Consider the following 114,521-nt stretch of genomic DNA (forward strand, 5'->3'; position numbering starts at 1 on the left):
GATCCAGAAATGATTTTCCGCAAGGCGCAGCAGGATCGGATCGTTCAGGATGCCGCCTTCGGCATTGGTGATCAGGATGTATTTGCACTGGCCAATCGCCATCTTCGACAGGTCGCGCGGGGTCAGCATCTGCACGAATTTTGCCGCATCCGGGCCGGTGATCTCCACCTGGCGCTCGACCGCAACGTCGCACAGGATCGCGTCATTCACGAGGTTCCAGAAGTTCTGCTCTGGATCGCCGAAATCGCGCGGGATGTACATGTGATTGTACACCGAGAACCCCTTGGCGCCCCAGCGGACGGTCGCGTCAAAATAAGGGGATTTGCGGATCTGTGTACCGAAACCGAAATCGTCTGATTGCATCATGTCATTCACCCTTTGCACCGGTGGCCCCATCAGCGGCAGACCACTTTAACTGGGTGCAGGATTACCCGAACACGCAGACTGAAGGCGGACTGATAAAAAGCCTCAGACAGACCGAACGGACTAATTTTCATCAGGCTTGCAGACTGCTCAGACGATTTTTGACAACTACCGGACACGGCCGCCCGGCCAGAGAGATTCGGGGGTCGGATTTGACTTGGCGCGTCACAATGCAGGTCATCTAGCTGCCAATCCCCAGTTTGGTCGCCAACACTGTTTCCAGCACCGCCTGAAAGGCGGCCAGACTTGATGTGAATACCCAAGGGACGCACTCCAAGCCACCGCCTCATCGCTTGGCGAGTGACCGCAGATTCGGACGGTGAAACGGATTTTCTAGTCCTAAGTTTTAATGGAATTCGTGGTGTAAAGCAGTCCGCACACCTCGGGTTGGGTTTGTTACACAAGCCAGATTGTGAGTGTACTCCCGATTTCATGGAGGGACTTAACCCACGGTCTCTGCGACTGGTGTGCCAAGGTTGGTATATCGGTTGAGCACGGCAATACGGACCTGGTATTTTGCGGCCCGCACAGCCTCGTTTCGCGCGATAGCTCCTGCCGTGGTTGACTTCCAAAGTTTGGCATTTTTTGCGCGACGGGATGATTGCAGCGGCATCCCGTGCGGTAATCACATTGTGGCATCTGTGCGTGTTATAAGCCCCTTCAGCCCGATGCGTCTGTGATCAGAGGTTCGCGCAGACCCATTCAGTGGTTTCACATTTGTGCACAACATCATGTGAAAAAATTCATATCATCTGCAAGAATGTGAAACCATATAAGTGTTTTGCAGTTTGACATGGGCAAACTTGCGAACAATCGTGCGTCTGAGTTCGAAAAGTACTTGTTTGTATGCACGCTGGTGAATGGGACCAAAACAGGTGTTTTACCAGCTCCAACTTTCGAGGATATCATGCCCATTGAACACGCCCCTTTCAGCAAAGCGGAATATGACCGCCGGATCGCCAAGACCCGCAAGGCGATGGCTGCGGCGGGTATCGACGTGCTGTTTGTTACCGATCCCTCAAACCAGGCCTGGCTGACCGGGTATGACGGCTGGTCCTTTTATGTGCATCAAGGTGTGATTCTGGGCATGGAAGGCGAGCCGATCTGGTGGGGACGCCATATGGATGCCTCGGGCGGGTTACGCACATGCTGGATGTCCAAGGACAATATCCGCGGCTACGCGGACCACTACGTTCAATCAACCATTCGCCATCCCATGCAGGACTTGGCTGGCCACATCCGCGCGCTCGGGTTGGACGCGGCCCGGATAGGGGTTGAGATGGAGAACTATTACTATTCTGCAAAAGCTCATGACGTATTGGGTAAGGAATTGCCCGACGCAACGCTGGTGGATGCGACGGCATTGGTAAACTGGCAGCGTCTGATCAAGTCTGATGAAGAGATTGCCTTTATTCGCAAGGCGGCCCGGATATCTGAAAAAATTGTCCAAACGGCCATTGATCGCGCCGCGCCGGGAGTGCGTAAGAATGATCTTGTTGCAGATATTTTCCATGCCGGAATTACCGGGGTCGGGGATGATTGGGGTGATTACCCGGCCATAGTCCCTTTGACACCCTCGGGGCTGGATGCCACAGCCGCTCACCTGACATGGAATGGCGCGCCGATGAAGGAAGGCGAGGCAACGTTTTTCGAGCTTTCGGGATGCTATCGACGCTATCACGCTCCGCTTTGCCGCACTGTATATCTCGGCACTCCGCCACAGGAAATGCGGGACGCCGAACAGGCACAGATCGAAGGGATCTCGGCAGGTTTGGAAGCCGCACGGGCTGGCAACCGGACCAGCGATATCGCGAACGCCTTTCTGGATGTTCTTGCCCGCCACGGTATCGAACGCGAGGGGCGCATGGGGTATCCGATCGGCCTGAGCTATCCGCCGGATTGGGGCGAGCGGACAGCATCGATCCGCACCGAAGACAAGACCATTCTTCAACCGGGGATGGTGTTCCATTTCATGCCGGCGCTGTGGATGGCTAGCTGGGGGCTGGAAACAACAGAAACTATTCTTATCACCGAAAACGGTCCCGCCGAAGCCCTATGCAATGTCGAGCGTAAGCTCTTTGTAAAGGACTAAGCCTTGAGCGTCCTTGAAGATACCAAGATCCTGCTGGGGGAGCTGATCAGCTTTCCTACTGTGTCGTCAGACAGCAATCTTGACATGATCAAACACCTCGCGGATCGGCTATCCGCCTGTGGGGTTGAGGTTGAGATCTGGCATAACGAGACGGGTACCAAAGCCAATCTTTTTGCCACGCTGGGACCAAAGCGCGATGGCGGTATCGTGCTGTCGGGCCATTCCGATGTTGTGCCAGTTACTGATCAGGACTGGTCCTCTGACCCGTTCAAGATGGAGGAGCGCGGCGGCAAGTGGTACGGGCGCGGCACCTGCGATATGAAAGGCTTTATCGCTGCTGCCGTGGCCATGGCCCCAAATTACGCGCAGCTTGATCTGCAGCGCCCGGTGCATTTCGCTTTTACCTATGACGAGGAAGTCGGCTGCTTCGGTGCCCGTGCGCTGGCCGACACGCTGCGCGAGAAGGACATCAATCCCGCCGTGGCGATCATCGGTGAGCCCACCTCAATGCGGATCATCGAAGGGCACAAGGGCTGTTATGAATACACCACTCATTTCATCGGGCTTGAGGGGCATGGCTCTGGCCCCGACCGCGGTGTGAACGCGGTGGAATATGCGGTGCGCTATGTCTCGAAACTGCTGGAATTGAAGATGGATTTGCAACAGCGGGCACCGGCCAATTCGCGGTTCGAGCCGCCCTGGACCACGATAAACACCGGCGCGCTGGTGGGCGGAGTTGCCCATAACGTGATCCCCGGCAAGGCGCGTGTGGAATGGGAAATGAGGCCCGTGCAGAAGAGCGATGCGGATTACGTCAAGGACGAGCTGCACAAGTTCTGCGCCCACAAACTGATCCCGGCCATGCAGGCCGTCCATCCCGATGCAGCTATCGAGACCGAGGTGATCGGTGAGGTCGACGGACTGGAACCTATGGATGACAACAAGGCCCGAGATCTGGTGATGGAACTAACCGGTGCCAACGGAACCGATGTGGTGCCTTTCGGCACCGAGGCGGGCATCTTCCAGGATTTGGGCATGAGTGTTGTTGTCTGCGGCCCTGGCTCAATCGAGCAGGCACATAAACCGGATGAATACGTCTCCGAAGATCAGATGGCCCAGTGCCTCGACATGCTCGGACGGCTGTCCGCGAAACTAATTTAGCCGATGACCTCGTCGCGCGCGACCTCAATGTGCGGGACGGGCGTGCCGGTTCTGTCTGTGCTGATCTGGGCGGGCGGTTAAAGCTTTGCCGAGCTGTATTTGCATTATATCGAACCGTTGACCGTGCTGGCGATACGCTCTGGCCTGGTTAATCCTGAGAGAGCCCGTCACCTGGCGCATCGCCTTCGGCTTTGTTCTCTGTCTCGCAGGGGTCTATATTGTGCGGCAATCCAAGGACTGACATTGTGAACATTCCCAAACCAATCAACTCCGATTTCAAGGCGCGCGACCGGTTCGAGCGCATGCACCATGAAATCCACAACCGGATTTGCCTGCCGGACTAGGCCCCTTGAACGCGCCGGACGGAAACGGAGCAGGCCGCAGAGTTCGACGTATCCCGCACGCCACTCAGGCGCGTACTGGTGCGCCTTCAAGGCGAGGGGTTACTGATATCAGTGCAAGGGGTCGGCACCTTCGTAACCGATTCCGAGATCGATGATTTGGAACAGACCTATCTACTACGTATGAAACTTGCGGAACTGACCGGCATTCTTTCACCACGAGTGCCTGACACTGCTTTCATGGTAGAATTCCGGGCCATGTCTGTCAGATCAAAGGCTTTGAAAGACGCGCCCGAGCCTCGCGCATTTGTACAGCTCAAACTGGACTTCTTCCTTACGCTTCTGAAACTCACCAACACCGAACCATTGCGCGAGATTGACGACACGCAAGCCGCAGCACTGATACATCGGGCTCACATCTCGATCAGCTATACTCGCATGCGACAGGGGCAATTGCTATGAAGTACGGTGATCCTTTTGTGGTGTGGTCGCGTTTAATTCCGACGCTTCAAGGAATGTGGATGCTCGGATTTCAAGCGGTTTGACTGGCCGCATTCCAGACGTCACATGCCGTGAGGCGGTGATATCGGATTGTTACGGCTGAGCGGCGACGCGCGGGCACATAAAAGTAACTCTGAATGGCTGAATGGGTGGAAACAAGCCTCTGCAAACCTCCTGTAGACCGATGGCCCTGCATGGTCCGTTCCCGCTTTCGGAAGGAAAGATGGCTGTTTTCAACCCGGTTACTGGGGCCTTCGTGCGACCGATGATCCAGACCCGAGGCGATTTCCCGCTGACCAACTGCATCTGTGTAGATGCCCGCAGGCTCGAATTGAAGCGAACATAGAGCCACACCATGTGCGCGATGATCTGAGGAGGAAACCGGTGACGCGTGTAGCTGACGGATGATGAATTAATCGATGCCACCGACCACCAGATTTAAACAGAAGCATCCCAACGACGCTTTCCTGGAATTGTACCGGTCTGGTATGACAGACGAAGACGTCGCGGCGGCGACAGGATCGAAGTGGCACGTATGATCTGCAAGGACCTGCTCATACCCGGACTCTGTCCTTTCAAGCAATTCGCTGAGCTGGCCAACTAACCCAGGAAACAAAGCTGAGAACGTTTGGCTTGCTCAAAACTATGCAACAAGACCTTTAAATTCAGCTGCTCAAAGGCGGTTCAAGACACTAAATTGCGATTTCCCTGCCTTCGACAAGCAAAGCCTAGTCGCCGATATAGGTCCAACGATACCCGGGCGGCGTTGGCCCTTTGTTGCGTCCGCCTTCCTGACACTGTTCCCACGCATGGGCCAGAATACCAACCGAACGCGACAGGCAGAACAACCCTCGTGCAAGGGGTGGTGCAAACCCAAGCTCTGCATAGATAACCGCAGTTGCACCGTCGATATTCATCGGGATCGGGCGGGCTTTGCGCTTTGAAAGAGCGGCCTCAACGTCCTGTGCAATGCGCAGATAGTTACCTTCGCAGGCTCCGTTTCCAATAGCCTCGCGTACCAACTCCATCAGGCGCGGCGCGCGCGGATCGGTCGGCGTGTGGAACCTGTGCCCAAAACCGGGGATGATTTTGCCACGCTGCTCAATCCAGTCTTCCAACGCTGCGTCGATGCCATCCGCGTGCGCTTGGATGTGGTGGTACAATTCAACGGCCTGTTCGCCTGCCCCGCCATGCACATCGCCAAGCATGTTCACAGCACTGGCCATGGCGTTGTTAAGAGGCAGCCCACAGGTGACAGCCATACGCGCGGCGGCAATGGAAGGAGCTTGGGGGCCGTGATCAACTGCCGATACCAAAGCCGCCTCGAACAATCGGGCTTGTGCCGATGTGGGACGGTCGCCGCGCACCATCAACCAGATCATTTCTGGAAAAGTCACGTTTCCGATCAGGTCTTGAATCGGGTGGCCACGCAGGTGGATCTTACCTGGCTCCATGTCGATGATGGCAGTACGCCACCAGTCGGAAACGTCGCTCATAGTATACCCTCATCTTCAAGTGTTTTGATCTCGCGCTCGGTCAGTCCAAGCTCGGCCCAGATCGCGTTGTTGTCGGCCCCCAGTTCAGGCGGCGGCGTTTGCGGCATGGGCCGGAACCCATTGGCCACAACCGGGCTGCCTGTCAGGCATAATTCCTCACCCGCCACTTGCAACGCACCAACCAATCCACGACCCGCCAGTTGTTCATCCGCCAAAGCATCCGCCACGCTGAGCACCGGGCCGGCGGGTACGCTGATGGCATTCAACTCTGGCACCCACTCAGCAGCAGGACGGGTGCGCAGGACATCTTCCAACTCGGCCCGCAGGCGGTGCCGGTTACGCTTGCGGTCTTCGCGCGTTGTGTAGTCAGGGTGCGACAGCAGATCGTCGCGCCCCAAATATCGCGCCAATGCCTGCCATTGTTCATCCCGATTGGCGGCGATGTTGATGGGGTTGTCTGCGGTGGCAAAAGTGCCAGAGGGGGCCGAAGTGGTGTTTTCATTGCCATGGGCAGCCGGAATTACGCCCCCGATCAGAAAGTTCGATACTACCCACCCCATCGTGGAGATCACCGCCTCGGTCATTGAGATATCCAGGAAAGTGCCACGCGGCTTGGCGTTAAGGGCCGACGCAATGGCAAAAGCCGCTGTCAGCCCACCCACTGTGTCAGCCAGGGGGTAGCCAACACGGTTCGGCGCAGTGTCATCCGTGCCGGTAATTGACATTACACCGCTGATACCCTGTACGATCTGGTCATAGGCCGGGTCGTCCTTGCGTGGTCCGTTTTGCCCGAAACCGCTGATGGCGGCGTAGATCAGGTTGGGGTTCTCGGTACGTAGCTTTTCATATCCCAATCCCAACCGCTCCATCACGCCAGGCCGAAAGTTTTCGACCAGCACGTCGGCGGTTTTCAGCAATTGTTTGAACAGCACCTTGCCGCGGTCAGACTTCATGTCCAGCGTAATGGATTTCTTACCGGCGTTCTGTGCCAGAAAGCTGATCCCCATCCCGGCCTTGTTGCGCACAGGGTCTGCGCCCAGCACCCGCGCCAGATCGCCGGTGCCGGGTCGCTCAACCTTGATGACCTCGGCCCCCATGAGGGCCAGGTGATAACAGCAATATGGGCCAGCCAGCACATTGGTCAGGTCTAAAATCCGCGTACCACGCAATGGTTGGGTCATCTTTCCCCTCCGTCAAAGAGCTGACAAACAAGTGGCGCGTCTCCGGTTTTGGCATCAATCGCCTTCGGCAACGCCTTCCTTGCGCGCTTTGGCGCGGCGCGCGCGATAGCTGGGAATGACAACCAGCAGCACCGCGATCACCAGCAGACCCAGGGTCATAGGGCGGTTGAAGATGAACCCGATCCCGTCATAGAGCTGCATGGAGCGGGCAAAGTTGTCTTCCAGCATTCCGCCAAGGATGAATCCAATCAACAAGGGTGCCAGAGGGTAATCCGCGAATTTCAGAACCGTGGCACCGATCCCCATGCCCACCAGTATCAGCAGTTCGGTCGCGTTGTTCTGGCCGATATAGCTCCCCATCAAGGTGAAGAACAGAATGAATGGGATCAGGTAGTTGCGCGGGATGGCCAGGACTTTGGCGATGTAGGGGATCAACGGCAAGTTTAGGATCAACAGCACGAGGTTCCCGATATACATTGAGATGATCACGGCCCAGAAGATTTGAGGGTTATCGATCATCAGGCGCGGGCCGGGTGTGACATTCAGAGCGATCAACGCACCCAACAGGATCGCCGTGGTGCCAGAACCGGGGATACCCAGCGTCAGCAGCGGCACGAACGAGCCGGTACAGGCGGCGTTATTGGCAGTTTCCGGCGCGGCCAGCCCTTTGATCGAACCCTTGCCGAACTCTTCCTGCTCTTCCTTGCTGGCGATGTTGCGCTCAACTGCATAGCCCAAAAACGAGGCAATTGTGGCGCCTGCGCCGGGTAATACCCCGATGAAAAAGCCCTGAATTGACTGGCGCCCGATGACAGGGGCAATCTTGCGGCCCTCTTCGCGGCTGATACGCAGGTTTTCGATTTTGCCGCTGGACCCTTGCGCGCTTCGGGCGGGGTTTAGGACCAGAAAAAGTGCCTCGGGAAGCGCGAACATGGCCATCGCCAAGGTGATAAAGCTCAAACCGGACTGCAGGTCCATCAGACCCATAGTGAAGCGCGGCATGTTGAATAGCGCGCCTTCGCCTACCGTGGCCATGATCAGCCCCACAAGGGTCATCAATACTGCCTTGGCCACGTTTCCAGTTCCGGCGAATGCGGCGATGGCCGATAGGCCCACGACCATCAGCGCAAAGTATTCGGCCGAATGGAACAGCAACGCCACGGTCGACAGCATCGGCGCAAAGACCATCAACAGCAGCGCCCCGATCGAGCCGCCTGCAAATGACGCGATCGCGGCGATGGTCAGGGCCTTTCCAGCCTGCCCTTTTCGGGCCATCGGATAGCCATCGAAGCTGGAAGCTACCGTACCTGCAACGCCGGGGGCGTTGAGAAGGATCGACGAGGTCGATCCACCGAAGATGGCCCCATAATAAACTCCGGCCAATAGGATTATTGCGGCAGAGGGATCACCGATTGTAATCGCGACAGGGATCATGATCGCGATGATCGACATCGGACCGAGACCCGGCAGCATGCCGATGAATGTGCCGATCAGACAACCGGCGACCACCATAAGCAGGTTTTGAATAGAAAATGCGGCGCTCAGACCGATGAGGAGTCCTTCAAGCATCGTTCAGCTCCTCACAGGAAAAACGGCCAAGGGTGCAAGTAGATACCCAGCACCTCGTCGACGAGGTACCAGACAACAAAGCTGGCGAAGGCGGCGACGGGCAACAAGACGATGAATTTACGCTCACCCAGGGTGACGGACCCGATCACAAGGAAAAGGAAGGTTGCACTCAGGAATCCTGCTGGGCGCAAAACCAGTGCATAACCCACCATCAGCGCCAGAAGTCCCAAAGCCTGCGATAGGTGATAATCACCCAGACGGCGATAATCAATGTCCGGTTCCTTGCCGTCATCCTCGGACTTTTCCAGCCCCAGAAGGATGAACAGACACGTGATAATGGTCAGGACAGCCAGAACCTTGGGGAAGGTGCTCGGCCAGATTGGATTGCGCTGCATAAACGGTGGCAACAGCGCGTCCATTGTGAAAAATGCAGCGTAGCCATAGGCCATGGCTGCGCACAGAATGACGAATGCGACCCAGCGATCCAGTGCCATCTTTCCCCTCCCTCGGATAAGAAACAACCGGCCCCGTGATGGGCCGGCTGCGTTGCGTGACTATGCTTTAGAGAAAGCCCAGTTTCTTCATCAGGTCGCCGATGACCTGTTCCTGACCTTCCAGAAATGTTTGAAAGTCGTCACCCGAGTTGTGGATATTGACCCAACCGTTGCGGGCACGAACGGTTTCCCATTCGGGAGTGTCATACATTTTGGCGATGACCTCCTGATAGGCGGCCAGCTTTTCTGCGGGCAGGCCCGGTGCGGCAAAGAACCCACGCCAGTTGACGAAAGTTGTGTCGATACCCTGTTCTTTCATGGTCGGGGCGTCGGCATAGGCCTCAACGCGCTCGTCCGAGGTCACACCAATGATCTTGACTTCACCAGCTTCTGCCAGGGCCACGGCTTCGGAAAATCCGGTGGACAGGGCCTTGATCTCGCCCGAAAGCAGCGCGGCCATCGCTTTGCCGCCCGCATCGTAGGGGATGTATTTCAGGGCCAGCGCATCCTTCCCGGCGGCTTCCATCGTCATGGCGGCCACCAGGTGATCCATACCACCCGGAACCGAACCACCACCAATTGCCGTACCCGAAGGGTCGGCGTCAAAGGCCGCAAGCAGGTCGCTCATCGAGTTGATCGGGCTATCCTTGTTTACAACGATTGCGGCGTAGTCGCCGATGGTGCCCGAAACCAGTGTCAGGTCACGGAAGTTGTGTGGAAACACACCAGTCAGAGAGCGGATCACGATAGGGGTCGAGTTGACCATCAGCGTGCCATGCTGGCTGTCCGCGTTCTCGATGAGATAGCCAATGGCCTTACCGCCACCTCCGCCGGACATGTTTTCGTAAGAAGCGGTGCCGACCAGACCAGCGCCGGTCAGGGCTTCGCCTGTTCCACGGGCCGTCCCGTCCCAGCCGCCACCAGCGCCGCCGGGGATCAGAAAGTGGATGCTGTCGACCACCGGCTCGGCTGCCGCTGGCCCGGTGATGGCAAAGGCCGCTGCGGCAGCAAGAATGGCACGACGGCCTAATGAGAATGTCATGTGTTAGTCCTCCCATTTGACATTGGCGGCTCATACCGCTCATGACTCAGAAAGCTGACGGGCGAAGCTGACACAAAGCTGACACGGGTCAAAAAAGTGGCAAATGGAGTAAAAAGGGAGCAATGAGGTTCTTATTGATCGAAGACAACGCACAACTGGCCGGGGCGGTGGTTGACCGGCTCGTGCTGGACGGTCACGTCGTCGATCATGCCGCCGATCTGGAAACAGCCAATGATTTTGTTGCGACAACAGGTTACGACCTGATTTTACTGGATATTATGCTTCCCGATGGGGATGGCCGCAGTTTTCTGTCGCGGCATAGACTGCAGGAATCGCAAACCCCGGTGATCGTGTTAACGGCACGGTCTGAAGTCGCAGACCGGGTCGGTCTTTTGGACCTTGGCGCCGACGATTACATGGTCAAGCCAATTGATTTTTCCGAGTTGGAGGCCCGTTGCAGAGCCGTGCTCCGACGCCGCGGTGGCGCAGCACGGAACCTGTTGCCATTAGGCGACCTGCAATTCGATTCGCTTTCGGGCACACTGAAATTCCCCGATGAGGATGTGCAGTTGCGCACCCGAGAGTTGCGTCTTTTCGAAGTGCTCGCAAACGCGCCCGGGCAGGTGTTTTCGAAAGCGTCCTTGGTTGACCGGCTGTTTTCGTATGACGAAGAGGTCTCGGAAAACGCGATCGAAGTCTATGTTGGTCGGCTCAGACGGCACTTGCAAAAATCGAACGTAAGGATCACCACGATCCGCGGGCTCGGGTACAAGCTGGAAACTGAATGAGCACGCCGGTTGCCCATGGCTCTATTCGCCGCAGGCTCTTGCTGTCTTTGTTGGTCAGCGCAGCGGTATTGGCTGTGGTGGTGTATTTCATGGTGCAATCCGTGGCGCGGCAGGTCGCACAGGAAAGCCAGGACAATGTGCTGGCCGCGTCGGCGCTTTCGATCCTTGACAGCGCCCGCTTTAGCGGCGGGCAGATAAATGTCGACCTTCCCTATTCTGCGCTGTCGATGCTTGACAGCATCTCGGATGAACGCGTTTTCTATGCCATTCAACTGGAAGATGAATTCCTGAGCGGTTACCAGAACTTACCCAGCCCAGAAAGCACGCCTGGCGGCGGGCCAGCCTTTCTGTCGGCTGAGTTCCTCGGCGAAGAAGTCCGGATTGCCTCGGTCCAGCGTCGCGTGTCGACCGACATTGGTCAGAGCTTTCTTCAAGTATCGGTCGCGCAAACGCTGTCAGGACAAAAACAAGCACTGGCCAGGATTTCGAGAACATCCATGGGGATCGGAGCGGGGTTCTTTGCAATCTCGGTCCTGTTGGCCACCATAGTCGCCCGAAGCACGATCCGCCCGCTGGACCGGTTGACAGCTTCGGTTTCGCGTAGGGGGCCCAAGGACTTGCGCCCCGTCGCCGCGCCGGTCCCGACCGAGATGGTTCCATTGGTCACCTCACTGAATTCTTTTATGCGCCGATTGCAACAATCCCTCATGCGGTCCGAGGATTTCATAGCCGAAGCGGCCCATCGCGTCCGTACCCCGCTGGCGGTTGTACGCACCAAAGCCGAAATTGTTCAGCGTAAATCGGATGACCCCGAAACCCGCGCTGCGCTCAAAGAGATGATCCACGCAATCGATGACAGTTCGCGAACGGCTGGTCAGCTTTTGGACCATGCAATGGTGACCTTCCGTCTGGATCACTTGCTGCGCGAGGAAGTCAGCCTGCTGCGCATGGTTCATGACACCGTTGAACGCCTGCGCCCTGTGTCCGACCTGAAGGACATCGACATCGACGCGACAGGCACTGAGGACATCACAATCGACGGAGACCCGATCCTACTGCAAAACGCGCTTCATAACCTTCTCGATAACGCGGTGAAATATGCGCCTTCGGGGGCGCAAATTACCGTCAGCCTCACCCGACGGGCAGGGGCCGCCAGTATTTCCATTACCGATACGGGGCTCGGTTTTCCCGAAGCGGAGCTGGATCACCTCACTGAACGTTTCTCGCGTGGCGCAAACGCGCAGAATATCGTTGGGTCCGGGCTTGGCTTAACTATCGTGAAAGAGGTTGTCGAAGCTCATGGCGGCAAAATGCAGATCGGCAACAACACCGGAGGCGGCGCATGCGTCAGTTTGCTCTTTCCATTGTCCTGATCTTCACAGCCGGATGGGCCAGTGCCTTCGAGACCGAAGATTTCGCGCGCTTCGGCCCAAGCGATAGCCAAACGGTGCTCAAAATCGTCTCTACCGCCGATATCCGGTTTTTCGAGCCTATGATCGCATCTTTCATCGCGGCGCAGCCGGGTACGGCCATCGACTATACCGTCGTCAGCTCGACCGAGTTGCAAAAGGCAATTGTCGAAGAAGGCGCGGCGTTCGACATCGCAATTTCCAGCGCAATGGATCTGCAGACGAAGCTGGCCAATGATGGCTGGGTTCAACGATACGAGATCAGATCAATCGATGCGCTTCCGGATTGGGCCGTCTGGAACGACATGCTGTTTGCCTTCACCCAGGAACCCGCTGCGATCGTGGTTTCCAAATCCGGGCTGGGGAATCTGCCCATTCCACGCGACCGCCATGATCTCATCAACCTGCTGAGGCAACATCCAGACGTTTTCCGCGGCCGGGTCGGCACCTATGACGTGCGGCAGTCCGGCCTGGGCTATTTATTTGCCACCCAGGACACCCGCGCGTCTGAGACGTACTGGCGCCTGACCGAGGTGATGGGCGCGCTCGACGCGCAGTTATATTGCTGTTCTTCTGATATGATCGAAGCGGTGAAGACCGGCGAATTGCTTATCGCCTACAATGTTCTGGCAAGCTATGCGTTCAACCGCGAAGACCGCGATGATTTCGCGATCATTCTGCCCTCTGATTTCACCTCTGTCATGCTGCGAACAGCAATGATCCCGCGCAACAGCCAGTCCGCTGAATTGGCAGGCCTGTTCGTGGATCACTTAATGATACGATCGCACGGCAGTGAGTTTAAGCTTTTGACCCACCCGGCGCTCAACCTGAACCAGATCGAAGTCGCCCTTAACCGCATCCGGATCGGCCCCGGCCTTTTGGTTTACTTAGATCAACTCAAGAAACGAGCATTTCTGTCAGAGTGGGAAAACGCCATTGTGCAAAATTAGCAGCAATGTGTTTCGGCGGCTCTGTTGCAGATGCCGGACTTGCAAAGATCGAAAACACGCTCCGTGCGGGTAAGGTGAAGGACCTTCGCGCGTTTCGGAGAGGACTACGAAGAAAACGGTTTGTATTCTGGTTGGTGCCGTATTGCCAATTTGCGCCAGCTAGAGCTTTCATGGTGGCGCAGGTATGACTTTTTCTCGCTGCAGTACCAGCAACATATCGATGATCGTTGAAGGGGCGACATCAATAGAGCCGCTTAGCAAAACGCCGAGGCCACCATCGCCGATTTCTAGCGGACCGCCCTTCTCATAGATGGGATCGAGAGAGGCAAGTTCGGCCGGCAATTCCGGGCAAAGGGGTGTTTCACTCAAGACGAGATCTATCGCTGCGAGAAGCAAGTTTTTCACTTCCGACAAAGTATTCTCCTGCAACAACCTGTCTTTGGTTGACTCCGGACCGCTCAAGGTCAGATCGGGTAACTTCAAGTAGGCACAGTTGTCGCGCAATTCGACAGACACGACGGTGGATAATTGCGCCGAGAAGCTTCCCAACTCATCGCCGCGTCTAAAATCCTGCCTGCTTATGCGGCCGCAGTCGAATCGCGTTATCCCCAAAAGGCTGTCAAGCGCGATGGTGTCCTCATCGGCAAGGATAGAGAGGTCATTAAGCGTCACTTGCATTCCACAGCCGTCGACAAGCGCATTATCCGCCAACCGCTCAGGGATGATCTTTTGCACTTCCCTCAGATCCAGCAGCGCATTTACCCCGACGCGGGTAGGTGCCGTGGCGCTCAGACCCAAGTTGAGTTTGTAAGGCAGTTCCAGATCACCCGCCTCAAGAATGTCATCGAAAACGAAGTCAACCTGTTCTGCTCCGGACGTGCGTGCAGCAAGACAACAAATCGTCAGACTTATCACAAAAACCCAGAGTTTCATTCTGCAAACTCCAGCAATCCGCGTTCCTGCAACCCGGCAAGCAGCTTTACAAGAGTTTCTGCACTTACATCGACTGAGCCAACTACGGCGCCTCCCATTCCACCGGGCTCAATTTCGCGTGTCCCGCCGCTTTCATAATTAGGATCAAGCACCGAGAAGCTTTCAGGTAATGGAGGGCATATGGGGTTCGCGGCCAATACCTCCCCAGCTTTTTCCAGGACGGCAGTTTTGATACGGTTTGTAATGCCAAAGATGTTAGCGGCACCTCCGATGAGCCCACGAGGATCGAGATCGAGTCCATCAAGTGTGAAATACAGGCATTGGTCTCTTACTTCTGCCTTGCCAACAGCCACCACATCTACGGTTACTCCAAAATATCTTAGCCCCGGTTCTTCATTGCGGTTACATCTTGAAAACTGCGCGCGTGTCGCCCCTTCGACCCGCACATTGTCACCTTGGGCAGCAATGTCTCTGACCTCCAAGTATATCTGACGGTTGCAGCTTTCTTCCAGCGGCCCTGTCAGGATGTCCGGTGCCTTCAATTGCAAATCGCGAAGGTCCACAAGTGCCCTAAGGCGCAGCCGTGTTGGACCGGCTTCCTGAAGCCCGGCATAAACAGGGATCGAAACAGGGGTGTCGCGAAGAGAAATGCTTGAATCCAATTTGACCTGTATGCGGCCAGCATAGGTGCTCGAATTTACTGCGGCGACTTGCGTAGCCGTTGCATCTGCCGCTTCACTGTGTCCTAAAGCCTCTGCTTTGTTTGCTCGATCCTGAGCATTGCTGCCGCATCCGGGCATAACGGCAAAAAGAGTGCCAAGTAAGATCGCGTGAATCTTTAAACCGGATGTCATGCGACGTCTCCATATTCTCAGACTAGAAATGGCAGTATGGCCCTACTTTTCAGAATGCGTCAGACCTGACGGAGGTTACCGCAACGCATAAAGATGGCAATCACGAAAATGAATATGTCGATCATGCATTTCTGTCAGAGCGGGAAAACGCCATAGTGCAGAATTGGCAGCGATACGCTGAGGCTGGACTGACTGCGCCAAGATCAACGAATTTTTCGATGAATCCGCAAGTAAATTTAGGCCTGCAGTGACTATCGGCTTTTTGTCGAAAACCACTTGGTATAGCGCGGAAATCGCGGGTCTTTTGTAAAAAGACGACGCTCAAATTCCTTGGATGCCGGCATGCTAACGGTACTGAAAAATGAGGTGATGTTGTATCCTGCGGTTGCCTGTGATGTTCCCGCGGTCAAGACACACTCAAGCTCCTTGTCCAAAAACATGCCGAACCATTCGGGCCATTGATTTTCTTGACGCGCGCAAAGATTATGTAAAAGTACGAAAAGAGCAAGATAGCCATGATCGGCAGGCAGATTGGTATGACCAAGATAAAGAATATGGAAGAGTTCGCAGCCCTCAGCGGTATATCGCGACCCACGGTGTCTAAATACTTCCAGGATCCCGACAGCGTCCGCCCAACGACAAAAGCCCGCATAGAAGAAGCTCTTGAACGGTTTGATTACCGTCCGAACATCTATGCTGTGAACCAGAACCGGAAGCTGACCAAGAATATCGGCATCGTGGTTCCCTATCTGGCCGATCCGTTCTTTGCCGAAATTGCGCGCTATCTGGAGCAAAGCTGTATTGCTGCTGGGTATCGCCCATCCTTGTTCAGCTCTCATGGCGAACAAAAGCTGGAAAGTGAAATATTGGATGGTTTGCAATCTATGAAGCCCGCAGGGGTTCTTTTGGCCCCATTAGGCCGGATTTCGGACCGCTCAGCGATAGAAAAATTCTGTGCCAATGTTCCGACTGTCTTGTTTGACAGCAACATTGAGGGTCTGGGGGCGGCATTCATCGGATCCGACAATTTCAGCTTTGTGTCGCAGACCGTGGAATACATGACCCGGACGGGCGAGCCCCCATCATTCTTTGAAATGCGTACGCCTGCGAACCCGAACGCCAACAAACGCAGGAAGGCCTATGTTGAAGTGATGGAGCGCCTGGGGTTTGAGCCACACATCATCAAGGTAGACGGCAAAGGTTGGGCGTTTGAAGAGATCGGGCACAAGGGCGCGCTGAAAGTACTGGAGGAGCGTGCTCTGAGAACGGATTCAGTTCTGTGCAGCAATGACCGGCTTGCCATTGGCTTTCTTGCTGCCTGTTTCGAACAAGGGATTCGGGTCGGTCGGAAAGAAGATTGTACGCTGCGCGTCGCCTCGAATGACGATCATCCGTTCGCAAAATTTACATGCCCTTCGTTGACGACGGCTGCGCATGACTATGACAACGTCGCCGGGCGAAGTGTCGAAACCCTATTTGAACTTATTGAAAATGGTGGGAAATTTGGGTCTCGAGCCGAGACGCTGTTCCCAGCAAGGCTCGTTTTAAGGGACTCCGCATAACTCATTTTTTTAACGCGCGTAAAGTTTTTATTGACTGCGCGATAATTTACACCCTAGGCTAACAGCACGACATCCAAGCTCAGGGAGGACAGGGATGTATCTGAAGCACGCACTTCGTGCGGCGACTGCAATGACTTTCGTCGCCACGGCAGCAGCCCACGCGCAATCCATCACCATCGCCACCGTAAACAACGGCGACATGATCCGGATGCAGGGCTATACCGACAAATTCACCGAAGCGACCGGGATTGATGTCGAGTGGGTGACACTTGAGGAAAACGTGCTGCGTCAGCGCGTAACCACCGACATCACGACCAAGGGCGGTCAGTTCGATATCATGACCATCGGCATGTACGAAACCCCGATCTGGGGCGCGAACGGCTGGCTTGTTCCGCTTGATGGCATGTCGGCTGAATATGACGTGGACGACATCCTGCCCGCGATGGCGGGTGGCCTTAGCCACGAGGGCACGCTGTATGCCGCGCCGTTCTACGGCGAAAGCTCGATGATTATGTATCGTACCGACCTGATGGAGGCAGCAGGTCTGGAAATGCCCGAGGCGCCGACCTGGCAATTCGTCCGCGAAGCCGCTGCGGCCATGACAGACCGCGACAATGACATCAACGGCATCTGCCTGCGCGGTAAGGCGGGCTGGGGTGAGGGCGGTGCCTTCATCACCGTAACCGGAAACTCCTTTGGCGCACGCTGGTTTGACGAAGATTGGAAACCCCAGTTCGATCAGCCCGAATGGAAAGAGGCGCTGACCTTCTTCGTAGATATGATGAGTGAATCCGGTCCGGCGGGCTATGCCACCAACGGCTTCAACGAAAACCTGTCGCTGTTTCAACAGGGCAAATGCGGTATGTGGATCGACGCGACCGTTGCGGCGTCATTTGTGACAAACCCCGACGATTCAACCGTGGCTGACAAGGTGGGCTTTGCCTTGGCGCCAAACTCGGAAGGCGTCGACAAGCGCGCCAATTGGCTGTGGGCCTGGGCACTGGCGATCCCAGCCGGTACGCAACAAGAGGATGCCGCGAAGCAGTTCATCGAATGGGCTACTTCGAAAGAGTACATCGAACTGGTGGCCGAAAACGAAGGTTGGGCCAATGTACCTCCGGGGGCGCGGACCTCGCTGTATGAGAACCCGAACTACAAGGAAGTCCCCTTCGCCAAGATGACGCTGGAATCAATCCTGATGGCTGATCCGCAGAACTGCTGCGCCCAGCCGACGCCCTATACCGGCATCCAGTTCGTCGCGATCCCCGAATTCGCAGGCATTGCCACTCAGGTGAGCCAGGAATTCTCGGCGGTCTATGCCGGACAGCAAACGGTGGATGAAGCGCTGGCCAAAGCGCAAGCTTTCACCGCTGAAGAAATGGAAGCCGCAGGCTACTGAGGCATCCTCCCCGGCGGGCGGGCAGCGATCTGCCCCCCGCTCAACCCTTCCACAACTCGCGTTTTTCTCGCAGGCTGAATTATGCCTGAACAGAGAGGGTTTGCGTCATGGCAACTCAACATTCCCGATCCGTTGCTCGCCTGATGATGGCACCCGCAGTGGTCCTACTGCTTGGCTGGATGCTCGTGCCGCTGACGATGACGCTGTACTTTTCGTTCAAGAAATACCTGCCACTGCGCGGAGGTGATCTGGGCTGGGTCGGCTTCGACAACTACGTCCGGTTCGTTTCCTCAAGTTCCTTTTGGCCCGCAGTTCAGGCGACGCTGGTGATCGTTGGCGGGGTTCTGGTAATCACGGTCATTCTGGGCGTGCTGCTGGCAATGCTGCTGGATCAACCACTGTGGGGGCAAGGCGTTGTTCGCATCCTGGTGATTGCCCCATTCTTTGTCATGCCAACGGTATCTGCTCTGGTCTGGAAAAACATGTTTATGGACCCGGTCAACGGCCTGCTGGCCCATCTGTGGCGCCTTTTCGGGGCTGAGCCGATTTCATGGCTTTCTGAGGCGTCGATGACCTCGATCATCATGATCGTCTCGTGGCAGTGGCTGCCTTTCGCAACGCTGATCCTGCTGACCGCGATCCAGTCGTTGGACAGTGAACAGCTGGAAGCGGCTGAAATGGACGGCGCGCCGCCTCTGAAACGCTTCTACCACATCATCCTGCCGCATCTGAGCCGTGCGATCACCATCGTGATCCTGATCCAAACGATCTTTCTGCTGTCGATCTTCGCCGAGATCTTCGTGACCACCGGCGGCGCGTTCGGCACCCGTACGCTCACCTACCTGATCTTCCAGCGCGTGCTGGAAAGCCAGAACGTTGGCCTCGGATCCGCAGGAGGTGTCTACGCAATCATCTTAGCCAATATTGTCGCCATCTTCCTGATGCGCATCGTCGGCAAGAACCTGGACGCGTGAGGAGGTAAGAATATGGCCCGCGCTGTCACAACACGCCGCAAATCGCTGAACACAGCCCTTGCTTGGGCCGTTGGTCTGCTGATCTTTTTTCCGATCCTCTGGACCATTCTGACCAGTTTCAAGACCGAGGCGCAGGCGATTGCCAGTCCGCCCCTGTTCCTGAACTTCGACTGGACGCTTGAGAATTATGCCATCGTGCAGGAACGCTCGGACTACATGCGGTTCCTTTGGAATTCAGTTATCATCGCGGGTGGATCAACCATACTAGGCGTCATTGTCGCCGTTCCGGCCGCGTGGGCGATGGCGTTTGTGCCATCCAAACGTACCAAAGACATCTTGCTGTGGATGCTGTCCACCAAGATGCTACCTGCGGTCGGTGTTCTATACCCGATTTACCTGTTGTTCATTCGGCTGGGCCTGCTGGATACGCGCGGTGGCTTGGTTGTTGTGCTGATGCTTATCAACTTACCGATCATCGTCTGGATGCTCTACACCTATTTCCGCGAGATTCCCGGTGAAATCCTGGAAGCCGCACGGATGGACGGGGCGACGTTGAAAGAGGAAATCCTCTACGTCCTCACCCCCATGGCCATACCCGGGATCGCCTCGACCGTGCTGTTGAACTTCATTCTGGCCTGGAACGAAGCATTCTGGACGCTCAACTTGACAGCCGTGGATGCTGCACCGCTAACGGCCTTCATCGCCAGCTATTCCAGCCCAGAAGGCCTGTTCTTTGCCAAGCTCAGCGCGGCCTCGACCATGGCGATTGCGCCGATCCTGATCCTTGGCTGGTTCAGCCAGAAACAACTTGTCCGCGGCCTGACCTTCGGCGCTGTGAAATAAGGAAGACTTCTCATGGGACGTATTCAGCTCAAGTCCGTGACCAAAAGCTTCGGCGACGTACAGGTCATCCCTCCACTGGACCTGACCATCGAGGACGGTGAGTTCACAGTCTTTGTTGGACCTTCGGGTTGCGGCAAGTCCACGCTTTTACGCCTGATTGCAGGGTTGGAGGATATCACTTCGGGCTCTATCGACATTGATGGGGCAGATGCCACCGACGTACCCCCCGCAAGACGTGGGTTGGCGATGGTGTTCCAGTCCTACGCACTTTACCCGCATATGACGGTACGCAAGAACATCGCGTTCCCTCTGCGCATGGCGAAGCTGGATCAGGCCGAAATCGACAAACGCGTCGAAGGCGCGGCAGCCGTTTTGAACCTGACAGACTATCTTGACCGTCGTCCTGGCCAGTTGTCCGGTGGCCAGCGCCAGCGGGTCGCCATTGGGCGCGCCATCGTGCGCGAACCTGCCGCCTTCCTTTTCGATGAACCGCTGTCGAACCTCGACGCCGCACTGCGCGTTGGCATGCGGCTGGAAATCAGTGAATTGCATGAGCGTCTGGCGACCACAATGATCTACGTGACCCACGATCAGGTCGAAGCCATGACCATGGCCGACAAGATCGTCGTGCTTCAAGCCGGAGTGATCGAGCAAGTCGGCAGCCCGCTGGAGCTTTATCGGACGCCGCGCAACCTGTTTGTCGCCGGGTTCATAGGCTCACCAAAGATGAACTTTATCGAAGGACCAGAAGCAGCAAAACACGGGGCTCACACCATCGGAATCCGGCCTGAACACATCGCAGTTTCGGAAACCGAAGGTGACTGGTCCGGAGTCGTCAGCGTTTCGGAGCACCTTGGATCTGACACGTTCTTCCATATTCACGAAACCGGTCTGGCAGAAACGATTACCGTCCGTGCCGATGGCGAGGTCGACTTCCGCCACGGGGACCGCATTCATCTGACACCGCGGGTCGATGTAATCCATCGATTTGACGCGAAAGGCTTGCGGATCGAATGACACGTCTGGCAGGCAAAACCGCCCTGATCACAGGGGCCGCGCGCGGCATCGGGTTCGCCTTTGCCAAGGCCTATGTGGCAGAGGGCGCACGCGTCGCGATAGCTGATATCGACATCCAGCGCGCGCGGGATGCGGCCGCAGAGATTGGCGAGGCAGCATTCGCCATCAAAATGGACGTGACCAACCAGCAAAGCATCGACGAGGCCGTAGAGAAAACAGCCGCCCGTTTCGGCCCGATCGACATTCTGATCAACAACGCTGCTATCTTCACTGCCGCACCAATCGTTGAGATCGAGCGTGCCGACTACAACCGCGTTTTTGACATCAACGTCGCTGGCGTGCTTTTCACAATGCAAGCGGTCGCCCGCCACATGATCGCGCAGGGAACAAGAGGTCGGATCATTAACATGGCGTCGCAGGCCGGACGGCGGGGCGAGCCTTTGGTTGCGGTCTACTGCGCCAGCAAAGCGGCAATCATATCTCTGACACAATCGGCAGGCCTAAACCTGATCTCTCATGGAATAAACGTAAATGCCATTGCCCCCGGTGTAGTCGACGGCGAACACTGGGACGGCGTTGATGCGTTTTTCGCGAAACATGAAGGCAAACCCCCCGGCCAAAAGAAGCGCGAAGTGGCAGCAGCCGTTCCCTATGGCCGGATGGGGCGCGCAGAAGACCTGACCGGCATGGCGGTATTTCTCGCCTCGGATGAGGCCAAGTACATCGTCGCACAAACCTACAACGTCGATGGCGGAAACTGGATGAGCTGATGGACCCTGTGGCGAATGCAAAACCTCCGGTGCGGCTGCGGCGTGACAACCTGTCAAACCTGCCAGCGACTGTCAAAGTGCCGACGTACCAGGTAACGGATCTGAGTCCGGGCATAGTACACATCGGACTAGGCAATTTTCATCGCGCACACCAGGCTTGGTATATTCACCAGCTATTGCAGCATGGACAGGCCCATGACTGGGCAATCATCGGGGCTGGCGTACGAAGTTATGACGCCGAGATGCGAGAAAGACTGCTTGCGCAGGACTGTCTGACAACGCTCATTGAACTGGATCCGCATGGGATATCAGCCGAGGTGATTGGTCCGATGATTGATTACCTGCCGATTGAGGCGGGCAACGCTGCTCTGATACGGCAGATGGTTGATCCTTCCATACGGATTGTGTCGCTGACGGTAACCGAGGGCGGATATTATCTGGATGCCAACTCCGGGATCTTGGACACTGATCAAGAAGACATTCGCCATGACGCGGAGAACCCGAACCAGCCCCGCACGGCCTTTGGCGCCATAGTTGCAGCGCTAAAGCAACGCCGGGCCGGTGGTATCAAACCATTTACGACGCTGAGCTGCGACAACCTTCAGGGAAACGGCGCAATTCTGCGCAACTGCGTTGTTGGCCTGGCGCGTATGTCCGACCCGGATCTGGCTGACTGGATTGACGAAAACAGTGCGTTCCCCAATTCAATGGTGGATTGCATTGTACCCGCGACGACTGACCATGTCGTCTCGCAATGCCTCGCGCTCGGCCTCGACGATCGTGCTCCAGTTTCACATGAGAACTTTCGCCAATGGGTGATCGAGGACGATTTCTGCGCCGGGCGTCCACCCCTCGAACAGGTCGGGGTAACGCTGACCCACGATGTTCACAGCTATGAAGCTATGAAACTTCGCATATTGAACGGGGGCCACCAGTTGCTCGCAAATTTCGGGGAAATTCTGAATATACCGACGATTTCAGGCTGTATGCACGACCCAGATATCGCGGCGTTTTTCCAGAAAGTTCAAGCTGAAGAAATCCTGCCGCATGTGAGAGCTGTCCCCGGAACGACATCGACGGAATATCTTGGGCTCGTTGCAAAGCGATTTGCCAACACCGCGATTCACGATACAACGCGCCGGGTGGCGTTTGACGGATCTGCACGGCATCCCGGATTTTTACTGCCATCCCTGCGCGATGCACTTGCGTCAGGGTCATCCACAAACGGGCTCGCATTGGCCGCGGCGTTCTGGTGCCGGATGTGTGCGGGTGTCCGTGAGGATGGTTCTGAAATTGCCCCCAACGACCCCCAATGGGAGAGTTTGCAGAAAACCGCGCTGGCGTCCAAAGCTGATCCAGTCCTTTGGGTCGAACAACGCCAATACTATGGTGACTTTGGCCGCAGCACACAGTTTTCCGAAGCCTTTGCCTACTGGCTGAACTTGATCTGGGCAAGTGGCAGCCGGGCGGCTTTAGCTGAATATGTGGTATTGCCAAGTTGTTGACCAGGTTTGATAAAGCTATGTCAGTGCCGTGAGAATATCGACCAATTTGCCGCGCTTCTGAACACGGCACGTGTCGAGATCCTGTTGGCAGCGCGGGGTGTGATGGTCATACGGGAAGCAATCCGGCTGTGGCGGGCGATCAACGCAAATGGAGGTGTTGTCGATATTCTCGTGCAAATGCGTAGGAATGCAAAAGCGGAGAAGCGGTTTTTCAAAGACTGGTTTCGCAGTTTGGGCAACTATGGGTCGTGATCACCAACAAATTGCACAGCTAAATCAAACCAATCAAAGCTCTGGCCCCAGACACTGAACGCCGCGCCCACAAAGGTCTCAACACCGCGATCGAAGTATCGCACAGAAAGACCCGCAAACGGGCGAAGATGTTCGGTTGGTTCAAATCCAACTGGCTAGCTCAGAGGTTTCTGTCCGCGCATGACCGGATCGATCTGATCTTCTGCCCCTGCCGTTATCAACTCACCGCCGCCTCATACCGCCACGCCCGCAACGATGCATTTAACCTCTGGGCCAACTACACTGCCGAAACAGCAGTATGAACCAGTCTGTGCCAATTTTTCAGACACTGCAGAAAACAACTTGGCAATGCCGTTGGTCCATATCTGCCTATGGAAATTGGATACAGCCAATCATGACCATCTGTTGCTTTTGAAAGTGGATCAGACAATCAGCATCAATACCAGATGTGACTGCACAGGCGCTTTTTGCGCCATTGTGCCGGACGATTTTCTTTTGCAATTTCATGCTCTTTCGTCACGCAGGTCTGACGTTGTCTGCCAACCAGTTCTCGTACCAACGCATCAGGCAAGACCTAAGGGTGGCGTAGTCCTTCGTGCTGAGTTTTTGGTCGGTCGCGCGTTGCATTTCTTCGGCCACGTTCTGAAAAACATCGTGCTCGTCGCGACCACATGTTTCTCCGTCTACAACTGCCAATGAACCGCCAGTGTAAACCTTTTGGATGTCCGTAGCCTTTGCACTGCTCACCAGCAGCTCAACCGGATCAACATGCTCGGCCAGCCAAGGTCCTTTCAGGCGGTTCAGGTTTACAATTTGAAAATCGGCGCGTTTGCCAATTGAGAGACTGCCAATGTGTTGATCCATACCCATCAGGCGCGCGCCGCCCATCGTTGCCATGTCAAAGACGTCTTGCGCGCTCAGGTCCGGTTGTGTCGGATCGTCAGACCAGTAGAGGTTCCGGGCCAGGCGCATCTCTGCGAACATGTCATCATCATTTGCCAGGCTCGTGCCATCCATCCCAAGCGCAAAATTTATCCCCAAACTCTTCATTCTTGGTGCGCGCGCGATCCCACACCGCAACCGCAAATTTGAACTGGGGTTGCAAACGATATGAGCCCCCATCTCGGCGACACGGTCCAGATCTTTGTCATCGGCCCAGACCATGTGTGCCAACGACAGATTTTCATTTAACAAGCCGGACTGGGCCAATTCGCTAATGGAAGTCGGAAAATCAGCACCCCCAATGGTCCGATGTTGCAGTAACGACTCTTCCGCGTGGGTTTGAACGCGCACACCTTTTTCCCGTACCGTTCGGCCGATGTCGCGCAAAAGCCGTCGCCCCGTCCAGTGGGGTGCCGTTGGCCCAAACCAAATATCCACGGTATCCGTTCCCTGGTATTCTTCGTGTAATCGGGAAATCAGGTTTACGTAGTTTTCCGGTTCCAAGCGTTTGCGAGAAATGTGTTTGCGCTGCAGCGTTCCTCTTAAGCTATCAGGCAATGACGCAAGGAAAGCTTGATCCTGCCCATCGGGGTGCACCAGCCGATTTTGCCAGCGTTCTCCGGGTGCGACTGCGCAGGCAAGACCCAGACTCGAAAATACTTGGATTTTTTCCCTGATTTTACTTTCGGAAAGCGCCACGGTCTCTGCGGCTGTGCAGCAATCCACAACGGCCGTTACCCCGCTTTTTAGTAGCCGTAGTGAGGCGTATTCTGTGGCCGTTCTGGACGAGATATCCGCAGCTCCGGCAGCGGACAAAATCCAAGGTTCCAAGACATCGTCAAGAATCCCTTGATTGACCAGATTCACCCCAAAACAATGGTGGTGAGCATTCACGAAACCCGGTGCGATCACGGTACTTTCGTCTTTGTGCAGCGTTGCTTCAGGGTAGCGCGACCTTAGTTCCGAAAACGGCGCAAGGTCACAGATTTTTCCTTGGCTGACATAAATCGCGTGGTTCTCATGACTGTGAAACGCATCAACAATGACCCACTTTGCCGCAAATATGGCTCCACTATCAGCCGGCATTTACAACAAATTCCAACGAGCTGGGCGTACCTTCATCCCCATTGACCGGTGTAATGTCCTGCGGACATGCAGACATGACCGCATAGACCGACATCTCTGCTTTGAAAGTTATCGTGTCGCCTGGCTTGGAAACTGGCGGCGCCCATTGAAGTCCGCCTTCGACAAGGACCGGAACATTCATCCAAAGGTTGAAGGGCGCAGGCACAACGGGTGCCACTTGCCCAATTGCAATCATTGCTTGCCTGAGATTGTCGGCACAATTGTCATGATATTCCGTACAACCAAGCTGTTTGTATCGATTGGCGTCGCAGGCTGCGATAAGCGTGTCGTGTACACCAGGTGAGCTGTCTTGCGTCACGGTCAACAAAGGGTTGCGCAGATTGCTGACCAGTTTGTCACCCACTTCGGGAGAGATGGAAAGAAGATCTGTATGAACGTGTGGCATCGACATGTATTCCTGAGTGTCACTCGCATTAAACGCCCAGAAATCACAGACTTGCCAGCCCGTCGGATTGGTGATTGTCAGACTGTGCCCTGCAGCCAAACGAACTGCCACACCACATCGCGCGGGAACAACGTAGTGCTTTGAAAGCACCGGGACGCCGTCATCAGAAATGGCGCTTTTCATACTTTTGTTAAAGCCATCGGGTTGCGACGGGATATATTGCTGCATAAGCGGAAACTCCTGTTTGAGAGTCCAGAAACGCATGCTTTGGCACAATTGAGAAATGACAAAAATTCAACCGATGGATTAGATCGGTTTTGCGGGTTCAGTCCTCGAAAAACCTCTGGCCCACTGCACTGTCGCGAAACTCGTCCGCCTGATCCAGCAACCACTCACGGAATACCCGCACCCGAGCGCGATTGGCGTAAGTTTCAGGGCAAACAAGGTAGTAACTCTTGTTTTCCAGCGACGTGTCAAAAGGTGCGACCAGCATTTCCTTTTCCAGAAAACGCGCGGCGGCCAAAAGGCTGACCAATGCAACCCCGTGGCCGTCACTAGCGGTCAATAAGCAGATATGTTCTTCAGAGTAAGTGACGTAGGGTTCGACGTTGCTGTCCTTCAGCCCGACAACATCCATCCACCGCTCCCAGCTTGGATCCGCCTCGGAGTACCCACTCCACTGATATTCTATCAGCTTTGCCTCCAGCAAATCGGAAGGCGACGTCAGTTCTCTTGCCTTTTCAATGCTGCAAACGGGTGCGACCCGGTCATTCAAAACCCAGACGACATTACTTTCAGGATAGTCACCAAACCCATAGCGAATAGCAACGTCTACGTTACTTGACTTGAAATCCACCAATTGATCGCTGGACAAAACGCGAACCGAGATTTCAGGATATTCCTCGTAAAAACTGCGCAGCCTGGGACTAAGCCAATTGGCGGCAAATGAACCAGTCGTTGAAATGGTCAAGGTCCCACCCAGCACGTCTTCCTCAAGGGCGAGAGAGCCGGCCTCAATACTCTTGAAAGCGGCGATTATGTAAGGAGCGTAGTTGGCGCCTTCCTCCGTCAGCTTCAGCGCACGCGTCAACCGGTGAAAAAGAGATACGCCCAGTTGTTCTTCCAACGACTTAATTTGATGTGACACGGCTGTCGGCGTCACGCACAACTCATCTGCGGCGTCCTTAAAGCTCAGATGTCGGCAAGCGGCCTCAAAGGCCTGAATGCTCTTCAATGACGGTATCCTCGCCATGCTGCGCGGCCTTCCTTCAATTTCATTCAGACTCAATAGCAACATACCCTAATTGCCATTACGCGTATGCGTGAAATTCTTGGAAATGAGGTGAATTGAGCTAATTTGATCCGTGTTTGGTGTTAGAGTTTTGGGACGAGTTCACGCGGCCCATGAATGTTGGCGCTCAGCGGATATACGAAGCCGGAACAGAATTTCAGGAACTTGGCGATAAGCGCCACACTGCCTCTGAGGCCAATGCGAAAGCTGATGCACACTTGTTGCTCGCGGATTAGCAGCAAAATAAACAATTTAGTAAGGCGGATTCTGTATGCCAAAGCGACCCCCACTCTAAGACCAGATTTACAGGGTTCGGCAAGCCCGCCGACAAAATTCAAGAGGACCAGTGTCCGTTTTGGCTGACTGTCGAGTCATTGTTGGCGGCCCATTTTTTTCGGCACATGGCACCGTTACACTGTCACTAAATGAGTGCATCCATGGTGATTAAATCCCACAACCGCACTAGGAAATTGTGTTCCTCCATCACGGAGTTCCAGATTGCGATTTGCCCTTGCCGGGTCTCGTAACTACCGCCTTCGCGACGTTCGCCGGGTAAGTAGACGACGTTGCCAAAGGCATCATGTATTTCCGAAACGGCCGGCTCTCCACCATACCAGAAATTCCATTCATTGGCAGAAAGGTTTTTGCGAACCGCATCCGGAGCGACCATATATGCGCCGTTGCGAGCCATGATTGCACCAGCCGGGCCCGACAACCACCAGTTCAAATAGGCGTATGCAAGCTCTTCCGTGCGCTTATCCATTTTCTGCGAAAGCGCCATACCTCCGCACCATCCCCGATACCCTTCCGAAGGAGAACACATTCGAATTGGTATGCCTTTTGCCTTTTGAGACAGATAGTTCGACCACCACATTGTTGACAGCGTGGCACCACTATCGGGGCTGGGTGTTCTGTCAGTCCAGAAACCAGCAAAATGACCCGCAAGTTGATACTGCTTGACCAACCGGATGAAGCTTTTGATTTCGTTTAACGTCAAATTGCCGGGGTTGTCACAAAGAAACTCACCCCGCGCACGCAAAGCCAGTAGAAGGTCGGGCACACCAATGGCGGCGTCTGCCTGAATAGCGACGCGACCGCGCCATTGTTCAGATAAAAGATCTCCCCAACTGGTAGGTTCGGGTACGGAGCTTTCTCCTACGATTGCAAAACTGTCGGCGTTGTAGACTGTCGGCAGCATCGAAATACGCCCAGAGACAGCGCTTCCTAATTCGCCATTTTCCTGCACATAAAGCCGATCCAGAGGTGTTCCGCTTGGTACATGGCTGTTTGGCTCGGGGTGCAATACAGCCCAGTTGCTTACCTGGTCCCAACAGGTGATCCGGTCCACATCAATCGGGCGCAGTGACCTTGCTGGCCATACCAGGTCAAGATCGTGAAACCACTGATCGTAGATATCAAAACTGTCCGGCGCCAGCACGCCGCGACGTTGTGACTTGATCCCATCCAGAGCGGTAAACTCCAGACGGATCCCCAGATCGGCCTCGGCAGAAGCATGAATCGTATCGATCAGCGTCACGCCAGTACCCAACACGCGAAGCACCGCCGGATTGGTGTTCACAAAGGGCGTTGTCACTGGATCAGACATTCTTCACTCCGCCCGTTACGATACCTTTACGTTCAAGAAAGCTTCAAAAGAAGCGCGCAATCGAACCATATCGAGGTCACGCGCAATGAATACGAGGTGCGACTTTTGATTGGAAGCGATTTCACTGTCAAGATGACGCGGGTGATGCAGCGTGTGTCCAACGCCATCAATCAGAACAACCCCTTCCTGCGTTTTCAACAAGCATTTTACGCGCAGAAGATTGGCACCGTGTCGTTGGATCACAGCAGACAGCCAGACTACAAAAGATGTCCAGTCCAGTGACGTGTCAAAAGTCAGGACAAGGGTCGCCGCCCCGGTACCGTCGCGATGGGCCGACCCGGGAAACTGCAGACTGCTCACGTCGATGCTCGAACTGGACGTAATATCAGCGAACGTCAGATTTCGCTGGGCGTCCAGTTGTCGTGCGACCGGGTTGATCAAACTTAGCCTAAGCTGCAGGTCCGGTAGTAAAGCTTCCGGAGCAAGATCTGTTTTTGATATCAGGATCGTGCTGGCTGCGGCCACTTGCGCGATCCATTCTGGCTGATCAGCATGCAAAGATGCACCGTTCATTACGTCGACCACGGTAACAACATCCTGCAAGACGACCTGGTTATGCAGCACTGGGTCGAAAGTTAGCGTAGAAAGGATCTGTGATGGATCGGCCAGCCCGGTAGTTTCTATTACAATTCGGTCAAATTGAGGGATTTCGCCGCGGTGGGCCCGAGTTAACAAATTCAGAATCGCGTCTTTCAGTTCTCCGCGGATCTGGCAGCAGACGCACCCGGAGTTGAGCAGCACAGTGTCCGGCGCAATTTCCCCGACCAATATGTGATCAATGCCAACCTCACCAAATTCATTCACAAGAACTGCGACCCGGTCGGCAGTTTCACTCTGCAACGCAGCTGAGAGCCAAGTCGTCTTTCCTGCACCCAGAAAACCTGTCAGAAGAGTGATTGGAACAAGAGACCGTTGGCTCATTTCTCAACCTCCACACAAGGGAAGTTCGCTTCGTCCAATGGGTCGAAGCTGTTACCGAATTCTGTCTCCAGCGCGGCCCATACTTCTGTTACGTTGCTGACAATGGCCGTATGGCCGGTCATATTTCGTAGGACGTAACTTTGACCCTGCCAATCTGAAAGTTGAATGCGTCTGTGGGCCAGCATCCGATTTACTGCTGCAATTCGATCAGCACGATCTCGACGCCGTTGCACCGGATCTGCCGAAGCGCCTGTTTCACGCCCTGCGGCACTCCAGTGATTGTCTGTACCAAATATTCCGCATAATCCGCACATATTATGGTCCTCTGTACCGAACAGGCGGGTCGCGGTCCCGCCTGCCCGATTTGATCATGACTAGCGTGGTGCTCGTGCGTTGTAGTCGTCAGCGATCTCGTCGAAGGTGGCCCATTGCACGCCCTCGTGGCTGTTGATGTACTCGATCAGCCGCTCATGCATCAGCAGAACCTGTGGACGGCCCGAAACATCAGGGTGAATGGTCATGGTGAAAACGGCATAGTCGTTTTCACGGTAGACGTAATCGAACTGATCCTTCCACATTTGCTCAATATCGCGCGGATTGACGAAACCGTGGCTGTTCGGCGATTTTTTGATGAACATCATCGGCGGCAGATCATCCAGATACCAGTTAGCGGGGATTTCGATCAGGTCGGTTTCCTCGCCCCGCTCCAGCGGCTTCATCCAGCTATCGGGATGCTGGCTATAGTCGATCTTGGTCCAGCTATCGCCGACCCGCACCCGGTAGGGGTGAAAATCATTGTGCATCAGCGAGTGGTCGTACTTGATCCCGCGTTCCAGCAGCAGTTCGTTGGTGACATTCGAGAACTCCCACCAAGGTGCAACGTAACCGGTCGGGCGTTTGCCGCTCAGGGCTGTTGCCAACTCAATCGACTTGTCCAGGATGGCCGTTTCCTGCTCTCGGGTCATCGCAATTGGGTTTTCATGCGAATAGCCGTGAATGCCGATTTCGTGACCTGCCTTGGCGACCGCGGCCATTTCCTCGGGGAAGGTTTCAATCGAGTGACCCGGAATGAACCAGGTTGTCCTGATGCCATATTTTTCGAACAGTTTCAGCAATCTCGGCGAGCCGACTTCACCCGCGAACATCCCGCGCGAGATGTCATCAGGCGAATCCTCACCGCCATATGAACCGAGCCAGCCGGCAACGGCATCGACATCCACGCCATAAGCGACAAAAATCTTCTTTGTCATTTCATTCTCCCTTACGTGTTTAAGATTGGATGGGTAAGTGCGGGAATGAGCTGTTCGGCTTGGGACAGCAGCCCATCGTCATTTCCGGACGCGGCCGATAGCAGGATCGAACCCTCGACCCGGCCACCCGCGTCGCGCAGCGGCACAGCAAGACCGGGCCAGTCCAAAAGGCTGCCGACCATTGTGGCGGCCAGCAATCTGGCGTTCAGTTCCTGCGCCGCGTCTGGGTCGTTCTGGTAAACAGGTAACGAATGGCGCAGCGAGGGCACTGTAGGAAAGGCGAGCAGCCTGTTCCCGATCTCGGCGCGGGCGGCAGAAATCAACTGTTCCCGCTTGTGCAGGTAACTGGCATATTGCGCGTCGCTGAGAACCGGTGCTTGCTCTAGCCGCGCGCGGATCATCGGATCAATCTTATTGGCCTGTGCGCTGGCAAGCAGATCTGCATATTTCCGCCTAGCCTCGATTGCGACCAGCGGCCCCTCAGAGGCGGTTAAAACACGCAACTCATCAACCGATTTCAGACGCGCAGGACGCACAGTCCATCCAGCCGCTGTGATATGGCCAAGCGCCGCCTCATAGGCTGCAGAAACATCCTGCCCCCAAGCCGGTCCTAAGGAAGCTGAAAGGTCCAGTATTTCGGTCTTCGCTGCGTCGGGTTTTGGGGTCGGTTGGATGCTCAGAACTTGATCGGCCGAACGCAGCACGTCAAAGGACCGCGCCAGCGTGCCAACGGTATCAAGAGTCCGGGACAGCTCGTGAACACCAGCTCTGTCATAGCGGTTCGAACTGGGTTTGAAGCCATAAATGCCGTTCAGCACCGCAGGCAGTCGGATGGACCCCGAAGTGTCCGTTCCCACCCCCAGATCAGCCAGACCAGCCGCAACCAGAACTGCGGATCCTGACGTTGACCCCCCCGGCAGCAGCGGGACCGTCTCCGACAAGGCCGATGGCGGCGTGCCGAAATGCGGATTGATGCCAAGGCCTGAGAAGGCGAATTCCGACAGCCCGGTTCTTGCAAGAGATACTCCTCCGGCCGCCTCAAGTAACGCGACACAACGCGCGTCCTGCATCGCCGGTGGCGCAGATTTGCGCAGCTCCGATCCGCACGTGGTCACCTGCCCCTTCTGATCTATGATGTCCTTCCAAACGACACCCATCCCGTCCAAAGGCCCCAATGACCGGCCGTGAGCGGCCCGTTCCTCAGCCTGCGTTGCCAGCTTCATCGCGCGATCTGCCGTGATGGCTGTGCAGGCGCCTGAGGCCTTCCAGCTTTCCAGTGCCCGCAGCGCAGCGACGGTCTGGTCGGTCGCCGAGGCTGTCTTTGCCTCGGCTGGGTGATGTTCGTGAAACACTGTCATGATGTTCTCCATGGGCGGGTGTGGTCTGCACCCGCCCGGATTGAGCCGGCTTACAAGTCTTCGCGGGCGACCGCATCCGCCGGAATGTCCGCGGTTCTGACCCGCTGCATTCCGCTTTCCGCTGTGTAGACCCAGTTCATGTTCACCGATGTCGCAAGGTATTTCTCATCGTCCGGGTCTTTGATCTCGGCCTGATCATGACGCGGCAGAATCCAGACTTTCATCAGGATGAAATACACTGCCATCGCAGTCGGGAAGCCAACGACATAGGCGTATTGGATGAAGTACAGTGCCAGTCCACCGCCAACGACCCAGGCAATCAGACCCGCCGGGTTCCAGCCACCAAAGTAACGGAACTGGCCGTGTTCACGGTACAGTTCAGGTACGTTCAGGCGGCGACCACGGATCAGGAAATAGTCGCAAACCATGATACCGCCCACTGCAGAAAGCATTGCCCCATACATGCCAAGATAGGTGAACAGATGGTTCAGGATCAGCCAGGGCATAGTGAGCGTGCCAACGATACCCGCAATCAAGATACCCATCGCATAGGTGATACGCGGTGCGCCAGCGTTCACGAAGGTCAGCGCGGCAGGGATCAGGTTTGCGCTGGTGTTGGTGGACCATTGCGCCAGGATTACCATCACCAGCAAAACAATCAGCGTTATCCCGGTCCCCTGCTCCTGAATGACGTTGATCGGATTCCAGTCACCGGTCGCGATAAACGAAACTGCCCCGATCAGCGCGATCCAACTCTGCGCCACCGGCAGCGCGATGAACTGCGCCATAAAAATATTGCGGTTGCGCCGAAAGAAGCTTTTCTCGCCACCTTCAGTCTTCAAAAACCGGGTAATATTCGGGATATCCACTGCAAGCGGCGACCAGAATGCCATGTTGGCCACGAAGAGCGCGATAATGCTCATTTCCCCATCGCCGGCAAAGGTCCAGATGTTGTGTCCACCTGCCGCAGCAACGTTCTCGAGGGTAAAATACATCCAGATCGAAATCGCGATGATCGCGGGCGCCGCAATGCTGGCAAGCAACTGAACGGCCCGGATACCCATAGCGGTATTGATGATCTGAACCAGTCCGAAAACGATATACCAGAATACCCAGCTGTCGAACCCGCCGAAGTAGGACACGATACCGTTCAGCGCGAGCGCTCCGAGGTAGGTCTGAATGCCGAACCAAGCAGCCGCCACGATCCCTCGTGTGACCGAAGGTAAATGTGTGCCAACAGTGCCAAACGGTGCCCGCAGATAGACGGCAAAGCTGATGCCGTGCTCGGTGCCAATATCCGCCGTGAGCGCCATTACCAGACCTAGCGTAAGGTTAGCGAGAAATATCGTGGCGATCACCGTTGTCAGGGGCAGCCCGGCGACCCCGCCCGCTCCCAACTGGAACGTTGCGATGATCACCGCCATACCGATCCAAATCCACACATATCCCAGTCCACCAATCGTCCGCTGATTTAGCCAGACCGGTAGAATGGACTCCTCTAGTAGATGCGATCTTTCATCTGAATACGGGTTCTGCTCCGTTGCTTCGGAAAGTGCCATTCTGTGTCCTCCAGCACATTAATGATTTTTCGTATTCATAAGATCGTTTTTTAAAAAAGAGAAGTCTTTTGTTTTGTGATCTGGCCCCTTAGGATATTGAGCGGCGAGAGGCTTAGCGCTCTGCAAGTTCCAGCCGACGGCCGGGATTTCAGGGCAAAACGCAAAGGTTTAGTAAGAATTTGTCGATAATTCCCAGATACATATCGATCTCTCAGGCAATCAGGGACGCCATCAACGCCGGTCGGCTGGAGACCGGTCAAGTTCTGACCGAAGAACCTTTGGCACGACATTTTGATGCCAGCAGAACCACCATCCGAAAGGCGCTTGCTGAGCTTCACACGACGCAATTAATCACGCGTTTCGACGGCCGCGGCTTTCTTGTCGGAAGTGATTCTTCTGCCCCTCCGCGCCGAGATTCGATCGAGCGGGCTTTGTTTGACTCGAAGACAAGTGGCACGATCCCAAGGGCCGTTTCCAACACTGACCAAATGCTACCAGTCCTGCGCGAAGAACTGATACGCGCCCTACCCTTTGGCCCTCTGCAAATTAACGAAGTGCGGCTAACCGATCGTTTTTCCGTCAGCCGGTCAGTCGTCCGTGACATGCTCTCGCAACTCCGTAGTTCCGGCATTGTCGAGAAGAGTGAGCGCTCAAAATGGGTGCTCCCGGTTTTGACCGCTTTAGATGTGCGCAACCACTATCAATTGCGCATCTTGCTTGAGCCTGTCGCCCTTGCTGAGGCCGCGCCGCGGATCGAAAAATCACATATTGATAGCGCCCTTGCCTTTGCCAAGGAACTTAGCAGCCAGGAAGCTGAACCAAGTGCGGCTGCCCTTTCGGAATTAGAGAATGCGCTGCATGTTCAGGCGCTGTCTGGCTGCACGAACACCCATCTGCTCAAGGTCCTCCAAAAATCGCGTCTGGTCCTGGCAATCAATGAGATGTTTCGCCTCCTTCTTGGCCGGTCTCCTGCAGCAGGCCGGCTTATTCAAGAACACATCTCGGTTCTCGAAGCACTGGCGCGCAACGACACGGCGAATGCAGCTTCACTGCTGGAACTTCATCTTCAGGAAGCACGGGAGCGGACGTGCAGAAGGCTACAAACTCTATCTGTTTTGCCGTCGCCAAAACTGCCTGGCTATCTGACCCAGGGAACGGTTTCGATAAACCAAACAGCATTGCTCAAAGAGAAATAGGTTTATTTTCTGCTTCGGATCGCAAGCCGATTTCCATCAGAAACGATCAACTTCTCATTAAGGCGTTCGGGGAAGACCATTTTCGCCGGGACCGCTGCAATAGATTGCGCAGATAGCAGCATGCCTGACGCTGTTTTGTTTCAGGCGGGTACCCACCGGTTCCAGATGGAAGGCGGCCTTGCCGACCCAATCAGCCAAAGTGGTCCGGTGAATTTCGATGCCTGCACAAATCAGGATTTGGGATTGCCTGTGAAGCGGACAGTGATCCGCATATTTTGACACCCATTGACCGGCAGGCGATTTGGCAAAGCCAAATCTGCCGAGGGGGCACGTGCGCAATTGTGGCCTCGGTCGGCATCCCACCTGGTATCAGGTGCGCCGGAGCGGGTGCTTGGACGATGCCTTCTTCGCAGGAACGGCAGGCATATTGCGGGCGGCGGGTGACGACCACGCGGAGCTGGGCGATTACGACATCAAGCCGCTCGCTGACATCCTCGCCAATCACATGCCGGTCAGCGCCACAACAGCAAACCGTGCTGTCCAGCTCGGTCACCTCTTCGATGCGCGGCAAATCTTTGGGCAATGATACCCGGTTGGACTTGCGTGGCGTCGAGGTTCGCGTACGCGTGACAAGCGGATTGGCTTCGCCATCGGCCTCGACCCGAGCAATCCCGGTTTCGATGTCTTCCAGAGCGCGCTCGAACCGGTCGGGATCAACCTTTTCGGATTTACGGCCATAACCTTGCCACGCAACCGCGGATCAAACCATGTGCAGCGCGGTCCACTTCATACTCTTCAGGGTTTCCCGCCGACAACCTGGAGCTCTGGAGGTCGGGCGTGGTCCTTGGGGGCATCCTCTGCGGCCGCGTACTTTTCTTTTCTGGTGACCTGGAAAGACCCAACAAGCTCAGCGAGCATGCTTACCTCCTGCTGCATTGAAAAAGCTGCAGCCGTTGTCTGCTCGACCATTGCAGCATTTTGCTGGGTAACCTGGTCAAGCTGCACAACACCGGTGTTAATTTCGGAAAGGCCTGTCGATTGCTCCTGAGCGGAACTCGCCGCATCCCCGGTCAGTTCCGATGTCCGTTTGATGTCGGCAACCATTCGATCAAGGGCGCTCCCTGTTTCATCGACAAGAGCCACACCGCTTTCCACATGCGCCGAGCTGACATTGATCAGTGTTTTGATTTCATTTGCCGATTCAGTCGTCTTCTGTGCGAGCGACCGCACCTCCGAGGCCACGACTACGAACCCGCGTCCGGATTCTCCAGCACGAGCGGCTTCGACACCTGCATTGAGTGCGAGCAGATTTGTCTGGAAGGCGATATCATCAATCACGCTGATGATCTGGGAAATTCTGCTGGATGACTCCTCGATCTCCTGCATCTTCTGGATTGCATTTTTGACCACGTCGGTGCCTTGCTCAGCGTGGATGCGCGTCTCAGAGACCGTCCGGTTGGTTGCCGCTGTCGCTTCCGCTGACGATCGCATGCTCACCGTAATTTCCTCCAAAGCGGCTGCGGTCTCTTCTAGAGTGGCTGCCTGAGACTCGGTGCGCTTGGAAAGATCCTCCGCCGATTGCGCAACCTCATTCGCAATGACGTGCAGGCTGTTGGCAGTGTCCTGGACCGAGACCATAGTCTCGCGCAGCGTCTGCATGAGCCCGTTAAAGGATTCCCTGACAGGGTTGAACCGTTCGGGGAAGTCGCTGTCCTTAGGAGAAGGAATAGGTGCGGTCATATCCCGTGCAGCCATCCGGCTAATGCCGTCGATAAGATGCCGGAATGCGGCTTCTTGCTCTTCCCTCTCGGCTGCAAAATGCGCATCCAATATGATGTGGGTATCCAGTGCAAAAGCACGAGTCAAAGCGGTAAAAATTGCCGGCAGGTTTCTGTATCTCCATGCTCCGCTGAGGCCGCCGTATTTTTTTAGCAACAGCTCCTGGATATGGGAGGTCACGTTCGCATAGCCAGACAGATAAAAGAGAAACGGCAGGCCGATCTTGGGGTGGATCCGACCAATGCGATAGGCTGACGCAAAATAGGCCTCGCTGAATTCTCCGGACAGAAGCATCTCCCAGTGCCGCTGCTGCCCTGCTTTGGCGCGTTCCATCAGGGCTTTGTCGGGAAAGAACCGTGCCGTTTCCGGGTCTTCGGTAATAATGGCGTAGAAGTGATCCAGAACCTCCGGCAGAAGGGGGACAATTAACTCCCCGCCCTTGGTCAGGTAGCCTCTCGCCTCGCCATTCAGGCCAAACTTCGAGAGAACTTTTGCGTGTTCGGGTGACATCTTCTTTCCTTCCAAACGTAAAACGCAGTTTCGGCGTTTCGCTCTCGTAAAGCGGAAACGGTAAAAGACTGGTTTCAGATGTGGGATTTATTTACTGGGTACTGCCAAATTGTTCTTGCTTCGTCTTTGCAATAACAGCGACCAAAAATCGTACCGATTTCCGTGTCTCGCCTATAATGCTTTTGCTTCCTGCGTGAGATCATCGCCTAGGCCGTCTGGGTCTATCAGCAATTCAACATGAGCGCTTCTGATATCGAAGGCGTTCTTGCCGAGCGCGAGGTCGTTGCAAGTCGTGAAGCGATCCTGCTTCGGGTCAATCGGTTTCGCCGACACTTTGCGGCAAGCATCAAGAGAGATCGGTTTTCGCCTGGGAATAGATGGCACTCAGCCCTCAATTGTCGGCCGGGCATACCTTCATGTAGGATGGGTTCAATACGTCGAGCCTGGACACACAAGAGCGGCAGGTCGTCTACTTAACTGCCAACCTTACGAATGAATGTAACTATTGTGTGCCTTGGCACACTATTCTGGCTGAGCAGGCCGGTTGAAGTCAAATGACGTTGACGCCCTACGAGATGGCGGAAAGCTGATAGCGGCGCGGGCGAATGACGGTGTTGATCTGATCTTGGGCAGCCAGAAGTCTCTGTGCTTGTAAGGGAGATTTGAACCGTCCCATCAGCTTCTCGCGTTTTCGTGTTGGCATGTGCGAGTCTTCGATCCGATTGTTCAAGCCCCAATGCGCGACCGGCATACGGCGGCTGACAAATGGCACCTGGATGAATTCATCGATGCCCCCTGCGTCCTAACCAAGGCAATAGCAACCGAACGGCAGTTAACGTGACAAGGACCATTCAGTGGCTGTGGCCCTCATCAGCACTCGCCGGCACAACCAAAACACTTGGTGCCGGAGCTTCCAGGTTATGACCGTCTTGCCCAGCCTCAGGGATTTCGATCCAGTATCGCTCGCTGTTCGCGCATTCCTGGATCGCGGGAATGTAGAGAGTTTCGCCTGCAGTTACATGATCGCTGATCCAGGCGCGGAATACAAATTCATCATAGTAAGCGTTCAGAAGCTCTCCGGACCATATGATTTCCTGCACGCCTTCCGAGACGGTGCTACCATAATATTCGTAACTGTTCCGGTATTCGCCGATCACTGTTTCAAGTGTCCATCCGGCTTTGACCATCGGCTGCGCCGCGATTAATCCCTCTGGGATTTGGACACGGACGCGCAAGGTTGCCTCGTCTCCGCAGCCATGGGGAATGCGCAGCGTCAGACGCGCGGTTTCCCCCTGCACAACCTCGGTTTCTGCCAGGGAAACATGCGCATTCGCCTGGGATGCGAATATCAGCAAAGAAGTAATCGCAGTGAATGAAGTGATTTGTTTCATGGGTTCTGTTTTTGCTTTGCGTTCTGATTCAGTTGGATTTCGAAACGAGGCTGGGACGCCGGGTGTGTTTTTCGAGCGGGCCTTTGATCAGGCTGGGTTTTTGAAGATCATAAGATGTTTTCGGTCGAGAGGAATTCGGCTGTCCTGAGTGCGATCTCAAAGTGGTGCCTTGTTTGTGAACAAGCTCGCCCCAAAGTATACCGCCGACTGGCGAGGGTCGTAATTGCAGTCAAGTCTAACAGCAGCAGCCAAACCAGCAGTACATACCACGCGATGCAGCACTGCCTCTGGGGTCTGCTCTGCGCCCAATTCGACATATGCTGCGGGCCACTCAGATGTCTGCTCTTCTTTGGTATGCAACTCCCGCCTGGGCATCCGCTATGCTTCTTTGGCCCGCTACTCGATAATCTCGATCTGACCTTTCATGTGCGGGTGGAAAGCACAAAAATAGGACAATTCCATAGCTTCAAACACTTCGATCGAAGCCGTGTCGTTCCGTTCCAGGGTCTCAGTTTCCCACCCAAACTCATCAGCGGTTGCCGTGTGAGGAGCAATGTCCTTGTTGGTCCATCGTATGGTGTCGCCAATGCGTACTTGGACCACGGCAGGAAGATACTCGAATGATCGAATCTCAACTTCGTGCACCACCGGCGTTTCGGCCATAAGAAGCTGCGGAATCGGAGCGGCTGCTACTGCAGCCGCTCCAACAATCACGCCCCTGCGTGTTGGTAAATCCCGCTTCACTGCAGCGATTTAACCATCATTTCGGCGTGACCTTCATGGGCCTTGAATATTTCAAGGCCCTGCTCGAACAGCGCCTTTACTTCGGCATTGTCGATATTCGGGATCATAGTGTTCTCGACCAGATCGTTCACCGCCTTGTGATAGGCGAGTTCGTTGGCTGCATATGCCGCGTCAAACTCTGCGCCGCGCAGTTTTACGAAGCCATCAATAATCTCGTCTGCATTTGCATTGAGCTGCTGGCTGAATGCATTGTCTTGCGCCGATGCACCAAGCTTGTCGAGAAGGCCCAATGCGGCTTCGTTAACCGCGGTATGGTCGCGGATCATTGTGTTTGCAAACTCATGGATGTCGGGATTGTTCGACAGCGCAAGCGCCAGATGCGCGTAGCGAATATCGATGTTATCGGCCGTGTAGGCGATATGTGCGTATTCAAGATCACTCATGTCAGCAACATCCTTTGCGGACGCCTGAACACCTGCCATGGACAGAGCGATTGCAACCGTGGTCAGAAGCTTTTTCATGCCGGAATTTCCTTTAGATTGTTGATACCGTATGAGTACCCACAGGATCTGATGTATTTGAATGCGCGAACGTTCTAAATGTCATGCAGATAGTTCAGACCTCTGTACAAGTTCGTTGAGACCTCTGTACACGTTCGCTTTGGGCCGTATGGTTTTACCCTGCTTGATCTTCTGAGTGACATCCTGACCAACCTTTCCATGCGCGGAACGATCTATTTTCGCGCATCATTCACAAGGCTGTGGGGCGTCGCAGTTCCAAGCTGTGGAAACGTTGCGAGATTTCACTTCGCGCATCGCGGCAACTGTCTTATTCGCGTCGATGGTGTCGATGAACCCATTGGTCTAGCGCAAGGGGATTTGGTTATCATCCCCACGGAACAGCTCACGTTCTATACTGCGGCCAAGATCCCAAAAACACGATTCTGCCGCTCGATACGGTTCCGGGTGATGATGCAATCACCTTTCACGATATAGGCATTGTTCGAAGTACCTTCGGCCACAAGGCCGTCAGCGACGAGCCAGGCATCGTCGCAGCCTTCTCCCTTTGCTTCCATCTTTGCAAGCGAGGGATAGAGAAGCTGCACCGTCTTGATATCTCGCCTCGCCCATCGCAGGTCTGGCAAAGTTTTGACCTTAAACGCCAGCTGCTCGATGGGGATGTCGGCAATCCCAGGTTTTGACTGCGTGAACATTACAACCGACTGATTTGTCCCCTCCGGTGGAAAGGCAAAGTCGCGCTCAGCAATACCGCGCGTGACTTGAACATAAACCAGACCATCGGTGATGGCGTTTTTCTTGATCAGGTTCAGCTGGATCCGGCGCACCTCATCCAACGGCGTCGGCAAACAGGTAACCGCGGTCAAAAACCGATATCCTTGCTTCCCGCTGTTCTAAAAAGCTGCCGTTTACATACACTGTTGTCATTTTGTCTTGCCTTACATTTTGAAACTAGGGACCGGACGTTTCTTACCGCTGTTACCCGATTGCGGCTGAGGCAAGCTCTCCCCAAATGGCATTTACGGTGGTCAAATCCTGCACACCCAACCCCGAGAGGCATGCGACAGTTGTTGCCTTCCTGTTCCCGCTTTCCCGCGAAATCACGGATCCGATTTCGGTAAATGCGTCTTCGGTCAACACATTTGCCGAGAGCGCGCGGGCTGTTGCCCCGTACATTAGAGCCGTGGCCTTTGAGTCGACAAAAACCTCTGAGTCTTTCAGGATTTCCGGATCAATCTCGCATTTGGTGGTGTCGTCCGATCCGACAGAGGTGATGTGATGGCCCGGTCTGAGCCAATCGGCCTGTATCAAGGGCTCTTTTGCTCCGGTCGCGGTTACAATCACATCGGCTTTGGCAACTGCAGTCGGCAAGTCATCAACCACTTGCAAGGACACCCCGGTGAGACGCGACTCCAAAGATAAACATAGCTCACTGGCTTTGGCGCGATCCCGCCCCCAGATCTTAAAGGTCTTGATTGCGCGCACCGCAAGCAAGGCTTCAGCCTGCAACCGCGCTTGCGTCCCGGTTCCGACGATCAAGGCGGACCGGGCCGATTGCGGAGCCAACAGTCTTGCCACCACCGCACCTGCCGCCGCGGTCCGGTAATCCGAAATCAGATGGTCGTCTTGCAGGATGGCCAGCGGCTTGCAGGTTTTGCTGTCAAAAACCGCAATCATACCACTGGATGCCGGTTCGCCCCGATCTGCGAGGATCTGGGACCAGCCCGCCATCTTGACCGTAAAAATCGGACACCCGGGCAGAGACGCCGACTTGACATGGATGTCGGCCAGATCATTGGGATGCAGAACATAAACGGGCGATTGCGCCCTGCCGTCCGAGATCGCCTGGAATGCTAACTCTGCGGCCGGGATCAATTGCTCGATGTTTAAAAACGGGCGGATGGTTTCTGAGCCGATGACTGGGATCATGGCGCAATCACTTCACCGCGGCCGACATAAGCGACTTCGCCTGCGACCGTCACTCTTTTGATGTCGTCAGGCGTGCCGAAGGGCGTCACGATTATCTCGCTCGGCCGCCCCATAAAGTGGCCCTGCTTCAAAGGAAAACTGCGGCCTGATTCCGCCAGTCCATGTTTTAGAGCATAGGCTCCAACCACGCCAGCGGCGCTGCCGGTTGCGACATCCTCCATGACCCCGTCATTGTTCCAATGCCGCCCTTCAAATGTGTGGACATCGAGCAGATATGCAAACTCCGCCCCGAAACGTTTCAGCGACTGCTCCAAATCGGGAACTGTGATCTGCGCGTCCTTCAACCCTCCCAAAACCGGAACGACGAGGTATTTCAAACCTGTTGAGATGACGTCCAGCGGAAAGTCAGCAAGTTGATCCAGATTAAAAGCTCTGGCAATGCCCTGCCGTTCTTGCGCGTCGACCGTACCGATTATCTCGGGCCTGCCTTGATCAAGTGCGCCGAAATAGTGCCCATCCCGGTACTGCGTCGAAACAATGACCTCTCTTCCGCCCTGCAAGCTGATCGTCCACTCCCGCGAGCCTTCGGTGCCCGCTTCTCTATGCAATGTGCAAGCAGCACCGATAATGGGGTGACCTGCAAATGGTAGCTCCTCAAAGAGATCAAACACTCGTGCAGAGATTTGACCATTGTTCTCACTCAGGAAGATCGACTCAAAGTGTCGCATCTCCTGGGTAATGGTCAGCATTTGTTCGCCGGTCAGCCCTTCGGAATCTGTAAATACTGCCAGACTATTGCCGCTATAGGGCTTGGCCGCGAAAACATCGCAGTGAATGAAGTTGATGGTCAACTTAGGAGGTGGCATAAGGAACCTGCATAGCAAATGATCTATATAGATAGGTATCTATTCAGTGGATGTATATGTGTCAACAGCCCAAGCACTGCGCGCCTTGGCCCATGAGAACCGATTGCGAATTGTGCACTGGCTCTCAGAGCCCGAACATCACTTTCCACCGCAGGTCGATGGTGATTTGGTCAAAGACGGGGTATGCGTGGGCTTCATCACGGAAAAGATTGGCTTGAAGCAACCGACCGTGACCAACCACATGCAAATTCTGCAAGAGGCTGGCTTGGTCGAGAGCAAGAAGATTAAAAACTGGGTATTCTACAAGCTGCGACCAGATCAGATCGAAAATGTGCTTCGAAAAGTCGGCCAGATGCTTTGAAAACGGTCACCCAAACGACCTGAGGCAAAGGAGCATCTTCACGACAAAACTTATTAGCCAGTTGGAGGCAACCGGTTCTGGACTGAGTTGCAGCCGCGTATACTTTCGTCCTCTAAACATCTTGGAACCAATTGGCGTTATAGCCAAGATCTTCGAGCAACTATGAGACCGTTGGCAAGCTGCTGAGCATCCTACCGTGGCCGTCGTAGATAGCGTGCAGCTTTTTCTACCACCCTTGGCTCGACCGATCTCGCATCCAAGCCCCCATTTTCTAAACCCATAGTGGTCGCCATTCGATAAGCTATGAGATAAATTGGATCGTCCATCACGGTCTTTTCTTCAACATGGTAAGCGGCCAAACCGACCATCACGCGCGAAAAGATGCCTTCCAGCTCCGGCGCTCCCTCCAGTTGTAAATGTTTTGTTCGGGGCGCATTCATCGAGCGCGTATCGCCGACGCAAACGGTTGTGATTAATGAAGATAATGCTACCGAACGCCAACCAATCATCGACGCTCGGTTAACCGTAGGACTTTGGCATGAGGGGTTTCTAACGCCCTGTTTGCGAGTCGCTCAAGCAAATAGATCATTCGTGCCACCGCTTCTTATTCGAACCATGAAACACCCCGCTAAACAATTAAAAATGCATCCTGATTTTGATCAGAGCGTTTCACTGCTGATTTGAGAACCAATGATGATATTCACTAGTCAAAATTCTCGATAGTTTTCATGGATCATCGAACGAAGGTCGATTCGTTTGCGACGCTAACGAATTTTGGGAACTTTTCCTCATTTACGCTGTGGATAATCGAGAAAAGGCCCGGTATCTTCACGCTCTCGTGATCAATAGGCAGAAAACCATTCCCGTGTTCGACCTACCCGCGCAGCGTGCGCACCTTTCCGAAAAATATGATCTTGCACCGTCGCCCGAGCTGGCGGCGAGCATGAGTGAAATTTATAGCCGCATGTCCCGCGTAGTGTCGCCGATGGATTGGGCAATCTACGCGCCTTACATCAAGGCGATCAACGATCTGAAGGCCGAGCGCAACGCGGTCATTCTGGGCCACAACTACATGACGCCCGAAATTTACCACGGCATTTCAGATTTTGGCGGCGACAGTCTGCAACTGGCGATCAAGGCCACCGAGGTCGAGGCGGATGTGATCGTCCAATGCGGCGTGCATTTCATGGCAGAGACGTCAAAGATCCTCAGCCCTGAAAAGACCGTGCTGATGCCGGATATGGACGCGGGCTGCTCACTAGCGGAATCAATCACGGCGGAAGGAGTCGAGGAAATGCGCCGCCGTTATCCCGGTGCGCCGGTTGTGTCCTATGTGAACACCACGGCCGAGGTCAAAGCGGCTTCAGATATCTGCTGCACCTCATCGAACGCAGCGCAGATCGTTGCTGCAATGGACAGCGACACGGTTATCATGACGCCAGATCAGTACCTGGCGCAGAATGTGGCTCGTGATGTGCCGCAAAAGAATGTGGTCTGGTGGGAAGGCTCGTGCATCGTACACGAACAATACCGTCCTCAGGACCTGCGCGATTTTCGCAAATGGAACCCCGGCACGCGTCTGATCGCGCATCCCGAATGCCCGCCAGACGTGGTGGCCGAGGCCGATTTTTCTGGATCCACCAGTGGGATCATCAAATATGTCACCGATGAAAAACCTGAAAAGGCACTGCTGATCACCGAATGCTCGATGGCGTCGAATATCGCGGATGCCTTGCCCGAGGTCGATTTTGTCGGCCCTTGCAACATGTGCCCGTACATGAAGAAGATCACACTCGAAAAGGTGCTGTTCGCGCTGGATACCATGACAGGTCAGATTGAGGTTAATGCCGAGGTCGCCGCCAAGGCGCGCCTGTCGGTGCAGCGCATGATCGACCTTTCGCGCCAACTGGGTATTTGATCAGCAACATGAAGATCGTTGAAACGCCGCGTGTGGTCATCATCGGGGCCGGGCTGGCGGCGGTTTATACCGCGCTGAAACTGGCCCCTCGTCCGGTCGTGATGATCTCGCCCGAGCCGCTGGGGTCCGGCGCAAGCTCAGCCTGGGCGCAGGGCGGTATCGCTGCGGCGATGGCCAGGACGGACAGCCCCGAAGCCCATGCCGAGGACACCATGCGCGCGGGCGCCGGGTCGGTCCTGCGCGAAGTGGCCGAGTTCGTCACCCAAGCCGCACCGGAGCATATCCTCGACCTGTCCGACCTTGGCACTGGCTTCGACCGCACCGCCGATGGCGGCTTTGTGCAATCGCGCGAGGCGGCGCACTCCGCTGCGCGGGTGGTGCGGGTCAAGGGCGATCAGGCCGGTGCCGAGATCATGCGCGCGCTGATCGTGGCTTTGCGCAGAACCGCATCCATTCAGGTCATCGAAGGGGCTCTGGCGGTTAGGTTGGAAAGCGACGGTGCGCAGGTCGGCGGCGTTTACTTGGCCGATGCCCATGCACCGAACGCACCACAGGTTCTGCTGCGCGGGTCGGCGCATGTACTGGCAACCGGGGGCTCTGCGGGCCTGTATGCCAATACCACCAATCCCTCGCGCATCCGGGGTCAGGGAATTGGCATGGCCGCCCGGGCCGGCGCGCGGATTGCGGATGCCGAGTTTGTCCAATTCCACCCCACCGCAATCGACGTCGGCGAGGACCCCACTCCGCTGGCGACCGAGGCGTTGCGTGGCGAGGGGGCTATTTTGATTGACGGAAATGGGCGTCGGTTCATGCTCGACATCCACCCCGATGCCGAACTTGCACCGCGCGACACGGTTGCCCGCGCTGTATTTATGCAGACGCATGCGGGTCGTCGTACGGCACTGGACACGCGCACAGCAATCGGCGCGCGAATTTCGGATCATTTCCCCGCAGTGACCAAGGCCTGCCTGCGCAATGGCGTTGACCCTGTGCGCAATCCGATCCCCGTCACTGCCTCGGCGCAATACCATATGGGCGGTATCGAAACAGATTTGGCGGGCCGAAGTTCGCTGAAAGGGCTTTGGGCCTGTGGCGAGGCCGCTTCAACCGGGTTGCACGGCGCGAACCGGCTGGCGTCAAACGGACTGCTTGAGGCGCTGGTGTTTGCCCGCGCATGTGCGCGAGACATTGCGGCGTCTGTGTCCGTCGGTCACGTGCCAGAAGTTGACCTTGCTCTGACTGCGGAAGCCCAACCGGCAAGGAATACGGATTTGGCCACCCTGCGTCGTATCTTGACCCAGCACGTGGGCGTGATGCGTAATCGGTTAGGCCTGAACCGTGCCCTGACTCGGATCGCGGCTCTTGAGGCCCGGCATCGGGCCTCTGACGTGTTTTTGAATATGACGGCCACGGCCACCCTGATTGCCGCTGCCGCGCTGCTGCGTGAAGAAAGCCGTGGTGCGCATTACCGATCAGATTTCCCTGACCCTATCCCCGGCCCCGGCCAACGCTCTGCCCTGACGCTGAGCGAGGCTGTCGCCCTGCGGGACCGTATTACAAAGGACGCAGCATGACCCTTCCAGCCTTACCCGACATGATCCTCGAACCTTTGGTCCGGTCGGCCCTGATGGAGGATTTAGGTGCCTATGGTGATATCACCACCCAAACGGTGATCGCGCCGGACGTCACTTATGCCGCGCGTCTGAACGCCCGTGAAGATGCGGTGGTATCGGGATTGCAGGTCGCCGCCATGGCATTCCGTATGTTCGATCCTTCGCTTGAGATTTCCACACATATCTCGGACGGCCAGCGCTGTACCAAGGGCGACACGCTGATAGAGATAACAGGCAAGGCGACCTCGATCCTGTCGGCTGAGCGCGTGGCGCTGAACTTTGCCGGACGCCTGAGCGGCGTGGCCACCGCAACGGCGGCACTGGTGGCTGAAACCAGGGATACAAAGGCGCGCATTACCTGCACGCGAAAAACCACCCCCGGCCTTCGTATCGTTGAGAAACAGGCGGTTCTGCACGGCGGAGGATTCAATCACCGGTTTTCCCTGTCCGACGCAATCCTCATCAAGGACAACCATATCGCGGCGGCTGGCGGCGTACGCGCTGTTCTTGAGGCCACGAAAGCTCGCGCTTCGCACATGATGAAGATCGAGATCGAGGTAGATACGCTGGAGCAACTGGCCGAAGTGCTTGATGTCGGCGGTGCCGATGCTGTGCTGTTGGACAATATGCAGCCTGACATCTTGGCCAAGGCGGTTACACTGGTTGATGGTCGGCTGATCACCGAAGCCTCGGGCAATGTCACGCGGGACACAGTTGCTGCTATTGCGGCCACCGGCGTGGATTTCATTTCATCCGGTGCGTTGACCCACTCCTATCGTACGGTCGATCTGGGTTTGGATTTCTGACGCTATTGCAAGGGCATGATAACCCGACACGCTGCCTGAATACCCGCCCGCACTTGAACCCATTCGTTCTGCATCTCAACGTTCGACCAATCTGGAAAAAAAATCACTGTGATCAACATAAGTGTAGTCAGCGCCGACTAGAAACGACACATCGCGCTTCCGGTCGGCCGCCTCTCGCGAACGCGAGCCTCTGGCAGGGTCGCCAATGCCCAAACCCGCAACCTTTGACCGTGATGGATTTTTCTCCCTGCGTATCATGGGATTGTCTGGCGGGCCTTCTCGCCTGACGGTTTTTGGATCTGTATCTACAGTCCTGCAGGCCTGACGATGCGAGATGTCGTGGTCCAGCATTTCTCTGAGCCAAAAGAACTTAGCGGAAAACTGCAGTTTTTTTGAACGAAAGCACATCTACTCCATCCCTCTTATCTGAAGGTTGGTAGAAATACCGAAGCAGCCACAGCGAAACAGAGAATGAGTAGCGTGGCCAACGCTGACAGCGCAGCAGGGGCAGGACCCACGCGCCTCACTTCCAAAAATGGAGTCAGAACACAGACAGCGAAAACCGATGCCGTGAGCATCAGTTGAGAAATAAGTGTTGTGGCGTCCACCAGCGGTACCGGGATCGCACCCATCGAATTCAGGAGAACACCCATGAGGAAGACCAGGATGAAGAGTGGCAGACGTGGCTTGGAACCTGTCCCCCCGGACCGACGGTTCAAATGGGCCAAAACAAAAACCAGCGGAAACAGAAGCATCACCCGGAATAGTTTGACGACGACTGCCGTTTCGCCAGCCGTATCGGACATTGCATAGCCGGCCCCCACGACCTGCGCCACGTCATGTATGGACGCGCCCAGCACGAACCCTGCCCGTTCATCGCTAAAGCCAAGGGCCAAAAGCCCGGCGGGATAGGCGACCATGGCGATGGTGGAAAGCAGTGTGACCACCATGATGGTAAAAGACAGGTGTCGGTTGAGCCGCCCGGACGGTGGCAACAGCGCCGAGATCGCCAGCGCGGCCGAGGCACCGCAGACCGCCGTTGCACCTCCGATCAGCAAACCAAAATCTCGCCGCTGCCCGAAAAGCGGCGCGGCCAAGATCGTCAGGCCGATGGTCGCTGCGGTAGCCCCGACAAGAAAGAACAAACTGCCCCCTCCAAGCTGCAATACGGTGCCAAGGCTGATCTGCAGCCCGAGTAGAGCAACGCCACATCTGGTCAGCGATCGTACCGTGAGTATCAATCCCGGCGCCAGCAGAGGGTTACGACGGAGAGGGCCTGAGCACGCGCCAAGCAGCAAGGCGATCAGCATCGCCGGAAGCTGGCTATGCCCCGCACCCCATATCGCCAGACCGCCGGCCAGAAGGCAAACGCCCATGCCAGGAAGCCACGAAAGAACCTTCCGCGATCGCGCACGAAGGGTCCGCTGATTCGTATCAAGGGTATCAAGCTCCGAAGTCTCAGATTTCTGATGCATTTTTCGCCTTTCGATGCCGATTACCGGCTTGCCGTTTGACAGGCGACCTATATCGTGGTTATCTAAGTTCACAAATAGGAAATTAAGTTTCTATATAGGAAACCATTGGGAGACTAAAAATGGAACTGAAGGCTTTTGCCCTTGCGGCGACAATCACCGGGCTTGGCTTTGGACTCAGTCCTGCCCATGCGGACGAACTTCGCATCGGTCTAAGCACTCCGTTGTCCGGCGGTGTCGCCGCGTTGGGCCAACATGAGATGTGGGGGGCCGAACTGGCCATCGAAGAACTGAACGCCGCTGGCGGCGTTGATGGCAATACATTTACGCTCGACGCTCAGGACAACCAGTGTAACCCCTCGCAGGGTGTGACCAGTGTTGAAAACCTGCTGCGGAACGATCCCGTCGCTATTATCGGCGCTTTGTGTAGCTCAGTCACGCTTGCGATCATGCCGATGGTCGAACGTGAAGAGGTTCCGCTGGTCGTCGCCGTCTCGACCTCCAAAGTCATCACTGAGAAATCCGGCATCGGCGGAAATGACTGGACCTTCCGCATCAACCCCTCCGACGTGGGGCTCGCCGTTGCAATGGCCAACTACATTGCCTCCACCGGTGACATCGAAACTGTCGCCTTCGTCGGTGAGGATACGGATTACGGCCGCGGCGGGCACGAGGCAATTGCCGCAGCTCTTGAGGCCAAAGGAGTCCAAGTTGTCTCGGCTGATTTCTTTCAACAGAACACTCCGGATTTCACAACACTGCTGACCCGGCTGGCAAATACCGCACCTGATGCCATTGCTCTCTATGCCGTGGGTGCGGATGAACTCAACTTTCTGCGCCAGTTTCGCGGCATGGGCCTGCCCTCGCACCTAACCGGCCGCATCGCTTTCGATGAGATCCGCGATACGGTGATAACCTCAGGCGCCATCGACGGGGCGACAAGCGTCTTCCCCTACGCCGCCGATCTGGATACGCCCGAAAACCAAGCGTTTGTTGCAGCCTTCAAAGCAAAGTATGGCGAGTTGCCCAACTATCAGAGCTTCGAGGCATACGAGGCGGTCAAGATCATCGCCGATGCGATCAAGCGGGCCGGCGCAACCGACCGCGCGGCGATCCGCGACGCGCTGGAGAAGACAGAATATACCTCGTTGACTGGCCGCATGATCGCCTTCGACGAGCACAACCAAGCTCATAACGCGGCTATCATCATGCGCGTAGATGGCACCGAGGTCGTCATCGAGGCGCAGTCAGACACCTGATCCACGCGTTCGTCGGAGGAGAGGTCTCGGCCTCTCCTCCTCAAAGCAGACTTTAGCGAGGCAAACATCTTGACCGGGCTTTTCATTAGTCAACTGGTGCTGAATGGCGTCGTGATCGGACTGACCTATGCGCTTATCGCCGTCGGCCTGTCACTTATCTTCGGCGTGATGGAAATCGTGAACTTTGCGCATGGACAGGTTTACATGCTGGGCGCCACCGCGATGCTGACCTGCGTAACCGTGCTGGGCCTTGGGTATTTTCCCGCCGTGCTGCTTGCAACGCTGGTTGTGGCGGTGACCGGGCTGTTGCTTTATGCGACGGTTCTGCGCCATCTCCAGCAGGGTGAATTCGAGCGGGGCATTATTCTGACCATAGGCATCGGAATGGTGCTGCAGAACGGCATCACCTATCTTTACGGTGCCCAGCCCCGTGTCATCGATACCGAGTTCAGTTTCATCTATCTGGAAATGGGGGGTTTGCGGATCGACCTGATGCGGCTGCTTACTATCGGGTTGAGCGCGCTGGCCATGGGCGGTCTTTACCTGCTTCTGCAGCACAGCCGGATCGGGAAAGCCATGCGCGCCTTTGCCCAGAACCGCGAAGCTGCCTTCATGGTCGGAATCCGGCCTGCGGTCATTGCCGGCACGGCTGTCAGCCTCGGGATCGGACTGGCCGGGCTTGCCGGTGCCTCGCTCGCGCCGGTGTTCACTGTGCATCCGGCGATGGGTATTCCAATTCTCTTCAAGGCCTTCGCGATCGTTATCATCGGCGGGCTCGGCCATATTCCGGGGGCCGTGCTGGCAGCCGTACTGATTGGCGTAACAGAAAGTCTCGTGGGTGGTTTTGGCCCGGTCGCGCTGCAGGATGCCGTTGCCTTTTTCGCAATGATCGCGATCCTCATGGCCCGCCCGGAAGGTCTCTTTGGAAAAGGAGTTCGGGTATGATGACGCGAACCCTAAAAGGCAGCCGCTCCGGCGGATCTCTCTCTCCTGACTCTCGCTGGTTAATTTGCATAGCCATCCTTGCACTTGCCCCGACACTGACTGGTTCAAGCTACGTGCTCAATGTCGGTTCGCTGGCCCTGGCCTTCGCTGTCCTCGCAACCTCGCTGAACCTGATCTTTGGCTTTACCGGACTGCTGTCCTTTGCCCAGGTCGGTTTCTGGGGCGTCGGCGCTTATGTTGCGGCGATCGCAACGTCAGACTACGGCATTTCGCCATGGCTGGCCTTCCTTGCAGGCGGCGCGTTTACCGGCATACTCGCGATCCTGGTCGGCATCCCAGCGCTGCGCGTGTCGCGTGCCTCCTTCGTTATCGTATCGCTCAGCTTTACCCTGCTGGCGACACTGCTGTCTCGAAGCTGGATTGATGTAACGCGCGGACCGCTCGGCATTCCCGGCTTGCCTGCGCCTTCCATTGCATTCGGTGACCGCGTGCTGATCGACGGGCACGATCCGCTGACATTCTATTGCATCATGCTCGGGTTCGCGGTGCTGGCACTGGGCTTCATGTTCGCGCTGATCCGCTCACCCATCGGTCGCATCCTGTTGGCGACCAACCAGAATGAGGCGCTGGCCCGCTCGCAGGGGATCAACGTGAAGCACTACCAGCTTCTGGCCTTTTCGGTGGCCGCTGCCTTCAGCGGGATGACGGGCGGTCTGTACATCTTTCACCTCGGCATCGTCGACCCGTCGATCTTCGACGCTTATTACAGCGAAATGCTGCTGATCATCGTGATCCTTGGCGGAGCTGGGAACTTTTGGACCGTGATCGTTGCTGCCTTTGTCCTGACAGCAGTGCCTGAATTGCTGCGGTTTGACCCGGAGCTTCGGTTGGTGATGTTCGGGGCGATACTTGTCGGTGCGGCGCTGGTTCTGCCGGGCGGTTTCGGTGGGTATCTACGCGACACCAATCTGAAACGCTGGAGAAAGGAGGTCCGCCCATGACCCTCGAAACCCCGGCTCCCATGCTGCGCGTCTCCAACTTGACCAAGACCTTCGCAGGTGTCACCGCAGTTGACGATGTCAGTTTCGACGTCCTGCCCGGCAGCATCGTCGGCCTGATCGGACCCAACGGTTCCGGAAAATCCACCACCATCGACTGCCTGACCGGATTCGCCCGGCCCGACAGTGGGCGTGCCCAATTTGATGGTCGCGACGTGACCAGTTGGCACCCCGAGCAGCTGGCTGCGGCAGGGATGGTGCGCACTTTCCAGAACGTGCGCATCTACGAGGGGATGACGGTTACCGACAACCTTGTTGTTGCCGCCCGCAGCCTGCGGCGCTTCACATGGGCAGAACAGGTTCTGAAGCTGCCTCGCGTTACACAGCACGAAGCAGAGCTGCGCGACGAGGCCCTGTCTCATCTGCGTCTGGTCGGCATCGAGAAATATGCCGATGCACCCGCCGGCATCCTGTCCTACGGCCAACGCAAATTGGTGGCCTTCGCCATGTGTCTTATGGGTCGGCCGCGCCTGATCATCCTGGATGAGCCGCTGGCCGGCGTGAACCCGACGGTGATCCGCCGGATCTCCGAACTGATCGACACGCTCAACGGGAAAGGCCAGACCTTCCTGCTGATCGAACACAATGTCGATTTCATCATGCGCCATTGCGGCAAGGTGATTGTGCTTGAACAGGGCCGGCTCCTGACCGAGGGCGCACCAGAGGTCATCCGCAGCGATCCACGCGTGCTTGAGGCTTACCTTGGTAACTACGCCGAATATGCCGGAGAGGAGACCCTTCATGTCTGACCCAATCCTGTCCCTTCGCAGCCTTGCGGTCGGCTACCTCGACGACCCGATCGTACGCGATTTCTCGCTGGATGTGCAGAAACAAACGATATGGAGCCTTCTGGGCGGCAACGGTGCAGGCAAGTCTACCTTGCTCAAGTCGCTCTTTGGCCTGTCGAAATGGTTCAGCGGAGAGATCATCTTTCAAGGTCAGCCGATACACGGCAAGAGCCCCGGCGAATGCATGCGTGCGGGCATAGGCATCGTGCCTCAAGGCCGCTGCAACTTCCCACAGATGACGGTGCGTGAAAACCTTGAAATGGGCGCCTATACGCTCGCCAAGGGTGACAAGGCGGCGGCCCAGGATCGGGTGATCGAGTTGTTCCCGATGCTTGGCCGGAAACTCAGGACAGTGGCTGGCAATCTTAGTGGTGGCGAACAGCAGGTGCTGGAAACCGCAATGGTGCTGGAAACCGACCCGGTGCTGCTTCTGCTCGACGAGCCATCGCTGGGCCTTTCGCCAAAGATGCAGCAGGACGTGTTCGACAACGTGGCACAGCTGCGCGATGCAGGCGTGACCGTGATCATGGCCGAACAGAATGTCGTGGGCTCGCTCCTTGTGTCAGACAGCGCGGTGGTGCTGGACCTTGGCACCAAGCTGATCGAAGGCCCGGCCCGCGACGTGATGAGCGACCCAAAAATCCGGGCGGCCTTTCTCGGTGGTGAGCCGGTCGACGCCTAAGCCCCTCTTTTCCAGAACGAAAGTACGAAATTATGAACCTGCCTTTGACACCCGAAACTCAACGCCGCGCCAACGCATCCGAGCAGGTCGAACGCGCAGCCTCGGGCGAATTCACCCATTCGACCCTGCAGGTCGGAACAATGGCCAGCGGCCAGCCTATCACCCTGCCCCTGTTGGTGGCGAAAGGCCGCGCTGAGGGGCCAGTCCTGTGGCTGAACGGCGCGGTCCACGGCGACGAGATTAATGGCATCCTGGCGATTTCCGACTTTATGGCCGGGCTGGACTGCAACAATCTGGCGGGAACAGTGGTGGCAACGCCGATATCGAACCCAACGGCGCTTGACGCGCGACGCAAGCGCGTGCCGCAGGACGATCAGGATCTTGATCAGAGCTTTCCAGGCAGCGACGCAGGTATGTTAGCCCAGCTGCTGGCCCACGCGGTGTTCGACGGAATCCGCCAAAGCGCCGACGTGGTGGTTAACTTCCACACGATGAACCCGCTGTTCTCCAGCATGCCATATGCGGTTTACAAGGATGCAGGCGACGGCGCCCCAGGCGAAAGTGACATCCTAGGCGCCGTATCGCAATTCTCACCATTCGTGGCCTGCCGCATGTCCGTGACATCCGCATCGGAATTGCCCGGCAACAATGCCGGTGCACTTGATTATCAGTGCCTGAAGCTTGGCAAACTTGCCTTCATGATCGAGCTTGGCGCCGGAAGCCAGCAGCAGCCCGATTGTATCCGGTCTGGAGTCGATGGGCTCCAACGTCTCGCAGGGCATCTGGGGATGATATCCGCCAATGCGACGAAACCAGGACCCATCCGGCGCGTCACGCGCCGCACTCATGTCTTCGGCCATCAAGGCGGTTTTTTCCGCCAGCACGCGGCTGCGGGAACAACCTTGCCCGCCGGCCAGCCGCTGGGCCTTATTCAGGACGTCGCGGGCAATATTTTGGAGACCATCACTTTCTCACAGGACGTGCAGGTTATCGGTATTCGCAACGACCCGGTGGTGCATTCCGGCGATCGGGTCGGCTTCGTTGGGCTGGAATGGGATGATTGGCATGGTCAGTAAAGAAATCAGAGCTGCGGTCGCGCAATACTCCCCGGTTTTGGGTGATACGCAGGCCAATCTCGACACAAGCCTCAAATGGATCGACCGGGCTGCGGCGGAGAAGGCAAGCCTTCTGGTTTTACCCGAGTGCTGCCTCAGCGGCTATGTCTTCACAGACACAGAGGCCGCCGCACCGTACGCGACCCCGTTAGACGGACCGGCCGTCGCCGCATGGCGCGCGCGCGCGGTACGGCACGGCCTGACCCTCGTCGCCGGAATTATCGAACTGGCCGACGACGGACTTTACGACAGCGCAATCGTGATTACGCCGGATGGGAATGCCACGACTTACCGTAAGCTGCACCTCTGGAGCATAGAGCGCGACCTCTATAGACCCGGCAACCGCGCTGTCATCGCTGACACTCCGGCCGGTCGGATCGGCATAATGATCTGCTACGACCTTTGGTTTCCGGAACTGAGCCGGGCACTGACGCTGGATGGCGCGCAGGTGATCGCCTGTCCTGCGAACTGGGCCGGAAACCCTCGGATGAAATCGCCGCTGGACGCGCACGGACAGGCGATGGGGTTTCATGTCGCCCGTTCAACTGCCTGCGTGAACGAGGTTCCGGTGATCGTCGCCGACCGTGTCGGCCATGAAGGAGACCTTACCTTCCTTGGCAACAGCTGCATTATCTCCGGCACCGGGGATGTCGCCGCCGGTCCGGCCCCAGCCGACACGACTGACCTTCTGATCGCCGACATCGCCATCGGCCGCACCCTTGGCGCAGCGCAAAGCCATATGGAATCCCGGCGCACGGATATCTACGCGGTCCAGACACGGGAGGATGCGTCTTGAAGTCACTAGAAACCGCACTGAACGTCCTGAGGGTCTTTATCGACGCCGACAGCGACCTGTCTGTGAACGAGGTCGTCGAACTCGTCGATTTGAAGAAAAGCCACGTATCGAAGATACTCAGCACGTTGCGCAATGCCGGAATGGTGGAACAGAATCCCGTCACCCGGCGCTATTCTGTCGGGGTCGAGGCCTTTGAGCTCGGCACCCGGTACATCGTCCGTTCGCAACAGGCGCGCGACGCCCTTCCAGTGATGCGACAGCTTGTGAACGCGTCTGGCCACTCTGCGACCCTCAGCATTCTGCGTGGCACCCACGTGCTGCATATCATGGCCGTCGAAGGGCCACATTACATTGACGGCCGCTGGCGGGTCGGAAACCGCCTGCCGGTGCATGGCACCTCAGCCGGGAAGGTCCTGCTGGCATGGCAACCTGAAGCGCAGCGCAAGGAATTGCTGAGCAATCTGGATCTCCGCCCGCTCACCGAAAAAACGATCACGCGCCGCGACCATCTCGAAGCCGTCCTGACTGATATCCGTGAATCCGGCTGCTCTGTCACCCGCGGCGAAAGCGCGCCCGGGCTCGCGGCGCTGGCCGTGCCGGTTTTCGACGCGACAAACGAGGTCCCGCTGGCCCTCGGAGTCGTCCTGCCGGATCCGCTTTTCGAAACCGAGGACCTCGACCAACTGCGCGAAAAACTTTTCGATGCCTCGCGCACATTGTCGCTGAAACTCGGCGCTCGGGATTTCCCATTTGGCGCCGGTGGGGCGTCCTCGAAATGACACCAAGACGCCGAAGCAAAGGAGCGCAAAGATCATGAGCAGACACGAACATACCGTTCCGGCACGGCGCGGCAAGGCGATCGATGTCGCCGCCGGTCAGGAATTTCGGGTGATCAACACCCATGGCACCCAGGTGCTCGACACGTGGGCCTTTGCCGCCGGTGACAGTTCCACCTTTCTGTCGATGGCGCACACACGCTCATCTATCAGCCGTATTCATATCCGACCCAACGACACGCTGGTCGACAACCACTACCAGCCGATGCTGACGGTACTTGAAGACACCTCGCCGGGTGTACATGACATGCTTATGTGCTGCTGCTCCATGCCGATCTACAAGCGCATGGGCTGCACCGAGTATCATGACAATTGCGAGGATAACCTGCACGCAGCTCTGGCCGAGGTGGGACTTGCCTCGCGCCATACTCCGGCTCCTCTCAACCTGTTCATGAATTACCCGCTCGGCGCAGATGGCGGATTCTCTCGCAAGCCCCCGGTTACCCGCCCCGGCGACTACGTTGCCTTCCGGGCCGAACGCGACATTGTCCTGGTGCTCTCTGCGTGCCCGCAGGACCTCATTCCGATCAATGGCGAAACCCGGATGCCGACAGAAGCGCATGTCGCGCTGTTCTGAGCCCGGCCAAAGTCAATTCCAAAGGAGCACAACCGATGACCGATCAAACCCTGCAGCGCACCCAACTTGTAGACGCTCTGCGTCAAGATGCGCGCGCGCGCATCGCCGCGCAGGGCATCACCCGCGACTCTATCGCCGCAATTGCCGATGACCTGCGGGACATTGCAAGTCAGGCCCAACTCTGGTCAGAGGATCAGTTTCCACCCCCGGACGACGACAGCAAACAGGCGCGCTACCTGATCGCCGAGGATGAAGGCAAAACATTTGCTCTTTACCTCAACGTCATGCGGCCAGGGAAGCGTATCCCGCCGCACAACCACACCACTTGGGCTTGCGTTGCCGCAGTCGAAGGAACCGAGCTCAACACGCTCTGGACTCGCACGGATGATAGAACGGAACCCGGCCGCGCAACTGTGCAAAAAGACCGCGAGGTTTCTATTGAGCCGGGTACCGCAATCGGCCTGCTGCCCGACGACATACATTCCGTCTTCATTCCCGGTGACAGCGTCATCCGGCACCTGCACTTCTACGGTCGAGCGCTGGAAACCCTTTCAGAACGTGTGATGTTTGACCCGGAAGCAGGCACATGCTGGACCATGGATGTCGGCGTACAGACACGAAAGGCAGACAAATGACCGGATCCGTTTCTGCAGCCGCCCTGAAACGCAGACTCGACGCGCAAGCACGGATCGGGCTTCTCGATGTGCGCGAGCACGGTCAGTACGGCGAAGGTCATCTGCTCTTTGCGTCGAACTGCCCCTACAGCCGTCTCGAACTGCAAGTTTCGCGCCTTCTTCCGGACAAGCAGGCTGAGATTTACCTCTACGATGATGGTGACGACGTCGCCGAACGCGCCGCCCTTCGCCTTACAGAGATTGGCTACAAGGACGTCTCGATCCTGTCCGGCGGACTGCCGGCTTGGCGGTCAGCCGGATACGGCGTCTTCAAGGGCGTCAATGTCCCGAGCAAAGTGTTGGGTGAGCTGGTTGAACTAGCCGAACATACGCCACAGATCACGGCCGACAAACTTCTGGACATGCAGCGAGAGCCACGCCCCCCAAGCCTGATCGACGGGCGCCCTGCCAGTGATTACCGAAAGATGACAATTCCAGGTGCCCGAAACATTCCCAACGGCGAACTGCTCTATCGCTTTGCCGCGCTTGACCTGCCCGAGGACCGACCCATTGTCGTCCATTGTGCCGGCCGCACCCGCGGCCTGATCGGCGCACAGAGCCTGATCAACGCCGGTATCGCAAATCCAGTCTACGCGCTGGAAAACGGTACGCAGGGGTGGGTCTTGTCCGGCAAAAAGCTGTCGCGCAACAATACTCCAAAGGCGTTGCCAAAACTCACGGCCAAGCAAGTGAAGCGGGGCGCGGCCCTTGCAGACCGCTTGATCTCAAAACATCACCTGCCTGTCATCGACGCGGCCGACCTGCCGGCCTGGCGCCGGGAGAACGCGTACCTGCTTGATGTCCGCTCGGACGAAGAATTTGCGGAAGGCCATGTTCCCGGATCGATACACGCGCCCGTTGTCCAGCTTGTGCAAGCCACGGATGAATGGGTCGCCATGCGCCGTGCCCGGATCGCATTGATCGACGACAACGGCGTCCGCGCGGCCTCGGCAGCGTTCTGGCTCCGTCAGATGGGGCACGACGCCGTTATCGTCCGCAATGGCCTCAACTACGCCGAGAAGGTCACCACGCCCGACCAAGCCGGAGACCTTCCAACCATCTCTTCGGATGAGATCGCGCGAGTGTCCGGCCCCGTCACCATCCTTGATCTGCGGTCCAGCATGGCCTTCCGCAAGGGACATATACGAGGGGCGATCTGGGCCATTCGCCCACGGGCAGAGGCGGTGGCGAAAGATCTGACTGAGCAGGTCGTCCTCGTTGCTGACGATCCCGGAGTCGCTGCGCTCTTTGCATCTGAACTGAACACACTCACCACAGTAAAATGCCGCTACCTCGCCAGCGGCATGCAAGAATGGATCGCCGCTGGCGAACCGGTCGATGGCAGCCCTGGCTCTCCCCCCGACGAGGCTGCCATCGATTTCCTATTCTTCGTCCACGACCGGCACAAAGGAAACCTTGATGCCTCCCGCCGGTATCTCGAGTGGGAAACCGGCCTCGTGGATCAGCTCGATCCCATGGAACGAGCCGTATTTCAACTCATCCGGGCTGAGGAACATGCAGATGGATGATGCCACCCGAATGGTACACGCGGCCAAGGCAAAGGGAAACTCGCCACATGCCGTAAACCCCCCCGTCGTGAGGGCGTCGACGGTGCTCTTTCCCGATATCACCACGATGCGCGATTATCGTCAACGCCGCACGACCGGCGAACGCCTTTTCAGTTACGGCGCACGCGGCACACCGTCGTCAATGGCGCTTGAGGATGCGCTGTGCGAGCTGGAACAAGGCGATCGGGCGTTTCTCTATCCTTCTGGCCTGGCGGCCTTGGGGGCGGTTTTTCTGGCATATACGCGGCCCGGTGACCATGTGGCGATCATCGACACGGCCTATCCCCCGGTGCGGAGGCTTGCGGAAAATTATTTCAAGCCCCGCGGTGTCGAGGTCAGCTTTTTCCCGCCAGAGACAGAGGCATTGCGTGACGTTATGCGGCCCAATACGCGGCTGGTGTTGGCGGAATGTCCCGGCTCGAACAGCTTCGATATGATCGACGTGCCTGCAATGGCCGCAATTGCCCGCAAGCATGGCGCGCTTTTGGCTGTCGACAATACTTGGTCGGCCGGTGTTTTCTTTAAGCCGCTGCAACACGGTGCCGATATCTCAATCCAAGCCGCGACCAAATACATCTGCGGCCATTCCGACGTAATGATGGGCGCAGTCGTCACTCGCGAAGCGGCGTATCGTCCGATCTTTGATCTTAACAGCGACTTTGGCATCTGCGTCAGCCCGGATGACTGCTATACAGCGCTGCGGGGGCTTCGCTCATTAAAGAGCCGGCTGGAGACTCATGAACGTAGCGCATTGAAGATTGCCCGGTGGCTGGAACAACGCAGCGACGTAGCGACTGTGCTGCATCCAGCACTTGAGAGCTTTGCAGGGCACGAGCTTTGGCAACGAGATTTTACAGGATCTTCGGGCTTATTCGCCTTCCGTCTCGCCGCGCCGCTGAATAAGCGATCCGATGAGTTCGTCGATGCGCTTTCGTTGTTTGGTATCGGTGCCTCGTGGGGTGGATACGAAAGCCTTGCGCTGCCTCTTAGTCTTGGCAGCACGACATTGAGCACCGCAGATGAAGTGGTAATACGCCTGCATATTGGACTAGAGAGCGTTGACGACCTGATCCAAGATATTGCAAGTGCCTTTGGGACTATCGGTAGAGATGGGGTCACGGGAGCCACTTAGAGGGCAGTGTCACATTGTCGAACATAGTCGTTATCAAACCTATCTCGGCTTGCTGGATCGACCGAGGCGCCTCTAAATCGAAGATAACCCCACTTATCTGCATCTGCATTACCAACTTGTTCCAGCACTCGTCGCGCAGGCTAGCGGAACTCTCCTTGGGAAACGAGCCATTGCCGGTGCCCGACTCGCTTTGCGACATGTCCTGCTCCTAGCCGCATTGGTTGGCTAGACAGCGTGCGCGATGCTCTAAGGAGAAAACCGATGGCACTTGTAGTTGACAGAAGATGATTTCATCGATGTCACCTACATTCCAGTTTAAGGAGGAGCAATCGAACGGCGTTTAACGTGCCAACACCGTTTTTTTGCTGCGTCTGCGGTCACACTCCAGCCGGCGCGCCACCATTCTCGGGGAAAAAACACGCCGCCGCATGGTCTTCATCCGGTAGAACAGGTCGCTCGGCCCGGCATTTGTCCTGGACCTTCCAGCACCGCGGCGCAAAGGGGCAACCGTCGGGAATGGCCAGGGGCGACGGCAACTCGCCCTGCAGCTGGATGCGTTCCTTTCTTGCGTCCGGGTCGGCCTGCGGCGTCGCCGAAAGCAGGGCCTTGGCATAGGGGTGGAACGGCGCGCTGAACACCGCATCCCGGCTGCCCTTTTCGACCGCGCGGCCCAGATACATCACGATGACCTCGTCCGCGACATGCCGCACCACGCTGAGGTCGTGCGAAATGAACAGATAGGCCAGTCGCAGCCGGTCCTGCAAATCGACCAGCAGGTTCAGGATCGAGCTTTGGATGGACAGGTCCAGCGCCGAAACCGGCTCGTCCAACACCAGCACCTTGGGGTCCAGCATCAGGGCCCGTGCGATGGCGATGCGCTGGCGCTGCCCGCCCGAGAACATATGCGGATAGCGGTCGAAATGTTCGGGCCGCAGACCGACGAGGCCCAGCATTTCGCGCGCCTTGGCGGTGCGCTCGGCGCTGCTCAGGTCCGGGCGGTTGATTTTGAGCGGCTCTTCCAGGATGGCACCTATGCGATGGCGCGGGTTCAGCGATCCGTACGGGTCCTGAAACACGATCTGCACCGATTGGCGTAGCGATGCCCATTCCGACGGGCGGATCGGCTTGCCGTCCAGCGTCAGGGTGCCCGCGGTCGGCTCCTCGATCATGGTCACCATTCGCGCTAGGGTGGACTTGCCGCAGCCGCTTTCGCCGACCACGGCCAGGGTCTTGCCCGGATAGAGCGCGAAGTCCACCCCACCCACGGCCTTGAGCGTCCGGGTCTTGCCGAACAGCCCGCCGCTGACCTGATAGTGCCGCTCGAGCGCGGTCGCCTGCATTACCGGGTTCGTCATGATGCAACCCTCTCGTCGGTGTTCAGTGGGTAGAAGCAGCTGGCGCGGCCCAGATCAGGCCCCAGAGGGGGCGGCATCTGGGTCTTGCATTTCGCGTCGGCAAACTTGCACCGCGGCGAGAACAGACAGCCCTCGGGGCGGTCGAACTGGCCGGGTACGACGCCGGGAATGGTGGGCAGGTGTTTGTCCGTCGCCCGTTCCGGCAATGCATCCAGCAGCGCCGCCGTATAGGGATGGTGAGGCGTGCGGAACAGCGGCCCGACGGGCTGCTCTTCGATTTTCTGACCGGCATATTGCACGCTGACGCGTTCAGCCGTTTCGGCGACAACGCCCATATCATGCGTGATCAGAACCAGCCCCATGCCGGTTTCCTTTCGCAGGGATGTCAACAGATCCAGGATCTGCGCCTGAATCGTCACGTCAAGGGCCGTCGTCGGTTCGTCCGCGATCAGCAGCTTGGGTTTGCAAGCAATCGCCATGGCGATCATCACCCTTTGGTTCATGCCGCCCGACAGTTGATGCGGAAACGCGCCCAGGCGTTTTTCCGGGTCGGGTATACCCACCTGCTCGAACAGCTCGATGGCACGGGCCTGCCGTTCGCGCCGCCCCATGCCCAGATGGAGGCGCAGGGCTTCTCGGATTTGCCAGCCGACGGTGAAACACGGGTTCAGCGACGACATCGGTTCCTGGAAGATCATGGCGAGGTCCTTGCCGATCATCTTGCGGCGCGCAGTGGTACCCATTGCCAGCAGGTCTTGCCCGTCAAAGGTGATTTCGTCGGCGGTGACCGTCGCGGTCCAGGGCAACAACCCCATCACCGCCAGCATCGACACCGATTTTCCCGATCCGCTTTCGCCTACGATGGCCAGAATCTCGCCTTCGTTGACGTCCTGGTCCACGCCGTCCACTGCACGGAACCGACCGGACGCGGTGGCGAACTCGACACTCAGGTTTCTGATACGCAACAGGGACATCGCTCTAGCTCCGCTTCAGTTTTGGATCGAGCGCATCACGCAGGCCATCACCCATCAGGTTGATCGCCAGCACGGTGATCAGAATGGCGAGACCGGGGAAGGTGACCACCCACCAGGCGCGCAGGATGAACTCGCGGGATTCGGCCAGCATCGTGCCCCATTCCGGTGTGGGCGGCTGTGCCCCCATGCCCAGGAAACCCAGCGCCGCAACATCGAGGATCGCGTTCGAGAATGACAGCGCCGCCTGCACGATGATTGGCGCGACGCAGTTGGGCAAGACGGTGATGAACATCAGCCGCGGCCGGCCCGCACCGGCGACGCGGGCGGAAATCACATAATCCTTCGAGCGCTCGGCCAGCACCGCCGCGCGGGTTAGGCGCACGAAATGCGGCTGATAGGCGATGGCGATGGCGATCATCGCATTGATCAACGACGGACCGAGGATAGCCACCAAAACCAGGGCCAGCAACAACGCCGGGAAGGACAGGATGATGTCCATGATCCGCATGATGATGGTGTCGACCCATTTAGGTGCAAAACCCGAGATCAGCCCGATGATGATCCCGCCAACCGAGGCCAAAAGAACCACCATGATCCCAACCAGAAACGTCAGCTGCGAGCCATAGAGCAGCCGGGACATCAGATCGCGGCCCAGCGGATCGGTCCCCAGGATGTAGGACCAGCTTCCGCCCTCTTGCCAGACCGGCGGCAGCAGCGTGGCCGCGCGATTCTGCGCGGTGGGGTCGTGCGGGGCGATGATCCCAGCGAACAGGGCGATCAGCACCAGCGCCGAAAAAACATACAGACCGATGACCGCACCCCGGTTTTCACGGAAGTAGTACCAGAATTCGCGTAGCGCACTGGGGCGAGTCGGAGCAGTTGCGATTTGCGTTGTATCAGCCATGTCAGCGCTTCCGGATCTTAGGGTTGATGAGGCCATAAAGCATGTCGACGATCAGGTTCACCACCATGACCAGCACCGCCACCAGCAGCAGCCCACCCTGCACCACGGGATAGTCGCGGCGGAAAATGCTGTCGACCATCCATTTGCCGATGCCGGGCCAGCTGAAAATCGTCTCGGTCAGAATCGCACCGGCCAGCAGGGTGCCGACCGAAAGCCCGATTACAGTGATCACCGGGATCAGAGCGTTGCGCAGGGCGTGTATGCCGTTGATCCGCGCAGGCGTCAGCCCCTTGGCGCGCGCGGTACGGATATAATCCTCGCCCAGCACCTCCAGCATCGCAGACCGGGTCTGGCGCGCAATCACAGCCAGCGGGATGGTGCCCAGCACAATGGTCGGAAGGATCAGATGCCGCACTGCGGAAAGAAAGGCCCCCTTTTGCCCCGAGGCCAGGCTATCGATCAGCATGAACCCGGTCGGATCGGGGAAATAGTATTGCAACCCGATACGTCCGGAAACCGGCGTCCATTGCAGGTTGCCTGAAAACACGATGATCAGCAGCAGCGCCCACCAGAAGATCGGCATCGAATACCCCACCAGCGCCGTCGACATTAGCGCCCGGTCAAAGAACTTGCCCCGGTTCACGGCCGCGATCACACCAGCAGGTAATCCCAGCACAACCGCAAAGATCATGGCGCATATCGACAGTTCCAGCGTGGCTGGGAACAATGAGAAAAACTCATCCCAGACCGGGCGTTTAGTGACGAAGGAGACCCCCAGATCGCCTTGCAACACTCCGGTCAGGTAGTCCCAATACTGCACAAAGATCGGACGGTCATACCCGAACTGCGCCGCAAGCTCGGCATAGCGTTCCTCGGAGATGCCCCGCTCACCCGCCATGACCATAATGGGATCGCCTGGCAAGGCGCGGATGAAACTGAAAGACACAAGCGTCACCCCGATGAAGGTGGGGATGAAAGTCAGCAGTCGGGCCAGAACGTAGTTCAGCATGAAATCACCTGTAGGTCTTTCGGAAAGCGGGTCAGAACCTGACAGCCGTCTTGGGTAATCAGAACGTCGTCTTCGATCCGCACACCGAAGTTTCCTAACTGATACAGGCCCGGTTCATTGGTATAAACCGTTCCGGCGGGCAGCGCTGCCATGTTGCCGCGCATGATATATGGCGCTTCGTGCACGGCGCGACCCAACCCGTGACCGGTTTTCGTGCGAATGCGGTCGGCAAAGGGGGATGCCTCCAGCACACTGGTGGCGGCGTCGTCGATCTCGTGCGCCGTCACACCCGCACGGGTGACCGCAAGCCCGGCCAGATTGGCCTGCAAAACAGTGTCATATACGGCCTGCGCCTCGTCTGATGCGTGGTCAAGGAAAACGGTCCGGGTGATGTCGGCGGCAAAACCATCCTTGCGCGCGCCGAAATCAATCAGCAGCGCATCCCCGGCCTGCACCGCATAATCTTCGCGCGCATGGGCATGAGGCTGCGCCGAGTTGTCGCCGGCGGCAACGATGGGATGAAAGGCCAGCCCATCGGCGCCCTCCTCGAAAAGAAGCCGGATCAAAGTTTGCTCAATCTGTTTCTCGCTCTGCCCTAAGGCGACGGTTTCAAGCATGCGCGTCAGCGCCCTTTCCGAGATGTCGATGGCACGCCCCAGCGCCGCGATGTCCCCGGGCGTCTTGATCATGCGCAGGTCGGAAATCTCTTGTTCGGCGTCAATGATGCGCAAGCCCGGTTGGGCAGCCATCAGGGCATGATGCACGAATACCCGCATGACCTGCCCTTCGACCGCCAGCGACGAGATGCTAAGGTGATCCATCAAGGCCGCAAAGGCGTCATGATATCCCGTCTGATCCCGCCAGTCGAAGACTGCGCCGTCGAACCCGGTCAGCGCCCAGCTTCCCAATTCGAGGTTCGGGACAAGGGCGGCGGCCGGACCGTTGGCAGGAATGACCAGCAGGAATGGCCGCTCGTGGCTCATGAAGCTTTGGCCGAGCGCGCGGGTGAAATTCGGACCGGGCACAAGCGCCACAGCATCCACGCCCAGCTTGCAGGCGACACCGGCATATTCGGAAAGCCGATCAGATAAAGTCGTTGACATAGACGGTGCGCCCCCGGTCATCGTCAGATGATAGTTGGGGCGGCACAAACTGCACCGCCCCAGTTGATCATGTGCTGATCGCTTATTGCGACAGGCCTACCTGGTTAAAGATGTGACCACCCAACGGGTGCACGACGTAGCCTTCAACTTCGGGGCGCATGGTCATGTACACGACCGAATGCGCGATCGTGGCCCACGGTGCCTGCTCTTTGAAGATTACCTGCGCCTGCTTGTAAAGCTCTTCGCGTTCTTCCTGAGAAGACAGAACCTTGGCTTTCTGAACCAGCGCGTCGAATTCCTCGTTGCACCATTGAGCGCGGTTGGATTTTTCAACACCGTCGCAGCCCAGCAGAACGGCCAGGAAGTTGTCCGGGTCACCGTTGTCACCGGTCCAGCCCAGCAGAACCGCACCGTCACGGTCCTTGGCTTTCGAACGCTCAAGGTATTCACCCCATTCGTACGACACGATTTCCACGTCCACACCGATCTTGGCAAAATCTTCCTGCATCAGCTCGGCCATACGGCGGGCGTTGGGGTTATATGGGCGCTGCACCGGCATCGCCCAGATCTTCATCGACAAATCCGAAATGCCTTCAGCCTCAAGCGCGGCCTTGGCGGCTTCGGGGTCATAATTGTCATCCTCGATTGCGTCGTTATACGACCACATGGTCGGCGGAATTGGGTTCTTGGCGATCTGGCCTGAACCCTGGAACACGACGTCGATGATGGCCTGCTTGTCGATGGCCATGTTCAGCGCCTTGCGCACTTTGGGGTTGTCGAACGGCGCAACTTGAGTGCTGTAGGCAAGGTAACCGACGTTCAGACCCTCCTGCTCCATCACCACGATGTCTTCAGCGTCTTTCATCGCCTGCACGTCAGCTGGGTTCGGGTAGGCCATCACGTGGCATTCGCCTGCCTGAACTTTCTGATAGCGCACTGACGCATCCGGCGTGATCGCAAAAATCAGGCTCTGAACCTTGGCATTGTCGCCCCAATAGTCGTCATTGCGCACATAGCGGATGACAGCATCTTTCTGATACGCTTGGAACACGAACGGACCGGTGCCGATTGGCGCCTGGTTCAGCATCTCGGGCGTTCCAGCCTCGAGCATTGCGTCGGCATATTCCTTTGACACGATCGACGCGAAATCCATCGCCATGTTTGCGATGAACGGTGCCTCGGGACGGGTCAGGTGGAAAGCAACCGTGTAGTCATCGATCTTTTCGATGCGGTCGATCAGGTCCGGCATCGACATACCGCCGAAATACTCCCAGGTGCCGCCGGAAACCGTATGATACGGGTTTTCTTCGTTGCCCTGACGATCAAAGCTGAAGATCACGTCATCGGCGTTGAAGTCGCGCGTCGGGGTGAACAGATCATTGGAATGAAACTTCACACCTTCGCGTAGCTTGAAGGTCACTGTCTTGCCGTCATCGGACACCTCCCAGCTTTCCGCCAGAGCGGGGATCGTTTCCGTGGTGCCGACCTTGAACTCGGCCAGGCGGTTGTAAATCGGGTGGCTGGAAGCATCGAACGTGGTGCCGGCCGTGTACAAGGCAGGGTCAAAACCTTCGGGGGATCCTTCGGAACAATAGACCAGATTCTGCGCCTGAGCCGACACGCCCATCACGCTCAGCAACAGGCCAGTGGCCAAAACTCTATTCCATGACATTTTTTCTCTCCTGGTTGGTAAGTTGTTTGCTTCTCGCGGCTTTTTTGCCCGAAATCGCCACGTTATCAGCGCTTGAGCGGCAGTATTTCCCGTGTCGCATTGGGTTGGGCAGCCTCCGATTGCCCGATTTCTCCGGATTTCTCGTATTGCATCCGCCCGACCCAAAGAATGCGGGCCAGCTTGCCGGTCTTGTTGGACCAGCAATGTGGTGTGGTTCCCAGATAATGAAGGCTGTCACCCGGACCCAACATGTATTCTCTTTCGCCGACAATCTGCGAAATCGTGCCCTCGAGGATATAGATGATCTCTTCCCCGACATGGGTGACCAACTCGGACTCGTAGCCGGGCGGGACGTTCATCACGTATGACGTCAGCTCGTGCCCGGCGCGTTCCGTCCCGATCTGCTCGTATTCGATGGACGAACCTGCCACGGCGAATCTCGGCCGGCTGTCACCGCGTGTCAGACTGTCGCCCGCGTGCGGGGTTCTAATGAAGTAATCGGTATCAACCTCAAGCGCCTGGGCAATCTGGGTTAACGTGCCCAAAGTGGGTGTTGCGTTGCCGCGCTCAACCTGGCTCAGGTAGCCAACGGAAACACCCGACGCATCTGATACTTCCTGCAGTGTCATCGACAGCCTTTGACGACGCACTCGCATGCGCCGCCCCAGCTCATCCGTCGAGCTGTTCACGGTCGTTATGTCAGCTTTGTTCTGCACGTATCCGTCGCGGAGTTGTGGGCTTTGTGTCGGCTGACAGCGTGGTAAAAAAAATTTTTTTGTCAACACAATTTTTTGCTGCCCAGAAACATGTTTTCAGGTATTGTCACATTAATTTTCGTCAGGTTGCTTATGCCCGTAGTTGGACGTAGGTGACATCGATGAATTCATCACCCGTCAGCTACAAGCTCCGTCGGTTTTCTCCTTAGATCATCGCACGCGGTATGGCTTTACGTTCGCTCCAATCTGAGCGTTCGGGAAGTTGAGGAGTTGTTGCTAGTGCGCGGGATCGATGTCTCTTACGAGTCGATCGGCCGCTGGACTGCCAAGGTCGGTCCGCAAATCGCCCGGAACTTGCGGCAGAGGTGGCTCGAAGACGTCTGGTATCTTGACGAAGGTGTCATAAAGGTGGGGTCTGTTACGGCTGAGTGCGGTGTGATACCCTGAGGTCATGTATCGCCGATTATTCCACCTGAATTCGCGCTATTGCCAAGTTATTTGAGGCTGCATGGGTTCTGTCACAAAATCTGCTCCCAACTGTCATTCCGACTGCGTTTTAGATAACGCGCGCTCGGATAAGATAGGAGCAGACCATGACGATTTCATTCAAAGGTGCACATTTTCCAAACGACGTGATCCTGCACGCAGTCTTCTTCTACCTTCGATACGGCGTATCGTACCGTGAACTTGAAGAAATCATGGCCGAACGTGGTGTTGACCTAGACCATGCGACGCTGAACCGCTGGGTAGATAAATATGCCGTTCTTATGGCTGAAACAGCGCGGTATAGAAAGCGTCCCGCAGACCGTTCGTGGTGCATGAATGAAAGCTATGTGAAAGTGAAAGGCGAATGGGTTTATCTTTACCGAGCGATCGACAAACACGGAATGACCCTGGATTTCATGTTGTCCGAGTGCCGGAACAAGACCGCTGCGACCAGGTTCTTCGCCCGCGCGCTTGAGGTGAACGGATTGCCACGCAAGATTGTTATCGACAAGAGTGGTGCCAACACTGCTGGCATCAAGGCGATCAACAAGATGTTGAAAGGCTTTGGTTGTCCGATCCCGATCAAAATGGTCAGGCGGAAAAACCTCAATAACATCATTGAAAAGGATCATCGTTTCATCAAACGAAAGATCAGACCCATGCTGGGCTTCAAATCCTTCGCTTCAGCCGCATCTGTCTTGGCAGGCATAGAACTGGTCAACATGATCCGCAAAGGTCAATTCACACCCGGCCTCCGTCCGTTTCAGCAGTTCGCGGAGTTGGCGGGATAACCGGCTCACCAACTCCACTGATGTTGTCGCCGCAAAATTTGCGACAGAACCCACAAAAACACCTCTTTTTCGCCCTGGACACAATCTACAGCAATGTAGTCTTTGATACCTGAATGATTTTTAATTGTCTGGTTTCCGGCACCAAAATCAATCACCGCACTGTCTGAAGAAATGTACTTTGTAGTCATCACGTTTCGACAATCCCAAGGGGGGTACAGAGGACGCAACCGTTTGCTATCGTTTTGTGTCTGTTTCCAAAGGTTTCGTCGTTCCCGGGAACGCCTTAATATAACCGTCTACATTCGCCACGGCGCGCCCAAATTGCGCATAGTCAGATTGCACCTGCTCAACAACTTCATCAATATTTTTGACATCCGTCACAGGATGGTTGGCGCGCGCACCCTGCTCAATGCTCAAGAAATAGTCTTGGAACTTGAAGCCAGCGCCAAAAACCTTGTCTGACAGCACCATCCATTTGCTGGGTATACCGTAGGCATCCGCCAAAATGACCCCATGCAGAGAGCTGGAAACGATGAGGTCACAAGAACAGACATCCTCGATGAATGAGTAAATGCGCTTATGCTCCGGCACATCTTTTTGGGTGATATCAATCACACGCACATCCTCCATCGACTGGAGATGAGACAAGGCAGGAAGCCCTTGATCAATGTAGTGTGGAATTACTCCAATACGGTACTTTTTTAATGGTGGCGCGGGCTCATAATACGATGGGAGAACAAACGCAGGATCACAAAAAATCTCGGGACAGGGAATGTTTGCACTCATAAGTCGTTTGCGCGTCAAAGGCCCACGCACAGCAGCAACATGCAGTGGCTTCACGTCTTCTTGTAGGAAGGGCATATTGCCAGCTATTTCTCCAACACCCCATAAAATACTGCCTGAAGTTGCCCACTTGAGCGTACTGCCACAAATCATCAGATGCGGTTCGGGGGTAAGGTTTTTGTAATCAACTACCTTCGGATTTTTCCGCTGACGAACTGGAACACCAAAGGGCTAATAGCGTCCCCCCAATTCCATACTTCATTCTGAGGCCCTCCCCCTGACCAGCACCTAACTGTTTCAGTTTTCATCTATTCTCTTTCCCGTACCGTTATTTCAGTTACTTTCTTCACGGTTCTAGACCCTGATATCGCTTTTTTCCAGATTCGCTCTGCTGGCTGTGTTGTCACGTTAACTGTCGTTCGGTTGCTCACGATACGATTTGGGCGTAGGTGACATCGATGAAGCCATCATCAATCTGCTACAAGCGTCACCGATTTCCTCGTCAGATCATCGCGCACGCGGTGTGGCTGTACGTTCGCTTCAATCTGAGCCTGCGGGAAGTTGAAGAGATGCTGCTACAGCGCGGAATCAATGCTTCTTACGAAACTGTCCGGCGTTGGGTCATCAAGTTCGGACCGGCTGTAGCTCGAAATCTGCGGCAGAGACTGAACCGTCCAGGTGATGTCTGGCATCTGGATGAAGTTGCCCTGAGAATCGCGGGGCGCAAGTATTGGCTTTGGCGTGCGGTTGATCAGCATGGCGTCGTGCTGGACGAAACCCTCCAACCCAGGGGGGACAAACGGGCGGCAAAACGGCTGTTGCGCCGCTTGATCAAGCGTCTTGGTTTCATTCCCAAGCGGATCATCACGGACAAACTCCGCTCGTATGGTGCCGCAAAGCGAGAGGTCGCGCCGGGTTTGGATCATTGGTCGCACAAAGGCCTCAACAATCGAGCTGAGAACAGTCATCTCCCTTTCCGAAAGCGGGAAAGGACGATGCAAGGCCATCGCTCTCCAGGAGGCTTGCAAAGGTTCGTGGCGACCCACTCAGCAATCCGCAATTGCTTCAGCGTCCCCGCTCGCCGCCGCTCCGCCTTAACAATTCGATATCACCGCCTCGAAGCAATTGACGCCTGGAATGCCGCCACTCAAGTAGCCTGAATTTCATAAAACAGTATTCCTTGGCGGTTTGGGAGTTAACGTGACAACACCGGTGTATGAGCGCGTCGTCTGAAGTGATGGGGTAAGGGGCCAATCCGCCCCAATTCTGATCCATGCAACACACTCGGCACAGTCCAGAAATTAAAGGCACAAACAAGCACTGATTTTGCTCAACTTTTTAAAACCAGCGTCCAGTAATTAAGGGCACCGTGACATTGGTGCAGACATGGGCTCGATCAGAACCCACATCGGGCGGATCCAAACTGCACTTTCGATGCCCGATGTTTCCACGCTGCAACACGGAGTTGACCCATTCAATGCTCGTTTTTCAGTCCTTTTGCACATCATATCCGGTTGCGGGAAATTCCACGCTCATTCTTGATAAGTAACGCTTATCATATGTGATTGATTTCGCCGGAAAATGGGCGCAGACTGCGGTCCATGTCAGCCCCTGCCCCCTATCTGCCCAGCCCCTCCCTTGCCCTGTCTCAGGCGGATCAGGACGCATTGACCGATCTCTATATCCGCGGCACCCCCGCCAACACGTTGCGGGCCTATGAGCGCGACCTGCTCTATATTACCGCCTGGAAAACCGCGCGCTTCGGGTCGGCGCTGGACTGGCCCGAGGCTGAGGCTGTTGCGCTCACCTTCATTCTCGATCACGCCCGAGATATGAATGACGCAGCAGATGGCGACGTCGCGCGTCAGGCTGCCGAGGCTCTGATCGCGCAAGGGCTGCGCAAGACCCTCGCCTGTCCTGCTCCGTCGACGCTGGACCGGCGCATCGCCTCCTGGCTCGCCTTTCATCGGATGAAGAACCTCGCCTCGCCCTTCGAGGCGCCGCAGGTGAAACAGGCCCGGTCCAAGGCCCGCCGCGCCGCGGCCCGGCCCCCTGCCCCGAAGTCGCGGCACCCGATCACCCGGGATGTGCTGGAACAGCTGTTGGCCACATGCCGCGGCACTCGCCGGGACTGCCGCGACCGGGCGTTGCTGATGCTGGGCTGGGCCTCGGGCGGTAGACGGCGGTCCGAGATCACCGGATTGCGGCGCGAGGATGTGTCGTTGAAGGAATTCGACAAGGAAGGTCTGGTCTGGCTCTCGCTGCTGGAGACCAAAACCACTACCAAGGGCGAAACCCCGCGCTTGGTTCTCAAGGGCCGTGCGGCTCAGGCGCTGGTGCGTTGGATCGAGGTCGGGCAGATCACGGAAGGACCATTGTTTCGGCCGGTCTCAAAAGCGGATCGAGTGTTGAAACGTAGCCTCAGCCCGGATGCGGTTTCCCAGATCGTTAAACATCGGCTGGCGCTGGCCGGTTTACCCGAGGACTTCGCCACGCCGCACGGGCTGCGCTCCGGCTTTCTAACCCAGGCCGCGCTGGACGGTGCCCCGATCCAAGCCGCCATGCGCCTGTCCCTGCACCGTTCCATGGCCCAGGCGCAGAAATACTATGACGACGTCGATATCGCAGAAAACCCGGCAGCGGATTTACTTGGATAAAAAACACCGGGCTATGAGCCCGGCGCCTATCCCTTGTAATTGGGAGAAAACCTTACCCGTGGGTAAGATCATCCTCTTCCTGAAGATCCTCAAGCATTGTGGCAATCGCCTGCTCTAGCTTGGCCCGATCAACCCGAGTAAAGTCAAGGTCATAACGAACTTCGATCCGCCCACTTGAGGCCGCGCATTTCGCGACCCCTGCCCGCCCCGACACTTGGAACGTCGTTTTTGCCCGTCGTGTTTTTCCACCACTTGTCGCTGTCGGCTTTTTGGATGTTACAGCATCGGGTTCTACAAATCTGCGAAGGAGCGCCACTTCGCGCGCCGCATCGCGGTCAGGCTCACTCATCACTGCAGTACTGATGTGACGCACCAAACCGGGATCGGCATCAATCTTGCGCTTAAGTTCCACCCCTAAATTCCGGGGAATGTCATTAGGATGCATTAGAACCTTGTCCAGCATCATCAAAAGACTCGCGAATGCCCGGATATAGCTGCGTTTGGTGTAGCTGGCAGACTTGAACAAAATCGCAACCGCCTTGTCGACACTATCGCAATCATGAGACGGATCCTCTGCATAGGCACGCGCCAAAGCGCCCATTTCGGCAAAGGAAATGTCCTTGCGGATCAGGTTCTCATCCACCATCCTACGATAACTGTTGCTCACATCGGTTGCCGCTGAAATACCTGCGGGGATTTTGGCATAACGCTCTTCGCCCGTTTCCTCATACAACGCCCGATAGGCGGACAAGCGACGCATACCCTGGATCAAATCGAAACGGCCATCCGACCGACGCTCTAATCGGATTGGGTTCGACAGGCCAATATCGCGGATCGAATCCTTAAGCTCGTCCAGCTCAGGGTCAGGACCCGGCTTACGGTCACGCGTCAGTTTCTCGGTGACGACATCCGACAGGGCGACATGTTCAGTCACAAGACCTTCGGAGCGCAGGCGAACCAACTCATGAGCCAACCGGTCGTTTTCGGCGCGAATGGTATCTTCGGTGGATTGTTGATTGCGTAGGGCGTCCGCGTTCTCAGAGATTGCAGCGGCCATCGGTCCGCGTCGCTTTTCTAATACCTTATCGGGAACTTTCCCAACCGGTATGTCATCCATCACCGGCATATCGATGTCGAACATTCTGCGTTTACGGCTCATGCGTCATCCTCCAGCTTGTCCCAGGCCGAAAGCATCACGCCCCGGAATTCTTCATATACGTTGTCAAATGTCGACCGCGCGCGACGCCAGGTCTCGCGCGTCATCTCACGGTAATCCATCTCATAGACTGAACTTAGAAAGCGGCCGGATTGTTCAACGGCTCGCGTCATCTCAACCGGATGCTCGGCAACATGATCACCGAACACCTTCTTGAACGCATCGAACATGGCAAGGTGCAAGGCATTGCCGGGCTCGTATCGCGTCAACAAGAAGCGCAACTCGCAAAACGTCTTGGGAAGGCTGATCTTACCCGTGGGTAAGGTTTTATCGAAACCATACGCGAGGTCCTCAAGCGCCTCGGCCAACTGTCCAATGAATGAGGTCGTCGAGTCATATTCCCAGTATCCGGGGCCAGACGGAACATAGAGCATGTCAGCCGCAAAGACCGCGTTCATCGATTGATAGCCGATCGCTGGCGGACAATCGAAAAGAATCAGGTCGTAGGCGTCGTCGGGTATCTGATCCAGATACCGCGACACTGCGGCAAAGAATGACCACTCTGGATTCAGGTGACGGTACTGCGCCGACGCGAACTCGACAAATGCAGCGTTGGCGCAAGAGGGGATGACATCAATGGTCGACCACGAGCTTTGCTTGATAAAATCCGCGATACGCAGATCCCCCAACCCCATATCTGTGATTGAGGGTGGCAGTTCGCGGCGGGGCAGGGCGGTACCGGATTCAGCAGCAGCAGGGCGGTTGTTCATCCTCTCGGTCTCACGGATCAGATCGCGGGCCATGATTCCCCAAACGGTAAAATCCTCTGCCACATCGGTCAGACCCATCGAATGGCTCAGCGTTGCTTGCGGATCGAAATCAACCACCAGCACGCGGTAACCGTCCAACGCGGCGGCGTGCGCCAAATGCAAAGCGACAGTCGACTTTCCCGCGCCACCTTTAAAATTGGCCACCGCAGCGCGGATCGCACGTTTTCCCACGGGGCGTGGTGGCATCAGGGATTTGCGGTTCACCCTGAGACGGCGGCGCAGCTCGTTTACCTCTTCCAGACTGAACCAGCGTTGGCGGCCTTCTGGCTCAACCTCACCACTGGGTAAGGTTGGGTCTGCCGCCAGCTTTCCGCGAAAGGTCGATTGGTTGACGCGAAAGATCAACTCGGACACCTCCCAGCTGGAAAACCGGCGAAGGGTTTTTTCCATCTCGGGGCTGAATGTTTGTTGACGGATCCAGCCTTGAAGTTTGAGGGACTGATTGCGCAATGCGTTCAGGTCTTCGTGCGTGTACATGCCTCGGGTCTCATCGTTTGGGACGCTATTTTCTATGTTTTTTCTATTTACGCTTGATTTGCACTTTACGCAAAAGAAAATATGATCGAAGTTGAAACTTACCCATGGGTAAGAAAATAGGGGTTTACGGGGCTCGTACCGATTCGCAGGACGGCTGACAGCGATCCGAGGCCCGGCACAGTTAACGACCCCCGATTTGGGGGGTCACTAAGCACCGAAATACCCCATTTAGGGGGACACAACAGAGAAATAGGGGGACATCCAGAACGTCCCCCATCACCATTACTTCACCTATTTTCTTATTTTGGATTGAGCCGGGATTACGGCACCATCGCATCAAACTCAGACTCCGCTTGACAGAATCGAGAGTTTGGACGCTAATCAGCACATCGAAATGAAAAGCGTTGGCAAACAGCGTGACACTGGTGGTATACTCCACCTAGGCAGACAGAGCAGTGAGAGCAGCAATGCAACTTGCAAAACCGGTTGGGCGAAATGCGTCCGCTGTAAAGTATGATATATTATCGGCTCTGACCGTTCACGCCCTGTCTGGCGACAAGCACCTTCAGCGCAGTGTACTGCGAATAATCGTCCTGATCACCACCCGCTACAATTGGCGAAACAACGAACTTTCAATCGGGCGGCAAGAGATCGCGCGGCTTTGGTCGGTGAATGAACGCACCGTTAAGCGTGAAATGGCGAAGTTTCGAACGCTGGGATGGATTGCTGTAAAACGCCCGGCGGCACGGGGCAGGGTCGCAGTCTATGAATTGGATCTGAAGCAAATGCTGCTGGACACCTCTGAAAACTGGGCCACGATCGGTCCTGATTTCCGTGATCGGATGATGGACGAGCCCGAGCCGGATACCAATATTGTTCCGTTCCAGGCCAAACCCGCGCCGCCCGATGCAGAGGGAGGGGATGTTTGGGCGCAAGTGCAATCGATCCTGCATGGACGCGACCCTGAACTTTGGGCCAGTTGGTTCCAGCATCTGACCGAGCTGGACAGGGTAGGGGGGGTCGCGATTCTGATGGCTCCATCCCGCTTTATGGCCGATTACATCGCACAGAAGTGGTCCGGTCGATTGTTGGCAGCGTACAGCCGCGTGGACCCTTCGGTGTGCAGCCTTCGTTTTGAGACAGCAGACTAGCGGCTTGTGAACGATCCAACTTATTTGTCCATGTATCAGTAATGGTCAAAAACATCATTTCACGACCATTACGCAAGTAAGAATATTTTGAGGGTGGACAGTTAAAGCGATCAGGGCTGGTCAATCATCGCATGGCTTAATTCCGGCCAGCGCCTATGCTTTGCAGTGATCGTGCTGGCGTTGCTTCACGTCGTCATGAGATGGTCTATTGAAACCTTAGACAAATTAGTATACCGCTGCATACAAAGCACGACCGGGCTTCGCCAAGCTGCCGTAAACCTGGTTCAAACCGCCACCAATAGCAAAAGCCGGAACAGCCATGAGTCTTTACACAGATTACCTAAGCGAGATCGAAAACCGCAAAGAGCAGGGGCTTCACCCCAAACCCATCGACGACGGTGCCCTTGTGAAAGAGATTGTCGATCAGATCAAGGAACCCGGTAACGAACACCGGGCTGAGTCGCTGAACTTCTTCATCTACAATACGCTGCCGGGTACAACCAGCGCCGCGGGTGAGAAAGCAAAGTTCCTGAAAGAGATCATCCTGGGCGACGTCGTCGTCGACGAAATCTCAGTTCCTTTCGCATTCGAATTGCTGTCACACATGAAGGGCGGTCCGTCGGTAAAGGTTCTTCTGGATCTGGCGTTGGGTGAAAACGCCGAGATCGCCCAACAGGCAGGCGAGGTGCTGAAGTCTCAGGTCTTCCTGTATGATGCTGACACTGATCGGTTGAAACAGGCCTTTGAGGCCGGCAATTCGGTCGCCAAAGATATTCTGGAAAGCTATTCTAAGGCTGAGTTTTTCAACAAACTGCCCGAGATCGAAGAAGAGATCAAAGTTGTGACCTATGTCGCTGCGGAAGGCGATATCTCGACCGATCTGCTGTCACCGGGCAATCAGGCGCATTCGCGGTCTGACCGGGAACTGCATGGTAAGTGCTTTATCTCACAAAAGGCGCAGGATGAAATCGAGGCGCTGAAGCTGCAGCATCCCGACAAGCGCGTTATGCTGATCGCCGAAAAAGGCACCATGGGCGTTGGGTCATCGCGGATGTCGGGCGTTAACAACGTGGCGCTGTGGACCGGCAAGCAGGCAAGCCCATACGTGCCGTTCGTCAATATTGCACCTATCGTCGCGGGCACCAATGGCATCTCGCCAATCTTCCTGACCACCGTTGGTGTGACAGGCGGTATAGGGATCGACCTGAAGAACTGGGTCAAAAAAGTGGATTCCGAGGGCAACCCGATCCTGAACAACGATGACAGCCCGATCCTCGAGCAGAAATACTCGGTGGATACCGGCACTGTGATGACCATCAACACCAAAGAGAAAAAGCTTTATGACGCTGATGGCAAAAAGGAACTGGTCGACCTAAGCGCATCTTTCACGCCGCAAAAGTTGGAGTTCATGAAGGCTGGCGGGTCATACGCCATCGTCTTTGGAAAAAAGCTTCAGACATTTGCCGCGCAGACACTGGGTGTTGAACTGAAATCGGCTTTTGCGCCATCAAAAGTCGTCAGCCACGAAGGTCAGGGTCTGACCGCGGTTGAAAAGATTTTCAACCGCAACGCGGTTGGCGTTCCGGAAGGCACCACCCTGCATGCCGGGTCGGATGTACGCGTCAAAGTGAATATCGTGGGATCGCAGGACACCACCGGCCTCATGACCTCGCAAGAACTTGAGGCGATGGCCGCCACCGTCATCTCGCCCACCGTGGATGGCGCGTATCAGTCGGGCTGTCACACCGCCTCGGTCTGGGACAAGAAAGCGCAGGCCAACATTCCGCGCCTGATGTCTTTTATGAACAGATTTGGTCTGATCACCGCGCGTGACCCCAAGGGCGAGTATCATTCCATGACCGACGTTATCCACAAGGTGCTGAACGACATCACCGTGGATGACCGGGCGATTATCATTGGTGGCGACTCGCACACGCGGATGTCCAAGGGTGTGGCGTTTGGTGCGGATTCGGGCACCGTTGCGCTGGCGCTGGCGACTGGTGAGGCCACGATGCCGATCCCGGAATCGGTCAAGGTGACATTCAAGGGCAAGATGGCCGACCACATGGATTTCCGCGATGTGGTGCATGCGACCCAAGCGCAGATGCTGAAGCAATTCGGAGACAACGTTTTCCAGGGCCGCATCATCGAAGTTCATATCGGCACCTTGCTGGCGGATCAGGCGTTCACCTTCACCGACTGGACGGCCGAGATGAAGGCCAAGGCGTCGATCTGCATCACCCAAGACGAAACGCTGGTTGAATCGCTTGAGATCGCAAAAAGCCGTATCCAGATCATGATCGACAAGGGCATGGATAATGAGGCTGGCACTCTGCAAGGTCTGGTCGACCGAGCCGACAAGCGAATTGCCGAGATCACGTCGGGTGAGGTGCCTGCACTGACCCCGGATGCAGATGCGAAGTATTTCGCCGAAGTTGTTGTTGATCTGGACGAGATCAACGAGCCGATGATCGCTGACCCGGATGTGAATAACGAGGACGTCTCAAAACGGTACACCCACGACACGATCCGCCCGGTGTCCTATTATGGCGGTGAGAAAAAGGTCGATCTTGGCTTCGTTGGCTCCTGCATGGTGCACAAGGGTGATCTGATCATCGTGTCACAGATGCTGAAAAACCTTGAGAAGAAAAACGGCAAGGTCGAATTCAAGGCGCCTTTGGTTGTCGCAGCCCCCACTTACAACATCATTGATGAGTTGAAGGAAGAGGGCGAGTGGAACACTCTGCAGGAGTATTCGGGCTTTGAGTTTGACGACCTTTTCCCGAAAACCGCGGCGCGCACCGAGTACGAGAATATCCTGTACCTGGAACGTCCGGGGTGTAACCTGTGCATGGGCAACCAGGAAAAGGCGGCCAAGGGCGATACGGTGCTTGCGACCTCGACCCGTCTGTTCCAAGGCCGCGTGGTCGAAGACTCAGCCGAGAAGAAGGGTGAATCTCTGCTCGCCTCAACGCCGGTTGTTGTTCTGTCCGCAATTCTGGGCCGAACACCGAAGATCGACGAGTATAAAGAGGCCGTCGAAGGCATTGACCTGACCCGCTTTGCACCGGCCGCGATACCGGAAAACACGAAATCGGCGCATTTTTAAAGCCGGTCTTCGGCTGGCTCTCAAAAGGGGCCAGCCTAATTCGTTTCTGCGCAGATAATTTGTTACTTCTCGCGTGTCCGTGTCGCAACGTGACCGCGTGGCGTTTTGTTCTACAGCCCTCTGTTCATATCTGACATATTTACAACCTTACAAAGGTTAAGCGACCCGATCAGTAAACTCTGGATTGAATCTCGTAACCTCTCACCCCTATAAGGTAGGGCGTCTTGCTACGGTCAGAGTAGAAAATGAAACTTCTAGTTGTCGACGATGATCCAACTTTTACCGAGCTAATGGTGGCAGAATTGTCGCTGCTTGGCCTGGATAGTGTCGATGTGGTTCATTCCGGGCAAGATGCGTTGGACTGCATTTCCGCGTCACAGACGCCCTATGATTGCTATTTGGTAGATGTGGAAATGCCAGGCATGAACGGAGTTGAGCTGTGTGAGAGGATTACGACAAACCCTCTGACCAAACGCGCGCCCGTGATCATGGTCAGCTCAAGCGCGTCGCTCGAGCATATTGATGGCGCTTTCGCCAAAGGTGCCACGGATTATCTGAACAAACCCCTGCAACGGCGTGAGCTGCAAGGCCGCATGCGGATGGTTCAGGCGTTGGCAACGCAGACATCCAAACCGACCTTCACCAGCGATAGCAAAACAGACGCATTGGATGCGGTCAGCCTGTCCGAGATCCCAAATTGCATCGATTACCTTGCGATGCAAAACTATGTCCTCAAGCTTGGGTCGTTGCGGATCAACAGCTTTATCGCGTTTGGCATTCATATCGTGAACCTGTCGGACGTTTTCGGCAATAAGGACCAAAGCGGTCAAATGGATGCGCTGATGGACGTTGCGGAAATGATCAGCGAAAGCTTCGGCGGCGCGGAATACCTGATGTCATACGCGGGGCAGGGCGATTACGTCGTGTTGTTGCCGCGGGCGCGCGGGTTCGACAAAGACGCGTTCGAGGATCAGTTGGAGCTCAAGTTCAGTGAATTGGCCGATTGGTACAAGAGCGCGGGTGAAGTTGGACCGGTGGTCCAGATCGGGACGCCGATTTATCGCAACCTTCTCTCATTCAAAGCGCCGGATGATTTACTGGATGTGGCGATAACCGGGGCAAGAAGCGCGCAGCACGATAGTAGTGCAAGCGCGTCATCCAAAGGCGGGTTCTTGTGAGACGACCATTGTATAGCACATGACACAGTCGCCAGAAAACATACAGATCTACGAGCGCAAACTCCAGATGTTGCGCCAAAAGTTCATTGAGGGGCTGCACACCCGCATTCTGACTCTTGAGCAGTATGCAATCGAATTCAGGGCGGGTGAAAACAATCATGAGGTATTGGATGCAATCCGGCATGAGTGTCACAAACTGGCAGGCGTCGCAGCGTCCTTCGGGTTTCCCGACATCGGTTCGCGCGCAAGTGAAATCGATACGGCCATAACTTCGGGTACGATGACGCGGGACGGAGTTTCCGAGTCACTGGAAGACCTTATGAACGAAATGGAAGACTTGCTGGACAACGCGCAGACCAATAGCTGAAACGATCTTTCTTGGATTGCGCGCCACGCACTGAAAATAGTCAGAATTACAGGATGTTCGGCAGATGATCATAGCATCAGGACACAAAAGCTCGGCCCGGCGCCAGTTGCGAATTCTGACAGCCATTTATTCAGGAATCATTCTGATCGCGATCGCGTCCTGGTTCATTCTGGATCGCGCCTATGTTTCTGCGTCCCGCAAAGCGCAACAGGACTCCATGCAGCAGCTTGTGGAAATGGTCGGGGTGCGCGCGGACGAAAGGTTGCGTGGCTACGGGCTGATCGTTGAAGGACTGGTGAACATATTAGCGTTTGACGGCCAACTTAGCCCGGATGACTTCAATGTTCTGGCGGATATCGTGATTCAGGACAACCCAAGCATCATCAGTGTTGTCCGTGCGCAAGACTATGTGGTTACCGATGCATACCCTACCGCGCACAACAGCGTCCTAGTTGGCGTGGATTTCCGGGATCTCCCCGAGGTGAAAGAGAGCCACGATAGGACAATCGCGTCAGGGGAATTTGTTGTCTCTGGCCCTATTGATCTGATTTTAGGAGGGCGTGGTTTGATCTTTCGTCGCGCACCTATGATCGGTGAAAATGTAGTCTATTCCATCGTCGTCGATTTCGAGTCCTTTCTGAGCGAAATAGGAATTCGACTTGACGACACCAATCTGCAGTCACTCAGTGCCGTTCGAAAAACGAATGCCGAGGGGGGCAGCTTGGATCACGTTTTTGGCGACCCTTCGGTATGGGGTTTTGATCCGGTTGTGACAGATATCTCTTTGGGTGAGATTTCTCTTCAGTACGGAATGGCACCTGCAAATGGATGGAAGGCGCCATTACAGGGTCGGCAAATCATTGGAACCTTGATCCTTTTCCTGGCTTCAATCGGAATGTTTGGTGTCAGTTACGCACGTCGCCTGATCCGGGACCGATCCCAGGCGCGGCGCCAATTGATGACAGCAATAGAATCCATAAGAGATGGGTTTGTCATCTATGATGCCAACGATCGCCTTTTGATGTGCAATGACCAGTATTTGAATTATTACGCTGAGATGGCTGATCTGATGAAACCTGGCGCCAAGTTCGAGGACATAATCCGTGCTGCCGTTGATCGCGGATTGCACCCCGAGGTGGTTGGAAACGAAGAGGAATGGGTCGCCCAGCGTATGGAGCGTCACAAGAATCCGGGTGAGCCGTTTGAACAGCTCCTGAGCGACGGTCGTTGGCTCAAAGTGGCCGAAGCCAAGACCCGCAGTGGTGAGACTGTTGGCTTCAGGGTCGATGTGACTCAGCTAAAAAATGCGCAGAGAGCTGCGGAAACGGCAAACAAGGCAAAATCGGATTTTCTGAATAACATCAGCCATGAATTCCGAACGCCTCTGTCGGTTATCGTGGGCTATTTGTCATTCCTGAAAAGCAACAACTATCTACCAAGCTACAAGGCTCTGGCCTTGGAACTTGCCGACGATCCCAAGGCGCTGGCCGCATTGGAAAAATTCTCAGAGGAAGTTGCAACATTTTCGGGGAAGGCCGAAAGATCAGGAAAGCATCTTCAGGACCTGATCAACTCGGTCCTGGATTGGGCCGTTGTCAGTGAGGACAGTGTGGAACTGAATCGGTCTCGCTTGAACTTGGAGCAACTTCTGGGATCGCTGGTTGAGGACTTGCAGCAGAAGGCGCAGGAGAAAGGAATCGAACTGCGGGTATCCTTGTGCGAGGTTTGGTTAGACGGGGATGATCTACGCCTGCGGCAGGTATTTTTGAACCTGCTGTCGAACGCGCTGAAATTCACCGAGGTTGGTTGCGTGTCTGTGTCCATGACCAAAGTGGCGGACCGGGCCTATGTGACCGTTCAGGATTCTGGGCCCGGGATTCCCGAAGACCAGAAAAACAATATTTTTGAACGTTTTACGCAGATCGACAAGTCATCACGCCGCAACCACGCAGGAACGGGTTTGGGGTTGGCGATCAGTAACAGTTTTGTGAAGCTTCATGGTGGTCACATAGACGTTCATAGTAACCCCAACAAAGGCAGTATCTTTACTGTGGGTTTGCCGTGCATAGACGTGCAGGACACTGATATTTCTGAGGGTGCCGCGTCAATCAGCGCAGAGTAAGCCGGGAAAAGCCAAATTGGAAAACGCGAAAGACGATCAATGGGCGAACTAAGAACCATCCTGCACGTTGATGATGATGACGATATTCTCCATTTGGCCAGAATGGGGTTCGAGATAACAGGCGGCTTCTGTGTTCATCAATGCCGGTCCGGGGCCGACACGCTTGCCAGTATCGGGTCTGTAAACCCGGATCTTTTGTTGCTGGATATGATGATGCCGGATTTGGACGGCATCATGCTGCTGTCAAAAATCAGAATGATGCCGGCATTTGTGAACCTGCCGGCGGTTTTCATGACCGGTAGTGTTGCATCAGGCGGGCAGGGCGCCAAAGACCTGCCCGGAGTAATCGGTTTTATCATCAAACCGTTTGATCCCCTGACCATCGCGGGCCAGCTCGAAACAATCTGGGCCGAGCGGGGTGCGACCGGGACCTGACTTGAAAACCCGTGATGTGGTCTGCCTGAGGGTTATCCTTTGGTGCAACTGCCGGGAACTGGGTCGGATGTCGGCAGCTCGACGATAAATGTTGTGCCGGGGCCGGTGTTTTTGGTGTAGGAAATCGATCCGCCCAAAGCCTCCATGATACGCTTCGAGATATTCATCCCCAGGCCGGTGCCCCCGATCTTGCGTGTGTCCGATGCATCGATCTGAGAAAAATGGTCAAAAACAATTTCATGATCCTCTTCTGCCAAACCGATCCCGTGGTCGCGAAACAGAATGCGGGCCTTGCCATCCCCTTCCTGAAGCGAAACCAAAACTGTGCTTTCCGGTGGTGAAAACTTTGCGGCATTTGCAAGAATGTTGGTAAAAACCTGTTTCAACCGGATTTCGTCGACATTCACCCAAACCGGTGTCTGGCGTGGGTCCGACTCAATGGCAACACCCAAGGAGTCTGCAAAAGGCTGATTTTCGGCAACAGAGTCCGCGATAACGTCCACTAGGTTGGATTTCTCGCGTGAGATTTTCATTTTCCCACTCTCGACGCTCTGAAGATCGAGGATTTCGTTGATCAACATCAACAACCGCTCGCAGTTTCGCTGGGCCACGTCGAGGACAAAACCAACCTTGTCCGGCAAGGCACCCAGTTTCCCCGAAGCCGCCAAATCAACCGATCCCTTGATCGAAGTTAGCGGCGTGCGTAACTCGTGGCTCATCGTCGAGACGAATTCGGTCTTGGCCTTATAGGCCATTTTCGATTTCTCGTGCTCTTTGCTCAGGCGGGTCATCTGGGCGAGTTGGGTGCGGTAGAACCCCAGGTAGCTTCGGGAGCTGTCAAGAACAAAGGTCAGGACAAAGAGGCTGGTAAAGAACTGCGCCCAAAGTTCGGATTTGATCGGCGCGTCGGTCAGAACGATGTCACGCAGCGGGATGAACAGGAAAGCGGCTGTAAAAATCACCAGTCGTATGATGAGAACCGATAGCAAATGATGGCTGTGCATGGCTGCAAACAGCGCGCCGGAAAACAGAAAGAACAGTGACATGAAATGCGTTGTCGGGCCTTGAATGACCGCAATCCCGATCGAGTACGTCACGATGATGGCAGTATTGATCAGCGCGCCTGCATAGAGAAATGGCAACCGTTTGCGCGCCGAGGCAACATCGCCCGGATCAAGTTTCAGAACCCGTTTGAAGGACCAGAAATCAAAGATCTCGGAACAGATGACAAACAGCGCAAGTATACCCGCGAACCGGGCATCATAGTAAAATGCGGCAAGGCCAAGCGTCGCTACATAGATGATCTGCCTTTGCCACACGAGTTTGACGCCGACGTGGCAGTAGTCTCGCATTCGTTGCACAAGCAGGAGGGATTGGTTTTCTTCTACAGGCTCTTTCACGGCCGGATGCAAATTCGTCAAACGCCACGTCCTTTTGTTTGCCCGATAGCAATTCGATAACCCCTGCTGCTTGGTTGACAAACCCGCAAAGGTTGAAATGTTAAGGCTCAGTATATCCGGAAAAGTGGTGGGTGGTAGGGTAAAAACCTTGCACAAATACTACATTTAGAACAAGCGGCACGGTCAATCCGTTTGTGCCAGGTGCAAAAGGCTGTTCGGGGCCACCTAAACTGCGATAAGAAAACGGCTCACCTATTCAATATCGCGTTTAACTGATCCGGAAGGGCGATTGGATCAAAGGGTTTTGTGATGCAATCGACCTTGTACCATCCGATAAGCGTTTCCTGGAACGCCTGATCTGTTTTTGCTGTCATAAAAACCGCGGGTGTTTCCTTGTACGGGTCAAGTTTCCGCAACTCCCGCAACAGCTCAACCCCGTCCATTTCCGGCATCATTACATCAAGCAGAAAAAGATCCGGTTCCAGCCCCGTCAGGTTATCCAGCAAAGCCCGGGCCGAGTTGAACTGCGCAATGTCGAATCCCCCGACGACCTCAAGCGACATGCGCGCAATCGAGATGATGTCTGCGTCGTCATCGACATGCACAACTTGCGCTTTGCGTTCCATTATAAAAACCTCGGTTGTTTGGTCGGGTTTGCGGCACCAAAATAGTAACCGTCAAACTGCACGATGTCAGTGAGGCTTTGGCCAATATACCGCAAATCCGCTGATTGGGTCACAGCTTAGGTTGACACTGCATCAGCGACGATTTTGCGGAGGAGAAGAAAGCTTTTAAAATGTGGCATTCACAGCAGGCATGGGAGTGTGGCAAAGCGGCAAGGTCTTTTACCAACTTGCAAATGTCCCGCCAAGGGCGCTGTCGCAGCTAAGGGTTCGCCCCCGGCTTTATGCGCAAGTCATCGATGAGCGAATGGAATGTCTCAGGATGTTCGGTGGCGCGGGCCAGTATGATGCCACCTTGTATTGTCGCGACAATCCTGCGGGCCTGGAACAGGGCGTCTGAAACTGTAGGCTGCAGCCTTTCAAGGCACGCGGCAAGGGATGAAATCCATCTGTTAAAATATGACCGGACCGCATCAGTAAACTGATCCCGCGTCGCGTCCAGCGCAAAGGCGCCGACAAGGCAAATCCGGTTGCCACCTTCGAAATAGGCCGTAACCGCATCCAGCATCTTGTTTATAGCGGCTGGCGGCGGCAGAGAGTCCAGAATGGTGAACACATTTGTTTCAAACCACTGCGCGACATGCGTAAGGACCGCGGTCGCCATTTCTTTCTTTCCACCGGGAAAAAAGTGGTAAAGGCTGCTGCGGCCCAGTCCCGTGCGGGCAGAGATGATGCCGATGCTTGCCCCTTCGTATCCGTGATGACGGAAAACTTCGGCAAGAACAGGAATGACGTCATCTCTTTCCGCGACGGTACGTGTCATTTTCCGGACCCTTGTGGATATGCCTGTCCACTCAGCCGATGAAAGAAACTCGCCAGAATTACAAGAACTATTGACCCAGAGAGAACGGGAAATACCAGAAAAAGGAACCCTGGGTCGGCGGCGAAAACGACCAGCGGGTTGGCGCCTGCCGGGGGATGTGTCACGCGCAAGGCAACCATAACGGCAATGGCAAGACCTACGGCAAAGGCCAGGGCCCACCATTCGTCAGGCAACCAAAGGCGCATGAGCAGGCCAACCAGGCTGGCCGCGAAATGGCCGCCAACGACATTGATGGGTTGGGAAAACGGGCTTGCCGGAGCGGCAAACAAAAGGACGCAGGTTGCGCCGAAGGGTGCCATAATCAGCGCCAGATGGGCGCTGTCGGTCAAAAGCCGCAGGCAGGCAATAGCCAGAAGCCCACCCATGCCTGCAAGAACAACGAGCCTGACACTTGGCGTTGGGAGGCTTCTTTCAAAGTAACGGTGCATAGCATATCCTGTAACGATCATTCCAAGTTGTAATGATCGGTACAGAGCTGGCCGGATCGGGTCAATCGCGTTCGATTGTGTTGACGTTTTTTTGAAAAGGTCGAGATCAGGGTCGCCAATGATCAAACCGTTCTAAACGGTGTCACGTCGGCGCACCCTAGGTTTCCTCAGTGTTGCTGGCTAGAAGATAGTCAAGGCTTGCTGGCATCAGGCGCCGGTCTAGGTTTGTAGTCACGAATGGTCGGGTAAAAACTTGGCCAGCGATTTGAGCGCTCATGACCGGGAGATTTAATGATGCGGCTGTTTTTGAAACGGTCATTTGTAGTAGCCCTTTGGCTACTTACCCCCATCGCAGTCACCGCTGAGGACATCATGATTGAGAATTTCAAGGCGCAGCCAGAGACGCGCTGGCGCTTTTTTACCGATGATGTGATGGGCGGGGTTTCTACCGGGACGGTCGCTTTTCTGACCGAGGGCGACACGACTTATGCGCGCATGACTGGCAGTGTGAGTACCGAAAACAACGGTGGGTTCATCCAAATCCGGATGGATTTGCCTGATGGGGCGCCAGAAGATGCAACCGGTGTGCGCATTGTTGTGCGCGGCAACAGCCAACGGTATTTTGTGCATCTTCGCACCAGCGGAACCGTGCTTCCATGGCAATACTACCAAGCAGGTTTTGATGCAAAAGAAGGCTGGAGCGAATTACGCCTTCCTTTTGAAGCATTTGAACGATCTGGACAGCTTCTTCGCGCTGTACCCCGTGCGAGCAGTCTGAAATCAATCGCCGTTGTCGCGTTTGGCCGGGACCACAACGCAAAAATTGATGTCAGCGAAGTTGGGTTCTACTGAAAAGGCGAAGCCCCGCACGAGAGGGGTCGCGCGGGGCAAACGACCCAGGGTCTAGCTGTCGTTGGTCTTGCGCAGCGTCGGACGTTTGTCTTGGTTCTGAGCAGGCTTTTTGCTCGCTTTCGGGCGTTCGTTTTTTTGCCCGTTTTCTCCATCGTCAAGGATGGCTCGCTTCATGTCCGTAAGGTCCGTGCTGTGGAAATACTTGAGCCCTGTCATTTGATACATCTGTGGAAACATGGGTTACCTCTGCGGGTGTGGGGGCTGGTTCGGGTTCATGGCGCTCAGCGTGCGCAGAAGCCCGTCGTAATGTGACATCTGGTCCTTCAGCTTGAGCCTACGGCGTTTGAGCTGTTGCAAAGATATGTTGCAAGGCAAAGGCCGCTTAAGCTCATCCGCGATCAGCTTTTTCACTTCGCGGTTCTTTATGTTGAGTTCAGCCAGACGTGTTTTTAAGGAGAAGGTTTTGACACGGGCAGTTAGGGGCATCTTAGTCTCCTTTCGCTGTTGGTGTTCGAGGGTGCATGGGTCAGCTTTCCACGCGGTCTTTTGATCAGGGGCGCGTTTGCCGCTGCCTTGATAAAATATGGGTCCAATTGAACCTTGAAAAAGATGATCATATATGTGGGATTGATCGGAAAAACCTATTTAAAGGAGATGTCATGGCAAGCGGGGTGACGTTGAAGCAATTGTCTTACTTCGTGGCACTGACCGAGGCTCAGCACTACCGGCGCGCGGCCGAACGCCTTGGCATCAGCCAACCTTCGCTAAGCCAGCAGATTGCCGGTTTGGAAACGACACTTGGCGTCGAATTGGTTGAACGTGGCCAGCGCGGGGCGATCCTGACTCCCGGCGGGCGCGAAATTCTTGCGCAGGCGCGGCGCGTTTTGGAAGAGACTGAGGCGCTCACCGCGTTGGCCAGGGATGCCAGTGCCGGTGTAAGCGGGACCATAAGGTTGGGGACATCGCCGACGCTCGGGCCTTACTTTTTGCCTCATGTCATGCGGCGTCTGCGAACGTCTTATCCGTCGCTCAAACTTATTGTGCGTGACGCTGCCCCGCTTGTTTTGCAGGAAGAGCTTCTTTTGGGTCAACACGATCTGATCCTGACACAGCTTCCGGTTCGATCCGCTGACGTAGCGGTTGAACGCCTGTTTCGCGAGCCTCTGAAACTGGCCGTGGCGCAGGATCACGCGTTGTCCACCAAGTCGCAGGCGCGCGATGCCGATCTGGCGGGGCAGGATATTCTTGCGCTGACATCAAGCTATGCATTGCATAACCAGATTGTCGCCTTGTGCGAGGAGGTGGGTGCCAACCCGCGGCAGGACTATGAAGGCACCAGTCTGGACGCGTTACGGCAAATGACGGCCCTGAACATGGGCGTTTGTTTCTTGCCTGCGCTATACGTGCGGTCCGAGGTTTCGCCTGACACGGGCGATGTCGCAATTCTATCGTTTCGAAAGGACCGTTTCACACGCTCTGTCGGGCTGGTCTGGCGCAAACGTTCTGCGCATAAGCGGACCATTGATAGCATCGCGTCAGTTATCCGCTCAGTCGCGCGTGACAAGTTTGCCGGTTTGGTAACGCCGGAGTGACCCCTTGGGTGTCCTTCTGCAGGGTTAAGAACGCCGCCGCCGTTATTCAGCGGCAAGCGAGACAACGGCGTTTCCCGTTGCGCCGGGGTTTTGGCTGGACAGACGCTGTTTTTTGAACCGTCCGCGGTAGACCAAGGCAAAGACCGGTGGCGTGAAGTAGAATGTCACGACCGTCGACAACAAAACTCCGCCAGCAATGGCCACGGCAAAAGGTGGCCAGAAGGCACCGCCGTCCAATATCAGGGGAAGGAATCCGCCAAATGTCGTCACAGTGGTTGAGATGATGTGGCGGCTTGATCCGGTGACTACCCGTGCCATGGCATTCCTGTCGCCGCGGCTTGCCTGGGCGTCTTGCTGCAATCCGGTCAGGATGATGATGGCTGCGTTGATCGAAACACCAATTGACCCGATGACGCCGATTATGGCTTGGATACCAAACGGGAATTGCATGATGGCCAGGGACAGCATGGACAGCCCGGCTGACAATACGCAGACCACCAAGGTGACAACCGTAAGCCGGAAAGAGTTAAAGGTCAGCACGATGGTTGCAATCGAAAGCGTTACGATCAGGCCGACCGAAGCCATCAGATTGCCAACGGTACTCGACCGCGCATCGCTGTCGCCGCCCAATGTCATCGTGTAGCCATTGGGGAGAGTGAAGCCGGACGCGTCAAGCGCCTGCAATACGTCCCGAAGGGCTTCTTCGGGCAAAACTCCCGGAACGATAAACGCCTGAATCGTGTTTTCACGAATTCCATCCGTACGGGTTATCACGCTTTCGGCTGGCTCAATTACGGGTTGCGCCAATTCCGAAAGCGGCACTGCGGGAAACGCACCTGTGGCCGAGACAGCAGCCGCGTTTGGTAGCAGGATTGGCATGCTCACAATCGTGCTGAGATCCGAGCGGACCTCATCCCCAAGACGCACACGGACAGGCAGTTGTTCTGTCCCCTCGATCAGCGACCCTCCTGTCACACCGACTAGCGCAGTATCCAGTTGGGCGGCGATGTCGGCGACGTCCAAGCCAAGAAGCCGGGCTTTGACCTCGTCAATCTCGAACCGGATCTGAGGATTGCCGCCGTTAACGCTGGCCCTCGCCTGAGTCACCAGATCAAGGTTGGCCATAATTGACCGTACTTCATCGCCAAGGTTCCGAAGAACGGTGATGTCTTGTCCCTGTATCTTGACCTCAACAGGCGCGGCAACCGGCGGACCTTGCACCAGATTGCGCACAATGATCTGCGCATCGGGGAAATCTGTGTCCAAACGGGTTTGCAAGTCGGCGACAAGACGGGCCGCGTCGTCAGCGGTATGGGTCGTGATCATCGCTTGCGCAAAACCCGGCTCGCGCGAGCGGTCGCCAACGATGTTGTAGTAAAAGGCTGGCCCGGATTCTCCGATCGTCCAATAGACGCTACTTACGCCCTCATCAGCCAACAGCATCTGGTCGATCTGCATTGCCGTTGCCTGGGTTTTTGTGATTGACGTACCACCCGGCATGTCGACTTCGATGTAGAACTGGTTGCGGTCCACGCCCGGAAAGAACTGCGCCGTAAGTGTTGGGAATGCGGCAAAACCCAGCACCGGCAGGACCAATGCCAATGCGATGGACCGGACCGGATTTGCAACCGACAATCGGATGGACGCTTCGAAAACGCGGGCGAGGGGAGGGATGCTGATGCCGCGGCTCAGTACACCTGCGTCGGTTTTATCTGACAAAAGCCAACCTGCAACCGCCGGTGTCACGGTCAGGGCAACAACCAACGACCACACCAGCATAAGAACCACGGCGATTGCGATGGCACCAACAAAATCACCGGCAGGCCCCGGAAGAAGGATCATCGGCATAAAGGCAAGCGCCGTTGTAACGGTGGACGCCAACAAGGGCGCAGCCAGCCGACGCACGGCATCCTGCACGGCGGTTACGCGCGCCATTCCGTCCTGTAGACGACGCCGGATTTCGTCTGTCATCACGATGGCCGCGTCAACGAGCAAGCCCAATGCGACGATCAGACCGGTGACAGACATCTGGTGAATGGGTAGGCCGATCATGTTCATAGTCGCTAGCGTCGCCAAGGACACGACGGGCAGAACAAGGGCCACGATAGCAGCAGCCCTGAAGCCAAGCGTTATAAACAGAACGCCGACCACAAGCGCCACACCAATTGCCATGTTCTTACCAACCTCGGTCAGGCGATCCGACGTGTATTGGCTTTGATCAAAAAGCAATATCTCCTGAATTCCCAACGGAACCATGGCAGCGCCATCCTCAAGCTCCTGACGCAAAAATCCGGTCCAACGGTCGATCTGAACACCGTCTTGTGCCAGCACTCCGACCAGTACGGCGGGCATTCCATTGGCAAAGGCGAGTGCAGATTGCGGGTTTCGCGCGCCACGATCAACGCTGGCGATGTCGCCAAGCTGCACCACGGCCCCTTCAGCACTTTCGCGCAGAACGATGCTGCGCAAACGGTCGAGTGTTTCGATCTCGCCGCTGATATTGATGGTCAGATCCACGTCGGATTGCAGTCGGCCCGACTGAACCTTGCCATCAGCTTCGGCAATCCGCTGTGAAATCTCGGCCGCGCTCAAACCCAATGCCGCGGCCTTGTCCATGTCAACGCTGACCAGAACCTCTTCTTCGGGCTGTCCAAAGTAATCCACCGCGCGTGTGGCTGGGATTGTGCGCAACCTGTCACCCAAGGATTCGGCGTGACGCCGAAGCAGAGTGACCGGATAGTCCTTGCTCTCCGCCGACACAGCGATAACCGCCGAATAGGCCGAGATACCTTCGGCATCGAAATCCGGTGTCAAAACACCGTCTGGGAAATTTTGGCTGGCATCATCAACGGCATCACGGGCTTCGGACCACACTTGTTCGATGGTGGCTTCGTCCAGAGTTTCAAGCAGCTCTACGGACACGACCGATACACCGGATCGCGACACCGAACGGATTTCATCGACCTCGGCTATCTTTCGAAGCTCTTCTTCGATTTCTGCGGTAACAAGCGCTTCGACCCGCTCAGCGTCGGCGCCCGGAAATTGCGTTGTGACCGTGGCAAAAAGATTGGTGATGGTCGGATCTTCCTGACGTCCAAGCGACAGGAAAGACGACAACCCGGCGGAAACCAATACAAGGATGATCAAAGCGACCAGTCTGGGGTGACGAAAAGTAAGCGTTTCCATGGCCAATCTCCGTCACTCGGTGGTATCGAAGGTGACGCGCTGACCAGCGGTAACGCGCTGTGGCCCCTTGTCGATCAGGACAGTGCCATCGGGAAATACACCCCGGACAAAGACGCGTTCATCCTCGGCATGCAAAACCTCAACGCTCGCCACGCGAACGGTTTTTTGCGCATCTGCCACCAACAGCGTCCACTGTCCGCGGGCGCCTTCCTTCAGGGCGGTGGTCGGCACCCAGGTCCCGACACTTTCGACTGGATCGTGCACGTGGACACGCGCCGTTTGTCCGAACGCAACGTCGAGCCCGTTCTTGAGATCAAACAACGCCGTGCGGGTGCGGGTAAGAGGGTCGATATCTGGTCGCAACGTAGCAAGCTTGGCTTGGTAACGCGCATCGGCAATTTCGATTTCAACGTTCGACAAAAGCGACGGATTCACATCAAGCGGTATGCCTATCCGGACTTGGGGCGAAAGAACTTCTACCATGCCCAGTACCATCTCACCTGATTGCAGCGTTTCGCCCCCATCCACATGCCGTGAGGTTATCCGGCCCGCAAAAGGAGCTTCGATGCTGGATTTTTGAATTCTTACGGTCACGTCGCGCAGGGCTGCGTCCAGCTCTCCGATCCTGGAAAGCAACTCATCTTGTTGTGCGACGGCCTCGTCAAGACGGGCCTGACTGGTAAAGCCCTGACCAATAAGCTTGGTATTCCGTTCGACTGTCTTTTCGGCAAAAGCAAGCTGGGCGGCGATGGCATCGCGCGAGGCAGTCAAGCGATCCTGTTCAACCTCAAGCAATGCGATATCAAGGGTTGCCAGCAACTGACCCTTTACAACCTCTTCCCCTTCATCCACCAGAATCTTGTCCAACCGGCCATTCAGTTCGAATGAGATATCGGCGGACCGCTGTGGTTCGACCTGGCCGATGAAAACCCGGTCAACGGTGAAAGATGTTTCCTGCTTGATCGGAGTCACCGATACAGGCGTGACTGCGGCGGCATCTGGTGCCGGTACGGCATTTGCCCGGCGCGTCAACTCGGACGCTCCGAGATATACCGCCCCCGCCGCAAGGGCGATGACACTGACGGTCAGTCCAATCCGAACCGTGCCGCGCAAAAGGCGTGACAGCAGCGTCGGTCTTTTTGGCTCGGTCGGGCTTGTGTCTGGATTCGGCATATCGGAACCTCGTCAAGTTAGTGCCTCTAACATATGTTAGAACGCCTTACTTTGACAAGAGGTACGTGATCTGCGACATCTTGGATCATGACAAGCACAAAAAATCTTTTGACCAAAGACAGAAAAACGCGGCCTGAAACCGCGAGCAAAAAGGCCTATCACCACGGTGATCTTCGCGCGGCTTTAATAGACGCAACCCGGCAGTTGGTTGAAGAAAAAGGGCCGGACAGTTTTTCGGTTTCAGACGCTTGCCGCTTGGCAGGTGTTTCTACGGCAGCACCCTATAAACACTTTAAAGATAAGACAGAAATGCTTGTGGCGGTCGTGCTTGAGGGGATGGCGCGGCATCGTGAAAACATGCTTGCCGCGCTTGAGGGCATCCCCGAGGGATCACCAGAACGCATTACGGCGATCGGGATGGAATATGTTGCCTTCGCGCTGAATGAGCCCGGTATTTTCCGGTTGAAATTTGGCGGGTTCACGGATCGTATTTCTGACCCCCGCCTTGATGAAGGAGGTCAGCAGAGTTTTGAGATTCTACTGACCGAGGTCGCCAAGTGCCTGGGTGAGTCGGAAATCACCGCAGAGGTGCGTCGGCGTGGTTTCTTACTGTGGAGTTTTGTTCACGGTCTTTCATTCATCTTGCGCGACCATGGTCTTGCTGAAAAAGGTGAGGAGTTCGACTTGCAAACTCTTCTCGACGATGTTGCGGAACGAATGTTGAATTGATTGCGGCTGCCTACGCAGCTTTTCGAAGTCGCTTTATGACGGCCTGAGCTTCTTGATTGTCTGACAGATCCCTTAAAAAGTGCGACAGGTCTTGTTCCGCCACCAGCTTTGCGGCTTGGTCAGGCGAAAACCAGTCACGGGTACGTTCATCCTTTTCTTTCCAGCGTCGCTTTAGCTTTTCAACGACCATGGGGAAAACAGTTACACGACAGCGGACGTCACTTTTGTCTTCGTACTGTTTGTCATAGAAAAAATGACTGATTGGTCGTTTCGAGACAACGCCAACCGCACCTGCTTCTTCCAATGCTTCGATTTCAGCGGTTCGCCAGGGCTTTTTACTGTCCACCACCCATCCTTTCGGAACAACCCACCGTCCCGTATCACGTGACGTGACCATCAGAACGCGAAGATTTCCGCTCTTGTCCCAGCGCATCGGAAGTGCCGCAATCTGCTCTGTCCATTCATTCTGGCGCATATTGTCCTTCGTTTCTGCCAATCGCTTTATAACCAACCCGACATGAACGAGCCCGGTGCATACGCCGGTAGGTTGACTTTCCCAATGTGTTCCACCTGATCATGCTCGCTTAGCTGAACAGTGTTTTCGGTCTGTCGAATTCTCACATTCAATGAGGGCTATGCAACAAAAAATATTGCAAAATGACCGAAAGCCCACAAAAGTGAACAAGAAATTTGGTCGAGCCATGGGATGCCCGAAACAAAACCGCGCATTTTGAAACCTGAAAAGCCTCAGGACCGGGTCAAAAAATCCGACCGGCGCCAGCAAATTTTGCTGGAGTTGAAGCTGCGCCCGCATGTTCGCATCAACGAATTGGCGCAACGCTTCAATGTCTCGACCGAGACGGTGCGGAGGGATTTCGAAGCCCTGTCCAGTGATGGCCTGATCGCGCGTGCCCATGGGGGCGCATCGGCCCCGACGCAAGGGCATTACCCAAGTCTTGATGAACGGACCGGCGCGCAGGTTGAAGAGCGTGAAAGAATTGGCAACTGTGCGGCTGGCCTGGTTCAGGATGGCGAGACGGTCATGATCGATTCCGGCTCGACCACCATCGAAATGGCGCGTGCGCTGGCCTATCTTGGGACTGAATGTACGGTGATTACGAACTCCATTCCCGTTGCAATGACCCTTGGCCAGGGCGCTGTTCAGGTTCTGTTGTGCCCGGGAGAATACCTGGCATCCGAATCCGCAACAATCGGAACCGAGACGCTGGAGTTCCTGTCCCGTTTCCACGTCGACCGGTGCATGATCGGATCCTCGGGGTTTTCAACAGAGGGCCCTTCGGAAACTGTTCGGGGCTTTGCCGCGGTCAAAAGGATGATGCTGACCCGCGCCACGAAACGCCACCTTCTGATTGCGTCCGGGAAATTCGGCCGCAAGGGACTGACCTTGGTTCAGGGCTTTCCCGGGTTGGATTCGATCATCACCGACGCAAAGCCGAAGGGCGAGTTGCTCAGGACGATCAACAGTGCCGAGGTCGATATTCTCGTAGCTGGCAAACACTGAATTGGAAGATTAACAGCGGCCTGCAAAAAAACCGCGCAAACCTGGGAGGAAAACATGAAAATTGACATCAAACTACTTATCGGCGCCTCGGCAATTTCGCTGTTATCGTTGGCTGGGACGGCTTCAGCACAAGACTGCCCGCGCGGTGACTTGGATGAGCGGTTTTGCGACGCTGACGGCGACCTGATCGCAGATATTCCAACCGATCCTTCGCAACTGATTGACCCTGAAACGTTGATCTTTGCATACACTCCGGTCGAAGATCCGGCCGTTTACAAGACTGCGTGGTCTGACTTTCTGGAGCATCTCGAAGCCGAAACCGGCAAGGAAGTTGTCTTTTTCCCTGTTCAGAACAATGCCGCCCAGATCGAAGCGATGCGTTCGGGCCGTCTGCACATAGCGGGTTTCAACACGGGCTCCAATCCTCTGGCGGTAAACTGCGCCGGGTTCCGTCCGTTTACGATCATGGCGTCCAAAGACGGTAACTTCGGTTATGAAATGGAGATTATCACCTATCCTGGGTCAGGGATCGAAAAGGTCGAGGATATCAAGGGCAAACAGCTGGCGTTCACGTCGCCCACCTCAAATTCCGGGTTCAAAGCACCTTCGGCTATTTTAAAGAGCGACTTCGATCTTCTGCCCGAGCGTGATTTCGAACCAGTTTATTCGGGTAAGCACGATAACTCGATCCTCGGGGTGGCAAACAAGGACTACCTCGCGGCGTCTATTGCGAACTCGGTCAAGTCGCGGATGATCTTGCGCGATGTGATCAAAGAGGATGACGTCGTCACCATCTATAAATCGCAGACTTTCCCGACCACTGGTTTTGGCACCGTTTACAACCTGACGCCCGAGTTGCAGGAGAAAATCCGCAACGCGTTCTTCAGCTTTGAATGGGAAGGCACAACGCTTGAAGCCGAGTTCTCGAAGTCGAACGAAGGGCAGTTCCTTGAAATGACGTATCAGGAGTTCTGGGACGTGATCCGCAAGATTGACGCGGCAAATGGCGTCTCGTACGCCTGCGAGTAAAGTCTATCAAAGGCGGGCCCGAAAGGCCCGCTTTCCACCCTAAGCAGGGGCAATACATGCTGCGTCTTCAAAAGCTGACGAAAACATACAAAACCGGGGATCAGGCGCTTAAGGCAATTGATCTTGAGGTGCCAAAAGGGCAGGTGCTTGCGTTGATCGGGCCGTCTGGTGCGGGCAAATCGACCATGATCCGCTGTATCAACCGCTTGGTTGAACCAACAAGCGGGGGCGTCCTTTTGGACGATGTGGACCTGACCCGGCTGGGTTCAGGTGCATTGCGGAAAGCGCGCCGCGAGATGGGCATGATCTTTCAGGAATATGCGTTGGTCGAACGTTTGACCGTGATGGAAAATGTTCTGTCGGGGCGGCTGGGATATGTCGGTTTCTGGCGCAGTTTTCTGCGGCGGTATCCGCAGTCCGACGTTGATGAGGCTTTCCGCCTGCTGGATCGGGTGGGGCTGCTGCACATGGCCGACAAACGCGCAGATGAGCTTTCAGGAGGCCAGCGTCAACGGGTCGGTATCTGCCGTGCCCTGATTCAAAACCCGAAACTCTTGTTGGTTGACGAGCCGACAGCCTCGTTGGACCCGAAAACCAGCCGTCAGATCATGCGGCTGATCACCGAGCTATGTCATGAGCGCGGTTTGGCAGCGATTATCAATATTCACGATGTGGCCCTTGCGCAGATGTTTGTGCCCCGTGTCGTGGGTCTTCGGTTTGGAGAAATTGTTTACGATGGTCGCCCGACAGGCCTTACCCCGGACAAGCTAACCGAGATTTACGGCGAAGAAGATTGGGAAGCGACCATTGAAAAAGTGGACGATGACGAAGAAGTCGAGGCCGCAGAATGAGCCACAGAGAACTTGATGACATGCTGGGAAAAGGCTGGCGTAAACCAGCCTTTGTCAAAAATGCGTGGCTCCGCTGGGCTTTGAGTGTGGGCTTTGTCGCCTATCTGATTGCTGCGTTTCTAACCATCGATGTGGACTGGGGTCGGGTTTACGAAGGGTTGGACAGGGGCTGGGCGTTTGTTCTGGCTTTCACAAGCCCGGATTTCATTTCGCGCTGGGGCGATATCTGGAGCGGCCTGCTTGAGAGTATCGTGATGACCGTTGCTGCTTCGGTTGTGGGTATCTTGATTTCGATCCCAATCGGATTGGGCGCGGCACGCAACATTGCCCCGCTGCCGGTCTACATCGTGTGCCGCGGCATCGTTGCCATCAGCCGGGCCTTGCAAGAGATCATCGTCGCCATTTTGCTGGTGGCCATCTTCGGGTTTGGCCCGCTGGCAGGGTTCCTGACACTTTCCTTTGCCACTATCGGGTTTCTGTCAAAGCTTCTCGCCGAAGATATCGAGGCGATGGACAAGGTTCAGGCCGAGGCGATCAAAGCTTCTGGCGCGCGTTGGATGCAGTGGATCAACTACGGGGTTCAGCCGCAAGTCATGCCACGCCTCGTGGGGCTTTCCATGTACCGCATAGATATCAACTTTCGCGAAAGCGCGATCCTCGGGCTGGTTGGGGCTGGCGGGATTGGCGCAACACTGAATACCGCGTTTGACAGGTATGAATACGACACGGCTGCCGCAATCCTCATCCTGATCATCGGGATCGTTATGGCGCTTGAATACCTTTCAGGCATTATCCGAGCGAGGGTCCAGTAATGCCCGTACTTGAACGCGACGATACGCAAATCTGGCGCAGGCGGACTACGGGCCAAAGTCTGGTTCGCTGGTTCGGGTGGCTGTTGGGCGTGGCGGTCTTTGTCTATTGCTGGCAGCTGATTTCAGAGTCTACGACCTGGTTCTTTGTTTGGGACGCACCCCGCATTGCCAATGACATCTGGACGCGCGCGACACCGCCCAAATGGGATTATATCACCCAGTTGGGCCGTCCGATCTGGGATACGCTCAACATTGCCACGCTTGGAACGATCATTGCCTTGATCCTGGCGGTGCCCGTGGCGTTTCTGGCCGCGCGGAACACCACGCCATCAGCGTTGTTTATCCGACCCATAGCCCTGTTGGTCATCGTTTCGACACGCTCGATCAACTCGTTGATCTGGGCACTTTTGCTGATCGCAATCATCGGGCCCGGCGTCTTTGCGGGTGTCATTGCAATCGCCATTCGGTCAATCGGATTCTGCGCCAAGCTGCTTTATGAAGCTATCGAGGAAATCGATCACAGCCAGGTCGAGGCCATCACGGCGACAGGTGCGTCGCGGTGGCAGGTCATGGCTTATGGGATCGTACCGCAAATCCTGCCCGCCTTTGCTGGCATTGCGGTGTTCCGCTGGGATATCAATATCCGCGAGTCCACGGTTCTGGGGCTGGTTGGAGCTGGTGGCATCGGTTTGCAATTGTCGGCCTCGCTTAATGTTCTGGCGTGGCCGCAGGTCAGCTTGATCCTGATTGTAATTCTCGTCGCGGTCATGATCAGTGAGTGGGTTTCGGCAAAAGTCCGAGGAGCGATCATTTGACCGGGGTCACAACTCAGGACGCTTTTGACGCTTACGAAGCTGTGCGCCACCGGCTGCCCGAGGTCGCGCCGGCTGAGGTGACCTATCGACACGCCGATACGCTGGAGGATATCGCGGATGAGTTCGACGTGTTCCTTCTTGATGCGTTCGGAGTTCTCAATATCGGGGAAACCGCGATCCCTGGAACGCCCGAGCGCGTCAAGTCGCTGCAAGCTGCTGGCAAGCGCGTGTTAGTTGTGTCAAACGCTGCGGGATTTCCGCACGCGACCCTTATGGAAAAATACGCAAGGCTTGGTTATGATTTTGCACCGCATGATGTGATTACCAGCCGGGCCACGCTGCTGAGCGAACTTAATGGTCAAAGCGGGCTGCATTGGGGTTTGATGGCGACACCAAGCGCGGGTCTTCGGGATCTGGAAGGTTTGAATCTGACTTATCTACAGGATGATCAGCACGCCTATGACGCCGTAGATGGGTTCTTGCTGGTCGGGTCGGCAGCCTGGACCGAAGCGCGACAGGCAATGTTGGAAACCGCCTTGCTTGCGCGACCGCGCCCGGTCTGGGTCGGCAATCCGGATATTGTTGCGCCGCGCGAAGATGGCTTTTCAAAAGAACCCGGTCTTTTTGCGCACCGCCTGGCTGACCGGACTGGAGTTGTCCCTCAATTCTTCGGAAAACCTTTCGGCAATATCTTTGACCTGGCATTTCAACGCCTCGGTACTGTTGACAAATCTCGCGTCCTGATGGTCGGCGACAGCTTGCATACGGACATTCTGGGTGCCCGTGCTGCTGGTGTGGCGTCGGCGCTTATTTCTGATTTTGGCTTTTTCGCAGGGCATGAGGTAGGGCCCGCTATCGAGCGGGCAGGCATTGTGCCTGACTTTGTTGTCACCCGCCCCTGAGCGCCTCGGTCGTTCCGATTTGCGCAGTGGCCGTAGGGGCAAATGCGATATATGCGGTCTCAGTTGTCGCTTTTGATAGCTTCCGTTTCGATGTTGATAGTGACTTCGTCACCGACGAGCCCGTTGTCAACGCCGTAGGTCATTCCAAAGTCACTCCGCATAATCGACGTATTTAGCGAAAGCCCAAGCACCTCACGGCCGTGTCCGAACGGATATTCCGCAACTTTGTTGAGCGTTGCGTTCAGGTTCACTGGTCTGGACTGGCCAAGAATGGTCAGATCACCGGTGACAGTACCAGAGTTTGTATTGGTAGGATTACCGCCATTTGCAGTGAATGTTATCTCGGGGTAGGTCGACACGTTCAAAAAGTCGCGGTTGCGAACATGGCTGTCCCGCGCGTCTTGGAAGGTCGTGACAGATTCTGCTCGGATGGCGACCTGAACATCGCTGAGTTGCTGAGTTTCCGTGTCGTACAGAAAACTGCCGGTGACCTCGGTGAAAACGCCCAGGGTTTTAGCATAGCCGATATGATCAATCGTGAAATACACCGTCGTGTGATCGGGGTCGAGGTCGTATCGAGCCATATCGGCCAGAGACGCCGTTGCGAATATGCCGAAGACGGCAGTGGTGCAAAGGATTTGCTGAACTGGTCTTCTGCTAAGCGCAAACTTTGGTTTTTGCGTAATTCTCATCGCTTGCGGCCCTCCGGACAATATATTCAATAACTATGATATAGATTGGCGAAGGATAAAGGCCGAAAAAAACATGAGCATCAAAAAAATGTGCTGCACGACATGGAACAGTCCTCGCGCAATGGGATCGGATGGGCTGCTTGATACGCCTGAAACAAGCCTTGCTCCTATAAACCTTGTCCGCGTCGCTACGCTTTGCGGGCGGACCAACGCGCACAAGACTTTGGGAGGGTACCCGTAATTGATTGTTGTACTAGGTTTGTTATCAAAGCAATTTGGTGAAGTGCATGTTTGACAGTGATATTTTTAATAACGCAAGGACCGCTGAGGTAGATCCACCGATAGTTGGCCTGAGTATTTCAAGTGGTTTTCTCGCGCTCGGCATTGTCGGCGCCGCGCTACTGACTAATGGGTCCGCGCTGGTGCCTTTGTTGATTTTCGGGGTCGCTGTGGTCCTGGTGATGCGCGGTTTGCGGTACTCTTATCCCCACAACATATTCGGGTTGTGCAACGTCGTGACCCTTATGCGCGCGGCAATGGTTGCGTTTCTTGCAGGTGCGGTGATTGACGCAACCGTATCAAGTTGGCTTGTATTTTGGGTGGGAGCCGCTGCGTTTTCGCTGGACGGGATCGATGGCTGGTTGGCAAGGCGGGCAGGTCTGACATCTCAGTTCGGCGCCAGATTTGATATGGAAACTGACGCGCTGTTGGCTGCTGTTTTGGCGATGTGGCTTTTGGCAACGGGCACGACCGGCCCTGAAATCCTCGTCTTGGGCTTCATGAGATACCTTTTCTGTGCCGCATCCTTTTTCGTGACACCATTGCGCGCTGACCTGCCCGTGTCGTTTCGGCGGAAAGCCATCTGCGTGATACAGATCGGCGCGCTGATTGCGTTGCTGTTCCCATTGACACCAGAGTTTTTGGCAGCGCCGGTATCAATTTTTGCCGCAATTCTGCTATGCTGGTCATTTGCAGTGGATATCAATTGGCTTTTAAGGCGCGCAACATGAAGCAAGCCCTTATCCCGGCCCTTGGAGCGGCAGTTGTTTTTGTTGTGTTCGCACTGCCCAATCATCCTGATGCGATGGGGTGGGGCGCATTCACCCGTTGGCCGTTGGAGTTGCCGGTTCTGCTGCTGTTCATGGTGCTTTTGGGTCGGCGCGCGGGTGTGACGCATCTGGTGGCGTCGGTGCTTGTGATCCTCACTGTCTTGAAACTGGCCGACTACGTGATGTTCATGGCCTATAATCGGCCATTCAACCCAATCGTGGACGGATCGCTGATCAATGCCGGGTTTGAATTTGCGCGGGACAGTCTCGGGGTCACCTGGGTTGGTGTCGCGTTGGTTTTCGCCGCTTTTCTACTGGTTCTATGGTTTCTGGTGTTGCTCCGGAGTTTGGTCTCTTGGGCGGAATTGAGCCCGAGCGGAAAGACCACGCAAGCCGCAGGTGTGGCCGCGCTGGGATGTTTCGTGTGGGCGGTGGCTGACGCCGGGCACCATATGAACTTCTGGAAATTCCAAGCCAGCCCCCCGGGAACCACCTGGACAACACGTTTGGCGATTGACCGCGTGGACCAGATGCAGAGGACGTCGGCGGACTTGGTACAGTTTCGCCAAGCGGCTTTGTCAGATATCTATGCCAATCGCAGCGGGCTGTTGAACCAATTGGACGAGCGAAACGTGATCCTGATCTGGATCGAAAGTTACGGTCGCGCGAGTTTCGACAACCCGCTTTATGCGCCGACGCATTTGGCCACTTTGCGCACCGCACAGAACGACTTGTCCGACCTGGGGTTCGCCATGAAAAGCGGCTGGCTAACCTCGCCAACTGCGGGTGGACAAAGCTGGCTGGCGCACGGGGCGCTCGGCGCTGGTTTGTGGACTACGGATAATGGCCGATATCAGGCGATGATCGACAGCGGCAAGAAATGGCTGTTTCACATCGCCCAAGATGCCGGTTATCGCACGACGGCAATCATGCCTGCGATCACGCGCGATTGGCCCGAAAGCGACGCGATGGGGTTTGACCTTATCCTCAACCAAGATGCGCTGGGGTACGAAGGTGAACCCTTCCGATGGGTAACAATGCCTGATCAGTTCACCTTGGCCACCTACCGTGATCTGTTGCCGCCGGACCCACGACCTGACTTTATCCAGATCGCTTTGATATCATCACACGCCCCATGGACGCCAATCCCCGATTTGATCCGGTGGGAGGATGTCGGAAGCGGTACCGTTTTCAACGAAATGGCGGCCCGCGGACCAGAGCCGGAGGTGCTGTGGAAAGACAAGGACGCCGTTCGGGACGCCTACCGCAGATCGGTGGACTATGTCCTGAACGCTGTCTTTTCCCACGTCGCACAATTGGCTGATGACGCCCCATTGATTGTCGTGGCCGGCGACCATCAGGCAGCCGGGTTCGTATCGGGCAGCGGCAACATGGATGTCGCGGTTCACATGATCGGTCCACACCACGTCCTCGACCGGATTGAACACTGGGGTTGGACGGACGGTCTTGTCCCCGGTGCCGACGTGCCGGTCCGACGCATGGACAGTTTCCGGGATGATTTCATTTCCGCGTTTTCCGGGGTGACCTCGACCGCCATGGTGGCAAAATGACGCGCTATTGGATCAGGTTGGCTGTTTCGATCGGCGTCATTTTTGCGCTGTTGTGGTGGACCGATGCGGCCAAGGTTTCAGAGCATTTGATGTCATTGCATCTGGGATGGATTGGCATCTCACTCCTTGCGGTGACAGGTGCAACCTTATCGATGGCTCTGCGATGGCAGCTGACTGCGCGGGCCTTGCAGATCCAGTTTGATTACTCGTTCGCCTTGCGCGAGTACTATATTGCACAATTGACGAACTCGGTGCTGCCGGGAGGGGTCACCGGGGATGTTGCCCGCGCCTTCAGGACGCGCCATCAGGCAGACCTGCGCCTTGCAGCGCAATCTGTTCTTGCCGAGCGTTTGTTGGGGCAGGTCGCAATAATCTGCGTTCTTTTCATCGGGTTCTCTGCTGCGCTGATGTTTCCTTTGGGGATCAAGGTGACCGTGCTGAGCTGGACGGTCGTCCTGACGCTTGGATGTGGCCTGATCGCCGTTGTCGCTTTGTCGCGCTTTAACACAGCGGTTGGCAGATTTGTCTCGTTCCTCCTCAAGCAACAATCGCAAACCGAGTTTCTTTTGTTGGGCGTTGTAAGCTCTTTCTGTCTCATCTTCGGGTTCTACACGTCTGCCCGCGCAGTTGGGGCCGAAATACCCATAGAGAGCTTGGTAACTGTCATTCCGTTGATATTGTGTGCCATGATCATACCGCTATCCATCGGTGGCTGGGGTTGGAGAGAGGGGGCGGCTGCCGCTCTTTTCCCGATCATCGGTCTAACCTCCAGTGAAGGCCTTGCATCCAGCATCACCTACGGTGCCGTTGTTTTGGTTGCTACGCTGCCTGCTGTTTTTGTTGTGCTTTGGCCAAGAATTACCGGATCTCATTTATCAAAAGGGAAGGCAAGTTCACCATGATCAAACCTGTACATCTGACACGTCGATTTTTCCTGCAAACCAGTGCGGCAGGATTTGCTGCCTCTGCGACCGCTTTGCCCGCGCTCGCGGCCAATCTGCAGCCGGTGACCTTTCAGTTGTCGTGGTTGCATTCTGTTCAGTTCGGCGGCAGCTACATCGCGATGAAGAACGGGTATTGGTCCGATCTGGGTTTGGATGTCTCACTTGCACAAGGCGGACCAAACGCGCCGGTCGAACCGCCAGTGGTTTCGGGAACAGCTTTGGTTGGAATTTCAGCCGCCGACTACACAGCCGCCGCGGTAGAGCAGGGTGCCCCTTTCAAAATAATAGCGGTTGCGATGCAAAAGAACCCGTTTGCAATCGCGTCATTGAGCGGCAATCCGGTGAATGAACCTGCTGATCTGATCGGGAAAAAGATCGGCATGGCGGTGGCCAACACACCGGTTCTGCAAGCGCTGTGCACTTTGAACGGCATAGACATAAATCAAATTGAAATCGTTCCTACGCAATATGACCCTGCGCCCCTGGTCAGCGGGCAAGTGGATTGTCTTTTGTGCTGGGAAACCGATTTACCGGTCGCCATGACCGTACAGGGCGTTGAAAACACCACGATGCTCATGGCGGATTACGGCTATGCCGTGCATTCGCAAACCTACATCGCCACCGAAGAGTCATTGACCGAAAGACGCGACACGCTGGTCTCGTTGCTGAAAGGCGAGGTGATGGGGTGGAACGACTATTACAAAGATACGGATGCAGCAGCTGCACTTGCCGTGGAAATGTTTCCCGATGCCGGTCTTGATCCTGAGGCACAGAAACTTCAAGCCGCCCGGCAGGTGCCGCTCATGTTCTCGGACCTGACGGCCGAACATGGGTTCGGTTGGTTCACGCAAGACACCGTTGCTGAAAACATCGAAACCCTGGGCTTGTTGGGGCGGAAGGTTACGGCAGACCTGTGGGATCGCTCGGTGCTGGAAGAGGTTTATGGCTGATCCGAGGATTGGATTGTGACCAGGGCCGATATCCACTGTGACAACATCCAGAAAAGCTTTGGCGCTGTCGAAACAGTGTCGCAGCTTTCGATTGTATTCAAATCCGGGCAGACAACAGCATTGGTTGGTCCGTCCGGGTGTGGAAAATCAACGATCCTACGCATGATCGCAGGTCTGGAAATGCCCGACACGGGAAGTATCCGAATAGGGCAAGAGACACCCCGGCAGGTCGCCCGCCGCGGGGGGCTGTCGATGGCGTTTCAGGATCCCTCTCTGCTGCCGTGGCGTAGTGTGCGCTCCAATATCGCGCTTGGTGCCGAATTGGCGCGTAAGCCCTTGGACCGAGTTGATGAACTGATCGACCTTGTCGGCCTTGTTGGATTTTCTGATCATCGACCTGCCGAATTGTCTGGCGGTATGCGCCAGCGCGCTGCAATTGCACGCAGCCTGATTTCAGCGCCCGATGTCTTGTTGCTGGATGAGCCTTTCGGCGCTGTCGATGCAATCACCCGTCGGCGGCTGAACCGTGATCTTCCCCCGTTGTGGCGCGAACGCAAGACGACCACGCTGCTTGTGACACACTCGGTGGAAGAGGCTGTGCTGCTGTCCGACCGCGTCATCGTGCTGTCCCCGCGGCCTGCGTGCGTTTTAGCGGACATTCCCGTTGACCTGCATCACAATCGCGCCTTGCCAGAAACAAATGCACCGGCTTTTCGGGACCTTGCGATGCGCGTTTTGACCGCGTTGGAAGAGGCCGCCTGAATGGCCTTTGGTCGTTTCATCGTAACTGCGGTTGTGTTCGCCTTGGCTTGGGAGTTTTTGGCGCGCGCTCAACCGGGCAGTATGTTTATCAGCGGGCCAGTCGCCATCGCCGAATACCTCACCAATAACTCAGGCTTGATTGTGAGGGCAGCCACCGAAACAACCACCAACGCGGTGCTAGGTTTTCTTTGGGGAAACCTGGCGGCCATGATGCTGGCGGTTATCGTTACCTTGCTGCCCCGGTCCGAATGGACCATTTCAACGCTTGCCCTGCTCGTGTTCTGCATACCCCTGATCGCAAGTGGCCCTATTCTGCGCGTATTGTTCGGACCGGGCTCGGGACCGCAGATCACGCTGGCTGCTTTGGCGGTGTACTACACGACGTTTCTGGCATTTTTGGTCGGCCTAAAGGCTGTTTCGCAGAATTGGACGGACTTGATGGCCGTCTATGGCCGGGGTCGTGTCGCGACGTTGTTCACGGTGCGCCTCAGGGCCAGTGTGCCTTATCTGTTTGTCGGATTACAGATCGCTGCCCCAGCCGCGTTTCTGGGTGCCATGATCGGAGAGTTCACCGGCGCAGAGCGTGGTCTGGGTGTTCTTACCCTTCGCGCCATGCGGGGGCTGCAAACCGATGCAACATGGGCCTTGGCTTGCGTTTCGGCGGCGATTGCAATGCTTGGATATGGATGCCTCGGAGCGCTGAGGCGAAAATTCACGCCGCATGCTCCGGTGATATTATTCTCGCCAAAACGTTTGGATCTTGGGCGGTCCATTACGATCCGGCTGATTGGTTTCGTGTCCATCGTAGGTCTGGTTTTCGTTTTGTGGCAAGGCACAATGGACGCTTTTGGTCTGAACCCCTTTTTTGCAAAACGGCCCGGCGACATCTTTAGATTTCTGTCTGAACCAGCACATTTGACTACTTTGCTCACGGCGCTTGGGGCGACTTTGGCCTATGCTGTTCCGGGGTATTTGGCCGGTCTTGCCCTTGGGGCGGGGCTTGCAATCTTGCTCATGCTTTGGCCGCCAGTCGCGCGAGCGACCATGCCTACCGCGATTGCTCTGCGCGCTGTTCCAATCATAACCACCGCTCCGCTTTTGGTTCTTGCCTTTGGGCGCGGTTTTACCGGAACGGTGGCGATCGTGGCCGTCATGATTTTCTTCCCAACTCTTGTCGCATGCCTTCAAGGGCTGCGTCAGACCCCGGCGCAAATCGTGGACCTTTTCGACAGCTACGGCGCAAGCCGATTTCAATTGCTGCGCTCTGCACAGATACCAGCCATGTTGCCAGCTTTGTTTGCGTCCGCCCGCATGGCCGTGCCGGCGGCTTTGTTGGCTGTAACAACGGCTGAATGGTTGGCGACCGGTCGGGGTATTGGTGTCCTGATGGCGCTGACCTCCAGCACGTCAGACTACAATATGCTGTGGTCCTGCGTCGTCGTGCTTTGCCTTGTGGCGGTTGTGTCTTATGCGTTTGTCGCGTGGTGCGAGAAAAAGGTCCTGGGGATATATGCAAATGAGCAATTGGCATGACTGAGGCGGTCTTCGCAATTCCCGGCGACAAGGACCGGCGCACCGGGGGATTTATCTACGAGGCCACGGTGCTGCGCGTGTTGAACGAAATCGGCTGCGAAACCCAGCATCTGGAACTGCCCGACAGCTTTCCTGAACCAACGCGGCAAGATATGGCTGCCACGATCAAAGCCCTTTGCGCGGTACCCGAGACACGCCCGATTATTCTGGATGGCTTGGTGTTCGGATCAATTGACCCTGACGGGCTCGCACAGGTCAAGGCACCGATTATCGCGATGATCCACCACCCCTTGGGGCTGGAAACCGGGTTAACGGCTGAGCGGTCTGCGTTTCTGATGCGCAACGAGGCGGCGGCGCTTCGGCATGCGTCTCGTGTTGTGGTTCCAAGCCCCGAGACTGCCCGGGTCCTTATTCAGAGTTTCGATGCCAAACCGGATCTGATTACGATCGCCGCACCGGGTTTTGATCGACCGAAGGTGAACAGGCAGCCAATTCAGCCACCGTTGGTTTTATCCGTTGGTCTTCTGGCGCGTCGAAAAGGGCATGACATATTGCTGGAGGCTTTGGCGGGAATAAGGGATGTTCCGTGGCAGGCTGTGATTGTCGGGAAAGAACATGACAAGCCCACCGCCAATGACCTGTATGAACAGGCACGTGTGTTGGATCTGGAGGCGCGGGTAAGATTTGCGGGAGAATTGGACGAAGACAGACTGAACCGGTTGTTCAACGCGGCAAGTGTCTTTGCGCTTGCCACCCGCTATGAAGGATATGGCATGGTTTTAAGTGAGGCCATGCTGTTTGGGTTGCCAATCCTGTCCTGCAATGTGGGCGCCGTTCCGGAAACGGTTGGAAACGCTGGTATTTTGGTGCCACCCGATGATGCGGATGCCTTTGGCGCCAAATTGCGTTTCCTATTGGAAGATGCAGGCGCGCGAAAAAGGCAGGCCGAATTGTCGTTGAAAAAATCCAGTTCCTTGCCAACATGGCACGATACTGCGGCCATTTTTGCGTGGCTGATCAGATCATTGCAACCTCCGGGTCATCTTTAGAAGGTTTGTGGAGGGCGGAATTCGGCTCGAAGCAAGCTCAGCGGGCGCGTTTGACGGTGTGTGTTTTCCTGCCCAATCCCCGCCATATGGGATGCGTAGCCAGTTCATTGCTAGAAAACGCCGGCTTCTGTTTTAGTTCATGGGCAGCAACAAGGTTAATCTTAGATAGCAGCGGGTACTGTATGACATCGCTTGAAATCGAGAACGTACAATCCTATCCGCGGCCCCCGGTTCTTGAGGCTGTGCCGCACACCGTGCGCATTGAGTTTGGCGGCGATACGATTGCTGAAACGGATCGGGCGTTTCGGGTGCTCGAAACTCATCATGCTCCGACATATTACCTGCCGCCTGACGACATAAAGGCATGTCTTGTTCCGGTTTCTGGACGAACATTTTGCGAATGGAAGGGTGTTGCGCGGTATTGGGACGTAGAATCTGACAAATCAACAGCGCCAAAATCTGCGTGGAGCTATTCGGAACCCACTGCTGCATTCGCAAAAATCGCAGGCTACTACGCCTTTTACGCAGGCTTGATGGACGCCTGTTTTGTTGGTGCCCATCGTGTTCGCCCTCAAGCCGGCGATTTTTACGCGGGCTGGGTTACAGATAACCTGCGGGGGCGTATCAAGGGTGCGCCCGGAACGGAGTTCTGGTGATGTTTTGTGAATTCTCGGGCATCGCCCACACTGGAATAATACCACCCTCTGTGGGCACAAACTGAATGACTGGGCGCAAACCCCTTTCCCGCCCGGTGGCGGTACCAACAGGCCGATTGGTTCGAATTGCAGGGCTGGGTGGTATGTCCGTGGGTATAGCTGGAAACGTGGCCGCGCAGGCTTTGGGCCAGGTACGACGCGGGTCGCGGCCGGATATGCGCAGTTTGTTGATGACTCCGGATAACATCCGGCGGGTTGCAGATCAGCTTGCCCGCATGCGCGGGGCCGCGCTGAAAGTTGGGCAGCTCATGTCAATGGACGCCGGCGATGTGTTACCGCCCGAGTTGGCAGATATCATGGCACGACTGCGCGACCAGGCGCATTTCATGCCACCCAAGCAATTGCAGCAGGTGCTGAATCGAAACTGGAAACCTGATTGGTTGCAATCCTTTCAGACTTTCAATGTAAGGCCAATCGCTGCGGCAAGCATTGGCCAGGTGCATCGGGCCACTTTGAAAGATGGGCGGGATGTCGCGATCAAAGTGCAATATCCCGGCATCGCGCGAAGTATTGATAGCGATGTCGCCAATGTTGCGGCGTTGGTAAGAATGTCCGGCCTCGTTCCAAGAAACTTTGACCTGAACCCCTATGTTGAAGAAGCCCGGAGCCAGCTGCACGAAGAAACGGATTATGAAAAAGAGGGCGCCCACCTAAGGCAGTTTACGGATTTGCTGGACGGCGCGGATCAATTTGAAATCCCAAGTTTTTATGCCGATTGGAGCACGCCCGAAATACTCACGATGTCATTCCTCGAAGGTCTGCCCATCGAAACGCTGAGCGATGTGCCAAGCGATGCACGCAACCATGTTGCACAAGCGCTTATAGAGTTGACGCTGAAAGAGGTCTTCGAGTTCGGCGTGACGCAAAGCGATCCGAATTTTGCCAATTACCGCTACAATCCCGTGACTGGCAAGACCATACTCTTGGATTTTGGCGCGACAAGAACCCTGGATTCGTCAAGCATTGATGGCTATCGCCGCCTGTTGCGCGCAGGCCTGAAGGAAGACTGCGAGGGTTTGCGTGACGCGGCGGTTCAGATGAAGATAATTGAGGGCGACAGCGCATTTGACACTCAAATACTCGGGATGATCCGATCCGTTTTTGGCGCGATCGTCTCTAGAGAAGAATTTAATTTTGCGGATCGATCTTTGGCTGAACAGTTGCACAGGGAAGGTGTCGCTCTGGCCGAGGCTGGGTATGTTCCACCGCAGATTCCGATGGATATACTCTACCTGCAAAGAAAATTTGGCGGAATGTTCCTGCTTGCAACCCGATTGAAGGCGAAACTGCCGTTGCGATCCTTGCTGACCCAATGCGCGAACTAAGACAGCCGCTGCCCGTACTTGGGGTTGGAGTTGTGGCAGCAGCACCAACCTTCGCAGGTGCGCGTTCAATTATTCCTTAAACTATTCATGGGATGTGGCGGGAAGAACAGACTAACAGGATCGAGATTAGAAAATGGGCGTTAGGTTTGGGACGATTTCGGCAAAGCTTCTTGCGGCCACTACCATCGCGATTACCGTACTGATGCTGTGCTTCACGGCATATGCAGCATTTGAGAAATCCAAAGAAGTAGAAAAGGAGGTGTTGGATCGCGCCACTGGATATGCCAACGAGCTTGCTCTGAAGCTCTCGACAGAGTTGATCGAGGCAAGTTCAGCCGCCGCTACGCTGGGGGGTGCGATTTCGGGGTTGGTAGATGACGGAAACGCCACCACGGATGAGGTCATTAACCTGATGGAAGGCGTGCCCGAGCGATACGATATGGTGTTTTCATCCTATATGAGCGGAATTCCCAACGGCACTACAGAGCAGTTTATTCTGGGTCTTGAAGGCCGAAATGATGACGGAGTGTTTACGCCCTATTGGACCAAATCCAAATCGGGTGAGCTGACTTTTGAAACATTTACTGTGAGCCCAAATGAAACCGGCGAATGGTACCGTCTTCCGATTGACACCGGTGAAAGCGCGATCACCGAACCCTATCTGTCAGAGGCGGGGCGCTTGCTGACATCCGTTTCTGTTCCGGTTTTTGCCCAAGACCAGATCATCGGCGTTGCTGGTGTCGACATTCTTTTGGGTGAATTGACGCAGCTGGTAAACGACTTTTCGGTGTACGAAGGCGGCAATGTGATGCTTATTGGGCAGGGTGGTAAATTCCTGGCTCATCCCGATGCCAACATGTTGACAAAACCCTTTGAGGGTGAGGGACAGGCGGCGTATCGCGCCGCGATGGAGACGGGTGAAACGCAAGTGTATTCGGGACTTGAAAGTGGCGCGGTACGTCTGTTCCTGCCGTTTACGGCATATGGGATGAACAAGACTTGGGTTGTCGTTTTGGAAATCCCGCGTGACGTATTCGTCAACCCGGTGCGCTGGATCGTGGCTGAGCAATTGATCACTGGTTTCTTTCTGCTGGTGCTGACCCTTTCAACCATTTTCTTTTCGGTGCAGGCGTTGGTAAGCCGCCCGCTGGGAAAACTTCGGGGTATGGTTGAAAATCTGTCTGCAGGCAATGTAGACGAACCCATTGATCTGCAGTCACGCCGCGACGAGATCGCCGATATCTCTGTATCCGTCGAAACGTTGCGACAGGGCTTGAAACAGAAAAAAGCCTTGGAAATCGCTAGACAAAACGAACAGAGCGAACAAGCAGATGTTGTGCAATCGCTGGCTCAGGGTTTGCAACAGTTGGCGGCAGGTCAGTTGGAAGCGGAAATTCACGAGGAAATGCCGGGGCGTTACGAAAAGCTGCGTCAGGATTTCAACGCGACCGTTACCATACTTAAACACACAATTGGTGAGGTTGTTGACGCCGCTGGGTCAATCCGCGATGGCTCTGTTGAGATCAGCCAAGCCTCTGACGAGCTATCGCAGCGCACCGAAAGTCAGGCGGCGACGTTAGAGCAGACGGCAGCCGCGCTTGATGAACTAACCGCCTCGGTCAAATCTGCTGCCGAAGGTGCCCGCAACGTAGAAAGCTCTATGGTTGTTGCAAAGAGCGAAGCCGAAGAAAGTGGCGAGGTTGTGCAAAACGCAATCGAGGCCATGCACGAGATCGAGCAGAGCTCAAGTTCGATTTCCCAGATTATCTCGGTGATTGACGACATCGCGTTCCAAACAAATCTGCTGGCACTTAACGCCGGTGTCGAAGCGGCGCGTGCGGGTGAAGCTGGCCGCGGGTTTTCGGTGGTTGCCTCTGAGGTAAGAGCATTGGCACAACGATCGTCAGAGGCGGCGAGAGAGATTAAGTCTTTGATTGGAGAAAGTGCGCAAAACGTCCAGCGAGGTGTTGTTTTGGTTGGCAAAACCGGAGAGGCGCTCAACAGCATCATGGAGCGTGTTACTCATATCTCGAAATTGGTCTCTGACATTGCCGAAGGCGCAGCCGAGCAGTCCGTTGGATTGGGTGAGATCAATTTGGGCGTCAACCAACTTGATCAGGTCACGCAAAAAAACGCGGCCATGGTCGAAGAAGCCACTGCCGCCGGGCATATGCTCAAAGGTGATGCAGAGCGGCTTACGGAGATGGTCAAACACTTCACCATTCATGGCCACCGTGGCACGGATACGCATGCCGAGCTGTCCGGTTCTGCAACGCATGGCAGAGACTGGTCAGATGAGTTGCCAAAGCATCAACCCATGGCGATGGCGGTAGGGGATTCGTCCTCAACACGGATTTGGCAAGAGTTCTGACCCTGAACGCCAGTAAGGGTTAAAGAGTACACGAGCCGGCCATTTGGAATGCCGAGCAGAACAAGAAGGCGAGTAAAACTGGTGACTGGTCGCAGCAGGGCAGACCCCTTGCGGACTTGACCCATCCAAAGACCCGCGCGGCCCAGGGCGCAAAAAAGCGCCCTGGGCCGTATCCTCGTTTCAATAAAGCCCAAGGTAAGCGTTACTGGATCAATCCGGTAAATTTTCAGACCTAAGAAAAGACCGTGGGACACGTTCCGTTTGGAGTCTGCCTTGAAAAGTAACTGCTCTACGAACCTTCAATAGACACCAAGCGGTTTGGATCGAGTGACTGTACTTTCTTTTCGCGCTACGTAAACGGTCTGCCTTTTCACTTGATATCCTTAGCGTGCGACCTTTTTAGATCGCGGTTTTTTAGGGGTGAAGTATGGGCAGCATTTATGTAACGTTTTTGGGCTTTAGTTTCGAAGGACAGGGTTTCGGTGCCAGTGTCCGAGGACGGTTGTGGTGAAAGAGTCCGTGATTGAAGGAGCAGCCCCTTGGACGAGAAACAGGATCGCCACACAAAGGCGCGAGGCTACCGCTAGGCGTATGCGTGAAAGCGCATGACCGGAACCAAGCCGAGCCATGGTGAGAAGGTCGCAAAGGACATTGCCTTGCGACTTGCAAACAGGATTCCGCAGACGAAAAGACCAGGATCGTTCTGGATGGCCTGAAGGGTGAGGACAGCAATGCCAAACTCTGCTGCCGTGAAGGTATTGCACAAAGCCTCTACTACAGTTGGTTCAAAGAGTTCCTGGAGTCGGGCAAGAAGCGGCTGGCAGATGCTTGGGAGAGTGGCGTGTTTAATGCAACGCAGAAAGATCACAAAGCAGTGTCG

Annotated in this window: 104 protein-coding genes and 10 pseudogenes; 63 read left to right on the forward strand and 51 right to left on the reverse strand. The window is 55.8% G+C overall.

Annotated elements, in window-relative coordinates:
- Both LCM21_RS06190 and LCM21_RS06195 read right to left on the reverse strand, forming a co-directional pair.
- A pseudogene (locus LCM21_RS06190) lies at window positions 1-366 on the reverse strand (glycine cleavage system protein T); the annotation flags it as partial.
- 499 nt (window positions 367-865) lie between these two features.
- Window positions 866-1,088, reverse strand: a pseudogene (locus LCM21_RS06195) (IS5/IS1182 family transposase); the annotation flags it as partial.
- Between the two features lie 242 nt (window positions 1,089-1,330).
- On the opposite strand from LCM21_RS06195, the gene LCM21_RS06200 reads away from it, so the two are divergent.
- The 3 genes and pseudogenes from LCM21_RS06200 to LCM21_RS06210 form a co-directional block, all read left to right on the forward strand.
- Window positions 1,331-2,515 (forward strand): M24 family metallopeptidase, encoded by a 1,185-nt coding sequence (locus LCM21_RS06200; protein ID WP_224889814.1) that lies wholly within the window; start codon window positions 1,331-1,333, stop codon window positions 2,513-2,515.
- Window positions 2,516-2,518: 3 nt separating this feature from the next.
- A complete protein-coding gene (gene argE, locus LCM21_RS06205; protein ID WP_224889815.1) occupies window positions 2,519-3,676 on the forward strand; it encodes an acetylornithine deacetylase in 1,158 nt (385 codons plus the stop codon).
- 377 nt (window positions 3,677-4,053) lie between these two features.
- Window positions 4,054-4,479 (forward strand): annotated as a pseudogene (locus tag LCM21_RS06210) (GntR family transcriptional regulator); the annotation flags it as partial.
- Window positions 4,480-4,549: 70 nt separating this feature from the next.
- On the opposite strand, the pseudogene LCM21_RS20835 reads toward LCM21_RS06210, so the two are convergent.
- The 6 genes and pseudogenes from LCM21_RS20835 to LCM21_RS06235 form a co-directional block, all read right to left on the reverse strand.
- Window positions 4,550-4,849 (reverse strand): annotated as a pseudogene (locus LCM21_RS20835) (IS6 family transposase); the annotation flags it as partial.
- 397 nt (window positions 4,850-5,246) lie between these two features.
- On the reverse strand, window positions 5,247-6,014 hold the full coding sequence (locus tag LCM21_RS06215) for a citryl-CoA lyase (RefSeq protein WP_224889816.1): 768 nt from the start codon (window positions 6,012-6,014) through the stop codon (window positions 5,247-5,249).
- The gene (locus LCM21_RS06220) at window positions 6,011-7,195 is read right to left on the reverse strand and encodes a CaiB/BaiF CoA transferase family protein (protein ID WP_224889817.1); all 1,185 of its coding nucleotides are present in this window, start codon (window positions 7,193-7,195) and stop codon (window positions 6,011-6,013) included. Before LCM21_RS06220 ends, LCM21_RS06215 begins: the two co-directional genes overlap by 4 nt.
- Window positions 7,196-7,249: 54 nt before the next feature.
- Window positions 7,250-8,764 (reverse strand): tripartite tricarboxylate transporter permease, encoded by a 1,515-nt coding sequence (locus LCM21_RS06225; RefSeq protein ID WP_224889818.1) that lies wholly within the window; start codon window positions 8,762-8,764, stop codon window positions 7,250-7,252.
- An 11-nt stretch (window positions 8,765-8,775) separates the two neighbouring features.
- The gene (locus tag LCM21_RS06230; protein WP_224889819.1) at window positions 8,776-9,258 is read right to left on the reverse strand and encodes a tripartite tricarboxylate transporter TctB family protein; all 483 of its coding nucleotides are present in this window, start codon (window positions 9,256-9,258) and stop codon (window positions 8,776-8,778) included.
- Between the two features lie 67 nt (window positions 9,259-9,325).
- Window positions 9,326-10,300, reverse strand: coding sequence for a tripartite tricarboxylate transporter substrate binding protein (locus LCM21_RS06235; RefSeq protein WP_224889820.1), 975 nt, complete (start codon window positions 10,298-10,300; stop codon window positions 9,326-9,328).
- Between the two features lie 122 nt (window positions 10,301-10,422).
- Between LCM21_RS06235 and LCM21_RS06240 the strand changes: the two genes are divergently transcribed.
- The 3 genes from LCM21_RS06240 to LCM21_RS06250 are packed head-to-tail and all read left to right on the forward strand — an operon-like array spanning window position 10,423 to window position 13,447.
- On the forward strand, window positions 10,423-11,088 hold the full coding sequence (locus LCM21_RS06240) for a response regulator transcription factor (RefSeq protein ID WP_224889821.1): 666 nt from the start codon (window positions 10,423-10,425) through the stop codon (window positions 11,086-11,088).
- The gene (locus LCM21_RS06245; RefSeq protein ID WP_224889822.1) at window positions 11,085-12,461 is read left to right on the forward strand and encodes a sensor histidine kinase; all 1,377 of its coding nucleotides are present in this window, start codon (window positions 11,085-11,087) and stop codon (window positions 12,459-12,461) included. The genes LCM21_RS06240 and LCM21_RS06245 overlap by 4 nt, the downstream gene beginning before the upstream one ends.
- Window positions 12,431-13,447, forward strand: coding sequence for an ABC transporter substrate-binding protein (locus tag LCM21_RS06250; protein ID WP_224889823.1), 1,017 nt, complete (start codon window positions 12,431-12,433; stop codon window positions 13,445-13,447). Before LCM21_RS06245 ends, LCM21_RS06250 begins: the two co-directional genes overlap by 31 nt.
- 168 nt (window positions 13,448-13,615) lie before the next feature.
- Here the strand turns inward: LCM21_RS06250 and LCM21_RS06255 are convergent, their stop codons facing one another.
- Window positions 13,616-14,380, reverse strand: a complete 765-nt coding sequence (locus tag LCM21_RS06255; protein WP_224889824.1) for a hypothetical protein — start codon at window positions 14,378-14,380, stop codon at window positions 13,616-13,618.
- Window positions 14,377-15,234, reverse strand: a complete 858-nt coding sequence (locus LCM21_RS06260) for a hypothetical protein (protein WP_224889825.1) — start codon at window positions 15,232-15,234, stop codon at window positions 14,377-14,379. Before LCM21_RS06260 ends, LCM21_RS06255 begins: the two co-directional genes overlap by 4 nt.
- Window positions 15,235-15,770: 536 nt before the next feature.
- Between LCM21_RS06260 and LCM21_RS06265 the strand changes: the two genes are divergently transcribed.
- The 8 genes and pseudogenes from LCM21_RS06265 to LCM21_RS06300 all read left to right on the forward strand — a co-directional run.
- Window positions 15,771-16,796: a LacI family DNA-binding transcriptional regulator gene (locus LCM21_RS06265; RefSeq protein ID WP_224889826.1), complete on the forward strand. Its 1,026-nt coding sequence runs from the start codon at window positions 15,771-15,773 to the stop codon at window positions 16,794-16,796.
- A 94-nt stretch (window positions 16,797-16,890) separates the two neighbouring features.
- A complete protein-coding gene (locus LCM21_RS06270) occupies window positions 16,891-18,195 on the forward strand; it encodes an ABC transporter substrate-binding protein (RefSeq protein WP_224889827.1) in 1,305 nt (434 codons plus the stop codon).
- A gap of 107 nt (window positions 18,196-18,302) precedes the next feature.
- Window positions 18,303-19,169, forward strand: coding sequence for a carbohydrate ABC transporter permease (locus LCM21_RS06275; RefSeq protein ID WP_224889828.1), 867 nt, complete (start codon window positions 18,303-18,305; stop codon window positions 19,167-19,169).
- A 12-nt stretch (window positions 19,170-19,181) separates the two neighbouring features.
- Window positions 19,182-20,012, forward strand: a complete 831-nt coding sequence (locus tag LCM21_RS06280; RefSeq protein ID WP_224889829.1) for a carbohydrate ABC transporter permease — start codon at window positions 19,182-19,184, stop codon at window positions 20,010-20,012.
- A 12-nt stretch (window positions 20,013-20,024) separates the two neighbouring features.
- Window positions 20,025-21,029 (forward strand): ABC transporter ATP-binding protein, encoded by a 1,005-nt coding sequence (locus tag LCM21_RS06285; RefSeq protein ID WP_224889830.1) that lies wholly within the window; start codon window positions 20,025-20,027, stop codon window positions 21,027-21,029.
- The gene (locus LCM21_RS06290) at window positions 21,026-21,799 is read left to right on the forward strand and encodes an L-iditol 2-dehydrogenase (RefSeq protein WP_224889831.1); all 774 of its coding nucleotides are present in this window, start codon (window positions 21,026-21,028) and stop codon (window positions 21,797-21,799) included. Before LCM21_RS06285 ends, LCM21_RS06290 begins: the two co-directional genes overlap by 4 nt.
- The gene (locus LCM21_RS06295; protein ID WP_224889832.1) at window positions 21,799-23,304 is read left to right on the forward strand and encodes a mannitol dehydrogenase family protein; all 1,506 of its coding nucleotides are present in this window, start codon (window positions 21,799-21,801) and stop codon (window positions 23,302-23,304) included. The genes LCM21_RS06290 and LCM21_RS06295 overlap by 1 nt, the downstream gene beginning before the upstream one ends.
- Before the next feature lie 57 nt (window positions 23,305-23,361).
- Window positions 23,362-23,858: pseudogene (locus LCM21_RS06300) on the forward strand (DDE-type integrase/transposase/recombinase); the annotation flags it as partial.
- A 214-nt stretch (window positions 23,859-24,072) separates the two neighbouring features.
- Here LCM21_RS06300 and LCM21_RS06305 read toward each other — a convergent pair.
- The 8 genes from LCM21_RS06305 to LCM21_RS06340 form a co-directional block, all read right to left on the reverse strand.
- A complete protein-coding gene (locus tag LCM21_RS06305) occupies window positions 24,073-25,584 on the reverse strand; it encodes an amidohydrolase family protein (RefSeq protein ID WP_224889833.1) in 1,512 nt (503 codons plus the stop codon).
- Window positions 25,574-26,257, reverse strand: coding sequence for a DUF1989 domain-containing protein (locus LCM21_RS06310; protein WP_224889834.1), 684 nt, complete (start codon window positions 26,255-26,257; stop codon window positions 25,574-25,576). Before LCM21_RS06310 ends, LCM21_RS06305 begins: the two co-directional genes overlap by 11 nt.
- Before the next feature lie 97 nt (window positions 26,258-26,354).
- Entirely contained in the window at window positions 26,355-27,326 is a 972-nt protein-coding gene (gene gcvA / locus LCM21_RS06315; RefSeq protein ID WP_319003902.1) for a transcriptional regulator GcvA, read from the reverse strand.
- 415 nt (window positions 27,327-27,741) lie between these two features.
- Window positions 27,742-28,926 carry an ABC transporter substrate-binding protein gene (locus LCM21_RS06320; RefSeq protein WP_224889836.1) on the reverse strand — a complete coding sequence of 395 codons (1,185 nt, stop codon included), beginning with the start codon at window positions 28,924-28,926 and terminating at the stop codon, window positions 27,742-27,744.
- A gap of 15 nt (window positions 28,927-28,941) precedes the next feature.
- Entirely contained in the window at window positions 28,942-29,907 is a 966-nt protein-coding gene (locus LCM21_RS06325; RefSeq protein ID WP_224889837.1) for a CobW family GTP-binding protein, read from the reverse strand.
- A 374-nt stretch (window positions 29,908-30,281) separates the two neighbouring features.
- Window positions 30,282-31,157 (reverse strand): polysaccharide deacetylase family protein, encoded by an 876-nt coding sequence (locus LCM21_RS06330; protein ID WP_224889838.1) that lies wholly within the window; start codon window positions 31,155-31,157, stop codon window positions 30,282-30,284.
- Window positions 31,158-31,168: 11 nt separating this feature from the next.
- The gene (locus LCM21_RS06335; protein WP_224889839.1) at window positions 31,169-32,515 is read right to left on the reverse strand and encodes an amidase family protein; all 1,347 of its coding nucleotides are present in this window, start codon (window positions 32,513-32,515) and stop codon (window positions 31,169-31,171) included.
- A 50-nt stretch (window positions 32,516-32,565) separates the two neighbouring features.
- Window positions 32,566-34,074, reverse strand: a complete 1,509-nt coding sequence (locus LCM21_RS06340; protein ID WP_224889840.1) for an NCS1 family transporter — start codon at window positions 34,072-34,074, stop codon at window positions 32,566-32,568.
- A 179-nt stretch (window positions 34,075-34,253) separates the two neighbouring features.
- On the opposite strand from LCM21_RS06340, the gene LCM21_RS06345 reads away from it, so the two are divergent.
- Window positions 34,254-35,270 (forward strand): GntR family transcriptional regulator, encoded by a 1,017-nt coding sequence (locus LCM21_RS06345; RefSeq protein ID WP_224889841.1) that lies wholly within the window; start codon window positions 34,254-34,256, stop codon window positions 35,268-35,270.
- 153 nt (window positions 35,271-35,423) lie between these two features.
- Here the strand turns inward: LCM21_RS06345 and LCM21_RS06350 are convergent.
- Together LCM21_RS06350 and LCM21_RS06355 are read right to left on the reverse strand one after the other, a co-directional pair.
- Window positions 35,424-36,009: pseudogene (locus tag LCM21_RS06350) on the reverse strand (transposase); the annotation flags it as partial.
- 56 nt (window positions 36,010-36,065) lie between these two features.
- A complete protein-coding gene (locus LCM21_RS06355) occupies window positions 36,066-37,559 on the reverse strand; it encodes a methyl-accepting chemotaxis protein (protein WP_224889842.1) in 1,494 nt (497 codons plus the stop codon).
- 443 nt (window positions 37,560-38,002) lie between these two features.
- Between LCM21_RS06355 and LCM21_RS20840 the strand changes: the two genes are divergently transcribed.
- Complete coding sequence (locus LCM21_RS20840) at window positions 38,003-38,107, forward strand: carboxymuconolactone decarboxylase family protein (RefSeq protein ID WP_224890518.1); 105 nt, start codon at window positions 38,003-38,005, stop codon at window positions 38,105-38,107.
- A 20-nt stretch (window positions 38,108-38,127) separates the two neighbouring features.
- On the opposite strand, the pseudogene LCM21_RS06365 reads toward LCM21_RS20840, so the two are convergent.
- From LCM21_RS06365 to LCM21_RS06380, 4 genes and pseudogenes are all read right to left on the reverse strand, one after another.
- Window positions 38,128-38,301: pseudogene (locus tag LCM21_RS06365) on the reverse strand (IS6 family transposase); the annotation flags it as partial.
- A 109-nt stretch (window positions 38,302-38,410) separates the two neighbouring features.
- Window positions 38,411-38,950: a YcnI family copper-binding membrane protein gene (locus tag LCM21_RS06370; protein WP_224889843.1), complete on the reverse strand. Its 540-nt coding sequence runs from the start codon at window positions 38,948-38,950 to the stop codon at window positions 38,411-38,413.
- 396 nt (window positions 38,951-39,346) lie between these two features.
- On the reverse strand, window positions 39,347-39,613 hold the full coding sequence (locus tag LCM21_RS06375; protein ID WP_224889844.1) for a cupredoxin domain-containing protein: 267 nt from the start codon (window positions 39,611-39,613) through the stop codon (window positions 39,347-39,349).
- Window positions 39,614-39,690: 77 nt separating this feature from the next.
- Window positions 39,691-40,215, reverse strand: coding sequence for a DUF4142 domain-containing protein (locus LCM21_RS06380; RefSeq protein WP_224889845.1), 525 nt, complete (start codon window positions 40,213-40,215; stop codon window positions 39,691-39,693).
- 198 nt (window positions 40,216-40,413) lie between these two features.
- Here LCM21_RS06380 and LCM21_RS06385 point away from each other — a divergent pair, with 198 nt between their 5' ends.
- Entirely contained in the window at window positions 40,414-40,689 is a 276-nt protein-coding gene (locus LCM21_RS06385) for a cupin domain-containing protein (protein WP_263618934.1), read from the forward strand.
- On the opposite strand, the pseudogene LCM21_RS06390 reads toward LCM21_RS06385, so the two are convergent.
- The 3 genes and pseudogenes from LCM21_RS06390 to LCM21_RS06400 all read right to left on the reverse strand — a co-directional run.
- Window positions 40,656-41,139: pseudogene (locus LCM21_RS06390) on the reverse strand (aminotransferase class IV); the annotation flags it as partial. The gene LCM21_RS06385 and the pseudogene LCM21_RS06390 sit on opposite strands and share 34 nt — an antisense overlap.
- 51 nt (window positions 41,140-41,190) lie before the next feature.
- Window positions 41,191-42,141, reverse strand: a complete 951-nt coding sequence (locus LCM21_RS06395; RefSeq protein WP_224889846.1) for an ornithine cyclodeaminase family protein — start codon at window positions 42,139-42,141, stop codon at window positions 41,191-41,193.
- Entirely contained in the window at window positions 42,138-42,992 is an 855-nt protein-coding gene (locus LCM21_RS06400; RefSeq protein WP_224889847.1) for a PhzF family phenazine biosynthesis protein, read from the reverse strand. The genes LCM21_RS06395 and LCM21_RS06400 overlap by 4 nt, the downstream gene beginning before the upstream one ends.
- Before the next feature lie 73 nt (window positions 42,993-43,065).
- On the opposite strand from LCM21_RS06400, the gene LCM21_RS06405 reads away from it, so the two are divergent.
- Window positions 43,066-43,368: an ArsR/SmtB family transcription factor gene (locus tag LCM21_RS06405; RefSeq protein WP_224889848.1), complete on the forward strand. Its 303-nt coding sequence runs from the start codon at window positions 43,066-43,068 to the stop codon at window positions 43,366-43,368.
- 191 nt (window positions 43,369-43,559) lie between these two features.
- Here LCM21_RS06405 and LCM21_RS06410 read toward each other — a convergent pair whose 3' ends face one another.
- Window positions 43,560-43,877, reverse strand: a complete 318-nt coding sequence (locus LCM21_RS06410) for a hypothetical protein (protein ID WP_224889849.1) — start codon at window positions 43,875-43,877, stop codon at window positions 43,560-43,562.
- A 356-nt stretch (window positions 43,878-44,233) separates the two neighbouring features.
- On the opposite strand from LCM21_RS06410, the gene nadA reads away from it, so the two are divergent.
- The 3 genes from nadA to nadC are packed head-to-tail and all read left to right on the forward strand — an operon-like array spanning window position 44,234 to window position 47,705.
- Complete coding sequence (gene nadA, locus LCM21_RS06415) at window positions 44,234-45,286, forward strand: quinolinate synthase NadA (protein WP_224889850.1); 1,053 nt, start codon at window positions 44,234-44,236, stop codon at window positions 45,284-45,286.
- Between the two features lie 8 nt (window positions 45,287-45,294).
- A complete protein-coding gene (locus tag LCM21_RS06420) occupies window positions 45,295-46,860 on the forward strand; it encodes an L-aspartate oxidase (RefSeq protein WP_224889851.1) in 1,566 nt (521 codons plus the stop codon).
- A complete protein-coding gene (gene nadC, locus LCM21_RS06425) occupies window positions 46,857-47,705 on the forward strand; it encodes a carboxylating nicotinate-nucleotide diphosphorylase (protein ID WP_224889852.1) in 849 nt (282 codons plus the stop codon). The genes LCM21_RS06420 and nadC overlap by 4 nt, the downstream gene beginning before the upstream one ends.
- A 243-nt stretch (window positions 47,706-47,948) precedes the next feature.
- Here the strand turns inward: nadC and LCM21_RS06430 are convergent.
- Both LCM21_RS06430 and LCM21_RS06435 read right to left on the reverse strand, forming a co-directional pair.
- Window positions 47,949-48,065: pseudogene (locus tag LCM21_RS06430) on the reverse strand (IS3 family transposase); the annotation flags it as partial.
- Window positions 48,066-48,127: 62 nt separating this feature from the next.
- The gene (locus tag LCM21_RS06435; protein ID WP_263618935.1) at window positions 48,128-49,081 is read right to left on the reverse strand and encodes a YeiH family protein; all 954 of its coding nucleotides are present in this window, start codon (window positions 49,079-49,081) and stop codon (window positions 48,128-48,130) included.
- Window positions 49,082-49,299: 218 nt separating this feature from the next.
- On the opposite strand from LCM21_RS06435, the gene LCM21_RS06440 reads away from it, so the two are divergent.
- From LCM21_RS06440 to metC, 12 genes are all read left to right on the forward strand, one after another.
- Complete coding sequence (locus LCM21_RS06440) at window positions 49,300-50,436, forward strand: ABC transporter substrate-binding protein (protein WP_224889854.1); 1,137 nt, start codon at window positions 49,300-49,302, stop codon at window positions 50,434-50,436.
- A 69-nt stretch (window positions 50,437-50,505) separates the two neighbouring features.
- Window positions 50,506-51,381, forward strand: a complete 876-nt coding sequence (locus LCM21_RS06445) for a branched-chain amino acid ABC transporter permease (RefSeq protein ID WP_224889855.1) — start codon at window positions 50,506-50,508, stop codon at window positions 51,379-51,381.
- Window positions 51,378-52,382, forward strand: coding sequence for a branched-chain amino acid ABC transporter permease (locus tag LCM21_RS06450; RefSeq protein ID WP_224889856.1), 1,005 nt, complete (start codon window positions 51,378-51,380; stop codon window positions 52,380-52,382). The genes LCM21_RS06445 and LCM21_RS06450 overlap by 4 nt, the downstream gene beginning before the upstream one ends.
- Window positions 52,379-53,188 (forward strand): ABC transporter ATP-binding protein, encoded by an 810-nt coding sequence (locus LCM21_RS06455; RefSeq protein ID WP_224889857.1) that lies wholly within the window; start codon window positions 52,379-52,381, stop codon window positions 53,186-53,188. The genes LCM21_RS06450 and LCM21_RS06455 overlap by 4 nt, the downstream gene beginning before the upstream one ends.
- Window positions 53,181-53,909: an ABC transporter ATP-binding protein gene (locus LCM21_RS06460; RefSeq protein WP_224889858.1), complete on the forward strand. Its 729-nt coding sequence runs from the start codon at window positions 53,181-53,183 to the stop codon at window positions 53,907-53,909. Before LCM21_RS06455 ends, LCM21_RS06460 begins: the two co-directional genes overlap by 8 nt.
- Window positions 53,910-53,941: 32 nt before the next feature.
- Entirely contained in the window at window positions 53,942-54,985 is a 1,044-nt protein-coding gene (locus tag LCM21_RS06465; RefSeq protein WP_224889859.1) for a M14 family metallopeptidase, read from the forward strand.
- Window positions 54,975-55,820 carry a nitrilase-related carbon-nitrogen hydrolase gene (locus LCM21_RS06470; protein WP_224889860.1) on the forward strand — a complete coding sequence of 282 codons (846 nt, stop codon included), beginning with the start codon at window positions 54,975-54,977 and terminating at the stop codon, window positions 55,818-55,820. Before LCM21_RS06465 ends, LCM21_RS06470 begins: the two co-directional genes overlap by 11 nt.
- Window positions 55,817-56,599 (forward strand): IclR family transcriptional regulator, encoded by a 783-nt coding sequence (locus tag LCM21_RS06475; protein WP_224889861.1) that lies wholly within the window; start codon window positions 55,817-55,819, stop codon window positions 56,597-56,599. The genes LCM21_RS06470 and LCM21_RS06475 overlap by 4 nt, the downstream gene beginning before the upstream one ends.
- Window positions 56,600-56,633: 34 nt before the next feature.
- Complete coding sequence (locus tag LCM21_RS06480) at window positions 56,634-57,233, forward strand: DUF1989 domain-containing protein (RefSeq protein WP_224889862.1); 600 nt, start codon at window positions 56,634-56,636, stop codon at window positions 57,231-57,233.
- A 35-nt stretch (window positions 57,234-57,268) separates the two neighbouring features.
- Entirely contained in the window at window positions 57,269-57,868 is a 600-nt protein-coding gene (locus LCM21_RS06485; protein WP_224889863.1) for a cysteine dioxygenase family protein, read from the forward strand.
- Window positions 57,865-59,436, forward strand: a complete 1,572-nt coding sequence (locus LCM21_RS06490; RefSeq protein WP_224889864.1) for a rhodanese-like domain-containing protein — start codon at window positions 57,865-57,867, stop codon at window positions 59,434-59,436. Before LCM21_RS06485 ends, LCM21_RS06490 begins: the two co-directional genes overlap by 4 nt.
- A complete protein-coding gene (gene metC / locus LCM21_RS06495; RefSeq protein WP_224889865.1) occupies window positions 59,429-60,607 on the forward strand; it encodes a cystathionine beta-lyase in 1,179 nt (392 codons plus the stop codon). The genes LCM21_RS06490 and metC overlap by 8 nt, the downstream gene beginning before the upstream one ends.
- A 377-nt stretch (window positions 60,608-60,984) precedes the next feature.
- Here metC and LCM21_RS06500 read toward each other — a convergent pair whose 3' ends face one another.
- From LCM21_RS06500 to LCM21_RS06530, 7 genes are all read right to left on the reverse strand, one after another.
- Complete coding sequence (locus LCM21_RS06500) at window positions 60,985-61,962, reverse strand: ABC transporter ATP-binding protein (RefSeq protein WP_224889866.1); 978 nt, start codon at window positions 61,960-61,962, stop codon at window positions 60,985-60,987.
- Complete coding sequence (locus LCM21_RS06505; protein WP_224889867.1) at window positions 61,959-62,936, reverse strand: ABC transporter ATP-binding protein; 978 nt, start codon at window positions 62,934-62,936, stop codon at window positions 61,959-61,961. The genes LCM21_RS06500 and LCM21_RS06505 overlap by 4 nt, the downstream gene beginning before the upstream one ends.
- 4 nt (window positions 62,937-62,940) lie before the next feature.
- Window positions 62,941-63,840 carry an ABC transporter permease subunit gene (locus LCM21_RS06510; RefSeq protein ID WP_224889868.1) on the reverse strand — a complete coding sequence of 300 codons (900 nt, stop codon included), beginning with the start codon at window positions 63,838-63,840 and terminating at the stop codon, window positions 62,941-62,943.
- A gap of 1 nt (window position 63,841) precedes the next feature.
- A complete protein-coding gene (locus LCM21_RS06515; RefSeq protein ID WP_224889869.1) occupies window positions 63,842-64,849 on the reverse strand; it encodes an ABC transporter permease subunit in 1,008 nt (335 codons plus the stop codon).
- Window positions 64,843-65,952, reverse strand: coding sequence for a M24 family metallopeptidase (locus tag LCM21_RS06520; protein ID WP_224889870.1), 1,110 nt, complete (start codon window positions 65,950-65,952; stop codon window positions 64,843-64,845). Before LCM21_RS06520 ends, LCM21_RS06515 begins: the two co-directional genes overlap by 7 nt.
- An 82-nt stretch (window positions 65,953-66,034) precedes the next feature.
- Window positions 66,035-67,624, reverse strand: coding sequence for an ABC transporter substrate-binding protein (locus LCM21_RS06525; RefSeq protein WP_224889871.1), 1,590 nt, complete (start codon window positions 67,622-67,624; stop codon window positions 66,035-66,037).
- A gap of 65 nt (window positions 67,625-67,689) precedes the next feature.
- The gene (locus LCM21_RS06530; protein ID WP_224889872.1) at window positions 67,690-68,340 is read right to left on the reverse strand and encodes a helix-turn-helix domain-containing protein; all 651 of its coding nucleotides are present in this window, start codon (window positions 68,338-68,340) and stop codon (window positions 67,690-67,692) included.
- Window positions 68,341-68,619: 279 nt separating this feature from the next.
- On the opposite strand from LCM21_RS06530, the gene LCM21_RS20845 reads away from it, so the two are divergent.
- Together LCM21_RS20845 and LCM21_RS06540 are read left to right on the forward strand one after the other, a co-directional pair.
- Window positions 68,620-68,787 carry a hypothetical protein gene (locus tag LCM21_RS20845; protein WP_404818120.1) on the forward strand — a complete coding sequence of 56 codons (168 nt, stop codon included), beginning with the start codon at window positions 68,620-68,622 and terminating at the stop codon, window positions 68,785-68,787.
- A 146-nt stretch (window positions 68,788-68,933) separates the two neighbouring features.
- Window positions 68,934-69,617, forward strand: a complete 684-nt coding sequence (locus LCM21_RS06540; RefSeq protein ID WP_224889873.1) for an IS6 family transposase — start codon at window positions 68,934-68,936, stop codon at window positions 69,615-69,617.
- A gap of 5 nt (window positions 69,618-69,622) precedes the next feature.
- Here LCM21_RS06540 and LCM21_RS06545 read toward each other — a convergent pair whose 3' ends face one another.
- Window positions 69,623-69,805 (reverse strand): hypothetical protein, encoded by a 183-nt coding sequence (locus LCM21_RS06545; protein WP_224889874.1) that lies wholly within the window; start codon window positions 69,803-69,805, stop codon window positions 69,623-69,625.
- A 46-nt stretch (window positions 69,806-69,851) separates the two neighbouring features.
- Entirely contained in the window at window positions 69,852-70,553 is a 702-nt protein-coding gene (locus tag LCM21_RS06550; protein WP_224889875.1) for a polysaccharide pyruvyl transferase family protein, read from the reverse strand.
- Between the two features lie 305 nt (window positions 70,554-70,858).
- Between LCM21_RS06550 and LCM21_RS06555 the strand changes: the two genes are divergently transcribed.
- Both LCM21_RS06555 and LCM21_RS06560 read left to right on the forward strand, forming a co-directional pair.
- Window positions 70,859-71,560 carry an IS6 family transposase gene (locus LCM21_RS06555; RefSeq protein WP_224889876.1) on the forward strand — a complete coding sequence of 234 codons (702 nt, stop codon included), beginning with the start codon at window positions 70,859-70,861 and terminating at the stop codon, window positions 71,558-71,560.
- 441 nt (window positions 71,561-72,001) lie between these two features.
- Window positions 72,002-73,057 carry a tyrosine-type recombinase/integrase gene (locus tag LCM21_RS06560; RefSeq protein WP_224889877.1) on the forward strand — a complete coding sequence of 352 codons (1,056 nt, stop codon included), beginning with the start codon at window positions 72,002-72,004 and terminating at the stop codon, window positions 73,055-73,057.
- 52 nt (window positions 73,058-73,109) lie between these two features.
- Here LCM21_RS06560 and LCM21_RS06565 read toward each other — a convergent pair whose 3' ends face one another.
- Both LCM21_RS06565 and LCM21_RS06570 read right to left on the reverse strand, forming a co-directional pair.
- Window positions 73,110-74,216: a ParB/RepB/Spo0J family partition protein gene (locus LCM21_RS06565; RefSeq protein WP_224889878.1), complete on the reverse strand. Its 1,107-nt coding sequence runs from the start codon at window positions 74,214-74,216 to the stop codon at window positions 73,110-73,112.
- Entirely contained in the window at window positions 74,213-75,520 is a 1,308-nt protein-coding gene (locus LCM21_RS06570) for an AAA family ATPase (protein WP_224889879.1), read from the reverse strand. The genes LCM21_RS06565 and LCM21_RS06570 overlap by 4 nt, the downstream gene beginning before the upstream one ends.
- A gap of 467 nt (window positions 75,521-75,987) precedes the next feature.
- On the opposite strand from LCM21_RS06570, the gene LCM21_RS06575 reads away from it, so the two are divergent.
- The 6 genes from LCM21_RS06575 to LCM21_RS06600 all read left to right on the forward strand — a co-directional run bounded on the left by LCM21_RS06575 (window position 75,988) and on the right by LCM21_RS06600 (window position 83,882).
- Window positions 75,988-76,671 (forward strand): DnaA N-terminal domain-containing protein, encoded by a 684-nt coding sequence (locus tag LCM21_RS06575; RefSeq protein WP_224889880.1) that lies wholly within the window; start codon window positions 75,988-75,990, stop codon window positions 76,669-76,671.
- A 319-nt stretch (window positions 76,672-76,990) separates the two neighbouring features.
- Window positions 76,991-79,780, forward strand: coding sequence for a bifunctional aconitate hydratase 2/2-methylisocitrate dehydratase (locus LCM21_RS06580; RefSeq protein WP_224889881.1), 2,790 nt, complete (start codon window positions 76,991-76,993; stop codon window positions 79,778-79,780).
- 245 nt (window positions 79,781-80,025) lie between these two features.
- The gene (locus tag LCM21_RS06585; protein WP_224889882.1) at window positions 80,026-80,958 is read left to right on the forward strand and encodes a response regulator; all 933 of its coding nucleotides are present in this window, start codon (window positions 80,026-80,028) and stop codon (window positions 80,956-80,958) included.
- 19 nt (window positions 80,959-80,977) lie between these two features.
- The gene (locus tag LCM21_RS06590; RefSeq protein ID WP_224889883.1) at window positions 80,978-81,325 is read left to right on the forward strand and encodes an Hpt domain-containing protein; all 348 of its coding nucleotides are present in this window, start codon (window positions 80,978-80,980) and stop codon (window positions 81,323-81,325) included.
- Between the two features lie 64 nt (window positions 81,326-81,389).
- Window positions 81,390-83,447: an ATP-binding protein gene (locus LCM21_RS06595; protein ID WP_224889884.1), complete on the forward strand. Its 2,058-nt coding sequence runs from the start codon at window positions 81,390-81,392 to the stop codon at window positions 83,445-83,447.
- Between the two features lie 39 nt (window positions 83,448-83,486).
- The gene (locus LCM21_RS06600) at window positions 83,487-83,882 is read left to right on the forward strand and encodes a response regulator (RefSeq protein ID WP_224889885.1); all 396 of its coding nucleotides are present in this window, start codon (window positions 83,487-83,489) and stop codon (window positions 83,880-83,882) included.
- 32 nt (window positions 83,883-83,914) lie between these two features.
- On the opposite strand, the gene LCM21_RS06605 is transcribed toward LCM21_RS06600, so the two are convergent.
- The 4 genes from LCM21_RS06605 to LCM21_RS06620 all read right to left on the reverse strand — a co-directional run bounded on the left by LCM21_RS06605 (window position 83,915) and on the right by LCM21_RS06620 (window position 87,216).
- A complete protein-coding gene (locus tag LCM21_RS06605) occupies window positions 83,915-85,303 on the reverse strand; it encodes a sensor histidine kinase (protein WP_224889886.1) in 1,389 nt (462 codons plus the stop codon).
- 227 nt (window positions 85,304-85,530) lie between these two features.
- Window positions 85,531-85,908 (reverse strand): response regulator, encoded by a 378-nt coding sequence (locus tag LCM21_RS06610; RefSeq protein WP_224889887.1) that lies wholly within the window; start codon window positions 85,906-85,908, stop codon window positions 85,531-85,533.
- Window positions 85,909-86,167: 259 nt separating this feature from the next.
- Window positions 86,168-86,728 (reverse strand): TetR/AcrR family transcriptional regulator, encoded by a 561-nt coding sequence (locus LCM21_RS06615; protein ID WP_224889888.1) that lies wholly within the window; start codon window positions 86,726-86,728, stop codon window positions 86,168-86,170.
- Window positions 86,725-87,216 (reverse strand): HPP family protein, encoded by a 492-nt coding sequence (locus LCM21_RS06620; protein WP_224889889.1) that lies wholly within the window; start codon window positions 87,214-87,216, stop codon window positions 86,725-86,727. Before LCM21_RS06620 ends, LCM21_RS06615 begins: the two co-directional genes overlap by 4 nt.
- 291 nt (window positions 87,217-87,507) lie before the next feature.
- Between LCM21_RS06620 and LCM21_RS06625 the strand changes: the two genes are divergently transcribed.
- A complete protein-coding gene (locus LCM21_RS06625) occupies window positions 87,508-88,068 on the forward strand; it encodes a CIA30 family protein (RefSeq protein WP_224889890.1) in 561 nt (186 codons plus the stop codon).
- A gap of 51 nt (window positions 88,069-88,119) precedes the next feature.
- On the opposite strand, the gene LCM21_RS06630 is transcribed toward LCM21_RS06625, so the two are convergent.
- Both LCM21_RS06630 and LCM21_RS06635 read right to left on the reverse strand, forming a co-directional pair.
- Window positions 88,120-88,305, reverse strand: coding sequence for a hypothetical protein (locus LCM21_RS06630; RefSeq protein WP_224889891.1), 186 nt, complete (start codon window positions 88,303-88,305; stop codon window positions 88,120-88,122).
- Window positions 88,306-88,308: 3 nt separating this feature from the next.
- Window positions 88,309-88,554, reverse strand: a complete 246-nt coding sequence (locus LCM21_RS06635; protein ID WP_224889892.1) for a YdcH family protein — start codon at window positions 88,552-88,554, stop codon at window positions 88,309-88,311.
- 173 nt (window positions 88,555-88,727) lie between these two features.
- On the opposite strand from LCM21_RS06635, the gene LCM21_RS06640 reads away from it, so the two are divergent.
- Window positions 88,728-89,660 carry a hydrogen peroxide-inducible genes activator gene (locus LCM21_RS06640; protein WP_224889893.1) on the forward strand — a complete coding sequence of 311 codons (933 nt, stop codon included), beginning with the start codon at window positions 88,728-88,730 and terminating at the stop codon, window positions 89,658-89,660.
- Window positions 89,661-89,702: 42 nt separating this feature from the next.
- Here LCM21_RS06640 and LCM21_RS06645 read toward each other — a convergent pair whose 3' ends face one another.
- Together LCM21_RS06645 and LCM21_RS06650 are read right to left on the reverse strand one after the other, a co-directional pair.
- Window positions 89,703-92,846 (reverse strand): efflux RND transporter permease subunit, encoded by a 3,144-nt coding sequence (locus LCM21_RS06645; RefSeq protein ID WP_224889894.1) that lies wholly within the window; start codon window positions 92,844-92,846, stop codon window positions 89,703-89,705.
- Window positions 92,847-92,858: 12 nt separating this feature from the next.
- Window positions 92,859-94,019: an efflux RND transporter periplasmic adaptor subunit gene (locus LCM21_RS06650; protein ID WP_224889895.1), complete on the reverse strand. Its 1,161-nt coding sequence runs from the start codon at window positions 94,017-94,019 to the stop codon at window positions 92,859-92,861.
- A gap of 87 nt (window positions 94,020-94,106) precedes the next feature.
- Between LCM21_RS06650 and LCM21_RS06655 the strand changes: the two genes are divergently transcribed.
- Entirely contained in the window at window positions 94,107-94,748 is a 642-nt protein-coding gene (locus tag LCM21_RS06655; protein ID WP_068332801.1) for a TetR/AcrR family transcriptional regulator, read from the forward strand.
- A 10-nt stretch (window positions 94,749-94,758) separates the two neighbouring features.
- Here LCM21_RS06655 and LCM21_RS06660 read toward each other — a convergent pair whose 3' ends face one another.
- Window positions 94,759-95,223: an NUDIX hydrolase gene (locus LCM21_RS06660; protein WP_319003904.1), complete on the reverse strand. Its 465-nt coding sequence runs from the start codon at window positions 95,221-95,223 to the stop codon at window positions 94,759-94,761.
- Between the two features lie 231 nt (window positions 95,224-95,454).
- Between LCM21_RS06660 and LCM21_RS06665 the strand changes: the two genes are divergently transcribed.
- The 6 genes from LCM21_RS06665 to LCM21_RS06690 are packed head-to-tail and all read left to right on the forward strand — an operon-like array spanning window position 95,455 to window position 100,679.
- Complete coding sequence (locus LCM21_RS06665) at window positions 95,455-96,270, forward strand: DeoR/GlpR family DNA-binding transcription regulator (RefSeq protein WP_224889896.1); 816 nt, start codon at window positions 95,455-95,457, stop codon at window positions 96,268-96,270.
- Between the two features lie 54 nt (window positions 96,271-96,324).
- The gene (gene phnD, locus LCM21_RS06670) at window positions 96,325-97,299 is read left to right on the forward strand and encodes a phosphate/phosphite/phosphonate ABC transporter substrate-binding protein (protein ID WP_224889897.1); all 975 of its coding nucleotides are present in this window, start codon (window positions 96,325-96,327) and stop codon (window positions 97,297-97,299) included.
- Window positions 97,300-97,355: 56 nt separating this feature from the next.
- Complete coding sequence (phnC, locus tag LCM21_RS06675) at window positions 97,356-98,150, forward strand: phosphonate ABC transporter ATP-binding protein (RefSeq protein WP_224889898.1); 795 nt, start codon at window positions 97,356-97,358, stop codon at window positions 98,148-98,150.
- A complete protein-coding gene (gene phnE / locus LCM21_RS06680) occupies window positions 98,147-98,962 on the forward strand; it encodes a phosphonate ABC transporter, permease protein PhnE (protein WP_068332807.1) in 816 nt (271 codons plus the stop codon). The genes phnC and phnE (LCM21_RS06680) overlap by 4 nt, the downstream gene beginning before the upstream one ends.
- Complete coding sequence (gene phnE / locus LCM21_RS06685) at window positions 98,962-99,777, forward strand: phosphonate ABC transporter, permease protein PhnE (RefSeq protein ID WP_224889899.1); 816 nt, start codon at window positions 98,962-98,964, stop codon at window positions 99,775-99,777. The genes phnE (LCM21_RS06680) and phnE (LCM21_RS06685) overlap by 1 nt, the downstream gene beginning before the upstream one ends.
- Window positions 99,774-100,679, forward strand: coding sequence for an HAD-IIA family hydrolase (locus LCM21_RS06690; protein ID WP_224889900.1), 906 nt, complete (start codon window positions 99,774-99,776; stop codon window positions 100,677-100,679). Before phnE (LCM21_RS06685) ends, LCM21_RS06690 begins: the two co-directional genes overlap by 4 nt.
- Before the next feature lie 59 nt (window positions 100,680-100,738).
- On the opposite strand, the gene LCM21_RS06695 is transcribed toward LCM21_RS06690, so the two are convergent.
- Window positions 100,739-101,371, reverse strand: coding sequence for a YceI family protein (locus LCM21_RS06695; RefSeq protein ID WP_224889901.1), 633 nt, complete (start codon window positions 101,369-101,371; stop codon window positions 100,739-100,741).
- Between the two features lie 287 nt (window positions 101,372-101,658).
- Here LCM21_RS06695 and LCM21_RS06700 point away from each other — a divergent pair, with 287 nt between their 5' ends.
- From LCM21_RS06700 to LCM21_RS06750, 11 genes and pseudogenes are all read left to right on the forward strand, one after another.
- Entirely contained in the window at window positions 101,659-102,381 is a 723-nt protein-coding gene (locus LCM21_RS06700) for a CDP-alcohol phosphatidyltransferase family protein (protein ID WP_224889902.1), read from the forward strand.
- Window positions 102,378-103,991, forward strand: coding sequence for a sulfatase-like hydrolase/transferase (locus LCM21_RS06705; RefSeq protein WP_224889903.1), 1,614 nt, complete (start codon window positions 102,378-102,380; stop codon window positions 103,989-103,991). The genes LCM21_RS06700 and LCM21_RS06705 overlap by 4 nt, the downstream gene beginning before the upstream one ends.
- A complete protein-coding gene (locus LCM21_RS06710; protein WP_224889904.1) occupies window positions 103,988-104,893 on the forward strand; it encodes a lysylphosphatidylglycerol synthase transmembrane domain-containing protein in 906 nt (301 codons plus the stop codon). Before LCM21_RS06705 ends, LCM21_RS06710 begins: the two co-directional genes overlap by 4 nt.
- The gene (locus LCM21_RS06715; RefSeq protein ID WP_224889905.1) at window positions 104,890-105,885 is read left to right on the forward strand and encodes an ABC transporter substrate-binding protein; all 996 of its coding nucleotides are present in this window, start codon (window positions 104,890-104,892) and stop codon (window positions 105,883-105,885) included. Before LCM21_RS06710 ends, LCM21_RS06715 begins: the two co-directional genes overlap by 4 nt.
- Window positions 105,886-105,900: 15 nt before the next feature.
- Window positions 105,901-106,647 (forward strand): ABC transporter ATP-binding protein, encoded by a 747-nt coding sequence (locus LCM21_RS06720; RefSeq protein ID WP_224889906.1) that lies wholly within the window; start codon window positions 105,901-105,903, stop codon window positions 106,645-106,647.
- A complete protein-coding gene (locus LCM21_RS06725) occupies window positions 106,648-108,180 on the forward strand; it encodes an ABC transporter permease (protein ID WP_224889907.1) in 1,533 nt (510 codons plus the stop codon). It begins immediately after the preceding gene.
- The gene (locus tag LCM21_RS06730) at window positions 108,177-109,229 is read left to right on the forward strand and encodes a glycosyltransferase family 4 protein (protein ID WP_224889908.1); all 1,053 of its coding nucleotides are present in this window, start codon (window positions 108,177-108,179) and stop codon (window positions 109,227-109,229) included. The genes LCM21_RS06725 and LCM21_RS06730 overlap by 4 nt, the downstream gene beginning before the upstream one ends.
- A 182-nt stretch (window positions 109,230-109,411) precedes the next feature.
- Entirely contained in the window at window positions 109,412-109,885 is a 474-nt protein-coding gene (locus tag LCM21_RS06735; RefSeq protein WP_224889909.1) for a DUF427 domain-containing protein, read from the forward strand.
- Window positions 109,886-109,950: 65 nt separating this feature from the next.
- On the forward strand, window positions 109,951-111,270 hold the full coding sequence (locus LCM21_RS06740; RefSeq protein ID WP_224889910.1) for an ABC1 kinase family protein: 1,320 nt from the start codon (window positions 109,951-109,953) through the stop codon (window positions 111,268-111,270).
- A 133-nt stretch (window positions 111,271-111,403) separates the two neighbouring features.
- Window positions 111,404-113,641 (forward strand): methyl-accepting chemotaxis protein, encoded by a 2,238-nt coding sequence (locus LCM21_RS06745; protein ID WP_224889911.1) that lies wholly within the window; start codon window positions 111,404-111,406, stop codon window positions 113,639-113,641.
- 605 nt (window positions 113,642-114,246) lie between these two features.
- Window positions 114,247-114,464: pseudogene (locus LCM21_RS06750) on the forward strand (transposase); the annotation flags it as partial.
- Window positions 114,465-114,521 lie beyond the last annotated feature (57 nt).

The organism is Ruegeria profundi (genome assembly GCF_020171505.1).
GTDB classification, from domain to species: Bacteria; Pseudomonadota; Alphaproteobacteria; order Rhodobacterales; family Rhodobacteraceae; genus Ruegeria; species Ruegeria profundi.

What these genes read in the sequence shown, in the direction of transcription:
- LCM21_RS06200 (WP_224889814.1), top strand. Translation starts at nt 1,331, where the DNA reads ATGCCCATTGAACACGCCCCTTTCAGCAAAGCGGAATATGACCGCCGG.
- LCM21_RS06215 (WP_224889816.1), bottom strand. Translation starts at nt 6,014, where the DNA reads ATGAGCGACGTTTCCGACTGGTGGCGTACTGCCATCATCGACATGGAG.
- LCM21_RS06220 (WP_224889817.1), bottom strand. Translation starts at nt 7,195, where the DNA reads ATGACCCAACCATTGCGTGGTACGCGGATTTTAGACCTGACCAATGTG.
- LCM21_RS06225 (WP_224889818.1), bottom strand. Translation starts at nt 8,764, where the DNA reads ATGCTTGAAGGACTCCTCATCGGTCTGAGCGCCGCATTTTCTATTCAA.
- LCM21_RS06230 (WP_224889819.1), bottom strand. Translation starts at nt 9,258, where the DNA reads ATGGCACTGGATCGCTGGGTCGCATTCGTCATTCTGTGCGCAGCCATG.
- LCM21_RS06235 (WP_224889820.1), bottom strand. Translation starts at nt 10,300, where the DNA reads ATGACATTCTCATTAGGCCGTCGTGCCATTCTTGCTGCCGCAGCGGCC.
- LCM21_RS06240 (WP_224889821.1), top strand. Translation starts at nt 10,423, where the DNA reads ATGAGGTTCTTATTGATCGAAGACAACGCACAACTGGCCGGGGCGGTG.
- LCM21_RS06245 (WP_224889822.1), top strand. Translation starts at nt 11,085, where the DNA reads ATGAGCACGCCGGTTGCCCATGGCTCTATTCGCCGCAGGCTCTTGCTG.
- LCM21_RS06250 (WP_224889823.1), top strand. Translation starts at nt 12,431, where the DNA reads ATGCGTCAGTTTGCTCTTTCCATTGTCCTGATCTTCACAGCCGGATGG.
- LCM21_RS06255 (WP_224889824.1), bottom strand. Translation starts at nt 14,380, where the DNA reads ATGAAACTCTGGGTTTTTGTGATAAGTCTGACGATTTGTTGTCTTGCT.
- LCM21_RS06260 (WP_224889825.1), bottom strand. Translation starts at nt 15,234, where the DNA reads ATGACATCCGGTTTAAAGATTCACGCGATCTTACTTGGCACTCTTTTT.
- LCM21_RS06265 (WP_224889826.1), top strand. Translation starts at nt 15,771, where the DNA reads ATGACCAAGATAAAGAATATGGAAGAGTTCGCAGCCCTCAGCGGTATA.
- LCM21_RS06270 (WP_224889827.1), top strand. Translation starts at nt 16,891, where the DNA reads ATGTATCTGAAGCACGCACTTCGTGCGGCGACTGCAATGACTTTCGTC.
- LCM21_RS06275 (WP_224889828.1), top strand. Translation starts at nt 18,303, where the DNA reads ATGGCAACTCAACATTCCCGATCCGTTGCTCGCCTGATGATGGCACCC.
- LCM21_RS06280 (WP_224889829.1), top strand. Translation starts at nt 19,182, where the DNA reads ATGGCCCGCGCTGTCACAACACGCCGCAAATCGCTGAACACAGCCCTT.
- LCM21_RS06285 (WP_224889830.1), top strand. Translation starts at nt 20,025, where the DNA reads ATGGGACGTATTCAGCTCAAGTCCGTGACCAAAAGCTTCGGCGACGTA.
- LCM21_RS06290 (WP_224889831.1), top strand. Translation starts at nt 21,026, where the DNA reads ATGACACGTCTGGCAGGCAAAACCGCCCTGATCACAGGGGCCGCGCGC.
- LCM21_RS06295 (WP_224889832.1), top strand. Translation starts at nt 21,799, where the DNA reads ATGGACCCTGTGGCGAATGCAAAACCTCCGGTGCGGCTGCGGCGTGAC.
- LCM21_RS06305 (WP_224889833.1), bottom strand. Translation starts at nt 25,584, where the DNA reads ATGCCGGCTGATAGTGGAGCCATATTTGCGGCAAAGTGGGTCATTGTT.
- LCM21_RS06310 (WP_224889834.1), bottom strand. Translation starts at nt 26,257, where the DNA reads ATGCAGCAATATATCCCGTCGCAACCCGATGGCTTTAACAAAAGTATG.
- gcvA (WP_319003902.1), bottom strand. Translation starts at nt 27,326, where the DNA reads ATGTTGCTATTGAGTCTGAATGAAATTGAAGGAAGGCCGCGCAGCATG.
- LCM21_RS06320 (WP_224889836.1), bottom strand. Translation starts at nt 28,926, where the DNA reads ATGTCTGATCCAGTGACAACGCCCTTTGTGAACACCAATCCGGCGGTG.
- LCM21_RS06325 (WP_224889837.1), bottom strand. Translation starts at nt 29,907, where the DNA reads ATGAGCCAACGGTCTCTTGTTCCAATCACTCTTCTGACAGGTTTTCTG.
- LCM21_RS06330 (WP_224889838.1), bottom strand. Translation starts at nt 31,157, where the DNA reads ATGACAAAGAAGATTTTTGTCGCTTATGGCGTGGATGTCGATGCCGTT.
- LCM21_RS06335 (WP_224889839.1), bottom strand. Translation starts at nt 32,515, where the DNA reads ATGACAGTGTTTCACGAACATCACCCAGCCGAGGCAAAGACAGCCTCG.
- LCM21_RS06340 (WP_224889840.1), bottom strand. Translation starts at nt 34,074, where the DNA reads ATGGCACTTTCCGAAGCAACGGAGCAGAACCCGTATTCAGATGAAAGA.
- LCM21_RS06355 (WP_224889842.1), bottom strand. Translation starts at nt 37,559, where the DNA reads ATGTCACCCGAACACGCAAAAGTTCTCTCGAAGTTTGGCCTGAATGGC.
- LCM21_RS06370 (WP_224889843.1), bottom strand. Translation starts at nt 38,950, where the DNA reads ATGAAACAAATCACTTCATTCACTGCGATTACTTCTTTGCTGATATTC.
- LCM21_RS06375 (WP_224889844.1), bottom strand. Translation starts at nt 39,613, where the DNA reads ATGGCCGAAACGCCGGTGGTGCACGAAGTTGAGATTCGATCATTCGAG.
- LCM21_RS06380 (WP_224889845.1), bottom strand. Translation starts at nt 40,215, where the DNA reads ATGAAAAAGCTTCTGACCACGGTTGCAATCGCTCTGTCCATGGCAGGT.
- LCM21_RS06385 (WP_263618934.1), top strand. Translation starts at nt 40,414, where the DNA reads ATGCGCGGAACGATCTATTTTCGCGCATCATTCACAAGGCTGTGGGGC.
- LCM21_RS06395 (WP_224889846.1), bottom strand. Translation starts at nt 42,141, where the DNA reads ATGATCCCAGTCATCGGCTCAGAAACCATCCGCCCGTTTTTAAACATC.
- LCM21_RS06410 (WP_224889849.1), bottom strand. Translation starts at nt 43,877, where the DNA reads ATGATTGGTTGGCGTTCGGTAGCATTATCTTCATTAATCACAACCGTT.
- LCM21_RS06420 (WP_224889851.1), top strand. Translation starts at nt 45,295, where the DNA reads ATGAAGATCGTTGAAACGCCGCGTGTGGTCATCATCGGGGCCGGGCTG.
- nadC (WP_224889852.1), top strand. Translation starts at nt 46,857, where the DNA reads ATGACCCTTCCAGCCTTACCCGACATGATCCTCGAACCTTTGGTCCGG.
- LCM21_RS06435 (WP_263618935.1), bottom strand. Translation starts at nt 49,081, where the DNA reads ATGGGCGTTTGCCTTCTGGCCGGCGGTCTGGCGATATGGGGTGCGGGG.
- LCM21_RS06440 (WP_224889854.1), top strand. Translation starts at nt 49,300, where the DNA reads ATGGAACTGAAGGCTTTTGCCCTTGCGGCGACAATCACCGGGCTTGGC.
- LCM21_RS06450 (WP_224889856.1), top strand. Translation starts at nt 51,378, where the DNA reads ATGATGACGCGAACCCTAAAAGGCAGCCGCTCCGGCGGATCTCTCTCT.
- LCM21_RS06455 (WP_224889857.1), top strand. Translation starts at nt 52,379, where the DNA reads ATGACCCTCGAAACCCCGGCTCCCATGCTGCGCGTCTCCAACTTGACC.
- LCM21_RS06460 (WP_224889858.1), top strand. Translation starts at nt 53,181, where the DNA reads ATGTCTGACCCAATCCTGTCCCTTCGCAGCCTTGCGGTCGGCTACCTC.
- LCM21_RS06465 (WP_224889859.1), top strand. Translation starts at nt 53,942, where the DNA reads ATGAACCTGCCTTTGACACCCGAAACTCAACGCCGCGCCAACGCATCC.
- LCM21_RS06470 (WP_224889860.1), top strand. Translation starts at nt 54,975, where the DNA reads ATGGTCAGTAAAGAAATCAGAGCTGCGGTCGCGCAATACTCCCCGGTT.
- LCM21_RS06480 (WP_224889862.1), top strand. Translation starts at nt 56,634, where the DNA reads ATGAGCAGACACGAACATACCGTTCCGGCACGGCGCGGCAAGGCGATC.
- LCM21_RS06485 (WP_224889863.1), top strand. Translation starts at nt 57,269, where the DNA reads ATGACCGATCAAACCCTGCAGCGCACCCAACTTGTAGACGCTCTGCGT.
- LCM21_RS06490 (WP_224889864.1), top strand. Translation starts at nt 57,865, where the DNA reads ATGACCGGATCCGTTTCTGCAGCCGCCCTGAAACGCAGACTCGACGCG.
- metC (WP_224889865.1), top strand. Translation starts at nt 59,429, where the DNA reads ATGGATGATGCCACCCGAATGGTACACGCGGCCAAGGCAAAGGGAAAC.
- LCM21_RS06500 (WP_224889866.1), bottom strand. Translation starts at nt 61,962, where the DNA reads ATGACGAACCCGGTAATGCAGGCGACCGCGCTCGAGCGGCACTATCAG.
- LCM21_RS06505 (WP_224889867.1), bottom strand. Translation starts at nt 62,936, where the DNA reads ATGTCCCTGTTGCGTATCAGAAACCTGAGTGTCGAGTTCGCCACCGCG.
- LCM21_RS06510 (WP_224889868.1), bottom strand. Translation starts at nt 63,840, where the DNA reads ATGGCTGATACAACGCAAATCGCAACTGCTCCGACTCGCCCCAGTGCG.
- LCM21_RS06515 (WP_224889869.1), bottom strand. Translation starts at nt 64,849, where the DNA reads ATGCTGAACTACGTTCTGGCCCGACTGCTGACTTTCATCCCCACCTTC.
- LCM21_RS06520 (WP_224889870.1), bottom strand. Translation starts at nt 65,952, where the DNA reads ATGTCAACGACTTTATCTGATCGGCTTTCCGAATATGCCGGTGTCGCC.
- LCM21_RS06525 (WP_224889871.1), bottom strand. Translation starts at nt 67,624, where the DNA reads ATGTCATGGAATAGAGTTTTGGCCACTGGCCTGTTGCTGAGCGTGATG.
- LCM21_RS06540 (WP_224889873.1), top strand. Translation starts at nt 68,934, where the DNA reads ATGACGATTTCATTCAAAGGTGCACATTTTCCAAACGACGTGATCCTG.
- LCM21_RS06545 (WP_224889874.1), bottom strand. Translation starts at nt 69,805, where the DNA reads ATGACTACAAAGTACATTTCTTCAGACAGTGCGGTGATTGATTTTGGT.
- LCM21_RS06550 (WP_224889875.1), bottom strand. Translation starts at nt 70,553, where the DNA reads ATGATTTGTGGCAGTACGCTCAAGTGGGCAACTTCAGGCAGTATTTTA.
- LCM21_RS06555 (WP_224889876.1), top strand. Translation starts at nt 70,859, where the DNA reads ATGAAGCCATCATCAATCTGCTACAAGCGTCACCGATTTCCTCGTCAG.
- LCM21_RS06560 (WP_224889877.1), top strand. Translation starts at nt 72,002, where the DNA reads ATGTCAGCCCCTGCCCCCTATCTGCCCAGCCCCTCCCTTGCCCTGTCT.
- LCM21_RS06565 (WP_224889878.1), bottom strand. Translation starts at nt 74,216, where the DNA reads ATGAGCCGTAAACGCAGAATGTTCGACATCGATATGCCGGTGATGGAT.
- LCM21_RS06570 (WP_224889879.1), bottom strand. Translation starts at nt 75,520, where the DNA reads ATGTACACGCACGAAGACCTGAACGCATTGCGCAATCAGTCCCTCAAA.
- LCM21_RS06575 (WP_224889880.1), top strand. Translation starts at nt 75,988, where the DNA reads ATGCAACTTGCAAAACCGGTTGGGCGAAATGCGTCCGCTGTAAAGTAT.
- LCM21_RS06580 (WP_224889881.1), top strand. Translation starts at nt 76,991, where the DNA reads ATGAGTCTTTACACAGATTACCTAAGCGAGATCGAAAACCGCAAAGAG.
- LCM21_RS06585 (WP_224889882.1), top strand. Translation starts at nt 80,026, where the DNA reads ATGAAACTTCTAGTTGTCGACGATGATCCAACTTTTACCGAGCTAATG.
- LCM21_RS06590 (WP_224889883.1), top strand. Translation starts at nt 80,978, where the DNA reads ATGACACAGTCGCCAGAAAACATACAGATCTACGAGCGCAAACTCCAG.
- LCM21_RS06595 (WP_224889884.1), top strand. Translation starts at nt 81,390, where the DNA reads ATGATCATAGCATCAGGACACAAAAGCTCGGCCCGGCGCCAGTTGCGA.
- LCM21_RS06600 (WP_224889885.1), top strand. Translation starts at nt 83,487, where the DNA reads ATGGGCGAACTAAGAACCATCCTGCACGTTGATGATGATGACGATATT.
- LCM21_RS06610 (WP_224889887.1), bottom strand. Translation starts at nt 85,908, where the DNA reads ATGGAACGCAAAGCGCAAGTTGTGCATGTCGATGACGACGCAGACATC.
- LCM21_RS06615 (WP_224889888.1), bottom strand. Translation starts at nt 86,728, where the DNA reads ATGACACGTACCGTCGCGGAAAGAGATGACGTCATTCCTGTTCTTGCC.
- LCM21_RS06620 (WP_224889889.1), bottom strand. Translation starts at nt 87,216, where the DNA reads ATGCACCGTTACTTTGAAAGAAGCCTCCCAACGCCAAGTGTCAGGCTC.
- LCM21_RS06625 (WP_224889890.1), top strand. Translation starts at nt 87,508, where the DNA reads ATGATGCGGCTGTTTTTGAAACGGTCATTTGTAGTAGCCCTTTGGCTA.
- LCM21_RS06630 (WP_224889891.1), bottom strand. Translation starts at nt 88,305, where the DNA reads ATGTTTCCACAGATGTATCAAATGACAGGGCTCAAGTATTTCCACAGC.
- LCM21_RS06635 (WP_224889892.1), bottom strand. Translation starts at nt 88,554, where the DNA reads ATGCCCCTAACTGCCCGTGTCAAAACCTTCTCCTTAAAAACACGTCTG.
- LCM21_RS06640 (WP_224889893.1), top strand. Translation starts at nt 88,728, where the DNA reads ATGGCAAGCGGGGTGACGTTGAAGCAATTGTCTTACTTCGTGGCACTG.
- LCM21_RS06645 (WP_224889894.1), bottom strand. Translation starts at nt 92,846, where the DNA reads ATGGAAACGCTTACTTTTCGTCACCCCAGACTGGTCGCTTTGATCATC.
- LCM21_RS06650 (WP_224889895.1), bottom strand. Translation starts at nt 94,019, where the DNA reads ATGCCGAATCCAGACACAAGCCCGACCGAGCCAAAAAGACCGACGCTG.
- LCM21_RS06655 (WP_068332801.1), top strand. Translation starts at nt 94,107, where the DNA reads ATGACAAGCACAAAAAATCTTTTGACCAAAGACAGAAAAACGCGGCCT.
- LCM21_RS06660 (WP_319003904.1), bottom strand. Translation starts at nt 95,223, where the DNA reads ATGCGCCAGAATGAATGGACAGAGCAGATTGCGGCACTTCCGATGCGC.
- LCM21_RS06665 (WP_224889896.1), top strand. Translation starts at nt 95,455, where the DNA reads ATGCCCGAAACAAAACCGCGCATTTTGAAACCTGAAAAGCCTCAGGAC.
- phnD (WP_224889897.1), top strand. Translation starts at nt 96,325, where the DNA reads ATGAAAATTGACATCAAACTACTTATCGGCGCCTCGGCAATTTCGCTG.
- phnC (WP_224889898.1), top strand. Translation starts at nt 97,356, where the DNA reads ATGCTGCGTCTTCAAAAGCTGACGAAAACATACAAAACCGGGGATCAG.
- phnE (WP_068332807.1), top strand. Translation starts at nt 98,147, where the DNA reads ATGAGCCACAGAGAACTTGATGACATGCTGGGAAAAGGCTGGCGTAAA.
- phnE (WP_224889899.1), top strand. Translation starts at nt 98,962, where the DNA reads ATGCCCGTACTTGAACGCGACGATACGCAAATCTGGCGCAGGCGGACT.
- LCM21_RS06695 (WP_224889901.1), bottom strand. Translation starts at nt 101,371, where the DNA reads ATGAGAATTACGCAAAAACCAAAGTTTGCGCTTAGCAGAAGACCAGTT.
- LCM21_RS06700 (WP_224889902.1), top strand. Translation starts at nt 101,659, where the DNA reads ATGTTTGACAGTGATATTTTTAATAACGCAAGGACCGCTGAGGTAGAT.
- LCM21_RS06705 (WP_224889903.1), top strand. Translation starts at nt 102,378, where the DNA reads ATGAAGCAAGCCCTTATCCCGGCCCTTGGAGCGGCAGTTGTTTTTGTT.
- LCM21_RS06710 (WP_224889904.1), top strand. Translation starts at nt 103,988, where the DNA reads ATGACGCGCTATTGGATCAGGTTGGCTGTTTCGATCGGCGTCATTTTT.
- LCM21_RS06715 (WP_224889905.1), top strand. Translation starts at nt 104,890, where the DNA reads ATGATCAAACCTGTACATCTGACACGTCGATTTTTCCTGCAAACCAGT.
- LCM21_RS06725 (WP_224889907.1), top strand. Translation starts at nt 106,648, where the DNA reads ATGGCCTTTGGTCGTTTCATCGTAACTGCGGTTGTGTTCGCCTTGGCT.
- LCM21_RS06730 (WP_224889908.1), top strand. Translation starts at nt 108,177, where the DNA reads ATGACTGAGGCGGTCTTCGCAATTCCCGGCGACAAGGACCGGCGCACC.
- LCM21_RS06735 (WP_224889909.1), top strand. Translation starts at nt 109,412, where the DNA reads ATGACATCGCTTGAAATCGAGAACGTACAATCCTATCCGCGGCCCCCG.
- LCM21_RS06740 (WP_224889910.1), top strand. Translation starts at nt 109,951, where the DNA reads ATGACTGGGCGCAAACCCCTTTCCCGCCCGGTGGCGGTACCAACAGGC.
- LCM21_RS06745 (WP_224889911.1), top strand. Translation starts at nt 111,404, where the DNA reads ATGGGCGTTAGGTTTGGGACGATTTCGGCAAAGCTTCTTGCGGCCACT.